General features: G+C 56.9%; 96 protein-coding genes, 3 tRNA genes and 1 riboswitch (1 of these 100 running past the window's edge). Of the genes, 25 read left to right on the top strand and 74 right to left on the bottom strand.

All coding sequences use genetic code 11. The annotated features are described in order from the left end of the window. Positions 1-4: 4 nt before the first annotated feature. The 7 genes from BLT77_RS06035 to recA all read right to left on the bottom strand — a co-directional run bounded on the left by BLT77_RS06035 (position 5) and on the right by recA (position 6,230). Positions 5-81, bottom strand: a tRNA-Arg gene (locus BLT77_RS06035). 4 nt (positions 82-85) lie between these two features. After that, positions 86-175 (bottom strand) — tRNA-Ser (locus BLT77_RS06040). A gap of 270 nt (positions 176-445) precedes the next feature. After that, positions 446-640, bottom strand: a complete 195-nt coding sequence (gene csrA, locus BLT77_RS06045) for a carbon storage regulator CsrA (RefSeq protein ID WP_028109924.1) — start codon at positions 638-640, stop codon at positions 446-448. A gap of 104 nt (positions 641-744) precedes the next feature. Beyond that, positions 745-1,962: an aspartate kinase gene (locus BLT77_RS06050; RefSeq protein ID WP_090363508.1), complete on the bottom strand. Its 1,218-nt coding sequence runs from the start codon at positions 1,960-1,962 to the stop codon at positions 745-747. A gap of 3 nt (positions 1,963-1,965) precedes the next feature. Next, positions 1,966-4,587: an alanine--tRNA ligase gene (gene alaS / locus BLT77_RS06055; protein WP_090363510.1), complete on the bottom strand. Its 2,622-nt coding sequence runs from the start codon at positions 4,585-4,587 to the stop codon at positions 1,966-1,968. A 140-nt stretch (positions 4,588-4,727) separates the two neighbouring features. After that, positions 4,728-5,150 (bottom strand): regulatory protein RecX, encoded by a 423-nt coding sequence (locus tag BLT77_RS06060; protein ID WP_425431720.1) that lies wholly within the window; start codon positions 5,148-5,150, stop codon positions 4,728-4,730. A 33-nt stretch (positions 5,151-5,183) separates the two neighbouring features. Continuing rightward, entirely contained in the window at positions 5,184-6,230 is a 1,047-nt protein-coding gene (gene recA, locus BLT77_RS06065) for a recombinase RecA (RefSeq protein ID WP_090363516.1), read from the bottom strand. 196 nt (positions 6,231-6,426) lie between these two features. Between recA and mutS the strand changes: the two genes are divergently transcribed. Further along, positions 6,427-8,955: a DNA mismatch repair protein MutS gene (gene mutS / locus BLT77_RS06070; protein ID WP_090364376.1), complete on the top strand. Its 2,529-nt coding sequence runs from the start codon at positions 6,427-6,429 to the stop codon at positions 8,953-8,955. A 60-nt stretch (positions 8,956-9,015) separates the two neighbouring features. On the opposite strand, the gene rpoS is transcribed toward mutS, so the two are convergent. The 14 genes from rpoS to rlmD form a co-directional block, all read right to left on the bottom strand. Further along, positions 9,016-10,008 carry an RNA polymerase sigma factor RpoS gene (gene rpoS, locus BLT77_RS06075; protein WP_090363519.1) on the bottom strand — a complete coding sequence of 331 codons (993 nt, stop codon included), beginning with the start codon at positions 10,006-10,008 and terminating at the stop codon, positions 9,016-9,018. An 81-nt stretch (positions 10,009-10,089) separates the two neighbouring features. Beyond that, a complete protein-coding gene (locus BLT77_RS06080; protein WP_090363522.1) occupies positions 10,090-10,923 on the bottom strand; it encodes a peptidoglycan DD-metalloendopeptidase family protein in 834 nt (277 codons plus the stop codon). Positions 10,924-10,940: 17 nt separating this feature from the next. Next, a complete protein-coding gene (locus BLT77_RS06085; protein ID WP_176819207.1) occupies positions 10,941-11,462 on the bottom strand; it encodes a YqaA family protein in 522 nt (173 codons plus the stop codon). A 1-nt stretch (position 11,463) separates the two neighbouring features. After that, the gene (locus BLT77_RS06090) at positions 11,464-12,102 is read right to left on the bottom strand and encodes a protein-L-isoaspartate(D-aspartate) O-methyltransferase (protein ID WP_090363527.1); all 639 of its coding nucleotides are present in this window, start codon (positions 12,100-12,102) and stop codon (positions 11,464-11,466) included. Beyond that, positions 12,099-12,848, bottom strand: a complete 750-nt coding sequence (gene surE, locus BLT77_RS06095) for a 5'/3'-nucleotidase SurE (protein ID WP_090363530.1) — start codon at positions 12,846-12,848, stop codon at positions 12,099-12,101. Before surE ends, BLT77_RS06090 begins: the two co-directional genes overlap by 4 nt. A gap of 12 nt (positions 12,849-12,860) precedes the next feature. Then, entirely contained in the window at positions 12,861-13,913 is a 1,053-nt protein-coding gene (gene truD / locus BLT77_RS06100) for a tRNA pseudouridine(13) synthase TruD (RefSeq protein WP_245709884.1), read from the bottom strand. Next, positions 13,906-14,382 (bottom strand): 2-C-methyl-D-erythritol 2,4-cyclodiphosphate synthase, encoded by a 477-nt coding sequence (gene ispF / locus BLT77_RS06105; protein WP_090363533.1) that lies wholly within the window; start codon positions 14,380-14,382, stop codon positions 13,906-13,908. The genes truD and ispF overlap by 8 nt, the downstream gene beginning before the upstream one ends. Further along, positions 14,382-15,068 carry a 2-C-methyl-D-erythritol 4-phosphate cytidylyltransferase gene (ispD, locus tag BLT77_RS06110; RefSeq protein ID WP_090363536.1) on the bottom strand — a complete coding sequence of 229 codons (687 nt, stop codon included), beginning with the start codon at positions 15,066-15,068 and terminating at the stop codon, positions 14,382-14,384. Before ispD ends, ispF begins: the two co-directional genes overlap by 1 nt. 30 nt (positions 15,069-15,098) lie before the next feature. Then, on the bottom strand, positions 15,099-15,392 hold the full coding sequence (ftsB, locus tag BLT77_RS06115) for a cell division protein FtsB (RefSeq protein ID WP_090364382.1): 294 nt from the start codon (positions 15,390-15,392) through the stop codon (positions 15,099-15,101). A gap of 121 nt (positions 15,393-15,513) precedes the next feature. Continuing rightward, entirely contained in the window at positions 15,514-16,809 is a 1,296-nt protein-coding gene (eno, locus tag BLT77_RS06120; protein ID WP_028113854.1) for a phosphopyruvate hydratase, read from the bottom strand. Between the two features lie 75 nt (positions 16,810-16,884). Next, a complete protein-coding gene (locus BLT77_RS06125; RefSeq protein WP_090363539.1) occupies positions 16,885-18,522 on the bottom strand; it encodes a CTP synthase in 1,638 nt (545 codons plus the stop codon). Positions 18,523-18,618: 96 nt separating this feature from the next. Next, complete coding sequence (mazG, locus tag BLT77_RS06130) at positions 18,619-19,392, bottom strand: nucleoside triphosphate pyrophosphohydrolase (RefSeq protein ID WP_090364385.1); 774 nt, start codon at positions 19,390-19,392, stop codon at positions 18,619-18,621. Positions 19,393-19,397: 5 nt separating this feature from the next. Then, entirely contained in the window at positions 19,398-21,602 is a 2,205-nt protein-coding gene (gene relA / locus BLT77_RS06135; protein WP_090363542.1) for a GTP diphosphokinase, read from the bottom strand. A gap of 112 nt (positions 21,603-21,714) precedes the next feature. Then, positions 21,715-23,043 (bottom strand): 23S rRNA (uracil(1939)-C(5))-methyltransferase RlmD, encoded by a 1,329-nt coding sequence (rlmD, locus tag BLT77_RS06140; protein WP_090363545.1) that lies wholly within the window; start codon positions 23,041-23,043, stop codon positions 21,715-21,717. Positions 23,044-23,178: 135 nt separating this feature from the next. Here rlmD and barA point away from each other — a divergent pair, with 135 nt between their 5' ends. Together barA and BLT77_RS06150 are read left to right on the top strand one after the other, a co-directional pair. Continuing rightward, positions 23,179-25,905: a two-component sensor histidine kinase BarA gene (gene barA, locus BLT77_RS06145; RefSeq protein ID WP_090363548.1), complete on the top strand. Its 2,727-nt coding sequence runs from the start codon at positions 23,179-23,181 to the stop codon at positions 25,903-25,905. Between the two features lie 13 nt (positions 25,906-25,918). Further along, positions 25,919-26,512, top strand: coding sequence for a YjaG family protein (locus BLT77_RS06150; RefSeq protein ID WP_090363551.1), 594 nt, complete (start codon positions 25,919-25,921; stop codon positions 26,510-26,512). Positions 26,513-26,544: 32 nt separating this feature from the next. Here BLT77_RS06150 and BLT77_RS06155 read toward each other — a convergent pair whose 3' ends face one another. After that, positions 26,545-27,189: a hypothetical protein gene (locus BLT77_RS06155; protein WP_342707520.1), complete on the bottom strand. Its 645-nt coding sequence runs from the start codon at positions 27,187-27,189 to the stop codon at positions 26,545-26,547. Positions 27,190-27,532: 343 nt separating this feature from the next. On the opposite strand from BLT77_RS06155, the gene BLT77_RS06160 reads away from it, so the two are divergent. The 6 genes from BLT77_RS06160 (at position 27,533) to arrB (ending at position 35,016) form a co-directional block, all read left to right on the top strand. Then, the gene (locus tag BLT77_RS06160) at positions 27,533-28,144 is read left to right on the top strand and encodes a thiol:disulfide interchange protein DsbA/DsbL (protein WP_090363556.1); all 612 of its coding nucleotides are present in this window, start codon (positions 27,533-27,535) and stop codon (positions 28,142-28,144) included. An 11-nt stretch (positions 28,145-28,155) separates the two neighbouring features. Next, entirely contained in the window at positions 28,156-28,782 is a 627-nt protein-coding gene (locus tag BLT77_RS06165) for a disulfide bond formation protein B (protein ID WP_090363558.1), read from the top strand. 50 nt (positions 28,783-28,832) lie between these two features. Continuing rightward, entirely contained in the window at positions 28,833-29,588 is a 756-nt protein-coding gene (locus BLT77_RS06170; RefSeq protein WP_176819208.1) for an outer membrane protein OmpK, read from the top strand. A gap of 33 nt (positions 29,589-29,621) precedes the next feature. After that, positions 29,622-31,331, top strand: a complete 1,710-nt coding sequence (locus tag BLT77_RS06175) for an aryl-sulfate sulfotransferase (RefSeq protein WP_090363565.1) — start codon at positions 29,622-29,624, stop codon at positions 31,329-31,331. A 407-nt stretch (positions 31,332-31,738) separates the two neighbouring features. Continuing rightward, a complete protein-coding gene (arrA, locus tag BLT77_RS06180; protein WP_090363568.1) occupies positions 31,739-34,303 on the top strand; it encodes an arsenate respiratory reductase molybdopterin-containing subunit ArrA in 2,565 nt (854 codons plus the stop codon). An 11-nt stretch (positions 34,304-34,314) separates the two neighbouring features. Continuing rightward, a complete protein-coding gene (arrB, locus tag BLT77_RS06185; protein ID WP_090363572.1) occupies positions 34,315-35,016 on the top strand; it encodes an arsenate respiratory reductase iron-sulfur subunit ArrB in 702 nt (233 codons plus the stop codon). Between the two features lie 391 nt (positions 35,017-35,407). Here arrB and BLT77_RS06190 read toward each other — a convergent pair whose 3' ends face one another. The 22 genes from BLT77_RS06190 to BLT77_RS06295 all read right to left on the bottom strand — a co-directional run bounded on the left by BLT77_RS06190 (position 35,408) and on the right by BLT77_RS06295 (position 57,236). Beyond that, the gene (locus BLT77_RS06190; RefSeq protein ID WP_090363575.1) at positions 35,408-35,890 is read right to left on the bottom strand and encodes a phosphatidylglycerophosphatase A family protein; all 483 of its coding nucleotides are present in this window, start codon (positions 35,888-35,890) and stop codon (positions 35,408-35,410) included. A gap of 12 nt (positions 35,891-35,902) precedes the next feature. Continuing rightward, positions 35,903-36,868: a thiamine-phosphate kinase gene (gene thiL, locus BLT77_RS06195; RefSeq protein WP_218126911.1), complete on the bottom strand. Its 966-nt coding sequence runs from the start codon at positions 36,866-36,868 to the stop codon at positions 35,903-35,905. 62 nt (positions 36,869-36,930) lie between these two features. Further along, positions 36,931-37,341 (bottom strand): transcription antitermination factor NusB, encoded by a 411-nt coding sequence (gene nusB / locus BLT77_RS06200; RefSeq protein ID WP_028113867.1) that lies wholly within the window; start codon positions 37,339-37,341, stop codon positions 36,931-36,933. A 25-nt stretch (positions 37,342-37,366) separates the two neighbouring features. Beyond that, positions 37,367-37,831 (bottom strand): 6,7-dimethyl-8-ribityllumazine synthase, encoded by a 465-nt coding sequence (ribH, locus tag BLT77_RS06205; protein WP_028113868.1) that lies wholly within the window; start codon positions 37,829-37,831, stop codon positions 37,367-37,369. Positions 37,832-37,940: 109 nt separating this feature from the next. Continuing rightward, on the bottom strand, positions 37,941-39,044 hold the full coding sequence (gene ribB / locus BLT77_RS06210; RefSeq protein WP_090363581.1) for a 3,4-dihydroxy-2-butanone-4-phosphate synthase: 1,104 nt from the start codon (positions 39,042-39,044) through the stop codon (positions 37,941-37,943). A 13-nt stretch (positions 39,045-39,057) separates the two neighbouring features. Next, entirely contained in the window at positions 39,058-39,714 is a 657-nt protein-coding gene (locus BLT77_RS06215) for a riboflavin synthase (RefSeq protein ID WP_090363584.1), read from the bottom strand. Next, entirely contained in the window at positions 39,715-40,827 is a 1,113-nt protein-coding gene (gene ribD / locus BLT77_RS06220; protein ID WP_176819209.1) for a bifunctional diaminohydroxyphosphoribosylaminopyrimidine deaminase/5-amino-6-(5-phosphoribosylamino)uracil reductase RibD, read from the bottom strand. Positions 40,828-40,833: 6 nt separating this feature from the next. Continuing rightward, positions 40,834-41,283, bottom strand: coding sequence for a transcriptional regulator NrdR (gene nrdR / locus BLT77_RS06225; RefSeq protein WP_090363586.1), 450 nt, complete (start codon positions 41,281-41,283; stop codon positions 40,834-40,836). A gap of 80 nt (positions 41,284-41,363) precedes the next feature. Beyond that, the gene (locus BLT77_RS06230; RefSeq protein ID WP_176819210.1) at positions 41,364-42,509 is read right to left on the bottom strand and encodes a patatin-like phospholipase family protein; all 1,146 of its coding nucleotides are present in this window, start codon (positions 42,507-42,509) and stop codon (positions 41,364-41,366) included. Between the two features lie 60 nt (positions 42,510-42,569). Further along, positions 42,570-43,826, bottom strand: coding sequence for a serine hydroxymethyltransferase (gene glyA, locus BLT77_RS06235; RefSeq protein WP_090363591.1), 1,257 nt, complete (start codon positions 43,824-43,826; stop codon positions 42,570-42,572). Between the two features lie 201 nt (positions 43,827-44,027). Further along, complete coding sequence (panD, locus tag BLT77_RS06240) at positions 44,028-44,408, bottom strand: aspartate 1-decarboxylase (RefSeq protein WP_090363594.1); 381 nt, start codon at positions 44,406-44,408, stop codon at positions 44,028-44,030. A 62-nt stretch (positions 44,409-44,470) separates the two neighbouring features. After that, positions 44,471-46,102, bottom strand: a complete 1,632-nt coding sequence (locus BLT77_RS06245; RefSeq protein WP_090363597.1) for a methyl-accepting chemotaxis protein — start codon at positions 46,100-46,102, stop codon at positions 44,471-44,473. 108 nt (positions 46,103-46,210) lie between these two features. Next, positions 46,211-46,540, bottom strand: coding sequence for a DMT family transporter (locus BLT77_RS06250; RefSeq protein WP_090363600.1), 330 nt, complete (start codon positions 46,538-46,540; stop codon positions 46,211-46,213). Between the two features lie 4 nt (positions 46,541-46,544). After that, positions 46,545-47,486, bottom strand: a complete 942-nt coding sequence (locus BLT77_RS06255) for an alpha/beta hydrolase (RefSeq protein ID WP_090363602.1) — start codon at positions 47,484-47,486, stop codon at positions 46,545-46,547. Positions 47,487-47,734: 248 nt separating this feature from the next. Continuing rightward, positions 47,735-48,361 carry a carnitine operon protein CaiE gene (caiE, locus tag BLT77_RS06260; protein WP_090363605.1) on the bottom strand — a complete coding sequence of 209 codons (627 nt, stop codon included), beginning with the start codon at positions 48,359-48,361 and terminating at the stop codon, positions 47,735-47,737. Between the two features lie 193 nt (positions 48,362-48,554). Beyond that, positions 48,555-49,412, bottom strand: coding sequence for a MaoC/PaaZ C-terminal domain-containing protein (locus BLT77_RS06265; RefSeq protein ID WP_090363608.1), 858 nt, complete (start codon positions 49,410-49,412; stop codon positions 48,555-48,557). 110 nt (positions 49,413-49,522) lie between these two features. Continuing rightward, positions 49,523-50,308 (bottom strand): crotonobetainyl-CoA hydratase, encoded by a 786-nt coding sequence (gene caiD / locus BLT77_RS06270; RefSeq protein WP_090363610.1) that lies wholly within the window; start codon positions 50,306-50,308, stop codon positions 49,523-49,525. A 51-nt stretch (positions 50,309-50,359) separates the two neighbouring features. Next, complete coding sequence (gene caiC / locus BLT77_RS06275; RefSeq protein WP_090363613.1) at positions 50,360-51,925, bottom strand: crotonobetaine/carnitine-CoA ligase; 1,566 nt, start codon at positions 51,923-51,925, stop codon at positions 50,360-50,362. A 106-nt stretch (positions 51,926-52,031) separates the two neighbouring features. Continuing rightward, on the bottom strand, positions 52,032-53,264 hold the full coding sequence (gene caiB / locus BLT77_RS06280; RefSeq protein WP_090363616.1) for an L-carnitine CoA-transferase: 1,233 nt from the start codon (positions 53,262-53,264) through the stop codon (positions 52,032-52,034). A 77-nt stretch (positions 53,265-53,341) separates the two neighbouring features. Continuing rightward, positions 53,342-54,478, bottom strand: coding sequence for a crotonobetainyl-CoA dehydrogenase (gene caiA / locus BLT77_RS06285; protein ID WP_090363618.1), 1,137 nt, complete (start codon positions 54,476-54,478; stop codon positions 53,342-53,344). 58 nt (positions 54,479-54,536) lie between these two features. Next, complete coding sequence (caiT, locus tag BLT77_RS06290; RefSeq protein WP_090363621.1) at positions 54,537-56,072, bottom strand: L-carnitine/gamma-butyrobetaine antiporter; 1,536 nt, start codon at positions 56,070-56,072, stop codon at positions 54,537-54,539. A gap of 222 nt (positions 56,073-56,294) precedes the next feature. Beyond that, on the bottom strand, positions 56,295-57,236 hold the full coding sequence (locus BLT77_RS06295) for a hypothetical protein (protein ID WP_090363624.1): 942 nt from the start codon (positions 57,234-57,236) through the stop codon (positions 56,295-56,297). 685 nt (positions 57,237-57,921) lie between these two features. Here BLT77_RS06295 and fixA point away from each other — a divergent pair. The 9 genes from fixA to BLT77_RS06340 all read left to right on the top strand — a co-directional run bounded on the left by fixA (position 57,922) and on the right by BLT77_RS06340 (position 68,914). After that, on the top strand, positions 57,922-58,695 hold the full coding sequence (gene fixA, locus BLT77_RS06300; protein ID WP_090363627.1) for a putative electron transfer flavoprotein FixA: 774 nt from the start codon (positions 57,922-57,924) through the stop codon (positions 58,693-58,695). A gap of 16 nt (positions 58,696-58,711) precedes the next feature. Next, the gene (locus BLT77_RS06305; protein ID WP_090363630.1) at positions 58,712-59,653 is read left to right on the top strand and encodes an FAD-binding protein; all 942 of its coding nucleotides are present in this window, start codon (positions 58,712-58,714) and stop codon (positions 59,651-59,653) included. A 72-nt stretch (positions 59,654-59,725) separates the two neighbouring features. Next, positions 59,726-61,015 (top strand): FAD-dependent oxidoreductase, encoded by a 1,290-nt coding sequence (locus BLT77_RS06310; protein ID WP_090363633.1) that lies wholly within the window; start codon positions 59,726-59,728, stop codon positions 61,013-61,015. Beyond that, positions 61,012-61,299 carry a ferredoxin family protein gene (locus tag BLT77_RS06315; protein WP_090363636.1) on the top strand — a complete coding sequence of 96 codons (288 nt, stop codon included), beginning with the start codon at positions 61,012-61,014 and terminating at the stop codon, positions 61,297-61,299. The genes BLT77_RS06310 and BLT77_RS06315 overlap by 4 nt, the downstream gene beginning before the upstream one ends. 373 nt (positions 61,300-61,672) lie before the next feature. After that, positions 61,673-62,989, top strand: a complete 1,317-nt coding sequence (locus BLT77_RS06320; RefSeq protein WP_090363641.1) for an MFS transporter — start codon at positions 61,673-61,675, stop codon at positions 62,987-62,989. Positions 62,990-63,523: 534 nt separating this feature from the next. Then, complete coding sequence (locus tag BLT77_RS06325; protein ID WP_143026576.1) at positions 63,524-65,080, top strand: BCCT family transporter; 1,557 nt, start codon at positions 63,524-63,526, stop codon at positions 65,078-65,080. Positions 65,081-65,247: 167 nt separating this feature from the next. Beyond that, entirely contained in the window at positions 65,248-66,912 is a 1,665-nt protein-coding gene (gene ettA / locus BLT77_RS06330; RefSeq protein WP_090363646.1) for an energy-dependent translational throttle protein EttA, read from the top strand. Positions 66,913-67,316: 404 nt separating this feature from the next. Next, on the top strand, positions 67,317-68,453 hold the full coding sequence (gene caiA, locus BLT77_RS06335; protein WP_090363649.1) for a crotonobetainyl-CoA dehydrogenase: 1,137 nt from the start codon (positions 67,317-67,319) through the stop codon (positions 68,451-68,453). Positions 68,454-68,560: 107 nt separating this feature from the next. Further along, on the top strand, positions 68,561-68,914 hold the full coding sequence (locus BLT77_RS06340; protein WP_090363652.1) for a PilZ domain-containing protein: 354 nt from the start codon (positions 68,561-68,563) through the stop codon (positions 68,912-68,914). Positions 68,915-68,985: 71 nt separating this feature from the next. Here the strand turns inward: BLT77_RS06340 and radA are convergent, their stop codons facing one another. Then, positions 68,986-70,353, bottom strand: a complete 1,368-nt coding sequence (gene radA / locus BLT77_RS06345) for a DNA repair protein RadA (protein ID WP_090363655.1) — start codon at positions 70,351-70,353, stop codon at positions 68,986-68,988. Between the two features lie 181 nt (positions 70,354-70,534). Here radA and BLT77_RS06350 point away from each other — a divergent pair, with 181 nt between their 5' ends. Next, a complete protein-coding gene (locus BLT77_RS06350) occupies positions 70,535-72,886 on the top strand; it encodes a PilZ domain-containing protein (protein ID WP_176819211.1) in 2,352 nt (783 codons plus the stop codon). Here the strand turns inward: BLT77_RS06350 and BLT77_RS06355 are convergent. Both BLT77_RS06355 and serB read right to left on the bottom strand, forming a co-directional pair. After that, positions 72,828-73,772 (bottom strand): alpha/beta fold hydrolase, encoded by a 945-nt coding sequence (locus BLT77_RS06355; protein WP_090363661.1) that lies wholly within the window; start codon positions 73,770-73,772, stop codon positions 72,828-72,830. The genes BLT77_RS06350 and BLT77_RS06355 overlap by 59 nt on opposite strands. A gap of 56 nt (positions 73,773-73,828) precedes the next feature. After that, positions 73,829-74,698 (bottom strand): phosphoserine phosphatase SerB, encoded by an 870-nt coding sequence (serB, locus tag BLT77_RS06360; RefSeq protein ID WP_090363663.1) that lies wholly within the window; start codon positions 74,696-74,698, stop codon positions 73,829-73,831. 166 nt (positions 74,699-74,864) lie between these two features. Between serB and BLT77_RS06365 the strand changes: the two genes are divergently transcribed. Next, positions 74,865-75,449, top strand: a complete 585-nt coding sequence (locus BLT77_RS06365) for an AhpA/YtjB family protein (protein ID WP_176819212.1) — start codon at positions 74,865-74,867, stop codon at positions 75,447-75,449. A gap of 12 nt (positions 75,450-75,461) precedes the next feature. On the opposite strand, the gene deoD is transcribed toward BLT77_RS06365, so the two are convergent. The 9 genes from deoD to prfC form a co-directional block, all read right to left on the bottom strand. Further along, on the bottom strand, positions 75,462-76,166 hold the full coding sequence (gene deoD / locus BLT77_RS06370) for a purine-nucleoside phosphorylase (protein WP_090363669.1): 705 nt from the start codon (positions 76,164-76,166) through the stop codon (positions 75,462-75,464). Between the two features lie 28 nt (positions 76,167-76,194). Then, a complete protein-coding gene (locus BLT77_RS06375; RefSeq protein WP_090363672.1) occupies positions 76,195-77,412 on the bottom strand; it encodes a phosphopentomutase in 1,218 nt (405 codons plus the stop codon). A 13-nt stretch (positions 77,413-77,425) separates the two neighbouring features. After that, on the bottom strand, positions 77,426-78,748 hold the full coding sequence (gene deoA, locus BLT77_RS06380; RefSeq protein ID WP_090363675.1) for a thymidine phosphorylase: 1,323 nt from the start codon (positions 78,746-78,748) through the stop codon (positions 77,426-77,428). Between the two features lie 166 nt (positions 78,749-78,914). Then, the gene (deoC, locus tag BLT77_RS06385) at positions 78,915-79,685 is read right to left on the bottom strand and encodes a deoxyribose-phosphate aldolase (RefSeq protein ID WP_090363678.1); all 771 of its coding nucleotides are present in this window, start codon (positions 79,683-79,685) and stop codon (positions 78,915-78,917) included. A gap of 424 nt (positions 79,686-80,109) precedes the next feature. Further along, entirely contained in the window at positions 80,110-80,970 is an 861-nt protein-coding gene (locus tag BLT77_RS06390; RefSeq protein WP_218126912.1) for a nucleoside-specific channel-forming Tsx family protein, read from the bottom strand. A 626-nt stretch (positions 80,971-81,596) separates the two neighbouring features. After that, positions 81,597-82,406 carry an outer membrane protein OmpK gene (locus tag BLT77_RS06395; protein WP_090363684.1) on the bottom strand — a complete coding sequence of 270 codons (810 nt, stop codon included), beginning with the start codon at positions 82,404-82,406 and terminating at the stop codon, positions 81,597-81,599. A gap of 210 nt (positions 82,407-82,616) precedes the next feature. Next, a complete protein-coding gene (locus BLT77_RS06400; protein WP_090363686.1) occupies positions 82,617-83,858 on the bottom strand; it encodes a NupC/NupG family nucleoside CNT transporter in 1,242 nt (413 codons plus the stop codon). A gap of 255 nt (positions 83,859-84,113) precedes the next feature. Continuing rightward, positions 84,114-84,881: a TatD family hydrolase gene (locus tag BLT77_RS06405; RefSeq protein WP_245709894.1), complete on the bottom strand. Its 768-nt coding sequence runs from the start codon at positions 84,879-84,881 to the stop codon at positions 84,114-84,116. Between the two features lie 192 nt (positions 84,882-85,073). Continuing rightward, complete coding sequence (gene prfC / locus BLT77_RS06410; RefSeq protein WP_090363692.1) at positions 85,074-86,657, bottom strand: peptide chain release factor 3; 1,584 nt, start codon at positions 86,655-86,657, stop codon at positions 85,074-85,076. 8 nt (positions 86,658-86,665) lie between these two features. Here prfC and BLT77_RS20000 point away from each other — a divergent pair, with 8 nt between their 5' ends. Continuing rightward, entirely contained in the window at positions 86,666-86,962 is a 297-nt protein-coding gene (locus BLT77_RS20000; RefSeq protein ID WP_143026578.1) for a hypothetical protein, read from the top strand. A 125-nt stretch (positions 86,963-87,087) separates the two neighbouring features. On the opposite strand, the gene BLT77_RS06415 is transcribed toward BLT77_RS20000, so the two are convergent. Continuing rightward, positions 87,088-88,449 carry a sigma-54 dependent transcriptional regulator gene (locus tag BLT77_RS06415; RefSeq protein ID WP_090363695.1) on the bottom strand — a complete coding sequence of 454 codons (1,362 nt, stop codon included), beginning with the start codon at positions 88,447-88,449 and terminating at the stop codon, positions 87,088-87,090. Between the two features lie 607 nt (positions 88,450-89,056). On the opposite strand from BLT77_RS06415, the gene BLT77_RS06420 reads away from it, so the two are divergent. After that, positions 89,057-91,387, top strand: coding sequence for a COG1361 family protein (locus tag BLT77_RS06420; RefSeq protein ID WP_090363698.1), 2,331 nt, complete (start codon positions 89,057-89,059; stop codon positions 91,385-91,387). 64 nt (positions 91,388-91,451) lie between these two features. Here the strand turns inward: BLT77_RS06420 and BLT77_RS06425 are convergent, their stop codons facing one another. Further along, complete coding sequence (locus tag BLT77_RS06425; protein ID WP_090363701.1) at positions 91,452-94,304, bottom strand: Ig-like domain-containing protein; 2,853 nt, start codon at positions 94,302-94,304, stop codon at positions 91,452-91,454. 7 nt (positions 94,305-94,311) lie between these two features. Here BLT77_RS06425 and BLT77_RS06430 point away from each other — a divergent pair, with 7 nt between their 5' ends. Then, positions 94,312-94,494 carry a hypothetical protein gene (locus BLT77_RS06430; RefSeq protein WP_090363707.1) on the top strand — a complete coding sequence of 61 codons (183 nt, stop codon included), beginning with the start codon at positions 94,312-94,314 and terminating at the stop codon, positions 94,492-94,494. A gap of 14 nt (positions 94,495-94,508) precedes the next feature. Further along, a riboswitch (cyclic di-GMP riboswitch) is annotated at positions 94,509-94,595 on the bottom strand. 633 nt (positions 94,596-95,228) lie between these two features. Then, a complete protein-coding gene (locus tag BLT77_RS06435) occupies positions 95,229-96,104 on the top strand; it encodes a DsbA family protein (RefSeq protein ID WP_090363709.1) in 876 nt (291 codons plus the stop codon). A 47-nt stretch (positions 96,105-96,151) separates the two neighbouring features. On the opposite strand, the gene nlpI is transcribed toward BLT77_RS06435, so the two are convergent. The 14 genes from nlpI to rlmE all read right to left on the bottom strand — a co-directional run bounded on the left by nlpI (position 96,152) and on the right by rlmE (position 111,283). Next, positions 96,152-97,057 (bottom strand): lipoprotein NlpI, encoded by a 906-nt coding sequence (gene nlpI, locus BLT77_RS06440; RefSeq protein WP_090363712.1) that lies wholly within the window; start codon positions 97,055-97,057, stop codon positions 96,152-96,154. Between the two features lie 197 nt (positions 97,058-97,254). Next, on the bottom strand, positions 97,255-99,363 hold the full coding sequence (pnp, locus tag BLT77_RS06445) for a polyribonucleotide nucleotidyltransferase (RefSeq protein WP_090363715.1): 2,109 nt from the start codon (positions 99,361-99,363) through the stop codon (positions 97,255-97,257). 222 nt (positions 99,364-99,585) lie between these two features. Then, on the bottom strand, positions 99,586-99,855 hold the full coding sequence (gene rpsO / locus BLT77_RS06450) for a 30S ribosomal protein S15 (RefSeq protein WP_090363717.1): 270 nt from the start codon (positions 99,853-99,855) through the stop codon (positions 99,586-99,588). A gap of 88 nt (positions 99,856-99,943) precedes the next feature. Next, positions 99,944-100,888 (bottom strand): tRNA pseudouridine(55) synthase TruB, encoded by a 945-nt coding sequence (gene truB, locus BLT77_RS06455; protein ID WP_090363720.1) that lies wholly within the window; start codon positions 100,886-100,888, stop codon positions 99,944-99,946. After that, positions 100,888-101,298, bottom strand: a complete 411-nt coding sequence (rbfA, locus tag BLT77_RS06460; RefSeq protein WP_090363723.1) for a 30S ribosome-binding factor RbfA — start codon at positions 101,296-101,298, stop codon at positions 100,888-100,890. Before rbfA ends, truB begins: the two co-directional genes overlap by 1 nt. A gap of 42 nt (positions 101,299-101,340) precedes the next feature. Further along, the gene (infB, locus tag BLT77_RS06465; RefSeq protein ID WP_090363726.1) at positions 101,341-103,989 is read right to left on the bottom strand and encodes a translation initiation factor IF-2; all 2,649 of its coding nucleotides are present in this window, start codon (positions 103,987-103,989) and stop codon (positions 101,341-101,343) included. A 26-nt stretch (positions 103,990-104,015) separates the two neighbouring features. Next, a complete protein-coding gene (nusA, locus tag BLT77_RS06470) occupies positions 104,016-105,518 on the bottom strand; it encodes a transcription termination factor NusA (protein ID WP_090363729.1) in 1,503 nt (500 codons plus the stop codon). A 28-nt stretch (positions 105,519-105,546) separates the two neighbouring features. Next, positions 105,547-106,002: a ribosome maturation factor RimP gene (gene rimP / locus BLT77_RS06475; protein WP_090363732.1), complete on the bottom strand. Its 456-nt coding sequence runs from the start codon at positions 106,000-106,002 to the stop codon at positions 105,547-105,549. A gap of 485 nt (positions 106,003-106,487) precedes the next feature. Continuing rightward, positions 106,488-106,573 (bottom strand) — tRNA-Leu (locus BLT77_RS06480). Between the two features lie 8 nt (positions 106,574-106,581). Next, complete coding sequence (gene secG / locus BLT77_RS06485) at positions 106,582-106,884, bottom strand: preprotein translocase subunit SecG (RefSeq protein ID WP_090363735.1); 303 nt, start codon at positions 106,882-106,884, stop codon at positions 106,582-106,584. 6 nt (positions 106,885-106,890) lie between these two features. Further along, positions 106,891-107,673, bottom strand: a complete 783-nt coding sequence (gene tpiA, locus BLT77_RS06490; RefSeq protein WP_028113916.1) for a triose-phosphate isomerase — start codon at positions 107,671-107,673, stop codon at positions 106,891-106,893. Between the two features lie 97 nt (positions 107,674-107,770). Next, a complete protein-coding gene (folP, locus tag BLT77_RS06495; protein WP_090363738.1) occupies positions 107,771-108,601 on the bottom strand; it encodes a dihydropteroate synthase in 831 nt (276 codons plus the stop codon). 61 nt (positions 108,602-108,662) lie between these two features. Next, positions 108,663-110,609, bottom strand: coding sequence for an ATP-dependent zinc metalloprotease FtsH (gene ftsH / locus BLT77_RS06500; protein ID WP_090363741.1), 1,947 nt, complete (start codon positions 110,607-110,609; stop codon positions 108,663-108,665). Positions 110,610-110,650: 41 nt separating this feature from the next. Further along, positions 110,651-111,283: a 23S rRNA (uridine(2552)-2'-O)-methyltransferase RlmE gene (rlmE, locus tag BLT77_RS06505; RefSeq protein WP_090363745.1), complete on the bottom strand. Its 633-nt coding sequence runs from the start codon at positions 111,281-111,283 to the stop codon at positions 110,651-110,653. A 130-nt stretch (positions 111,284-111,413) separates the two neighbouring features. Here rlmE and yhbY point away from each other — a divergent pair, with 130 nt between their 5' ends. Next, on the top strand, positions 111,414-111,716 hold the full coding sequence (gene yhbY / locus BLT77_RS06510) for a ribosome assembly RNA-binding protein YhbY (protein ID WP_090363748.1): 303 nt from the start codon (positions 111,414-111,416) through the stop codon (positions 111,714-111,716). Positions 111,717-111,815: 99 nt separating this feature from the next. Here the strand turns inward: yhbY and greA are convergent, their stop codons facing one another. Both greA and carB read right to left on the bottom strand, forming a co-directional pair. Continuing rightward, positions 111,816-112,292: a transcription elongation factor GreA gene (gene greA / locus BLT77_RS06515; protein ID WP_090363750.1), complete on the bottom strand. Its 477-nt coding sequence runs from the start codon at positions 112,290-112,292 to the stop codon at positions 111,816-111,818. Between the two features lie 177 nt (positions 112,293-112,469). Beyond that, on the bottom strand, positions 112,470-115,343 hold the 3' portion of the coding sequence (gene carB, locus BLT77_RS06520; RefSeq protein ID WP_090363752.1) for a carbamoyl-phosphate synthase large subunit. The gene runs 348 nt beyond the window's last position; the window shows 2,874 of its 3,222 coding nt (coding positions 349-3,222); its start codon lies beyond the right edge, outside the window — the gene reads right to left on this strand; it ends in the stop codon at positions 112,470-112,472.

Consider the following 115,343-nt stretch of genomic DNA (forward strand, 5'->3'; position numbering starts at 1 on the left):
AATATGGCGCGCTCGGAAGGATTCGAACCTTCGACCGCCTGGTTCGTAGCCAGGTACTCTATCCAGCTGAGCTACGAGCGCGCAATGGCGGTGAGGGAGGGATTCGAACCCTCGATACCGATCAAGGTATACGCCCTTAGCAGGGGCGCGCCTTCAGCCACTCGGCCACCTCACCATTTTGACTTATTTCGTTCGGGCTAAGTCCCCCTAGCCACCGTTCGCCAAGTCATCCTCAGCTGCGGTGCGGGGCGTATATTACGTTGTCGCAGAAATATGTCAAACGCTTTTTCCTGCAGCCGAACTCAATTGCAGTGTTTTTGGCCAAGCCGGGTTCATTTAAGGCAGTAACGGCCAAAAACCCAACTATTGTAGGGCAAAAACGGTGACTGGACCGGAATATAACCATGCAGGCATAAAAAAACCGACGCAATTGCGTCGGTTCTTTTTAGAAGTTTCCACCCTGCGGAGTGCCGTCTTTTTCGGCCTGAATCCGCATGTAGATCTCTTCGCGATGAACGGAAACCTCTTTGGGGGCATTTACACCAATACGTACCTGGTTGCCTTTTACTCCCAAAACGGTAACGGTAACTTCGTCACCAATCATCAAGGTTTCGCCTACGCGGCGAGTCAAAATCAGCATTCTTTCGCTCCTCTCTCTTCAAGTCCACCGCTCCTAGCGACGGAATCTTGCAGCGCTATTATAAAGTTAGCCTAGATTAATTCTACCCACATTGGCAGATATTCTCAGTCTTCGCCCAATCCAAATGAACTGTGAAGGCTTCTGACCGCAAGCTCAAGATACTTCTCATCGATGGCAACGGAGATTTTTATCTCTGATGTGGCTATCAAATGAATCTTAATCCCTTCCCGCCCCAAGACCTCAAACATCTGCTTGGCAATACCGGTATGGTACTGCATGGATGCTCCGACAACGGACACCTTGCAGATGTCTTTGGTTTCTATAAGGTGGTCAACTCCCAGCTCTGGCATCAAAGGTTTAATCAATGATTTTGCCAGGGTAAAGTCATCCCGATGAACCGTAAAGGTTAAATCAACACACTCATTCGCCGCTGACGACTGAACGATCATGTCGACCTCAACTTTCGCCTCCGCCAGTGGTGAAAAAACGGCGGCCGCAATGCCCGGCTGGTCTTTCAACCCAGTCAGGGTAATGCTGGCTTCCTCACGGCTAAACGCAATGCCGGTGACACAGGCAGCGGATTGACAATGGCTGTCATAATTGATCAGAGTGCCCTCTCCTTCCTTGAAACTCGACAAAACCCGCAATGGAACCCGATGGCGCCCGGCAAACTCCACCGAACGTATCTGCAACACCCTGGCGCCCATGCTGGACATCTCCAGCATCTCCTCAAAGGTGATGTGGTCCATTTTACGAGCCTTAGGTTCTACCCTTGGATCAGTAGTATAGACCCCTTCTACATCGGTGAATATCTGACACTCATCGGCACCTATGGCTGCCGCAAGCGCCACCGCGGTGGTGTCTGAGCCTCCCCGGCCTAACGTGGTCAGCTCCCGTTGGGGGCTGACCCCCTGAAAACCGGCCACAATGGCAACCTGCCCCAGGGCCAGACATTCACTCAGACGCTGCTTGCAGACATGGGTGATTTCAGCCTTACCATGATGGCCGTCGGTATCAATCCCAACCTGTGAGGCAAGCAGCGACAGTGCGGCAATTCCCCGCTTCTGCAACGCCATCGCCATTAAGGCGATGGAGATCTGCTCACCGGTGCTCACCAGCATATCCAGCTCTCGCTCACTGGGCTTGGCCGACACCTGGGAGGCAAGCTCCAGTAGACGGTTGGTTTCACCGGCCATGGCCGATAACACCACCACCAATTGATGCCCTTCCCTCACGGAGCGGGCGATGCCATCGGCGACCGCCTCTATGCGATCCAGGGATCCCACCGAGGTGCCGCCGAACTTCTGGACGTATAAAGCCACGAATTACAGCCGCTGTGCCAACCAGTCATTGACGGTCGCCAATGCCGAAGGCACGGCAGCGACGTCGGTACCGCCGGCTTGAGCCATATCTGGACGGCCTCCGCCTTTGCCACCAACCTGCTGGGCCACCATGTTCACCAATTCGCCGGCTTTCACTTTTCCGGTCATATCTTTGGTCACACCGGCAATCAGGCTTACCTTGCCCTCTTTCGAGGCGGCTAATACCACGATGCCCGAACCCAGCTTGTTCTTCAACTGGTCCATGGTGTCACGCAGCGATTTAGGGTCGGCGCCTTCCAGATTAGCAACAATCACCTTAACGCCACCTATCTCGATGGCCTGGTCCGCCAGAGAAGCACCGGCCTGAGCATTCAGCTTGGCGTTCAGACGCTCCACCTCTTTCTCAAGCCAGCGGCCTCGCTCAACCATGGTGCGAATGCGATCCGCCAGGTTGTGGGAGTCGCTCTTTACCATGGACGCCAGGCTATCGAACTGCTCACCCAACTGGTGCATGGCCTCGATGGCGTACTGACCGGTAATCGCCTCGATACGGCGAACACCGGCGGCAATGCCACCTTCGGAAACAATCTTAAAGAAGCCGATGTCACCGGTGCGATTGACGTGGGTACCGCCACACAGTTCGGTGGAGAACTCGCCCATACCAACAACACGAACTTCATCGTCGTATTTTTCACCGAACAGAGCCATGGCCCCGGCTTCTTTGGCATCGTCAATGTTCATCAGCCGGGTCGCCACATCGTGGTTGGCCCGAATCTGATCGTTCACCAGCTTCTCGATAGTGCGCAGGGTCTTGATGTTCAGCCCTTCGAAGTGGCTGAAATCAAAACGCAGGCTGTCGGCCGCTACCAGAGATCCTTTCTGGGTGACGTGGTCACCCAACACCTTGCGAAGCGCGGCGTGCAGCAGGTGGGTCGCGGTGTGGTTCAGCTTGATGGCCTGACGGCGGTTTTCATCGATGGCGGCAGTCAACTCCTCACCAACGTGAATCTCACCACCGGAGACGTAACCCACGTGCAGGATGGCGTTGCCGGCTTTACGGGTGTCGGTAACACTGAAAGCACCGTCGACCATCAGCAGTTCGCCGCGGTCGCCACTCTGACCGCCGCTCTCGGCGTAGAATGGCGTGGTGTCCAGAATCACCTGGCCCTCTTCACCCTCCAGCAACTGCTGTACCGATTCGCCCTCTTTGTAGATGGCAGTCACCTTGGCGGCCTGCTCGGTCAGCTCATAGCCGCTGAACTCGGATTCAGCATCAATGCGCAGCACTTCATTGTAATCAACACCAAACTTGCTGGCCTGCTGAGCGCGCTTGCGCTGGGCGGCCATGGCGTCATCGAAACCCTGCTGGTCAATCTTCACTTCGCGCTCGCGGGCGATGTCGGCGGTCAAGTCGGCCGGGAAACCATAGGTGTCGTACAGTTCAAACACCTTGGCACCGGGAATGGTGTCGCCATCAAGGTCAACCAGAACCTCTTCCAGCAATGCCAGACCGCGATCCACGGTACGCAGGAACTGCTCCTCTTCGGTCTTCAGTACCTTGGTGATCACCGGCATCTGGGTGTTCAGCTCGTTGTAGGCCGCGCCCATCAACTCAGCCAGCTTCGGTGCCAAACGGTGGAAGAAGGGAGCTCTGGCCCCCAGCTTGTGACCATGACGGACGGCGCGACGGATGATGCGACGAAGCACATAACCACGGCCTTCATTGGAAGGCATTACGCCATCGGCCAGCAGGAAAGCACAGGAGCGGATGTGATCGGCAATCACCCGCAGGGAGTTGTTTTCCAGATCCGAAACGTTCAGCAGTTGTGCCGATTGCTTGATCAGGCTCTGAAACAGATCAATCTCATAGTTGGAGTGCACGCCCTGCATGATGGCAGCAATACGCTCCAGCCCCATGCCGGTGTCCACCGACGGCTTAGGCAACGGATTCATGGTGCCGTCGGCCTGACGGTTGTACTGCATGAATACGATGTTCCAGATTTCGATGAAACGGTCGCCGTCCTCTTCCGGAGTGCCGGGACGGCCGCCCCAGATGTGCTCGCCGTGGTCGTAGAAGATCTCGGTGCAGGGACCGCAAGGGCCGGTATCACCCATCTGCCAGAAGTTATCGGAGGCGTAAGGCGCGCCTTTATTGTCACCGATGCGAATGATGTTGTCCGCCGCAACGCCGATCTGGTTGAGCCAGATGTCGTAGGCTTCATCGTCGGATTCGTAGATAGTGACGCACAGCTTCTCCTTTGGCAGCTTCAACTCTTCGGTCAAAAACTTCCAGGCAAAATGGATGGCGTCCACTTTGAAGTAGTCACCGAAGCTGAAGTTACCCAGCATTTCGAAGAAGGTGTGGTGACGGGCGGTGTATCCCACATTTTCCAGGTCGTTATGCTTACCACCGGCGCGCACGCAGCGCTGCGAGGTTGTGGCTCGAGTGTAGTTGCGCTGCTCAGCGCCCAGGAACACATCTTTGAACTGGTTCATACCGGCATTGGTAAACAGCAATGTCGGGTCGTTATGGGGAACCAGGGAGCTGGACTCCAATACTTCGTGGTTCTGGGTGCGGAAATATTCCAGGAAAGCTTCCCGAATTTCAGCAGTGGTCATACGCATGCGGTCATCCTGAAAAAACTGATTGAGTGACGTTTGACAGCCACCTACCCGCTCAGGGTGAGGCTGCTGCCCATACAAACGCTCAATTATATCCGCAAGGATGGTCAGCAAACCAGTAAAGAAGGGGAAATTAAGAAAAATTAGCCGTGCTGGCGCAATTCGTCGAAAGCAAACTGAATCTGCTCGGATTCAAAACCCCGGCCCATCAGAAACCGGTACGCTTTCTGGCGGCTGGCGTACTGCTCGATGTCGTTGCGGTGGTAGCGTCGCTCGGCCACGGTAAGGCAGGCCGCCCACCAATCCAACTCCTGCTGCTGCAGCGCTGCCTCAATCAGGGAGGAGCCGACGCCTTTGGTTCTGAGCTCCTGGCGCAGACGATTTGGCCCGACACCACGGTGAAAGCGGCTGCGCACATACCCCATGGCAAAACGGGTGTCATCCAGATAGCCCCAGTCCTGAAGCTGATCCAGCAATGGGGCGTCTTCTGAAACAGAAAAGCCGCGTTGACGCAGCTTCTGCACCAACTCGGCTTTTGAGTGGTCGCGGCGACTGAGTAACCCCAACGCCGCGTGTTTTGTCTCTTTGTCGCTCAGAGCTTACTCTCCTGCCGGAGCCTCGGCTTTGGCATCTTCGAACTCGTCTTTGGCCGGCTCGGCCTTGACCAGCAGCATGGCGCGCAGCTGAGTCTCGATCTCTTCAGCAATGGCCACGTTCTCCTTGAGGAAACGGATGCTGTTGGCCTTACCCTGACCGATCTTCTCACCTTTATAGCTGTACCAGGCTCCGGACTTTTCGACCAGCTTGTGCTTCACGCCCAAATCAATCAGTTCGCCCTCTTTAGAGGTGCCTTCGCCGTACAGGATCTGGAACTCGGCCTGTTTAAACGGTGGCGCAACCTTATTCTTCACGACCTTGACCCGGGTCTCGTTACCCACCACTTCGTCACCATCTTTAATAGCGCCGGTACGGCGAATATCCAGGCGGACGGAGGAGTAGAACTTCAGGGCGTTACCACCGGTGGTGGTTTCCGGGCTGCCGAACATCACACCGATCTTCATCCGAATCTGGTTAATGAAGATGCACAGGGTGTTGGAGCGTTTGATGTTGGCCGTCAGCTTACGCAGGGCCTGAGACATCAGACGGGCCTGCAGACCCACGTGGGAGTCACCCATCTCGCCTTCGATCTCCGCCTTCGGCGTCAGGGCAGCAACGGAGTCAACGATCACCACATCAACGGCACCGGAGCGCACCAGCATGTCACAGATTTCCAGCGCCTGTTCACCGGTGTCCGGCTGGGAAACCAGCAACTCTTTGACGTTGACACCCAGCTTTTCCGCATAGATGGGGTCCAGGGCGTGCTCGGCATCCACAAAGGCGCAGGTCTTGCCCATCTTCTGGGCTTCGGCGACAACCTGCAGGGTCATGGTGGTTTTACCGGAAGATTCAGGGCCATAGATTTCAACAACCCGGCCGGCAGGCAGACCACCGATACCCAGTGCCACATCCAGACCCAGTGAACCGGTGGAGATGGACTCGATATCCAGGGTGGTGGCGTCACCAAGACGCATGATTGAGCCTTTACCAAACTGCTTTTCAATCTGGCCCAGGGCGGCCGACAGGGCACGCTGTTTGTTGTTGTCCATTGCAAGCTCCACTCTAAAATTCAATGGGTCGTTCTGTCATTTGTTGGGGCCAGTATACTGTATAGTCATACAGTATCAAGAGTTGTTTGCCATCTAGAGGCGAAATTCAATAACGGGTATCATAGCCGCTTCACTGAATTTGACTAGCAGGAACCTTGTGAGCACCCAGTCCGCGGCCCTTCAGCACCACACGCCCATGATGCAACAATACCTGACCCTCAAAGCTGAGCATCAGGACGTCATTCTGTTCTATCGTATGGGCGACTTCTATGAGCTCTTTTACGACGACGCCAAACGGACCGCGCAGTTACTGGACATCACCCTGACCGCCCGAGGCAAGAGCGGCGGCGACCCGATTCCCATGGCCGGCGTGCCCTACCATGCGGTAGAAGGCTACCTGGCCAGACTGGTGCAGATGGGAGAGTCAGTCGCCATCTGCGAACAGGTGGGCGACCCCGCTACCAGCAAGGGACCGGTGGAGCGCAAAGTGGTGCGGATTGTCACACCGGGTACCGTGACCGATGAAGCCCTGCTGACCGAGCGCCGCGACAATCTGGTGGCCGCGGTTTACGAGCATCAGGGCCAGTATGGTTTTGCCACCCTGGACATGACCTCGGGCCGCTTCTTCCTCAATGAACTGGCGGACGACGATGCCCTGCTGGCCGAACTGCAGCGGGTCAGCCCGGCGGAGCTGCTGTACTCCGAGTCATTTCCCGGCAAGGCGCTGCTGGCGTCCTGTCAGGGATTGCGTCGGCGGCCGGAGTGGGAGTTTGATCTGGCCACGGCCCGCAAGCAACTCACCAGCCAGTTTGGTACCCGTGATCTGACCGGCTTCGGTGTCGACAGCGCCGACAGGGGACTGTGTGCCGCCGGCTGTCTGCTGCAGTATGTTAAAGACACTCAGCGCACCGCCCTGCCCCATATTCGCAGCATCAGTCGCCAGCAAAATGGCGACTGCATCATTCTCGATGCCGCCACCCGGAAAAACCTGGAGCTGACCCATAACCTCAGCGGCGGCCATGACAACACCCTGGCATCGGTGCTGGACCGCACCGCGACCGCCATGGGCTCACGGCAACTGCAGCGCTGGGTGCATCAACCGCTGACCCAGCGTAACCAGCTGAACCTGAGGCTGGATTCGGTAGAGGAGCTGCTGGACAGCGGCCTGTTTGTGGAGCTGTCCGAGCTGCTGAAAGCCATCGGTGACATCGAACGGGTTCTGGCCCGCCTGGCGCTTCGCAGTGCCCGACCACGGGATTTCGCCCGACTTCGCAACGCCCTGACGCACCTGCCGGAACTCAAAACCACCCTAGCCGACAGCCACAGCGCCCGCCTTGGACAGTTGATCACCCAGCTGGGGGAGTTTCCAGACGAGTTGACCTTGCTGGAACGGGCCATCATCGACAATCCGCCGGTACTGATTCGGGACGGCGGCGTTATCGCCCCCGGTTACGATGCCGATCTGGATTACTGGCGGGATCTGTCACAGGGTGCCACCGACTATCTGGCCGAGCTGGAACAGCGGGAGCGGGACAACACCGGCATCGCCACTCTGAAGGTCGGATACAACAAGGTTCATGGCTACTACATTGAGGTCAGCCGGGCCCAGTCCGCGCTGGTACCGGCCAGCTACGTACGCCGGCAAACCCTGAAAAATACCGAACGCTTCATCGTTCCCGAGCTTAAGGAGCACGAGGACAAGGTACTGACCAGTCAGGGCAAAGCGCTGGCACTGGAAAAGCAGCTGTATGAGCAGTTGTTTGATCTGCTGCTGCCAAAACTGGCCGCGTTGCAGGAGTTTGGCTTTGCCTGCGCCGAACTGGATGTGCTGCAAAACTTCGCCGAACGCGCCCAGACCCTGAACTACTGTCGCCCACAGTTGATTGATGACGCCGGAATCCACATCGATGGCGGTCGTCACCCAGTGGTGGAGCAAGTGATGAAGGATCCCTTTATCGCCAACCCGGTTAAACTGGCCCCGAGCCGGCGCATGTTGATTCTGACCGGCCCCAACATGGGCGGTAAATCCACCTATATGCGCCAGACGGCCCTGATCACCCTGATGGCCCATATCGGCAGCTTTGTTCCCGCCGATGACGCCCGAATCGGCCCGGTGGATCGCATCTTTACCCGCATCGGCGCCTCCGACGATCTGGCTTCTGGGCGCTCCACCTTCATGGTGGAGATGACCGAAACCGCCAATATTCTCAACAATGCCGGCCCCACCAGCCTGGTGCTGATGGATGAGATTGGTCGCGGGACGTCTACCTACGATGGCTTGTCACTCGCCTGGGCAGCGGCAGAGTATCTGACCAGCAAAAGCCAATCCATGACGCTGTTTGCTACTCACTATTTCGAACTGACCCAGCTGCCGGACGCTCAACCCGGGGCTGTAAACGTGCACCTGGACGCGGTGGAGCACGGCGACACCATCGCCTTTATGCATGCGGTTCAGGACGGTCCCGCCAGCCGCAGTTATGGCTTGCAGGTTGCCGCCCTGGCCGGGGTACCCAAAGGAGTGATTCGCCAGGCCAAACAGAAGTTGGCGCAGCTCGAGCAGCAGGAGCATCAGGGCGGACATACGCCGCAGATGGCCCTGCCCATCCCTGGAGGTGAACCGGACTCCCACCCGGTAGTGGAGATGCTGGAACAGATTGATCCTGACAATCTCAGCCCCCGGCAAGCCCACGATCTGCTATACCGGCTCAAACAGGAGCTGAACTAAGACAGAAAAAAACGCGGTCAGATGGCCGCGTTTTTTCAATGCACTTAAGGGCAATGTCAGTCACTGTCGAAACAGTGCCTCGCTTGAGAGACCCTGAGCACCCAGCAGATCCTTAAGACGGCGCAACGCTTCTACCTGAATCTGGCGAACCCGCTCTCGGGTCAAGCCAATTTCACGGCCTACGTCTTCCAGGGTGGATGGCTCATAGCCCAGCAATCCAAACCGGCGCGCCAGTACCTCACGCTGCTTGGAGTTAAGCTCATCCAACCAACGAACCACCGAGTCCTGAATGTCGTCTTCCTGGACCCTGACCTCCGGACTGGCCCCGTCATCATCGGCGATGATGTCCAGCAGTGCCTTATCGGAATCGCCCCCAATGGGCGTATCCACCGAGCTGATCTTTTCATTCAGCTTAAGCATCTTGCTGACGTCTTCCACCGGTCGGTCGAGTTTTGCCGCAATCTCATCGGCGGTCGGCTCATGATCCAGGCTGTGGGCCAGTTCACGGGCGGTGCGCAGATAAACATTGAGCTCTTTGACCACATGGATAGGCAGGCGTATGGTCCTGGTCTGATTCATGATGGCCCGTTCAATGGTCTGACGGATCCACCAGGTGGCGTAGGTTGAAAAACGGAACCCGCGCTCGGGATCGAATTTTTCGACGGCACGAATCAAGCCAAGGTTGCCTTCTTCGATAAGATCGAGGAGTGCGAGCCCCCGGTTGTTGTAGCGACGGGCAATCTTCACCACCAACCTAAGATTGCTCTCAATCATTCGATTGCGGGATTTGGCACAATCACGCTGCGCACGGCGGGCGTAATAGACCTCCTCCTCTGCGGTTAACAGGGGTGAAAACCCGATTTCGCTCAGGTACAACTGAGTTGCATCGAGGTTCTTTTGCAGATCATCCTGTACCAGTTGATCTACTGCGGATTCTTTTGCCTTGCGGGTCTTTTTCGATCCTGCCTGAGCCGATTCAGTCCCCAAAACCGCATCGTCTCGATCGATTGCCACCGCAGCGGCACTGCTGTATTGCTTGTTATTCCGACTCATTGGCCAGTCTCCCAATTTGTCCCAAACCACATTGATTAATTCACGGTAAAGCCTCCATATACCTTGACGTCCCTTCAAAAATTACCGCTTAGGGAGATACCGTTCCGGATCCACGGGCTTACCTTTGTAGCGAATCTCAAAGTGCAACTTCACTCTGTCGCTGTCGGTTTGTCCCATCTCTGCGATCCGTTGACCGGCTTTCACTCCCTGTTTTTCGCGTACTAAGATTTTCTTATTGTGGGCATACGCACTTAGATAATCATCACTGTGTTTAATAATTATTAATTTGCCATACCCTCGCAACGCACTTCCGGCATACACCACTTTTCCTTGTGCCGAAGCCACAACAGGCGTTCCTTCCTTAGAAACAATGTCTAGCCCCTTTAGCCCCTGCCCTGAATCGGAGTAACGCGCAACCACCTTCCCGGAGGTTGGCCACCTCCATCCAGCCACTTTCTTGGGCAGTTGGGAGTTTAACGACCTGTTAATAAATTGTGAGCTTCTTGTTGAAGCATACTCTTGAGAATTTTTGGGATCAACCGCTTTAGTGGTTTCTTTTTGTTTTTTCGAATTGGTAGTACCAGATGTGGATTGACGAGCATTCACAGTGGTTTTCACTGTCTTTGGTGGTTTCGAAGCGGGTCCTGCTGCTTTTTTGACCGATTCTAAATCAAGCCACTGCCCAACCTGTATGGTGTAGGGCGATCCCAATGAATTGGTCTTGGCCAGTTGCCGGAAATCGGTCCCCGATGCCCAGGCGATGGAGTAGAGGGTATCCCCGGGCTGCACCTTGTAGCGCTTTTGGTTGACGCTGCCTTTGACGGTGTCCCGAAATGTCTTGCCTGTGTATAAGGTTTCCACAGGCGCTGGATTGGACGCCTGAAAACTGCAGCCGGCAGTGATCATCACCAGCATAATCAAACAAAGACGGGTTAAAACAGGGCAATTATCGCACACAGAAACAATCCCAAAATGATCCAGCCTATCCAGGCATAATGAGCAGGCAGACGCCCGGTTTGCCGGGCAACCCAGGCCACCAGATAATAACGGCTGGCCCGTCCGATCAGCGCAGCAACAATAAACGACAGCAGCGATACCCCACTGGCCCCGGCAGCCAAGGTCGCCAGTTTATAGGGGATGGGCGTCAAGCCGGTAATCGCCAGTACCCAGGGACCCCACTGCTGAAACAACACCAGGGTTTGCCGTAATTCCACCTGGTAACCCCAGCGCTCCACCAATGGCATCACCAAGGCCTCCATGCCCCAGCGGGCGGCCATGTATGCCACCAGGCCACCGGCTACCGATGCCAGGGTCGCTAACGTGGCATAGTGCCAGCAACGACGGGGCTGGGCCCGGCATAACGGCGCCAGTAACAGCTCCACCGGCACAGGCACGATGAGCCCTTCCAGAAACGCAAACGCCGCCAGAGAGCGGCGGCGTAACGATAAGGACACCCTATTCCGTTGCACCGGCAACCAGTGGCACAAAGCGTACCCCTTCCAGCACTTCACTGACAAAGCGATCGCCCTGACGAGTGATCAGGTGCAACACCTGCTCGGTCTCTCCCAGAGGGATAACCATGCGGCCACCGTCAGCCAGTTGCTGCAGCAATGCTTGTGGCAACTCCCGGGCCGCAGCGGTCACTATGATGCCGGCAAACGGCGCCCGGGCCTGCCAGCCCTGCCAACCATCCCCATATTTGAAGGCGATGTTATGCAGATCCATCTTCTTCAGCCGTTGCCGTGCGGTGATTTGCAGGCTTTTTATACGCTCGACAGTGCACAACTGCGGTACCAGCTGCGCCAGAATGGCCGACTGATAACCGGAGCCGGTGCCAATCTCCAACACCGGACCGGGTTGCAGCCCGCTCAGCAACGCCTCGGTCATGCGGGCGACGATGTATGGCTGAGAGATGGTCTGGCCCTGGCCGATGGGCAGAGCGGTGTTTTCCCAGGCTCGTTGAATCAGCGCCCCCTCCACAAACCCCTGACGGGGTGTGGTGGCAATGGCGTTAAGCACCCGGGCATCGGCAATGCCCGCTTGCTTCAGCTGTTGGGCCAGTCTCTGGCCGTAAGCCTGCGCATTGCCGATCATTGCAGGTCACCCATCCAGTTTTGCAGCCCCGCCAGTTGCTCGTGCGCCGTCAGGTCTACCGTTAGCGGAGTGATGGAGATATAGCCGTTGGCCACCGCATCAAAATCGGTGCCTTCGCCGGCATCCTGCTGACGGCCGGGAGGGCCGAGCCAGAAGATATCCCGGCCCGCAGGATCCTGGGTTCGAATCATGCCTTCGGCTTTGTGGCGTGCCCCCAAACGCGTGACCTTGACGCCCTGAATCTGCTCCTGAGGCAGATCCGGCACATTGATGTTGAGGATCTGATCCGACGGCAGCGGATGTTGCTGCAGGTGCCGCACCAGCTTTAGCGTGAACGCGGCCGCGGTCTCATAATGGCGTAACTCGCGCCCCACCAGGGAGACCGCAATGGTCGGCAGCCCCAGGTGACGTCCCTCCATGGCGGCCGCCACAGTGCCGGAATATAGGGTGTCGTCGCCAAGGTTGGCGCCGGCGTTAATGCCGGATACCACCAGATCCGGCTCACCGTCCATCAGCTCCCGAATCGCCAGATGAACGCAATCGGTCGGCGTGCCATTGACAGCGATATAGCCATTATCAATGGTCTGAATTCGCAATGGATTGGTCAGCGTCAGTGAGTTGCTGGCGCCACTGCAGTTCCGATCCGGCGCCACCGTCGTCACCTCGGCGATGTCAGCCAGTGCTTCAGATAGGGCCCGGATACCCGGGGCATGAACGCCGTCGTCGTTGCTTACAAGAATTCTCATAGTGAGCTATTTTTATCCATTAACCGATTGATTTTCAATACTCTGGGCATCTTCATAGCGGAGAATCTCCCGCAATACCGAGGTGGCGTAGGCGCCGGCAGGCAGCACGAACTTCACCACCAAGGTATCGGCCTCCCGCTGCCAGCTCATCCCCTGCGGCTGCAGCAGCAGGGGCCGCCGCTCCTGCTTCATCCGCGCCGCTTCCAGCCCGGCCAGCAGTTCCGGCCAGCGCTGCAGCTGAGACAGTTCGAACCGGTCGGCCTCGTCGTCGCCGTAGCGGCCACTGCCAGCCATAGGCGCAGACAGTCGCAGCTCCCCCCGGGCAAGACGATCGACCAGATCGGCGTCATCTACCTCGGACTTAAAGAAACTGCCACCGGCGGGCATCATCAGGGTATCGCCGGGCAGCAGACCCAGACCATGACGCTGCAACCGCTCGGACACCAACTGATTAAACAGGAAACTGCGGGCCGCCGACAGGTACAGGCTGCGCTTGTTGCGATCCTTGACCCGACGTCCGGCAAACATCTCGGCTGCCCGGGCCACGTTGCGACCGCCATGGCCAAAACGCTGCTCACCAAAGTAGTTGGGCACGCCGGTGTCCCGAACCTGCTGCAACCGGTTATCGAGGTCATCATCGCCCTCGACCTGCCTGAGCGTCAGGGTAAAGGCATTGCCCAGCAGCGCTCCTACCCGCAGCTTTTTGCTGTGACGAAGGGCCTGCAGCACCTGCATGGTGTCATCATTGAGGCTCGCCCAGTCCGGCGTTTCTTTACCGGGAATGCGCACCGACAGCCATTGGGTGGTAACGCCGAATTTGTCCTTGAGGCCAGCCCATGAGACGTCCATGGCTTTGACACCGGCGAACTCTGCCAGCTTTCTGGCCAGCTGGTGGGTGGTCATCTCCCGCTTGCGAATCTGCAGCAGGTGGTGCTCGCCCTGACCGTCGGCGCTGAACGGCAACAACTCATCCACCTGAAAGTCTTCCGGCTGGCTGCGCAGCAGACCGGTGGCGGTCGGCTGGCCATGAAGAAAATGCCACTGCGGCAGTGTGTAATCAGACACGACTCAGTACCACCACAGCTTCAACGGCAATCCCTTCGGCTCGCCCGGTAAACCCCAACTTTTCGGTGGTGGTGGCTTTCACGTTCACCTGAGACAACTGAGACTCCAGATCGGCACTGATGTTGGTGCGCATGGCATCGATATGAGGCGCCATCTTGGGCGCCTGGGCGATCACCGTCACGTCAAGATTGCCCAACCGGTAGCCCTGCTCCTTGATCAAAGCATAGCAGTGACGCAGCAACTCCCGGCTGTCGGCCCCCTTGAAGCGGGGATCGGTGTCGGGAAAGTGATGACCAATGTCACCCAGCGCCATGGCGCCCAACAGGGCATCGCTGACGGCATGCAGAATCACGTCGCCGTCGGAGTGCGCCAGCAACCCCTGATGATAAGCTACCGGTACGCCGGCCAGGATGACCGGACCTTCTCCGCCAAATTTGTGTACATCAAAACCGTGACCGATGCGGATCATTACAGCTCCTTTATCAATAATTCAGCCATCCTGAGATCATCGGGATGGGTAACTTTCATGTTGCTGATGCAGCCTTCCACCAGGGTCGGCTGCCACCCGACGCGCTCCATGGCCGAGGCTTCATCGGTGATGGATGCCTGCTGCGCCAGGGCTTGTGCCAGCGCCTCGCGCAGTGCCACCAGGGGGAACAGCTGGGGCGTCAATGCGTGCCACAGGCCCTGCCGCTCTACCGTATGATCGATGTCACCGGCGGCAGTGGCACGCTTCATGGTGTCGCGAACCGGTGCGGCCAGAATGCCGCCCTGGGTACCCGCCTGCTGCAGCAGGCGGGTGATGTCCTGCTGACGCAGGCACGGCCGGGCAGCGTCATGCACCATAACCCAGGCATCGTCGTCGTCGATGGCATTGAGCGCCGCCAAGACCGAATCGGCCCGCTCGCCGCCACCGTCGACCCGGCGGACACGGTCATCACCGGCTTCGGCCAGCTGGTCAAACAGGGTATCCCTGGGGCTCAGGGCCACCACCACCTGGCTGATGTCCGGGTGGGCCAGCAGGCGGGACAGGGTATGGGAAAGGATCGGACGGCCGTCGAGGTTGAGGTATTGTTTGGGCAGGGCGGCGCCCATGCGTTTGCCGATGCCGGCTGCGGGCACGACGGCATACACCTTCTGTTGTTGTTGTCGCATTTAAGCTCCGAAATGACCGGGAGGCAGGCGTTATTGGCCGGCGTTGGATGAGGGGCGTTTGATGACCCGGAAGAACTGTTCGTCACTGCCGACCATGCCCAGCTCATTGCGAGCCCGCTCCTCCACCGATTCCAGACCGTTGCGCAGATCGGCGATCTCCTCACGCAGCATCTGATTGCGCTGCTCGAGGTCGAGATTGTTGTCACTCTGCTCGGCGATCTGCACTTCCAGCCGGCGCACTTCGGCGTAGCCGTTCTCACCGCTCCAGAGGCGGTATTGCAGTCCCACCAGGGCCAGCGTCATGATTATCAGCAGTACTCGCATCTCATCCACCCGTACGTTGATGTCAGAGATCTTGACCTAAGGTGAGGGAAAAGAAAAGAAAAAAGCCAACAAAAAAGCCGCCCGCAGGCGACTTTTTGCATTTTCAATCTCGAGTCGGGAGTTAGCCCTGACCGTTGATCTCTTTCAGACCGTTGTAGGCCACTTTGCCAGCCAGCTGCTCTTCGATACGCAGCAACTGGTTGTACTTGGCAACCCGGTCAGAACGGCACAAAGAACCGGTCTTGATCTGGCCCGCCGCAGTACCTACCGCCAGATCGGCGATGGTGGCGTCTTCGGTTTCACCGGAACGGTGAGAGATAACCGCAGTAAAGCCGGCATCTTTGGCCATCTTGATGGCGTCCAGAGTTTCGGACAGGGAGCCGATCTGGTTGAACTTGATCAGGATGGAGTTACCGATGCTGTTGTCGATACCACGCTTCAGGATCTTGGTGTTGGTTACGAACAGGTCGTCACCCACCAGCTGAATCTTGTCGCCCAGGATCTGGGTCTGGTAAGCCCAGCCATCCCAGTCAGACTCGTCCAGGCCGTCTTCGATGGAAACGATAGGGTACTGTTCGGTCAGGTTGGCCAGGTAGTCAGAGAAACCGTTGGAATCAAAGCTCTTACCTTCGCCACTCAGGACGTATTGGCCGTCTTTGTAGAACTCGGACGCGGCACAATCCAGCGCCAGAGTCACGTCTTTGCCCAGGGTGTAACCTGCCGCTTCAACCGCTTCTTTGATGATCGCCAGAGCGTCCGCGTTAGACGCCAGGTTTGGCGCGAAACCACCTTCATCACCTACGGCAGTGTTCAGGCCTTTGGCGCTCAACACTTTCTTCAGGTTGTGGAAGATTTCAGCACCCATACGCAGTGCTTCACGGAAGTTCTCGGCGCCAACAGGCTGAACCATGAACTCCTGAATGTCGACGTTGTTGTCGGCATGCTCACCACCGTTGAGGATGTTCATCATCGGAACCGGCATGGAGTACACGCCCGGAGTGCCGTTCAGCTCAGCGATGTGAGCGTACAGAGGCAGGCCCTTGGCGGATGCGGCCGCTTTGGCTGCAGCCAGGGATACCGCCAGAATCGCGTTGGCACCCAGGTTGTCTTTGTTCTCGGTACCGTCCAGATCCAGCATCGCCTGATCCAGGCCACGCTGATCCAGGGCATCGAAGCCCAGCAGTGCAGGAGCGATCTTGTCGTTAACGTTGGCCACCGCCTTCAGTACGCCTTTACCCAGGTAGCGGGACTTGTCACCGTCACGCAGTTCCAGGGCTTCACGGGTACCGGTAGACGCGCCGGACGGGGCGCAGGCCATGCCAAAGAACCCACCTTCCAGATGCACTTCGGCTTCTACGGTTGGGTTACCACGAGAGTCCATGACTTCGCGGCCGACAATCTTAACGATCTTTGCCATTACATTATTTCCTATACAGAGTTTAAAAATTAAGTCCGGCCACCGCTCCCGGCAGCCGGACAGGAATCTCGCTCTCTAGTTTAGTTCGCCTTTCTGGAACTCACCCGCCGCCTTTACAAAGCCGGCAAACAGAGGGTGGCCATCACGTGGCGTGGAGGTAAACTCCGGGTGGAATTGTCCGGCCACAAACCATGGGTGCGCCGGAATCTCGATGATCTCCACCAGTTTCTTGTCGGTCGACAGTCCGGCAAAGGACAGCCCCGCTTCCTCCAGTTGCTTACGATATTTATTATTCACCTCGTAGCGATGACGGTGACGCTCGACACAGGTATCACTGCCGTACAGTTCGGCAACCTTGGAGCCTTGTTTCAGGTGACACAGCTGGGCACCGAGACGCATTGTACCGCCGAGATCGGCGTTTTCAGTGCGCTCCTCCACGTTACCCTCTTCGTCGACCCATTCTGTGATCAGGCCCACAACCGGGTGGGTTGAGTCCGGACGGAATTCGGAGGAGTGGGCGTCTTCCATGCCGGCAACGTTGCGGGCAAATTCGATCAGCGCCACCTGCATACCCAGGCAGATCCCCAGGTAAGGCACCTTGTTTTCACGGGCGTAGCGAGCGGCCATGATCTTGCCTTCCACGCCACGTTCGCCAAAACCGCCAGGAACCAGAATGCCATCCAGACCGTCCAGAATACTGGCGCCTTTGGCTTCCACATCCTGAGAGTCGATGTACTTAATGGTGACGGAGAGACGGTTTTTCAAGCCACCGTGCTTCAGGGCTTCGTTGACCGACTTGTAGGCATCGGGCAGCTCGACGTATTTGCCGACCATGCCGATGGTTACTTCCGCAGTAGGATTGGCTTCTTCGTAGATCACCCGCTCCCACTCTGCCAGGTCCGCTTCCGGACAGCTCAGGCCGAAGCGCTTGGTCACCAGCTCATCCAGCCCCTGGGATTTCAACAGTGCCGGAATCTTGTAGATGCTGTCGACGTCTTTCAGGCTGATTACCGCCTTCTCTTCGACGTTACAGAACAGCGCAATCTTACGACGCTCATTGGCCGGTACCACCCGGTCGCTGCGACAGATCAGCACATCCGGCTGGATGCCGATGGACAGCAGCTCTTTCACCGAGTGCTGGGTCGGCTTGGTTTTCACTTCACCGGCGGCAGACAGGTAGGGCACCAGAGTCAGGTGCATGAACATGGCCCGATCACGGCCCAGCTCTACAGCCAGCTGACGCAGGGCTTCCAGGAATGGCAGGGACTCGATGTCACCAACGGTGCCGCCCACTTCGACGATGGCCACGTCGTGGCCTTCGGCGCCGGAGATCACCCGCTCTTTAATGGCGTTGGTGATGTGGGGAATAACCTGGATGGTGGCACCCAGATAGTCGCCGCGGCGCTCTTTGCGCAGAACGTCGGCGTAGATACGACCGGAGGTAAAGTTGTTGCGCTTGCTCATCTTGGTGCGGATGAAGCGCTCATAGTGACCCAGGTCCAGATCCGTTTCGGCACCGTCTTCGGTTACGAACACTTCACCGTGCTGGATGGGGCTCATGGTGCCTGGATCGACGTTGATGTACGGATCCAGTTTCATCATGGTCACGTTCAGACCACGCGCTTCCATAATGGCGGCAAGAGACGCTGCTGCAATGCCTTTACCCAACGAGGAAACCACCCCGCCCGTCACGAAGATATAATTTGTAGTCATGCTGAACCTGAGAATTGAAGAAACTAACTAGTGGGAGTTCACTATTCGGACGGGATAACAGTATAACAGAGGCCAACTTACAGAACAATTGAGAACTCACTGTTCTCGGCGTTTTAGTTGCTGCCAATACTGCTCCAACTCCTCGAGGCTGTGATCTTGCAGGCTACGGCTCTGGTCGGCGGCCAGGGCCTCTACCCCGCGAAAGCGCCGCTCAAACTTGCCGTTGGCACGACGCAGGGCCTGCTCCGGGTTCACTTTCAGGTGACGGGCAAGGTTGGTAACCGCAAACAGCAGGTCACCAATTTCATCTTCGACCCGATCCGGGTCGACCGCTGGCTGGTTGACCTCAGCCAGGACCTCATCCACCTCTTCATGAATCTTGGCCACCACCGGCGGCAGCGCATCCCAGTCAAACCCCACTGCGGCCACCCGCTTCTGGATTTTCAGGGCCCGGTTGAGGGCCGGCATCGCCTGGGGAATGTCATCCAGCACCGAATGCTCACCTTTGTCGGCCCGCTCGGCGGACTTGCTCGCCTCCCAACTGGCTTTCAGTTCGGACTCGGGAATCGCCGCATCGGCAAACACATGGGGGTGACGCCGCTCCAGCTTATCGCAGATGCGACGGGCGACCTCTTCAAAATCAAACCACTGGCGCTCCTTGCCCAGCTGGGCGTAGAACACCACCTGAAACAGCAGGTCCCCCAGCTCACCGGGTAACTCGTCCCAACTCTGACGCTCGATGGTGTCGGCCACCTCGTAGGCCTCCTCCAGGGTGTGTGGCACGATGGTGGCAAAGTCCTGCTTGAGATCCCAGGGGCAGCCGCCCTCGGGATCCCGCAACTTGGCCATGATGGCCAGCAATCGATCCATCTGACTCACAGGCGCCCTACCTCCAGCACCCCGGGGATCTGGCTCAGCCTGGATACCAGCCGGGTCAGCGAGTCCATGTTAAACAACTCCAGTTTCAGCTCAATGGCTGCGGTGTGCTGCCTGGCATCGCTGTGACTGCGCATCTCCAGCACGTTGGATTTCTCATTGGCCAGCAGGGTGGTCACGTCCCGCAGCAGGCCGCTGCGGTCGTTGGCGATCACCCGAATGGAGACGGTGTAGCCGCCGGAGACACTTTCGCCCCAGACCACCTCGACGCCGCGTTCCGGATGCTTGCCCAGCAGACCGGCCAGCTGTTCGCACTCTTCCCGGTGCACCGACACGCCACGACCCTGGGTGATGTAACCGTAGATCGGATCGCCGGGCAGCGGCTGGCAACACTTAGCCATATGGGTCATCAGGTTGCCGACACCATTGACCTCTATCTGGCCGGAGCTTTGGCGAGGCTTGGTGGGTGGCCGGCTGACCAGCTCCGCCAGCGCCTCTTCGTCACTGTCCTGTTCGCGCTTATGGCGACTCTGGATGTGGTTGATCACCTGGTTCAAGCGGATGTCGCCACCGCCAATGGCCGCCAGCAGATCTTCCAAGGCGTGCATGTTAAACCGCTGAACCGCGCTGTTGGCGTCCTCAAGCTTAAGCCCGTGACGCTGCAACTCGGTCTCCATCATCTCTTTACCGGCGGCGGCATTTTTGTCTTTGTCTTCCAGTTTAAAGAAGTGGGCGATCTTGGCCCTGGCACGGCTGGTTTTGATGTAGCCGAGGCTGGGGTTGAGCCAGTCCCGTTTCGGGTTCGGCTGCTTGGCGGTGATGATCTCCACCCGCTGCCCGGTCTCGACAATGGTGGTAAAGGGCACGATACGCCCGTCGATCTTGGCACCGATGCAGCGATGCCCCACCACCGAGTGGATGTAGTAGGCAAAATCCAGCACCGTGCTGCCTGCCGGCAGATCGACCACGTCGCCGCGTGGGGTAAACACATAGACCCGATCTTCAAACACCTGGCTGCGGACTTCGTCCACCAGGTTGCCGCTTTCGACCACGTCCTCCTGCCACTGGAGGATTTTTCTCAGCCAGTTGATCTTCTCCTCGAAACCAGAGGACTTGCCCGACTGTGGCCCCTCTTTGTATTTCCAGTGCGCCGCTACGCCCAGCTCAGCATCCTGATGCATCTGTTCGGTGCGAATCTGAATCTCCACACTCTTGGCCTCCGGCCCGAGCACCACGGTATGGATGGACTGATAGCCATTAGGCTTGGGCGTGGCCACGTAGTCGTCAAATTCGTTGGGCAGATGGCGCCACTGGGTGTGCACCACCCCGAGGGCGGCGTAACAATCCTGCAGACGCTCGGCAATGATCCGCACCGCCCGCACATCGAACAGCTCGGAGAACGCCAGGTTCTTCTTTTGCATCTTCTTCCAGATGCTGTAGATGTGTTTCGGCCGGCCGTACACCTCGGCGCGGATGCCATCGGCATCCAACTGCTGCTGCAGGCCGGAGACAAACTCTTCGATGTAGTTCTGCCGGTCGATGCGCTTCTCATCCAGCAGTTTGGCAATCTCTTTGTAGGTGTCCGGGTGCAGGTAGCGGAACGACAGATCCTCCAGCTCCCATTTGAGCTGGCCGATGCCGAGTCGGTTGGCCAGCGGCGCGTAGATGTCCCGCACCTCGCGAGCCAGCACCACCCGGGTCTCTTCGTCGGCGTTCTTGACCTCCCGAAGCATGACCACCCCTTCGGCCAGCTTGATCACCACCGCCCGCACATCTTCCACCATGGCCAGCAGCATGCGGCGCAGGTTGTCGATCTGCCCTTCGGAGGCACTGATGCCGGTACCGGTCTGCAGGGTACGGATGGCATCCATCACCTGGACACTTTTGATCAGCGGCAACAAGCGCTCGCCAAACTCCGCCTCCACCTGTTCCAGTGTCAGTACCTGCTCATCGATGCAGGTAAACAGCAAGCTGGCTTCCAGGGTATCGATGTCCATATTCAATGGCAGCAGGATCTCCACCATCTCACGGGCACGAATCAGGCAGGCGTCCACCACCTTCGTATCGACGTCAGTGAGGTTCTGGCAATAACGATAGGTGGCCTCCAGCTGTTGCTGCTGACTGTCACTGAGTGCCAATTGCTGCAGCCACTGCTGCAGGTCAACCTGTTGTTCTCCAAAATGGATCTGACGAACGGAAACCATGGTGCGTGCTCATCCTCTAACTGGCCCAACGGCTTGGGCATCCTGGTGTGGCTGTCGTCTTCATTGACGACCCGTAGCCCCGGGGATCGGCTCACCCCGGCAGCGTTCTATCCTATTGCAATTCAAAGAGTGCCATCGACTCCAGATGCTGAGTATGCGGGAACATATCCACCAGTCCAACCCTTGTCAGGCGATAATTCTGCCCGGTGAGCAATTTTGCATCACGGGCCAGACTGGCGGGGTTACAGGAAACGTACAACACCCGTTTCGGCTGCCAGGTGCCCAGGTGGGCCAGAGCGCCAACGGCACCGGCTCGGGCCGGATCCAGCAGCAGCAAATCCACCGGCTGCAACCAGGGCGCGCTCAGGTCCTCGGCATTGAGATCGGCCTGATGGAAGCTCAGATTCTTCAGCCCTAACTCGGCGGCCCGGGCATTGCCGCGAACCACCATCTGCTCCACCCCTTCGACGGCAATCACCGCCCTGGCTCGCTGCGCCAGCGGCAGACTGAAATTACCGACACCGGCAAACAGATCCAGCACCACGTCGTCCTTGCCCGGGGCCAACCATGCCAACGCCTGGGCCACCATCTGACGATTGACCGCATCGTTGACCTGAATAAAGTCCCCTGGCAGGTACGCCAACGGCAAGCCCTCCTCGCCATTGCCGATGGCAAAGGGAGCCAATGGCTGACCGTCGAGGCGCTCGATGCCGTCGTTGCCGTCAATCAACACCGTCAGGCTGTGGCTTTCGGCAAACTGTTGCAGCTGCTGCCGGTCTGCCTCAGCCAGTTTCTGGGTAAATCGAAAACACGCCAGGTTGCCGTCATCGGTCTGGGTCAGTTCGATGTGCCCCAGTTGCCGCCGGCCCCGAAGGCCAGACGCCAGCTGTTTCAGCGGCGCAATCAGATCACAAAACGGCGCCACCAGCACCGGACAACGTTCGATGGCGACAATGTCGCGGCTGCCCTCCTGCCGAAACCCGAGTTGCAACGCCCCCTGCTCCATCTTCACCGCCAGACGGGCCCGGCGGCGGTAGTGCCAGTCGTCGCCGACGATGGGCTCAGCCACCTGCTCGCAGTGGGCGTCCCCCAGTTTGCTCAGCAACTCAATCAACGACTGCTGCTTATGGCTGCGCTGGTCGGCGGAGCTCAGGTGCTGCAACTGGCAGCCGCCACAGGCACCAAAATGGGGGCAGGTCGGCTCGATTCGTACAGGGGCATCATTAAGCCGATTCAGCACTTTTCCGATGGCGAAGCGCTTTTTCTGCTCGGTCAGCTGCACCTCGGCCTGCTCGCCCGGCAGCAGCCCGGGCAAAAACACCACCTTGCCCTGATACTCCGCAACCCCCTGACCTTTGTGATCGAGACGATCGGCACTGAGGCGGATTTTTTTAGACAACTTCTTTAATTTATTGGACTTAGGGGTAAAAAACTGTGCCATAGAAAGGTCCGTTGATTACAATAGGGGGATCGTGACAGGTATTGGACTGTCGCGATCCCCCTGAAAAGCTGGAAAATCCAGCGGCATTAAGGGATAACAATAGCCAAACATACTTAGCGGAGCATTGTCCCACAGATGAATGGGGTCACCAAATACAGTCTCAGAGCCTGGGTGCTGGTGTTGGCACTGGCACCCACCATACTGATCGGCGTACTGCTAGGCAGTTTCTTCACTCTGACCCGTTTCTCGGAGCTGGACAACTCGCTGCTGGTTCGGGGTAAGAACATCGTCAGCCCCCTGGCTATGGCGGCCAGCTACGGCCTGAGCACCAGTAACCGTGACTACAGCCAGCGACTCATCGACATGATTCACAAGCAGAACTCACTGTTTGTGCAATTGATAGCGATATTTGACAACCAGAATCAAGTATTTGCCACCAGCCAATACCGGCAGAACTTCGACCTGATTAAACTGCCCATCAACCGGGATCTGACCGAAGGGATCAACATCGAGCACATCGGTGACCATGTGATTATGCGGGCACCGATCTACACCCTGCCGACCCCGGCGGTAGACACCAATTTTACGCCACGGACCCAACTGGGCTACATCGTGCTGCAGATTAATAAGCATGAAGCCCTGGTTAACCAGTACCGCGGCGCGGGCTGGGCCTTCATCATCGTCCTCATCGGTGTCCAGCTGAACCTGCTGTTCACCTTCAGGCTGATGAAAAACGTCACTCGCCCCATCACCGACATGGTAACCGCCGTGGCCAAGATTCGAGAGGGTAAGCTGGATACCCGGCTGCAGGGGGAGCTTATCGGCGAACTGGACCACCTGAAGCGGGGCATCAACGCCATGGCCTCCTCCCTGGCGGAATACCACAATGAGATGCAACAGAACATCGACCAGGCCACCTCCGACCTGCGGGAGACTCTGGAGCAGATCGAGATTCAGAACGTGGAACTGGATATCGCCAAAAAGCGGGCCCTGGAAGCCAGCCGGGTTAAATCGGAATTCATGGCCAACATGAGTCATGAGCTGCGCACGCCCCTCAACGGCGTCATCGGCTTTACCCGGCAGTTGCTGAAAACGCCGCTGCACGACAACCAGCGCGACTACCTCAACACCATCGAGCGCAGCGCCACCAACCTGCTGTCCATCATCAATGACATCCTCGACTTCTCAAAACTGGAAGCGGGCAAGATGGTTCTTGAGAAGATGCCTTTTGCCCTGCGCGAAGCGGTGGATGAAACCATGCAGTTGCTGTCCACCGCCGCCGCCGAGAAGGAGCTGGAGCTGGTGATCGACATCGATGAGCGAGTACCGGACAGCCTCAACGGCGACGTGATGCGCCTGCAGCAGATTCTGACCAACCTGGTCAACAACGCCATTAAGTTCACCGACAAGGGCAGCGTACGCCTGCAGCTGGATGCCGCCAAGGAGACACCGGAGCGGGTGCTGATCCGCGGCGAAGTGGCGGACACCGGCATCGGCATCAGCAAGGAACAGCAATCGATGCTGTTCCAGGCCTTTGGCCAGGCCGATAGCTCCATCAGTCGTCGCTTTGGTGGCACCGGCCTGGGACTGGTGATCACCAAACGGCTGGTCAACCACATGGATGGCCAGATCGGCTTCACCAGCAGCGAAGGCCAGGGCTCCACCTTCTGGTTTACACTCAGCATCGAAAAGAGCCCGTTTACCATCTCCGATCCGCTGATTCTTGAACAGGTTTATGGTCAGAGTGCGCTGGTGTTTGAGCCGAGACTGCTGACCCGAAACAACCTGGTGCAACAGTTGGATAACTGGCACATCAAGGCCACCGCCTGCGGCAGCAGTTCGCCACTGCATCAGCAGCTCAGCGATCAGCACTATGATCATGCCCTGATCGCCTGGCGCAAACTCAAGCCCAGCGAGGGCATGATGGAAACCCTTGCGATCATCCGCAACCACTGCGACAACCTGGTACTGCTGCTGGACAGCAACAACAGCGAGGTCGCCAACCAGATGGCTGGCCTGGGCATCGACCACTGCCTGACCCTGCCCATGAGCGAACGGCGGCTGTTTGCCAGCCTGACCAATAAAGACGCCCAGCACCAGCCGGCCCCCCAGGTACCGATGACCATCAGTCGCGAGAAAAAGGCCCTCAAGACGCTGGCTGTGGATGACAACCGCGCCAACCTTAAGCTTATCGACACCCTGCTCAGCGAGCTGGTGGACGAGGTTGATACCCTCTCCTCCGGCACCCAGGCCATCCAGCGGGCGCAGGAGCAGGAGTACGACATCATCTTTATGGACATTCAGATGCCGGACATCGACGGCATCCAGGCCACCCAGCGCATCCGCCAGCAGTCCCGCAATACCCGCACCCCGATCATCGCGGTGACCGCCCACCTGCTGGGCGCCGAGCGTGAGCAAGTACTTGCCAGCGGCATTGATGACATCCTGACCAAACCCATCGATGAGCAGGGACTGGAGCAGGTCCTTGACCGCTGGACCTCCACCGCCACTCCGGTATTAAGCCAGGTAGTGGACTGGAAACTGGCACTGACGCAATCCGGCGGCAATAATGATCTGGCCAAAGAGATGCTCAAGATGCTGATGGACAGCATTCCGCAAACCCGTGAACTTATCGACAACCATCTGCAGCTGGGGGATCGTACCGCCATGCTGAAAACCGTTCACAAGTTGCACGGCGCCACCTGCTACTCCGGCGTGCCCGGGTTGCAGAAGCTGTGCGCCGATCTGGAGTCACAACTGAAGCAAGGCAACAGTACTGCCCAGCTGGAACCGGAAATTCTTGAGTTACTAGACGAATTAAACAAGGTAGAATCCGCGGCCGAAACCATACTGGCCGCCTAATTGGAATCCATACATGAGTAAAGCACCCGGCTTTTTCAGCCGCATCAAAGCCCTGTCTCCCGAGGGCAAGCGCCTGTTCGCTACTGCCCTGGCGGAGCGCATGCTGCCAAACTTCCAGCTGTTTTGTGCGGCTCTGGACAACAACGATCACGCTCAGCTGCAGTCATCCCTGGATCTGCTGTGGGAAAGCTGTTTCAGTCGGCGACTGAAACTCAGCTACGAGCTGCAACTGGAGAAACTGGAGGCGATCACGCCGGAGCCCGACGACCACGACATGTACGGGGTCTACCCCGCCATGGACGCCGTCGTCGCCGTCAGCACCATCTTTATCGCCATGCAGCAGAAGATCGAGGACGACCTGATTAACGTGTCCAAGCTCTCCAGCTCCACGGTCACCAACTACATCGAAGTGGTCGAAGAGCCGGAGCTGGATGGCAAAGCCCTGGACGACTTCATTTTCGCCCATGAGATGATGCAGCAAGAGAAGGCGATTCAGCAGCAACTGCTGGAGTGGGTGGAGTCGGAGCCCGGCATTGACGACATCAAAGAGATGCGCCGCGACATCCGTCAGGCCGCCATCTCCAACATCGGCATCAGCCTGGGCTAGCCGCCCTGCCCCTGCCGGCCCTGCGGGGCCGGCTACTCCTCCAACGACGCCTCCACCCGCTCAATCAGTTCATCGACATCGAACTGCTGCAGCTGCAGGTCAATGTCGGTACAGATGGCCATCACCGGTTCCAGACTGGCCAGGGTCATCGGCCGGGACCATCGCAATGAGGCAATACTGGGTAGCATCGCCTCAAAGACCCGCTCCATCGGCATCTGCATCATCTCATCCCGAAAACTGTAGTTATTGCTGAACAGGGAAAACCCCCGCTCGACACAGGTCACCAGATTGAGGCAGTGATGAATCTCCTCATCGGTAGCCTGCAGCTCGCCCAAGGTCCGGGCCCGCTCCAGAAAATCGCAGTTTAGCTGATACCAGCTATCCAATAGTTTACGGGTGGTGGCAATCCGGTGGTGCGACGCATGCTTCCACACGCAGGGCATGGCCGCCAGAAACTGCACCCCGGCCGGATCCATGGCCTGACGGGCACGATGTACCCACACCAACTGCATCGCCATAAACCGCTGCTGGTAGCTGGCGGGGTAGAGAGCAATCTCCTGAGTGGCCTTAACCCCCCACTTGCCGATGATGCGGTTAAATAAACCGACGGCGATATCTTCACGGCTGGAAAAATAGTTATACAGGCTGTTTACCGGACAGTTGGATTGACGCGCCAACTCAAGCAAGCTTAAGGAGAAAAGCCCGTGTTCTACTATCGCTATTTCCGCGGTATTTAATATCGCACTTATTCTCTTTCTTTTTAATTCTGCCCGAGTCATCTTTGCACCAGATCACAAATAAGTTGGGGAAAGTATTCATAAAATAGTTGCTGTTTTCTGTTAGCTAACCCACAAATAAAGCCCGATATAATCAGAACGCGAATTGGGTCACATCTCGCTTTAAAAAAGTAAAATAATTCCCCAGTTTCCCGGCAGGTGTCGTCACAGTTACCCGTCGCCAGTCTCCCTATTCTAGTCAACAACAACGGCATCACTGCCCCTGACACCTATGGAGACCCCCATGAAACGCATACTTACTCTTGCTGCCGCCTCACTGCTGGCACTGACCGCCCAGGCCGCAGAATTTAGCGAAGGAAAGCATTACATTGACCTTAAAGATCAAGGTTTTAATGCTCCAAATCAGGTGGTAAAAGTCTATTCAACCAACTGCCCATTCTGTTATAAATACGAAAAAGCCGTCATGCCAAATTATATTAAAAATCTGCCTGACGGTGTCGACTATGACGCCTACCACATTACCACCAAGCCTCCCTTTGGTTTAGAAAAAGCCACCGTAGTTGCTGTTGCCAAAACCCTTGGCGAAAAACAATACAAAAAAGTAAAGATGGCTTATTACAAGCATATCCATGACGATAAAATTAAATTCAAATCCTCTGAAGAAGCAACTTCATTCGGACTGAAAGCTGCAGGCATCGATGCTGCCGACTTCGAAGCCAAGAAGGGCAGCGCCGAAGTCTCTGCCCTACTGACCAAGTGGGATCAGGGCCTTAAAGTCGCCAAGGTCAAAGGCATTCCCGCCATCGTGGTTAACGGCCAATACCTGATCGTGACCCAATCGATCACCAGTATGAAGATGCTGGATGACCTCACCGCCGAACTGCTAACCAAGTGAGGAGGATAACCATGACCCCCATCACTCAAGGTTGGCAGGACCTGAAATCTGCCCCGCTAACGACCCTGCAACAGTGGCAGCAACAACGTTGGATCTGGCTGCTGATGAGTGGCGCCGCGCTGTTCCTGATCCTCGCCGCCATGGGCTACTTCCAGTGGTTCCTGGCCATGGATCCCTGTGAAATCTGCGTCTACATCCGCTTCAGCCAGATGTGCATCCTGTTTGCCGGCCTGATCATCGCCATTAAACCGGACAACCAGCTTCTCAAGCTGGCTGGCATGGCTCTGGCCTGGTACGCCGTGCTTCAGGGCATGGCCTGGTCCATTGAACTGGCCGGCCTGCACGACTCATCCCACGCCCTGGATGCGGTGATGGCCGAGGGCGGTGACCTGTTCGCCGCCGGTGGTGGCGGCGGCGCCTGCTCCACCGAACCCAAATTCCCACTGGGGTTACCGATGCATGAGTGGTTTCCCTATGAGTTCCAGCCTTCCGGCATCTGTGGCGAAGACGACTGGAGCCTGTTGGGACTGAACATGGCCCAGTACTGCATCATCGCCTACAGCGTGTTCATCGCCGCTCTGTCGGCAGTTACCTTCGGCTGGCTCAGCTGCCTGGGTAAAAAGCAGTCCAATAGATAACCCAATAAAGGTGCCCCACAGAGGGCACCCCCCTTCCAACGGAGATGACAATGAAAACACTGAATACCGCACTGGCGCTGGCCCTGCTGACGGCCGCCCCGGCCCACGCCGGCATGGTGGCCGTAGAGGCCGGCATGATGGACTGGGGAAGCCAGGCCGAAGCGCACTTTGGCAAAGGCAAGAGCGAGAACGAATTCGTCACCCTCAAGGGGGCCACCGGCAGCGCGTTTGGCGATGTCTACGCCCACGTCAAGCTGGAGGATTTTACCGACTCCGACATGATCGGTTCCGAGATCAATATTGTCGGCCAGATCAACATCGGCGATGGCGACTGGAACTGGTACGGGCAGGTGTTCAACAAGCAGAAACCGGTGTGGTCCGAAACCAACACCACCCTGGGTATCAGCCACGACAAGACCTGGGACAACGGCCTCTATACCCAGGTGGCCCTGGCCGGTCATATCGTTACCTCCGACTATGCCCACTTCAAAAAGGCCAATGGCGAGTCCTTTGACGCCAATGGCTTCAACGGTGGTTACGTCTGGCTGTGCGCCAATCAGAGCTTCAACCTCGGCGGTCACGACGTCACCCTGGGTTGGTGGCAGGAGCACTTCTTCGGCCGTGGTGACGACTACCTGATCGTTTCCGGCGATACCGAAGATCACGGTTTCAATGGCCAGCTGACCCTGAGGTACCACATCGGTTCCGGCCTGTCTGCATCACTGCAATACCGCTATGCCGAAAACAACCTGGGCAAAGAGGGCTTCCACGACGGTGTGTTCTACGCCCTGCAGTACAACTTCTAATAAACCAAATTATTTGAAAGACGGAGAATCACGATGAAAAAGACACTGCTTGCCACCTCCCTGGCCATGGGCCTGCTGGGACTGAGCCACTCAGCCATTGCCGGCGACGGCGGCGACTGGGCCGACAAATACCTGACCACCGTGGCCACCCAGGGTGAGATTGGCATCGTTAAGGTCAACCCTTACGACTTTGCCCCGCTGACCGCCATTATCGACCTCAATGGCTTCAGCATCTCCGACGTCAAGGTACGCATCGAGCCCAAGAAAGGCGGCTCGGTGATCGAATACCCGGTGTCCGACAGTGCGGTAACCACCCACAACGGCATCCCAGTGTTTGGTCTGTACGCCGACTACAACAACACCGTGTCGGTGGAGTACAACAAAGACGGTAAGCGCATCAAGGAGCAGTACAAGATCAAGACCGCACCGGTCAAGCAACTGCTGTTCGACGGCCAGACCCGCTCCTTCCCGGAGGTGGACGTGGTCAAGGTGGACAAGCAATTCAAAGACCGCCTCTACCTGGTGAACCACCTGGGTGCCGACGATCAGACCCAGGGCTGGGACAACTACCCCATCGTGTTTGTGACCGACACCGCCGGCGAAGTGCGCTGGTTTATGGACTGGGATAAGGTCTACGATCAGGACACCACCAAGGGAATCGCCATGGGCTTCCACCTGGCGGACAACGGCGAGCTGTACTGGGGCCAGGACCACTACTACGCCCGTTACGACATGCTGGGCCGCAAGGTATTTAAGCGCGACATGCCCCGCGGCTTTACCGGTTTCTCCCACGCCATGCTGGAGATGCCCAACGGCCACTACCTGCTGCGGGTCGCCAAGGAGAAATACCTGCGCGAAGACGGCAAACGCATCGATACCGTCCGTGACCACGTCATCGAAGTGGACCAGACCGGCAATGTGGTCCAGGTGTGGGATTTCAACAAGATCTTCGACAACATGCGCGACGACCTGCTGATCGGACTGGACTCCGGTGCCGTATGCCTGAATGTGGATGAGAACCACGCCGGTGAAACCATGGACATCGAGCCAGACGCCCCGTTTGGCGACCTGCCCGGCGTCGCGGCCGGCCGTAACTGGGCCCACATCAACTCCATTGATTACGATGCCAAAGACGACTCCATCATCGTCTCCATGCGCCACCAGGGCACCGCCAAGGTCAGCCGTGATGGTGAAGTGAAGTGGATCCTGGCTGCCAACAAAGGCTGGGGCAAGCTGTCTGACAAGGTGCTGACCCCGGTGGACGCCAGCGGTAAGCCTCTGGACTGCAACATGAATACCGGCACCTGTGCCGACACCGACTTCGACTGGCCCTGGACCCAGCACACCTCCTGGCTCACCAGCCGTGGTACCCTGGTCTCCTTCGACAACGGCGACGGCCGCCACTTCGAACAGCCGGCCATGCCGACCATGAAGTACAGCCGCGGTGTCGAGTACAAGATTGATGAAGACAAGATGACGGTGCAGCAGACCTTCGAATACGGCAAGGAGCGCGGTTACGAGTGGTACTCCCCCATCACCTCCAACATCGAGTGGCGCGACGACAAGGACAGCTTCTTCATGTACTCCGCCTCCGCCGGCCTGTTTACCGGCAAGCCGGGCAAGCACTTCATCAATGAGGTCACGGAAAACGGTAAGGTTAAGGTGGAGCTGACCGTCAACTCCATGGCCAAAACCGAGCCAAGCTACCGTGCTTTGATCGTGGATCCCAAGCAGCTGTTCTAACCCCTTCCTCCTGACGATAAGACCGAGCCCCGCCATGCGGGGCTTTTTTGACCTGCGCCGCAATTTCCTGAATTCCCAATTTCTTGTGAGGGGCTGGCTTGCTCCCGTCCCTCTCTTTTGGACCGGTTACCTCAGAATCATTCATTACAACAGACCTGAGCAAGCAGGGTGGCGCTGACCCCTTCAGGGGCTGGCCCCAATCTACCGGATTCGTTATCAGCAAACGCCCCGGAAGAATCAGGACTCAACAGATTTCGCCTTACTAAAAACCATAGAAAATATGTGGTTACTTTTTGACCAGCGTCATATCAATCTCAGCCTTAACAGTATCAACATAGCCAGGAGCATAGGTGATATACGGCCAGGCTCATGCGCTCTTACGTATATTGCAATACAAGGATGACATCATGACCAAGAATGACACGTTCAGCTCCTCCAGGAGGAAGCTGCTCAAAGGCTCTCTGGTAGGCACCGCCGCCACCGGGATTACCGGCGGCTTTGCCTTCTCTCCACTGCTCGATCTCATGGCGAACGAACTGCCCAAGGTGGATCTGCGCACCAACACCGGCACCTGGGTACCGACCACTTGTCAGGGCTGCACCTCCTGGTGTGCCAAGCAGGTGTACATCATGGACGGTCGCGCCATCAAGGTGCGTGGCAACCCCCACTCCAAGATCCACGATACCGCCGGTTGCCCCCGTCAACACCTGGGCCTGCAGATGGTGTATGACCCGGATCGCCTGAAAACCCCGATGATGCGCACCAACCCCAACAAGGGACGCCATGAGGATCCCAAGTTTGTCCCCATCAGCTGGGACAAGGCGATGGATATGCTGGCTGACCGCATCCTGGCCTTGCGTGAGCGCGGCGAGAGCCACAAGTACGCCCTGCTGCGCGGCCGCTACTCCCTGGCCCGTGACCTGCTGTATGACAAGATGACCAAAATCATCGGTTCGCCCAACAACATCTCCCACAGTGCCATCTGTGCCGAGGCCCACAAGGCCGGGCCCTTCTTCCTGGACGGCAACTGGGGCTACAGCCAGTACGACGTCAAAAACACCAAATACATCCTCTCATTCGGCGCCGACCCGATCGCTTCCAATCGCCAGGTGAGCTTCTACTCCAGTGAGTGGGGCAACACCCTGGACCGCGCCAAGGTGGTGGTGGTGGACCCGCGGCTGTCCGCCTCCGCCGCCAAGGCCCATAAATGGATCCCCATCGAGACCGGCCAGGACTCCGCCCTGGCACTGGCCATCGCCCATGAAGCCCTGGTGGCCGGCGTCTGGTACAGACCGTTCGTGGGTGACTTCAAAGATGGCAACAACCACTTCGTCACCGGCAAGGCGGTGGATGAATCCCTGTTCGAGGACAACTACAGCCATGGCCTGGTGAAGTGGTGGAACCTGGCTCTGAAAGAGTACAACGCCGAATGGGGAGAGAGTGTGACCGGCGTGAAAGCGGAAGAGATCCGCACCATGGCCAAAGAGATGGGCGCCGCCGCACCGGCGGTACAGGTATGGACCGCGCGGGGCGCGGTAATGCAGACCCGGGGCACCTACACCTCCATGGCCTGTCACGCCCTCAACGGCCTGTTCGGCGCCATCGACAATCAGGGTGGGGTACTCCCCTACAACAAGGCGCCGCTGAATAAGACCTTCCCCGATGCGGCGGCCTATCTGGACGCCACCGCCAACAAGGGGAAGAAGCACGAGAAGATCGACCAGCGCGGCCGTCTGGAATTCCCCGCCCTGAAAAAGGGCAAGTCCGGCAAGGGCGTGGTCACCAACAACGCCGCCGACGGCATCCTCAACGCCGACCCCTACGAGATCGAGGTGATGCTGGCCTACTTCAACAACTTCACCTTTGCCGCGCCGGAAACCGAGCGTTGGGAGAAGGCCCTGAGCCGGCTGCCCTTTATGGCTCACGTGACCACCAACATCTCCGAGTTCAGCTGGTTTGCCGATCTGCTGCTGCCCGCCAGCCACCACATGTTCGAGAAGTGGGGCGTCCTGGCGGCCGCCGGTAACGGTGTCAGCCACGTCTCCTTGCAAAGACCCAGTATCAAGCGGATGTATGACACCCGCCAGGACGAGACCGAGGTGCCCTACCTGCTGGCCAAAAAGTTGGCGGACAAGGGCTTCGACAACGCCTGGCGCTACATCAATGAGCAGATCGTCGATCCGGAAACCGGCAAGCCCGCCAAGAATTCCGAGGAGTTTGCCGAGATCGCCGTCAAGTACGTCACTGCCCCTCTGTGGCACAAAGACGCCTCCAAATATGGTGACAAGCTCTCCGGCTGGGAGGAGTTTGTGCAGCTAGGCGTATGGAACTCCCACCCCTACGATTACCGCAAACGCTGGGGCAAATTTAAGACCGACACTCACAAGTTCGAGTTCTACAGTGTCACTCTGGAGCATGCCCTGGGTAAGCACGCCAAGCGCCACCATGTCTCCATCGACGAGGTGGTCAAGGCGTGTGAGTACACCGGTTTTGGCGAAAAAGCCTTTGTGCCTCACTACCAGGAGCCGGTTCGCGACGGCGATGCCAAAGCGTTCCCGCTGCTGCTGGTGGACCACAAGTCCCGCCTCAGCCACGAAGGCCGCTCCCAGAACTCTCCCTGGTTCTATGAGTTCGGTGATCTGACCCCGGGTGATGAAGCCCATAAGGACGTGGCCAAGCTGAACCCTGTAGACGCCAACACCCTGGGCATCAAGGATGGTGACGAGATCCGCCTCATCAGCACCGTGGGCGAGCTGACCTGTACCGCCAAGCTGTGGGAAGGGGTGCGTCCAGGCAGTGTCGCCAAGGCCTTCGGTCAGGGGCACTGGGCCTACGGCCGCTATGCCGCCAAGGAGTTCGGCAAGACACCACGGGGTGGCAGCAACAACGCCATCATCCCGGCCCGCTATGACCGTTTCAGCGGCGCCTCGGCCTTCTATGGCCACACCCGTATCCGTATCGAGAAAGCGTGAGGTAACAACAGATGAAACTAGGAATGGTTATCAACCTGCAGAAATGCGTAGGTTGCGGCGGCTGTGACCTCGCCTGTAAGACGGAAAACAACACCCCTGACGGCATCCGGTGGTCCCATCACATCAGTAAGACGGAGGGAAGATTCCCCGACGTCAGCTACAGCTACATCCCCACACTGTGTAACCACTGTGAGAATGCGGCCTGTGTCGAGGTGTGCCCGGAAGACGCCATGTACAAGGCGGACAATGGCCTGACCCTGCATAATATCGACAAGTGCATCGGCTGTCGCCGCTGTGAACGCGCCTGTCCTTACGGTGTCATCGGCTTCAACAAACAGGCTCCGCACCGCAGCTGGCAGGATGATCATCAGCTGGTGGCCGGAGGCACCGTCTCTCCCAAGGAGGTACTGGTCACCACCGGCGCCAAGCGCTCTCCCCATGAGAACCCGGAGCGCGGCGATACCTACCCGGTCAGCCGCCCCGTCAAAACGGTGGAGAAGTGCACCCTATGCGATCACCGCCTGGCGCAGGGGCTCAACCCAGCCTGTGTCGACGCCTGCCCCGCCGGAGCCAGGGTAGTGGGCGACCTCAGCGATCCCGACAGTGAGGTGTCCCGCCTGCTGAAGATGCACCACTCTATGCAGCTGAAGCCTGAAGCCGGCACCAAGCCGAGGGTGTACTATATCCGCAGCTTCGGCGTACGCCAGATCTAAACCGGAGACAAGGCGGCGGGACAACCCGCCGTCTTTTTTAAACGACACCAGACCAAGTGTCCGCCACCGGAAGTTCCCTTCACCTCCAGGCCGGTTTATTCACCACTGCCCCAGTTCGGGGAAAAACTCAATCAAGATTGATGACGACCCAGGTGCTCTCTGGGCCAGGGTCATCCGCAGGCTGGGATAACGCTCAAACGGTCCCACGGTTCCCCTCAGCCGCAGAACAGGGCTTTGCGGCAGGGGTACGGGATCTCTCAGGGCGATTCACATCTGGAAAAACAAATATCCATCAATCTCATTTGCCAATCCGTATGGATAAAGCCGGAAAGATGACCTTTAGATGACAAAAGGCCCACCGGGGTGGTGGGCCTTGACGTCAGACAGCGGTTTATAGATTAGGAAAGAGGCGGGCCAGGGCCTGCAACCACACCAGGGCAAAGATCCCGGCGATGATGTCATCCACCATGATCCCCAATCCACCGTCCACCTGCTTGTCGAAGAACCGGATCGGCCACGGCTTCCAGATATCAAACAGCCGAAACAGGGCAAAGCCAATGACCAGCCAGATCCATCCCGCCGGAGCGGCGATCAGGGTGATCAGCATCCCCACCACCTCGTCCCAGACGATGGCGGGGTGATCATGTTCGCCCATGTCGCTGGCGGCCTTACCACAGATGTAGATGCCGGCGGCAGAGAACAGGATCAGGATCATCAGATAGGGAAACAGCCCCAAGTCCTGCATCAGAAAATAGAAAGGAAACGCCGCCAGGGTACCGAAGGTGCCGGGCGCCTTGGGCGCCAGCCCCAGGCCGCCGCCCAGGGCCAGAAAGTGCACCGGGTTCTTAAGGCTGAGTCCTGCAAAACGAGTCATGGATCTATCCCGCTAAAAATGTTGAAAACCAGTGGGGGCATCACTCTCTACTTCACCATTGCGGTAGTAGTGGATCCCCTCTCCCGCCCGGATCTGGCCGATGCAGGTATGGCTGACGCCCGCCTCTCCCAGGGCGGTCATCAGTGCTCCTTTCCTGGCTTCCGGTACGGTAAACAGCAGTTCGTAATCTTCGCCACCGGCGATGGCCACCCGCTGCGCCTGCTCCAGCCCCAGAGTCTCGACCAGCGCCGAAGACAGGGGCACGTCGGTGATCTCCACATGGGCCGACACCTGAGAAGCCTTGACGATGTGGCGCAGATCCCCGGCCAGGCCGTCGGAGATGTCCATACAGGCACTGGCGATACCGCGCAGCGACCGGCCCGCCAGAATCCTGGGAGTCGGCCGCAGATGACGGGTCACCAGAAATTCGCGGTGATCGTCGCTGGCCGCCAGATCACCGTGCAGAATCTTCAAACCGGCGGCGCTGTCACCCAGATGACCGGTCACAAAGATCCAGTCACCCGGCGAAGCACCATGACGGTAAATCCCCTGCCCGGCTGGCACATGGCCCATGGCGGTCAGGGTAATGGTCAGCGGACCGCGGGTGGTATCACCGCCCACCAGGGCAATGCCATAGTATTCACAGATCTGGTTCAGCCCGGCGGCAAACTCCGCCAACCAGGGCTCATTGCTTTCCGGCAGGGTCAACGCCAGCGTCAGCCAGGCCGGATCGGCCCCCATGGCCGCCAGATCGGAGAGATTCACCGCCACCGATTTATACGCCAGCACCGCCGGCTCAATCTGCTTGAGAAAGTGAATCCCTTCCACCAGGGTATCGGTGGTCACCACCAACTGGTTGTTGTCAGGAGCCCGCAGAATCGCGGCATCGTCACCGATACCAAACAGCACGTCCTTTCGCTGGTTACCCCGTTGGCAACCCTGGCGAAAGTAACGCTCAATCAACTCAAATTCACTAATCGCCATATAAAAAACGGCCACATTTTGGGATGTGGCCGCTCCATTCAATATTGCATTGCCGGTTATCGCTGCAAGGCGTTAGCCAGCTTATCAAGCACGCCGTTGACAAACTTGTGGCTGTCGTCGGATGCAAACGCTTTCGCCAGTTCAATGGCCTCGTTGATGGCCACCTTATAAGGCACGTCATCACGGTAGAGCAACTCATAGGCCCCCACCCGCAATACCGCCATCTCGATGGGGTCCACTTCCTCCAGCAAGCGGGCCAGATAAGGCTTGCAGCGCTCATCCAGTTGCTTGCAGTGGCTGACTACGCCAACCAGCAATTCGCGGAAGTAAGCCACATCAACGCCGTCGGTTTCCTGCTCGGTGAGGAAATGATGCTCAATATTGGCCACATCATTTCCGCTTAACTGCCATGAATAGATGGCTTGCACCGCCAAACGGCGGGCTTTACGACGCTCTGAAGGCTTCACGTAATTCTCCTGATGTATCCGTCGCTTAAATATTTTTAAGGACGTTAACCATCTCCAAGGCGCTCATTGCCGCCTCGTGGCCTTTGTTGCCAGCCTTGGTGCCGGCACGCTCAATGGCCTGCTCGATGGTGTCGGTAGTGAGGACGCCGAAGGCCACCGGAGTATCAAACTCCAGCATTACCTGTGCCAGTCCCTTGTTGCACTCTCCGGCAACGAAATCAAAGTGGGGTGTACCACCACGAATCACCGCACCCAGGGCGATGATGGCGTCAAACTCGCCGCCTTTTGCCAGCTTACGGGCAACCAGAGGCAGTTCGAATGCGCCAGGAGCACGGACAATGGTGATATCATCATCATTGACTTGTCCAAGGCGCTTCAGGGTGTCGATCGCCCCTTGAACCAGGCTCTCTACAACAAAGCTGTTAAAGCGGCCAACCACCAGTGCCACCTTGGCACCCTTGGCTTCAATGTTTCCTTCGATGACTTTCATTATTTGTACCCAAAAACAGATTGGTAGACGCCCCACACCGGTGGCGGGGCGAAAAGTGGCGTAATGATAGCACAGCCGTCAGCAAAACCTTAATGCCGACGGCTCACAATTATTCGCCGATGTATTCGGTCACTTCCAGGCCGAAACCGGACAGGGAGTGATACCGTTTCTGACCCGACAGCAAGCGCATTCTGGACACCCCGAGGTTAGCCAGGATCTGTGATCCCACGCCAACGGTGCGTGATGTGCCAAAGGGCTTGCGCTTCGGTCCCTGCTCACCGGCATCTTCAACGGCCAGCGCCCGAATCCGATCCAGCATCTCATCGCTGCTCTGATGACGTCCCAGCAGAACCAGAACGCCGCCTTCATCACCGATACGGCTCATCGCTTTCTCCAGCGACCAGATACCGCTGCCACCACGTTGGGAGAACAGCAGATCGTTGAAGCCGTCGTGCAGGTGGACCCGCACCAGAGGGTTATTGCTGACGTCCCCCTTCACCAGGGCAAAGTGGGCTTCGCCGTCGATGGTGTCACGGAAGCTTATCAGCTCAAAATCACCGAAGCGGGTGGGCCAGTGACAGCTGGACTCACGCACGATGGTGGTTTCGTTATTGTTGCGGTATTCGATCAGGTCGGCAATGGTGCCGACTTTCAGGCCATGCTCAGCGGCAAAGATTTCCAGCTGAGGGCGACGGGCCATGGTGCCATCTTCGTTAAGAATCTCAACGATCACTGCCGCCGACTCAAAACCACCCAAGCGAGCCAGGTCCACCGAGGCTTCGGTGTGACCGGCGCGGGTCAGCACCCCACCTTGGCGGGCACGCAGCGGAAAGATGTGGCCCGGCTGCACCAGATCCGACGGACCGGCGTCTTTGCCAACCGCCGTCAACACCGTGACGGCACGATCGGCGGCGGAGATGCCGGTGGTTACCCCTTCGGCCGCTTCGATGGAAACGGTGAACGCGGTACCGTATTGCTCGGTGTGGCGCGATACCATCGGGGGCAGGCCCAAACGGTCACATCGCTCACCACTCATGGGCATGCAGATCAAGCCACGCCCATACTTGGCCATAAAGTTAATGGCTTCGGGAGTCACCGCTTCGGCGGCCATGATCAGGTCGCCTTCATTCTCACGGTCTTCATCGTCCATCAGGATAACCATTTTGCCCTGACGGATGTCGTCGATGATCTCTTCAATACTATTCAGTGCCATCTTGCTGACCTTGTTATTTTAAAAATCCAGATTTCGCCAACATCTCCATGGTGATGCCGCCGGACTCTTCACTGTCTGCTGCAGGTTGCATCAGTCGCTCCAGATATCGGGCGATCAGATCCACCTCCAGATTCACGGTCGAACCGGGTCGCAGTTCACCAATGGTGGTTTCCTGGACGGTATGGGGGACTAGGGTAAGACGAAAACGATTACCGTCGACTTCATTGGCGGTCAGGCTGATGCCGTCGATGGTGACCGATCCCTTTTCAGGGATGTAGCGGCCCAGGCCCGCCGGGGCCCGCAGCCAGAACTCAATGGCGCGACCGCGGTCGCTGATGCTCTCTACCGTTGCCAGGCCATCCACATGGCCGCTGACCATGTGGCCGCCCAGGCGGGTATTCACGGTAACCGCACGTTCCAGGTTGACCGACTGGCCCACCGCGTAGTTGGCAAAGTTGGTACGGGCCAGGGTCTCTCCGGACACATCCGCCACGTAACCATCACTGAGCTTGGCAACCACCGTCAGGCACACGCCGTTGGTGGCGATGCTGTCGCCCAGTTGCACGTCCTCCAGTGGCAATTTGCCACTGGCTACGGTTACCCGTAAATCTTCACCACGGCGCTCTAACTGGCGCAACTGGCCCACCGCTTCGATAATGCCTGTAAACATCTATGACTCCGCGCGCACCAGGGTCAGGCGCAAATCGGCTCCGACCCGGCGAACGTCTTTAAATTGAAATTCGGGCACCTGTGACATGGCGGTCAATTGGGGCAAATTCAAGACCCCGTGACCATCGCTGCCCATCATTTTCGGTGCCTGATACAAAATGATCTCATCCCACAACCCGGCCTGAACAAAAGCCCCGGCCAGGGTCGCTCCGGCTTCTACCATCAGCGTGTTGATCTGACGCTGGCTCAGTTCGGCCATCAGGGCATGAAGATCCACCTTGCCGGCGACGGCCGGCCCCTGCCAGCAAGCCACATGCTCGGGCCAGTCGCAGGGGTACCCTTGTGTCGAGGCCAGCAGCACCGGCGACTCAATCTCCGTCAACTGCAACCCCGGACGCAGCCGGGCCTGGCCATCAATCACCACCCGCAGCGGCTGAGACCAGTGGGCAGGCAAATCTACCGAGCCGGGCAACTGCTCGGGACGGACATTCATTGACGGGTTATCCGCCAACACCGTACCGGCCCCGGTAATCACCGCGCCGTGGCTCAGACGCATCCGCTGAACGTCGCGGCGGGCGTCGGCACCGGTGATCCACTTGGACTCGCCGTTGGCCAATGCCGTACGGCCATCCATAGAGGCCGCCAGCTTAATCCGAATGTAGGGGCGCCCCCTGGACATGCGGCTGATGAAACCCGGATTCAGCTGCCGGGCCTGGGCCTCCAGCACTCCGGATACCACCTCAATGCCCGCCTGCTTAATCATCGACAGGCCACGGCCAGCCACCTGAGGGTTGGGGTCGACCATGGCGGCCACCACCCGGCTGACACCGGCCTTGATCAAGGCTTCGGCGCAGGGAGGGGTGCGGCCATAGTGCGAACAGGGCTCCAGCGTCACGTAGGCGGTGGCGCCCCTGGCCCGCTTTCCCGCCTGGCGAAGGGCGAACACTTCGGCATGGGGCTCGCCGGCTTTAGGGTGAAACCCCTCGCCAACAATATCGCCGTCTCTGACCAGCACGCACCCCACGGCGGGGTTGGGCCGGGTGGTAAAACGGCCGCGCCGGGCCAACTCGATGGCCCGGCGCATAAAGGAGTAATCGTGTTGTGAGCCGTTCATTTGTGGTTATTTTTCCAGCTTGGCGATGGCTTCACCAAATTGCGACAGATCTTCAAAGGCCCGGTACACCGAGGCGAACCGAATGTAGGCCACTTTATCCAGGGCAATCAACTGCTCCATCACCAGGTTGCCGACCATGTCGGAACCGACTTCCCGCTCTCCGGTGGCCCGCAGGGCCGATTTAATCTTAGTCAAAGATTGTTCGATCGCTTCCGCCGACACCGGACGCTTCTCCACCGCCCGCTGAATGCCGCGACGCAGCTTGTCTTCATCGAACGGCTCTCGGGTGCCATCCTGCTTAATCACCCTTGGCATCACCAGTTCGGCACTTTCAAAGGTGGTAAATCGCTCGTGGCAGGTCAGGCACTCTCGGCGCCGACGAACCTGATGACCTTCGGCCACCAATCGGGAGTCGATCACCTTGGTGTCCGTCGTAGAACAAAATGGGCAGTGCATGGCGCCTCCGGCAGGTCCCTTTTACCAGGACAGGTAAACTGACTGCTAAGAATACCGGATTTAGGGCATTAGGTTAACAATCAGGACGTTTCTTCACAGCTGAGTTTGATCTCCATCCGCTCTGAAGGAGCAATTCGTGACGGATGCGGCTGCCAGGGGGCCCCCGTCAGGCCAGCCTCGACCCCGAGACGGTACAGGGGCAGCATGTTTTCCGGTCCAAACTGCAGCGGCTCAAAGTCGAGCGGATAGCTTTGGGGAATGGCCGCATAGCAAAATCCCATCCCTTTTGCCGCCGCCATACGATAGACCCGCAGCAGACTCTCGTTGACCCGATACTGATTGCTGTCGTACGCAAACTGAATGCCGTTGGCCAGGGCTTTACCGCTGGAGGGGTGCTGCCGGTGGAACAACAACTGGTGATTGACCACCACCCAGACCCGCTGCTGAGCCCGGGGCGGCAATTGAAACTGCTCCACCATAAAAGGCCTCAGGAACAACAGGTCCCAGGCGGAATCGTGATGCATCTGGTAGTAGGTGCTGCCGGCGACAGTGACCGGGAAGTAACGGGCCTCGAAGGCGCCGGGAAACGCCGAGGCCGCCTGCAGCACATCCCGATAATAGTGGTAACGGTCGGTTCGCTCGCTGGCGGCAATGGCGCCGAGGTCCCAGAACACCGGCACACCGGCATCGGCGTTGGTGGTGCCCACATACAGACGCCGGCCCTGACGGTGGCCGGCGGCCACCTCATCGATCATCGCGTCGGTGATAAAACGATCGATCAGCGCCCGCAGCTTGCCACTGTCGTACGCCGAACGGCCAAACAGCGCCCCGAACGGATTGAGGTGACCCACGATGGCACTGGCGGGCTGCTCGGCATAGGCGTGTTTCAGTGCCAGGTCGTACTGCGGCCCCAGGAACGCCACCGTGGCCACCAGGGCACCGGTGGAGATACCGGTCACCACCTGAAACTGCGGCCGGTTTCCCCGCTGCTGCCACCCGGCCAACAAGCCGGCGTTCCAGGCCCCGTAGGCGCCGCCACCGGATAACACCAGATGATCCACACGGGCCATATCCAGCGCAATCCGCGACGGCGGCTGTTGCACCGGATCAGCAATGGCGCCAAAGGGCAAAGCCTGCTCATGGCCGACCGGCAGGGGCGTGGGTCGGCCGGCGCAGGCTTGCAGACACAGCGCCAGCACCACCGCCAGCCAGATCTTCGAACTCATTGGTCTTGCTCCACAAAAAAAGCCCATCCTCAGGATGGGCTCAGTATACCGAATCGACGCTTAACGGTAGACAGGTTTGGTGCGGCACAGCGCCAGCACCTGCTGCTGCACTCGTTCCACCACGGCTTCGTTGCCGAAGTCGTCCAGAATGTCGCAGATCCAGCCGGTCAATTCACGGCACTCGGCTTCGTCGATGCCACGTCGGGTCAGTGCCGGAGTACCGATACGCAAACCGGAGGTCACAAACGGGCTGCGGGGGTCATTGGGTACCGAGTTTTTGTTCACGGTAATGTTGGCCCGGCCCAGAGCGGCGTCGGCGTCTTTACCGGTGATATCCTTGTCGATAAGATCCAGCAGGAACAGGTGGTTGTCGGTACCACCTGACACCACCTTATAGCCACGGCTCATGAACACATCAGCCATCGCCTTGGCGTTGATCACAACCCGCTTCTGATACTCGGCAAACTCCGGCTGCAGTGCCTCTTTAAAGGCCACCGCTTTCGCCGCAATCACGTGACACAAGGGACCACCCTGACCACCAGGGAATACCGCCGAGTTGAGTTTCTTATAGACGGTTTCATCACCGCAGGCAGACAGGATCAAGCCGCCACGAGGGCCGGCCAGAGTCTTGTGGGTGGTGGTGGTGACCACGTGCGCATGGGGAACCGGGTTCGGGTAAACGCCCGCGGCGATCAGGCCGGCGACGTGAGCCATGTCCACAAAAAGATAGGCGCCCACTTCATCGGCAATGGCACGGAACTTGGCCCAGTCGATGACGCCGGAGTAAGCGGAGAAACCGGCAATGATCATCTTCGGCTGGTGCTCTTTGGCCAGAGCCAGCACCTCGTCATAGTCGATTTCACCGGTTTCGGGAGTGATGCCGTACTGTACGGCGTTGTAGATCTTACCGGAAAACGACACGCTGGCACCGTGGGTCAGGTGGCCACCGTGCGCCAGGCTCATGCCCAGTACGGTATCGCCAGGCTGAAGCAGTGCCATAAACACCGCCGCGTTGGCCTGGGAGCCGGAGTGCGGTTGAACGTTGGCGTACTCGGAGCCAAACAGTTCGTTAGCGCGGTCAATGGCCAGTTGCTCAGATACGTCGACGTACTCACAACCGCCGTAGTAACGTTTAGACGGGTAGCCTTCGGCATACTTGTTGGTCAATTGGGAGCCCTGGGCTTCCAGTACGCGAGGGCTGGTGTAGTTCTCAGAGGCAATCAGTTCGATGTGTTCCTCTTGACGAGTGCGCTCCGCCTCCATCGCCTGCCACAACTCGGGATCGAAATCGGCGATGTTCATTGTTTTGTCCAGCATCCATGTCTCCTGGTGTAGGGGTTGTTTTTTAGGCGCCACTATATTACTCCGGCGTGACGGCGATCCCAAGTCCAATGACACAGGGTGAGTCGCTCTCATAAACGAACGCAATGAAATGGCCATCGAACTCTATCCATTGAGACGTTGCCAACTGAGGTGAAATGAGAGAGGCCGAACCGAGCGGCCTCCTTACCGTCCCGTCTAGCGGCTCTGGGTCGGCACCCCCTGCCCCACCCCCTTAATGGCATTGTTCTGATCCAGATACACCAATCGAGGCTGGTGAGTGGCCGCCTCGAGGCTCTCCATCTGCACATAGGCGCAGATAATCAGCCGGTCTCCCGGGCTGGCTTTATGGGCCGCGGCGCCATTGACCGAGATGATGCGCGAGCCCCGCTCCGCTTCGATGGCGTAAGTGGCAAAGCGCTCGCCGTTATCGACATTGTACAGTTCGATCTTCTCGTACTCCAGAATGCCAGCCGCCTCGAGAAAATCCCGGTCGATGGCACAAGAGCCTTCATACTCCAACTCGGCGTGGGTCACTCTGGCCTGGTGCAATTTGCCTTTCAGCATCTCTGTTTTCATCTGTGATGTGTTCCTTGATTGTGGTTTCGACGGGGCTGGGTTGCCGGCCCCTTTGTCAGGCATCAGGCGGTTCTGAACTGCCCCAATGTGTGTTGCAGCCGCTCGGCCAACTGAGTCAGTTCGGCGCCGGAGAGGGCGGTCTGTTCCGACCCCGCCAACACCTCTTTCGACGCCAGGTTGATCCCCTCGAGATGCTGGCCCAGATCCTCGGCGACCGCCGCCTGCTCGCCGCAAGCGCTGGCAATCTGCAGGTTCATGGAGGCGATGTTGCCCACCGCGCCCACCACCTGCTCAATGGACATGCGCGCCCGGTTGGACTGTTCCACACAGGCGGCAATCAGCTGACAACTGTTCTGGGTCGCGCTGCCCGCTTGCTTGGAGCGGTTTTGCAACTGCTCGATAATGGCAACGATACGGCTGGTGGACTCCTGAGTGCGACCGGCCAAAGTGCGGACCTCATCGGCCACCACCGCAAAGCCGCGGCCCTGATCTCCGGCCCGGGCGGCTTCGATGGCCGCATTCAGCGCCAACAGGTTGGTCTGATCGGCGATGTCACGAATCACATCCACCACCATGCTGATGTTAGCGGAATCCTGCTCCAGTTCACCGACCAGGGCACCGGCCTGCTGAATCACCGACTCCGCCTGCTGAATGCCCTCGATGCCCTGATTCACCACCGTCATCCCCTCATTGGCATCTTGCGTCGCCGACTCCGCCGAATGAGACGCCTCTTCGGTATTACGGGCCACTTCGGCCACAGTCGACTGCATCTGTGTCATGGCGCTGGAGATGGACGCCACCTGCAGCTGCTGCTGGCGCATCCCCTCGGAAGTTTGCTCGGATACCGAGCCCATGGCCTCAATGGAGGTCCCCAGTTGATTGGACGCCTCGGTGATCTGGGCCACCAGCGCCGCCAGCCGGGACTGCATCTCCAGGCTGTCCTGCGCCAACTGCCCCAACTCGTCGTCGGCAAACTGCTGCCGGTTCAGTACGTGGGTCAGATCGCCCTTGGCGATGGCTTCGATCAGGCTGCGAACCCGAGCCAGAGGGGTGCAGATCTGCCTGACCAGCAGCATGGCGGTCACCAGCATAAACGCCAGCATCACCGCCCCGCCGATGGCGATCACCCAGTACATGGTCACCACCGATGCCGCGCTGGCACCGGCTTCCTGATCGACAAAACTCTGATTCAGTGTTACCAAGGCTTCGACGGCCTCGATCAGCTCCAGGTAGGCAGGGTAACTGGCCATGATGGCGGAGTTCGCGTCTTCATATCGATCCTGGCTAATCAACCCCAAAAACGGCTCATTGGCCACCAGGTAGGACCGCCAGCTTTGCTCCAGCACAGAAAATGCCTGCCGATCCTGCTCGTTGGCCAGAGTCGAGTGGTAACGGTCGAGGCTGTCGTCCATGGACAGGGCCATCTTCCTGCCCTCGAGTACCCACTTCGGCATGTCCGGGTCGCCGGCATTGGACACCAAAGAGAAATCGTACTTGCGGTAGTCGATGATGAACGCCCGCATATCCTCGGCCAGCACCAGGCTGGGAATGGTGGTGGTGTTAAATGTGGTGATGGTCGCCGCCATGGTGGCGGCTTGTCGGGTTACAATCCCGATCAGCACCGCCATGGCTAGGGCTATCAACAGATAAGCCAGGGATATCTTGTTCTTTACACTGAGATTATTGAGTCGCACTCCAGGCTCCTTGTGGCGCAGTGGTATTCAAAATAGAGATAAAAACGTGCCTCGATCCACACAACGGCCTTGGCGCCGAAGCCTAAACCGGCCACCAGGACCGGGCTGTCAATGCGGTACCGAACGGGAGAACAGGTGGATGATCAGCGTTCCCGCCACGATCAGTCCCATTCCCAGCAGCGCGGCAGCATCCAGAGGCTGTTTCAACCGCCACCAGCCAACCCCGGCCACCAGCACGATGCCCGCGCCACACCAGATGGCATAGGCGATGCCCACCGGCAGCACTCGAACCACCTGAGCCAGCAGTGCGAACGCCAACAGGTAACCACACAGGCACAGCAGCGTCGGCAGGGGCTGTGAAAACCCCTGGGTGCGTGGTAGCAAACTGGTCGCCGATACTTCGGCAATGATGGCCAGAAGCAGGCAGAGGTAGACCATGGCGTTACGCCAGCAGGGCGCGAATCCGGGGGCCGGTGTCCTGCAGGTACTGATCGGCTTGATCAAACACCCCCAGCATCTTGATGAAGCCGTGAATCACCCCTTCATAGAGACGGTACTCCACCGGCACGCCGGCGGCGGTCAGCTTGTCGGCATACAGGCGGCTGTCATCGCACAGGGGGTCGTACTCGGCACAGGCGATCAGCGTGGGCGGCAGATCCGCATGGCTGCTGGCCCGCAGCGGTGAGCAGTAGGGGTGCAGACCATCGACCGGGCTGCGCAGGTAGTGATTCCAGTAGTAGCTCATACTGGCCCGCTGCAGCAGGTAACCTTCGCCGTGGTTGATGGCCGACGGGGTATCCCAGCCGTACTGCACCGCCGGATACACCAGCACCTGGCAGGCCAGGCGCGGGCCGTTTTCATCCCGGGCCCGCAGGGCCACAGCCGCTGCCAGGTTGCCACCGGCACTGTCACCGAACACACCGATACGACGCGGATCCAGTCCCAGTTTACGGGCATGTTCAAACACCCAGCAGGTGGCGGCATAGCAGTCGTCCATCGGCGTCGGGAATTTATGCTCCGGGGCCTTTTGATAGTTGACCGCCACCACCACCGCGCCGGTGTGGTTGGCCAGGGCACGGCTGAAACCGTCGTTGGTTTCGATGTTGGACACCATCCAGCCACTGCCGTGGAAAAACACCAGCGCCGGCTGCAGTTCGGCACTGGCATCGCCCTCAAGTGGACGGTAGATCCGAATGGGAAGATCGGCGCTGGGTCCAGGAATAAATCGATGCTCCACCGCCGCAACGGCCGCCGGCTCACGGCAGGGGCTGTCCCCCGACAGCTCCAGGTGACGGGCCTCTGCCGGGGTCATCTCTTCGTAGGCTTTGGCGCCGGAGTCACGCACCTGCTGCAAAAATTCATCAACCTTGGGATCTAATGGCATAACGGTTCCTTTAAGCGTGCACCGCCGTGTGGTCACAGCGAAATGGGGTGCGCCACCCCAACACATGCCAGCCGTTTAACGGCCTGACGGGATGGCGCGAAGTAAAAAAGTCGCCTGTCTGCTACGGCAATCGCTTGGGTAAGCGAATGTTTAGGATGAGAGGATCGCTTGTGCGTTGATGGGCAATCACCGAACAGACAGACAACAAAAAACAATGTAACGGGCCCGTTTTCGGGTCGGGCCTCCCCCTAGGCCGGTTCGCTCCCCCTGACGGCGGAGGTGGATTCGGCGGTTTCCTGTACTTGGGTGGTGCCCTGCAGCCGCGGCCGATTCGGCTCCATGACCGTCCGGGGTTCAACCTCATGCATCGACGCCGCCGCCCGCTGCGCCAGATCCTGGTACTCTCGGGTGTTGAGGCGCTTCCACTGCAGCTCCTGATCCGACACCGCCCGCACCGCTTTCGCCGGAGTGCCCATCAGCAACTGCCGGGACTGGCCCTGAAAACCGGCTTTGACAAAGCTCATGGCGGCGACGATGCTCTGCTCGGCCACCACGGCGCCATCCATCACCACCGCATTCATGCCCACTAATGCCTCTTTGCCGATCACGCAGCCATGCAGGATGGCACCGTGGCCGATGTGGCCGTTCTCGCTGACGATGGTATCGCGGTCACTGTAGCCATGCATGATGCAGCCATCCTGAACATTGCAGCCGGTTTCCAGGATCAGGCGGCCATAGTCCCCCCGCAGCGATGCGAGCGGGCCGACATACACCCCCGGGCCAACAATGACGTCACCAATCAATACCGCGGTCGGATGGACATAGGCGCTGGGATCAACAACAGGAATAACACCTTCAAATTCATAGCAGGGCATAAAATACCTTTAAAACCTATGACTCAATAACGCTGAAAACATAAAAATAAAAAACACAAAAATAAAAAGGGCGTGACACTACCTTGGTGCACCACACGCATTGCGCATGGAAATAGAGCACGCCAACAGCTGCCTTAAAACAACAATCGAAAACAATCGAAAACAATCAAAACAACAATAAAAATTTAAATAACTAACGCCACTCAACTAAACCAAAATTCAAATAACAGCAATTGGGGTCATCCGCATCCACCACTCGAAAGTGGACACAGTTATCACTCCATTTCCAAATTTGAGTTTTTACCCTCGCGCCTGGATAAAGCGCCTTGGTTAACCGGGTTTTAAATCGAGTTAACCGCTCCGGCTCGCCGGGAATAATACTCCGGACAATGTGCCGGCAGGCGACCCCGGTGGTGCTCACCCCGTGCAGATTCGGCTTGGGATGACCAAACTTCTGCGCGTAGGTCCAATCCACGTGCTGTGGGTGATAGTCGCCGCTGAGGCGATACACCAGGGCCTGATTCAGTGGTACCTGTTCTACCACCTCAAAATCCGGCTGTCGCTGTGGAATCTCAACGATATCGCGGGGGGCTTTCGGCCCACCAAAGCCACCGTCATACAGACAGCAATCCCAACTTTCGTTGGTGAACAGCAGGGTGCCCTCCTGGTTGCGAGTTTCTCCGATGTGCTGCGCCAGGCAGCCTCGTCCCTCACCCCGGTCGTATAGCCCTTTCAGCAACACGGTGGTACTGAGCTTGCCGGTCACCAGCTCCGGAGTCAGAGGCCGGTGGACTCGAAAATCAAAGCCCCAATGCAGGGAGCCGCCCCACTCAAAACCAAAGTCGATGGTTTTGGTGACTTCACTGTCCACAATCGGCATGGCACAGAACGTGGGCAACACCTTCAGATCTTGCTCATACACATATTCAAGGTCGGTCTTACCATCACTGCCGGCACCGCATCCCAGCCCCAACAGCATTAGATCCCTGACCGTGTACTCATTAATAAAAGGCCCGTAGGTCTGGCCTTGCATCTCCAGCTTTAACGCCATTTCGAAACTCCCTCTATCGAACGTCTCCGCCACCCTCCACCAGACAGCGGGTCAGCAGTGGCAACCGGCGCCTTAGCTGCACCGATTGCCACCACGGGTATCCAGGGGCGTTACTTACCCGCCCAGACCGGATCGCGCTTCTCGGCAAACGCCGCAGGTCCTTCCAGCGCATCTTCAGAGTGCAGAACCGACGGGTAGTGCTTCAGCGCACCGCTGCGGGTGAAGCGGTAACCCTCTTCGATGGTCATTTCACTGGTGGTACGAACCACCTCTTTCAACGCCGCCACGGCCAGAGGGGCACTCTGAGCGATTTGCGCTGCCAGTTCACGGGCAGATTCCATCAGTTCGGCATTGCTGACCACGCGGTTGACGATGCCCCAGCGCAGCGCTTCTTCCGCGTCCATACGGCGACCGGTCATCATCATCTCGTTAACAATGGCCGGTGGCACCAGCTTCGGCAGACGCAGCATGCCGCCGCTGTCTGGTACGATGCCCAGTTTGGCTTCAGGCAGAGCAAAGCTGGCGTTATCGGCACAAACAATCATGTCGGCCGCCAGCGCCAGTTCAAAACCACCACCGAAGGCGTAACCATTGACGGCGGCAATGACCGGCTTGTCCAGGTCAAACAGCTCGGTCAGACCGGCGAAACCACCAGGACCAAAATCCGCATCCGGCGCTTCGCCTTCGGCGGCCGCTTTCAGATCCCAGCCTGCCGAGAAGAAACGCTCGCCCGCACCGGTAATGATGGCAACCCGAAGCTCAGGATCATCACGGAATGCCAGAAAAACTTCGCCCATTTCAAAGCTGGTTTTGGCATCGATGGCATTGGCTTTAGGCCGATCCAGGGTGATTTCCAAAACGCCGCCATTTCGAGTTACGTGCAATGATTCACTCATGTTCTTACTCCATTAAGAGTCAACTAATGACTCCATCCACTAAATTAAAAACTACTCTTTTTCACACAGGAGATTCTTTCTAACTTTGCCGGTGCACGTTCTTGGCAAACTCGGCAACAGCTCAACAAAAGAGGGCACTTTAAATTTGGCCATCTTTTCTGAGCAATAGTTAATAATGTCCTGCTCATTAATATCTGCATCGGGTCTCAACACCACAAAAGCTTTAATGGCCTCATCACGAATCGAGTCCTTAACGCCAATAACGGCTGCTTCAATTACCTTTGGATGATCGGTGATGATGTTTTCAATCTCCATGCAGGAGATATTTTCTCCGCCCCGCTTCACCATGTTGCAACTGCGATCGACAAAGTAGAAAAACCCTTCCTCGTCCACATAGCCGGAATCGCCGGTTCTGAGCCAGCCATCCGGCCCTATCGCTTTGGCGGTGGCCTCCGGTGCCTGATAGTACTCCTTGAAGATGGTCCGTCCCGGTATGCCCTTGACCTGAATCTCGCCAATCTCACCGGCGGCCAACTCCTGGCCTTCCGGAGAGACAATTCGAGCTTCATAGCCAAAGCCGGTACGCCCAATGGACGGCCAGCGACGCTTGTCTCCGGGACGATCGCCGATGATGCCGACAATGGTTTCGGTCATGCCCCAGGAGGTCAGAAGACGCACATTGAATCGATCAATAAAGGCATCTTTCTCCTGGTCGGGCATGCTCAGGTAGAACATCACCTCCCGCAGACGATGGTTTCGCTCCCAAGGCTGCTGCGGCTGCATCATCATGGTACGCATCATCAGCGGGATGCACTCGGTCACCGTCGCCTGGTATTTGCATACCTGGCTCCAGAAGTTACGGGCACTGAATTTCTCCAGCAATACGAAGGTCGCTCCGGCGGAAAACGCCGCCATGGCTGCTGTGCACTGGCAATCGATGTGGTACACCGGCATCGCCGTCATGTAGACATCATCGCTGCGCAGAGCCGCCTGCCAGGCACTGTAATAGCCGGCAAAACGTAAGTTGTAGTGAGTGATCACCACCCCTTTGGGGCGGGAGGTGGTGCCGGAAGTAAACAGAATCTCGGCGGTGTCATCCCAACCAATCTCAGACTCGGCCACGAAACGGGTGGAGTACTGACTCAGCAACTGAGCAAAATCTCCCACCCCCTCCACGACTCCACCGTCTTTAAGATCAGTGACCAGAATCTGCTCGAGGTCGGTCTGTGCGCCGGCTCGAATCTGACTGTAGATAGGCAAAAACTCGGTGGTGGTCACCACTCGTCGAATGCCGCACTTTTCAGCCAGGTAGGCGCATTCATCCAGCAGCCAATGGGTATTAACGGGCACCATAACCGCGCCAATTTTCGCCAGTCCAAACCAGCACAGGATGAACTCCACGCTGTTGTTCAGATGCAGGGCGACACGCTCGCCTTTCACCACTCCCAGGGCCGTAAACAGGTTGGCGGCCCGATTGATCTCGCCATTGAGTCCGGCGTAGGAGTACTGAGTGGCATTTCCGGACGCATCTTCAAAAATCAACGCCGTTTTGTCGCCATGCAATTCAGCCAGGTCGTCCCAGGTCTGACGCAAGTTATGTCCGCTAATAATGTCCATTTGTTACCTTACAACATCAACCATCTGTGTGGATTTTGAAACCCTAATGACCGGAGTTCAGCTTGTCACTCTCCACCCTCCGGACACGTGATCTGCTGACGGTGTTTTACGCCTCAGGAGCCTTGTCAACCTTGGCCAGACCCTTGTCTGCCAATTCTGTGATCGCTTCATCGCTGTAGCCGATGTCACGCAGAATGGCGGCGGTGTCCATGCCGTGATCCGGCATGCCGCGCCAGATCTGACCCGGGTTGTTTTTAAACTTGGGCATCACATTGGGGCCCTTGCAGCGTTTGCCGTCGATGGTGTCCCATTCGGTAATGGACTCGCGGGCAATGTACTGCGGGTTGGACTCCAGGTCTTCGGCGCTCAGCACCTTGGCACAGGCGATCTTCAGTTCAGCAAAGCGCTTGCGCACCTCGGCCACAGAGCGGGCATTGATGTAACGATCCAGCGCATCTTCAATCTCCTGACCATGGGGGCATTCGATGCGATGAATCAGCTGAGTGCCTTCCGGAACGGCTTCGGTCCCCAGCAGGTGGCCCAGGCCGATGTCCTTGAACAACTCTTCGATCTGGTTGGCCCCGACCATCTCCATCACGATGTAACCATCTTCACACTTGTACAGACCGCAGCCGGCGTAGTAAGGGTCACGGCCCTTGTACTGGCGAGGCGCCATCTGGCCACCGTTGAAGTAATCCATCATGAAGTACTGGCCCATGCGCAACATCACCTCATACATGGCCACATCGATGCTCTCACCAACGCCGGTTTCCTTGGCCTTATGGAAGGCCGCCAGAGCAGCGGTGGTGACGGTCATGCCGGAGAAGTAATCGGCGGTATAAGGGAACGCCGACATCGGCTGGTCCACATCGCCGTTCTGCATCAGATAGCCGCTGAACGCCTGGGCAATGGTGTTGTATGCCGCCAGATTGGTGTATTCGTCGGTACCGAACTGGCCAAACCCGGACAGGTGCGCCACCACCAGCTTAGGGTTGCGTTCCCACAGCAGCTCATCGGTAATGCCGCGGCGGGCAAATGCCGGCCCTTTACTGGCTTCGATGAAGATGTCGGTGGTTTCCATCAGCTTCAGGAACGCATCGCGGCCTTCGTCTTTGAAGATGTTCAAAGACAAGGCATGCAGGTTGCGTCGTGACAGCTGAGGGTAGTTAGGCTGCACTCGAATGGTGTCGGCGTAGGCAACGTTCTCAATCCAGATTACTTCGGCGCCCCACTCCGCCAGCATCTGGCCTGCGAATGGACCGGCAATCTCGATACCGGAAAACACAACCCGAACCCCGGAAAGGGGACCAAATTTCGGTGTGGCTAATGTCTGTGACATGGTGATGTCCTTACGTAATGTGTCTCAAAATGGCAGCCAGGACGGCGCAATCGCGACGCCTGGCTGCATTGCGGGGATTAGCGGTACTCTTTCAGAACCGCACGCCCCAGAGTCAGGATCTGCATCTCATCGGAACCACCCGAGACACGATCCACTCGCAGATCACGCCAGAAGCGGCTGATGCGATGCTCACCAGCGATGGCGTAGCCACCCAGTACCTGCATGGCGGAATCCACGACTTCAAAGGCTGCATTGGCGCAGTAGAACTTGCACATCGCCGCATCACCGGAGGTCATCATGCCGTTGTCGGCTTTCCAGGCCACGTGATAGATCATGTTCTTCATGTTGCTCAGCTTGATGGCCATGTGAGCAAACTTTTCCTGAATCAGCTGGGTACGACCAATGGCCTCGCCAAACTGAACACGCTGGTTGGCGTATTTAGCCGCATCCTCAAAGGCGCAGTAAGCGGTACCGTAGTTGGTGCAAGCCACCAGGAAGCGCTCCATGTCGAACTCTTCTTTTACCCGCTGGAAGCCGTTGCCTTCACGACCGAAGAAGTCCTTCTCCTCCAACTCGACATCGATGAACTGCACTTCGCAGCAGCTGTCCATCTTCAGGCCCAGCTTAGGCAGCTTGCTCAGCTTGATACCCGGCTTGGTCATGTCGATAAAGAACTCGGAGAACACCGGCGTTTCAGACGCGGCATCGCGAGCCATAACCACCAGATAAGGGGTACCGGCGGCACTGGTGATAAAGCACTTGCTGCCGTTCAGGTAGATCTTGCCGTCTTTACGCAGGTAGTTGGTGGTCAGGCTGCCCACATCGGATCCGGCGCCAGGTTCGGTAATGGCCGAGTTCCACATCTGCTTACCGGTACCGCGCAGTGCCATGATCTTGTCGATCTGCTCGTCGGTGCCTTCGCGCAGCACGGTGGTGAAGCCCGCCAGTTGATACAGCACGTAGGTCGGAGCACCCAAACGGCCCAGCTCTTCCCAGATCACCGCCAGGGTGGTCAGGCCGGCGTCAAAGCCATCATGCTCTTCTGGCAGCAACAGGCTATCGATGCCCATCTCAGCCAGTTCCTTAACGAAACGCTCAGGGTAGGTGCTGGTCTCATCGCACTCGGCAAAGTACGCTTCCCAGTTTTCACGCTCCATCAGGTCACGAACGCCTTTAACAAACAGTTCCTGTTCGTCGGTTAATCTGTAATCCATAATCAATACCTTCTAGTTACTTCTCTATTCGCGACGTAGGTCGTCACCCAAATGGAATTTAGTTCGACCACTTGTTCTTCTTGGCGTCCTTGAGGAAGGACATAATCACCAGAATGTTAACAATCACCAGCGGTGCGCCCCCGGCGATAATCGCAGTCTGCAGCGGCTTCAGGCCACCCAGAGACAGCAGCACGATACCGATAACGCCCACCAGAACGGACCAACCCACACGAATCCACACCGGTGGTTCGTTGTCTGCATCCACACCCTTACAGGTGGACATGGCCAGGGTGTAAGAACAGGCGTTGATCAGGGTCACGGTCGCCAGGAAACACAGGATGAAGAAGCCCCACATGGTGATGGTGCTCATGGGCAGGGCGGCCCAGGTTTCGATGATGGCACGCGGTGCACCATGCTCCTGGATAAGCTGTCCCATATTGATGAGGTTGTTGTGCATCAGGTTGACGGTGTTGCTGCCCAGAATGGTCCACAGGAACCAGGTAGAAGCAGTCAGGCCACCCACCATGGTCAGACACAGCTGGCGCACGGTACGGCCACGGGAGATCTTGGCCAGGAAGATGCACATCTGGATGCCATACACCACCCACCAGGCCCAGTAGAATACGGTCCAGTCTTGTGGCCAGCTGCCTTCACTGATGGAGCTGGTGTAGAACAGCATGCGTGGCAGGTAAGCAAGCATCACCCCAACGGACTCGGTGAAGTAGTTTACGGTGAAGCTGGTGGCGCCGATGAGCAGTACCCACACCAGCATGATGATGCTCAGGTAGCTGCGCAGGTCACTGGCAACCTTGATGCCCTTGGTCAGACCGAACGCCACACAAACGGCGTTAAAGATGATCCACACGGAGATAACGAAGGTATCGACTTCAATGGTACGAGGAATGCCAAACAGCCATTGGATACACTCGGTCACCAGAGGCGTCGCCAGCCCCAGGCTGGTGCCCATGGCCAGAATCAACGCAACCACATAGACGTTGTCGATGATGGAACCCAGAATGCCCTTGTGATGCTTGCCCAGAACCGGCTCCAGGGTGCCACTGGGGCGAACCACATCCATCTTCTTCACGAACAGGAAGTAACCCAGGGCAACGGTAAAGAAGCCATATCCCATCCAAGGCAGAGGACCCCAGTGGAACAAGCTGTAGGCCACACCCAGTTCTTTGGCCTGAACCGACATGGATTCCAGCTCAAAAGGAGGGTAGGTCAGGTAGTAGTAAGCTTCCAGAGAGCCCCAGTACAGTACCGCCGCAGAGGTACAGGAGGCAAACATCAGGAAGATCCAGCTGCCGGTACTGAATTCCGGCTTTTCCTGACCGAGGCGGTTATTGGCGTAGGGACCCCACACCAGCCAGGCCCAACCGATGGCCAGGGCGATCATATACCACTCAAACGCCCACCCCCAGGAGTGAGTCAGATAGTGGAACACGGAACTGATGGCTTGGTTAGCCGCATCGAGATCCCGCACAGTAAAATAGGAGAGCAAAATCACAATCAGCAGAGATGGGAAGAATATGGTTGGTTCAATTCCCACCTTTTTCGGCTGTGTGCCCTTTACAGCTTGTACACTGTCCATCCTAAAATCTCCATTCCAATTGCCTCTTATATTCTGAGGCAACAAGTTTGATTTATTTTATTTGATTGACCTTTTCACCAGGCAAAAAGGTCTCCGTGACAATATCGATATTGATATTGACAATATTACTTAAATTTATAATTTAGCTAACAGAGAGTTCTAAATTAAAACTATCTAAACAATAACTATCTAAAAAGTAAAATTTGTACTGGATCTCACTTATCAGAAATAATACTGAAGATTTATATTAAAGCGACCATTCCAATCATCGCTGCTCTGCTCCAGGCCCAGACTATTGCCGCCCAGCCACAGAGTGTTCTTCGCGTTGTAATAGTCTACATAAACAAAGAAGCTCTTATAGGAAACTGAGAAACCGGTAGAGTTCAGGATTGAGTCATCGAAGCCAGCTTGATCCGGCTGCAATACACTGTAGTCGTTATAAACGGTGATTGTGCCCCAGCTCATTGGGAACTTCTTGGCGATATTCGCAGTCAGGATTTTGCCTTCGCTGGCTACTTCATAGAAGCCAGTCACAGCACCGATGCCAATTTTATTGGTGTCGACACTGCCGTCATCATATTGATCGAAGCTGTAGTCCAGATACTGCAGTTGCAGACCCCAGTCACCGTAGCTGAAATCACCGTGTGCGGCCCAGGTCAGGGTGTCGCCGGACTCATTCTCAACACTGTTGTACAGTTGACCGTACTCCAGCGATGCGCCCAACAGCAACTCATAGCCTTCACCGCTGAGACGGTAAGACTGACGCAGGTCGAAAGTATTGCGCTCTTCGTTGTTGTAGGTGTTATCACCAATGGTGCCCGACCCTACAGTACCGGCGTAGTTCCGATAGTCACTGCCACCGTAAGTTGCGCCCTGGTGGAAAGAAAACTCGGTTTCCCACGGCCCTTTTACGTAGCTCAGGTTGGCACCCACACCCCAGTCATCCTCAAAGCCGAGGTAGTAGTTCAAGCTGTACCACCAGTTATGAGATGCGAAGTTCTTGTTGCCGAACGCCTTATCAACCACACCCAGTTTGAAGGTCAGGTCTTCACTGGCGTTCCAGTAGGCGTAGGCGTACTTCAGGTAGTCGTAGGAGTCGGTAAAGCGATACTCGGCTGTCACCCCGTAATCATCGAAGTTTTCGGAAAGTTTGATAGCAAACATATTGAAGTCAAAGTCACCGGATGTGGCTTTTGACGTCTCGCTATAATCCTTCCAATTGTAATTAACTCGAACATTACCCGCTACCTCAACTGCTGAAACTGATTGACTAACCAGTAATAAAGCAATGGGCAAAGACATTATTTTCTTATTCATCCAAATCACCTCCATTTTAGGTTGGTTGCATTATGCATATCGGATTTCAGGAAAAAACAGCCCCAGGTCACACTTCCCCTTTAGCGAGTAAGGTCAATACGGGCAATTTTTGAAGCAAATCACACTTTGATGGCCGATATTTATTTTTAGAGCAAAAAACACTCACCACAAAATGACCTGAACGGTATTTTTTGTGACACAGATAACATTTGCACCGTTCGAACGGCGGTTTCGATTGCTCTCAAATCGGGTACGGCGTTATTAATTAAAAACAGGAAACGGCAGCACACAAAAATGCTGAAAACGAATATTTTTACTCCAATCAAAAATGGCAGTAAGTTTTCTTTTCACCGCTTTTTAAGTTTGCTTGTTTATACAGTGAGGCTCACGAACAACATTCGAGACATGGCGCATTTACCACCGCTGTCCTCGCTATGAATTTCGGGTCACACACCTAAGGAAATAACGCCAGGCGTTCACTGAATTGAACCCGGCTAGCCTCAAACATTGCGAGAATCACACTGGAGAGACAATGAAAATTATTGCGTGTTACAAGCTGGTTCCTGAAGAGCAGGACATCGCCGTAACCTCCGACGGCGCCATCGATACCAGCAAAGCCTCCCTGAAAATCAGCCAATTTGATCTCAGCGCGGTAGAAGCAGCGGTACAACTGAAAGCCGCAGCCGGTGAAGGACACATCACCGCCCTGAGCATGGGTGGCAAAGCCCTGGAGAACCCAAAGGCGCGTAAGGACATTCTGTCCCGTGGCCCGGATGCCCTGACCATTGTGGTCGACGACAGCCTGCAACAATCACTGCCCCATCAGACCGCGCACGTATTGGCGGCTGCCGCAGCCAAGTCAGAGTTTGATCTGATTCTTTGCGGTGACGGCTCTGGCGACCTGTATGCCCAACAAGTGGGCTTGCTGCTGGGCGAAAAATTGGGCCTGCCCACCATCAACGGTGTTAGCAAGATTCTTTCCAGCGACGCCGGCATCCTGCGGGTCGAGCGAGAGCTGGATGACGAAGTCGAGGTACTGGAGATTGCACTGCCCGCCGTAGTCTCGGTCTCCGCCGACATTAACGAGCCTCAAATTCCGTCCATGAAGGCGATTCTTGGGGCGGCCAAAAAGCCCACCACCACTCTGAGCCTGGCGGATCTGGCTCTGGAGAGCCAGCCGGCAGTGGCTGAACTGGTCTCCATCAAGGCGCCGGAACAACAACAGCGTCAGCGCCACATCATTGAAGGCGACGGCGACGATCAAATCGCCGAATTCACCGAGCTACTGCGTAAAGCCGCCAACTAATTGAGAGGAATTAAGAATGAGCAAACTGCCAAATGTATGGGTCTTCAGCGACGTGGACTCACGCCTGCCGGAAGTGATCACTGGCGGCTTACAACTGGGTGACAAGGTCAGTGCCCTGGTGCTGGGCACCGATGCCGATGTCGCCATGGCTCACAGCCTGGGCGCCCACCAGGTGTTCCATCTGGGAGAGAAGCCCGACACCCGCATCGTCGAAGACTACGTAGACACCATGATCCACGCAGCCGACGCCCATGGCCGCCCAGAACTGATCCTGATCGGCGCAACCCGCCGTGGTAAGGCCATCGCTGCCAAACTGGGCGCACGCCTGCAGGCCGGTGTGTTTAACGACGCCAGCGAACTGGAGATTGCCGACGCAAAGGTCAAGGCCAAGCACATGGTTTATGGCGGCCTGGCACTGGGCGAAGAAACCCTGTGTTCACAGACTGCCATCGTCACCCTGGCAAACGGCGTCTTTGAACCTGCCGCGGCCACCGGCGCCACTGGCGAGACCGTCTCTCTGGACTTTGTCGCCCCGAAACACAGCATCACCTGCGTCGAGCGCCGCCAAAAAGCGGGACAAGGCGTGGATCTGGGCAAAGCCAAGCGGGTCATCGGCATCGGCAGTGGCATCGTCTCTCAGGACAACCTGAAAAAAGCGCAAGAACTGGCTTCCCTGTTGGGCGCTGAAATGGGCTGCAGCCGTCCCATCGCCGAAACTGAAAAATGGATGGAGCGCGAACGCTACATCGGCGTCTCCGGCATCATGCTTAAGCCAGAACTGTACTTTGCCGTGGGCATCTCTGGTCAGATTCAGCACATGGTGGGCGTCAACAGTGCCCAGACCATTGTGGCCATCAACAAAGACAAGAATGCACCGATTTTCCAGTACGCCGATTACGGCCTGGTAGGCGACGCCGGCAAGGTGATCCCCGCATTGATCGAGTCTCTTAACGCGTAAAAATTGTTCATTGTCAACATTTTGGCCCAAGGATGGGCCACGGACGACTCAACCTGAAAGAGTAACACTATTATGTCTGAAGAAGCCTTTGACACCATCATCGTCGGAGCGGGGGTAGCCGGTTGCATCGCCGCCTACGTTCTGGCCAAGGGTGGAGCCGACGTCCTGGTCATCGAGCGGGGCAACTACGCCGGCTCAAAAAACATGACCGGCGGCCGCCTTTATGGCCACAGCCTGGAGCGGGTCATTCCTGGCTTTGCCAGCGAAGCGCCCATCGAACGTAAGGTCACCAAGGAGAAAGTCACCTTCCTGACCGACGACAGCGCCGTCACCCTGGACTACCACAATGGCCGCGATCAAAACGCACTGCAGGAATCCTACACCGTCCTGCGAGGCGAGTTTGACCAGTGGCTGATGGCCAAAGCCGAAGAGGCCGGAGCTCAATTCATCAGCGGCATTCGCGTCGATAAGATTCTGACCGAGAATGGCAAGGTGCTGGGCGTGGAAGCCGATGGCGACGAACTCACCGCCAAAGCCGTCATTCTGGCCGAAGGGGTCAACCCGGTGCTGGGCGAGCAACTCGGTATGGTCTCCAAGGTGAAAGCCAGCGCCATGGCCGTCGGCGCCAAAGAGCTGATTGAACTGAGCGAAGCTCAGATTCAGGATCGCTTCAATGTCAGTGGTGACGAAGGCGCCGCCTGGCTGTTTGCCGGTTCGCCCTCCAATGGCCTGATGGGCGGCGGATTCCTGTACACCAACAAAACTACCGTCTCTCTCGGTGTGGTGTGCGGTCTCCATGACATCGGTGCCTCCAGCAAAACCGTGCCACAGATGCTGGAAGATTTCAAAAACCACCCGGCAGTAAAACCGCTGATCGAAGGCGGCAAGATGATCGAATACTCCGGTCACGTGGTTCCCGAAGCCGGCCTGCAGATGGTGCCGAAGCTGGTGGATGACGGCGTATTGATTGTGGGTGACGCTGCCGGTTTCTGTCTCAACGTTGGCTACACCGTACGTGGCATGGACTTGGCCATCGCTTCCGGGGAAGCGGCCGCTCAAGCCATTTTGACCGCTCGCGAAAACAGCGATTTCTCTGCAACTGGCCTGAGCAGTTACCAGACGTTACTGGAAGACAGCTTTGTCATGAAAGATCTGAAGCTGTATCAGAAGCTGCCCGCCTTTATGGAAAACCCACGCATCTTTAACCAGTACCCCAAGATGGTCGCCGACATCATGCAGGAGATGTTCACCGTCGACGGCAGCGACACGCCGCCGATTCGGAAGATGCTGATGAAGCACTGCAAAGAGGTGGGTTACCTCAATTTGATTAAAGACGGATTCAAAGGAGTCACGGCACTATGAGCAGTTCAGTGAACGTCGACGTCAAGCTGGGTGTGAACAAGTTCTATGTGGATGAAGGGCACCCACACATTGTCCTGAAAGACAACCCCGACATGAACGAATTCAAGAAACTGGTGAACGCCTGTCCGGCAGGCCTGTACAAACTGGCCGACGACGGCACCCCCCGCTTCGACGCTGCCGGCTGTCTGGAGTGTGGTACCTGTAAGTTCCTGTGTGGTGACACCATTTTGGAAAAATGGGAATACCCGCGCGGCACATTCGGCATCGAGTACCGCTACGGCTAACGACACAGAGAGGCAAAGAGATTTGCCTCTCTTATTTTGTGTGTGAACGGTCACTAAATATGATGGCCGTTAACGGTGAATAAAACAAAATAGACCACCGACAAACTGAACCACACTCATTCGCCACTAAATTAAGCAGCAAGAAATTGTAATCCGTAGTATAAAACAGGCACTAAGAGAGACATTAAATTCAGTATTTGTTAGATCATACACGGTCAGCAAGGGTGCATTTTGGTAACCTCTACTGGATTGAGTTGATACCGGAGCAACACGGTCAACTTTTAGGCGACATGGCAATGGAAGAGCTAATTATCACCACATTTTAGGGACAGTAAACCCCACCGTCTTTCTGTGCAGAATTTGAGGGCACATAATGAAAAATGCGAAAAGTTTCGATGACATGGAGTTTACTCCACTCCACAGAAAGATCATGCTATGGGGCAGTGGTGGTCCCTTCCTGGACGGTTATATTCTGGTCATTATCGGCATCGCCCTGGAACAATTGATTCCGCAGATGCAACTGGACTCCAACTGGATTGGGCTGGTGGGCGCGTCGACTCTGGTGGGATTGTTCGTCGGTACCGCCCTGTTCGGTTACATCGCCGATCTGTTCGGGCGCAAACTGATGTTTCTGATCGACATCATCGCCATCGGCGCCTTGTCCATCGCCACCATCTTTGTTTCCTCTCCCATGGAACTGGTGATCATGCGTTTTCTCATCGGCGTGGTCATTGGTGCCGATTACCCCATCGCCACCTCCATGGTGGCCGAATTTTCTCCGACCAAACACCGGGCGTTCACCATGGGGTTCATCGCCCTGATGTGGTACGTCGGCGCCACCTGCGCCAACGCCGTCGGCTATATGCTCTACGACCTTGAAGATGGCTGGCGCTGGATGCTGGGCAGTGGGGTCATTCCCTGCCTGGTCATTCTTCTGGGTCGTTTTCACCTGCCGGAGTCTCCCCGCTGGCTGATGCAAAAAGGGCGAATCGAAGAGTGTAAACAGGTGATGGCCACCTACTTCGGCAAAGAGATCGCCCTGGATGTAGAGGAGAAAAAGCCCACACGATACCGGGATATTTTTGAAAAACGAAACCTCAGAATGGTGATATTTACCGGCACCATCTGGAGCTGCCAAATCATTCCCATGTTTGCCATCTATACCTTTGGGCCGCAAATTATCGGCCTACTCGGACTTCATGATGGCAAGGACGCGGCTCTAGGGAACATTCTGATCAGTGTCTTCTTTATTGCCGGCTGCGTTCCCGCCATGTATTGGCTCAACTCCATCGGCCGGCGGCCGCTGCTGATTGGCAGTTTCGCCATCATGACCGCCGCCCTGGCGGTGTTGGGTATCGTCCCCAACCCCGGTATCGGCCTGGTGATTGCCGCCTTTGGCCTGTATGCCTTTTTCTCCGGCGGGCCGGGAATTCTGCAGTGGCTGTACCCCAACGAACTGTTCCCTACCGAGATTCGCGCCTCCGCCGTAGGAGCGGTCATGGCCTTCAGTCGTATCGGTACCATTCTGTCCACCTATGCCCTGCCACTGTTTATGGCCAAGTATGGGGTGTCCATGACCATGCTAATGGGGGCGGTGGTGTCCCTTGTCGGCTTCTTTATCTCAGTTACCATGGCACCGGAAACTCGGGGGTTGGCTCTGACTGAAACCAGCTCGGCAAAATTTGGATAAGGTGCATTTATGCCTCTGAATACAATAAGTACATTTCATAAATAAAGTGATTAGGGTAAATAACTACCCTCCTTTATTTATAACAAAAATAATATATAAAAGGCCTGCCGGATTCACTGACCGGACAGGCCTCGCTCGCTTCAAAAACATTAAATAAACAAAGAGCACAAATACCCCCAACAAATAAAAATAAAATTACCAAACAAAAAACGTGACCCAAAGTGTTTTTTTATTAATCACAGACAGGTAATGTCCGAATTAAAATTCACTCCGAACAAAACAATCTCAATATTAACTGACAGGCGAGTAGTGATGGTTTGTAATAGTGTCCCCATTAGCGCATCAACATCTGGCAACTGTAATGAACGGTAGACTCGGCCGCCAGCACCACAGTGCCATCCCAAACCAGCAACCTCAGCAACCGCCCCTGAGCCAATGGCCGGACTCTGAGGTGAACGCTCTAAACATGACTGTCAACACACAGCCCTGCCCGACCGGGCACATTGTCCCCCTAACCCGCTTTGGAGAGCAGCAGTGAGTACTATTCCGTCCACGGAGGCACGCCTCGGCTTTGGTGCGTCATCCCTATTGCCGAATATCGACACCTTCAAGTTTTTTGGCGCCTTTATTCTGGTATTGCTGGGAACCCTGCCGATGCTGCTCTATCCGGATAGCTCAAAGACCCTGATCTTCTCGCTGTTCCAGTTCATCACTCAGGAGCTGGGCTGGCTGTACATCATGGCCGGGATCGGCGCCTTCCTGTGGTGCCTGTGGCTGGCTTTCGGCCCCCATGGCAACAAGGTATTGGGCAGCACTCCCGAATACTCCGACTACAGCTGGGTGGCGATGCTGGTGTGCGCCGGTGTCGGCTCCGGCATCATGTACGGCAGCATGCTGGACTGGGCCCATCTGTCCAACCTGGGCATCAACGGCACCGAAGTCGGCAGTGCTCAGGCCAAAGAGTGGGCCTCGGCCTACGCCATGTTTCACTGGGGTCCCATCGCCTGGGCCATGTACGCCACCCTGGCGATTCCCATCGCCTACTCCTTTCACGTGAAGAAGACACCGGTGCTGAACATCTCCCAATGCTGCCACTTTTTGCTTGGAGATCGGGTCAACGGCGCCACCGGCAAGGTGATCGACATTCTGTTTATGATTGGCCTCATCGGCGGCGCGGCCACCTCATTAAGCCTGGGCGCCCCGGTGATTGCCGCCGGGATCAGTGCCCTGACCGGCGTTCCCAATGGTCTGCAATTGGAGGTACTGGTGCTGTTCCTGGTCACCGCCGTATTTGGGATGAGCGCCTTTTTTGGCATCAAGCGCGGCCTGCGCGCCATGTCAGACATCAATGTGGTGCTGTCGGTGGCGCTGCTGGCGTTTGTGTTGCTGACCGGGCCGACTGTGTTCACCATGGAGATGGGAGTCAGTACTCTGGGGCGGGTGCTGTCGAACTTCGTCGCCATGGCCACCAATATGGACCCCATTGAAAACTGCGGCCTGATCTCCAACTGGACCGTATTCTATTGGGCCTGGTGGGCGTCGTTTGCGCCCTTTATGTCGATTTTCATTGCCAAGATTTCCCGGGGACGCACCGTCAAAGCCACCATTTTGGTGACTCTGGTGGCCGCTTCCAGCGGCTGTGCCGCCTTCTACATCATCTTCGGTAACTTTGGTCTGCAACTGCAGCTGTCCGGCCAGCTGGACGTCGCCACCCTGGTCACCCAGTTCAAAGGGGGCGAGGTGATCGTGCGGATGGCCGAGTACCTGCCATTGACGCCGCTGTTCATTGGCACCTTCTCGCTGGTGTGTGGCATCTTTCTGGCCACCACTTACGATGCCGTCAGCTACGCCCTGTCCGCGACCACCACCGCCCACCTGACCCCGGATCAGGAGCCGGCCCGCTGGAATCGCCTGTTCTGGGCCTTTGTTCTGAGTTTACTGCCACTGGGCATTATGGTGGTCAATGGTCCACTGGAGGTGTTACAGACCGCCACCATCGTTTCGGGGTTGCCCATCATGGGGGTAGTCACCCTGGGAATTGTCTCCTTTGTCAAAGAGGTCAAAGCCACCGGCTGGGCACAATCCCGCTGATCCCCCCCCTTGTCGCCGGAATCCGTGCTCTGCTACTGGATTCCGGCGCACGACCCAGTATCATAGGCGCCATCCCAATGACGCTCGCCAGCACGCTGCCGGACTCCGGACTCAATCACCGGGGCAGGCCAGCCTGGCACTGATTGATTTTTTATATAGGAAACTCCATGGCACAGTTCATCTATTCCATGCTCAGAGTGGGTAAGGTGGTTCCACCTAAGCGCCACATCCTGAAAGACATCTCCCTCTCTTTCTTTCCCGGCGCCAAGATCGGCGTACTGGGTCTGAACGGTGCCGGTAAATCCACTTTGCTGCGGATCATGGCCGGCGTCGACACCGAATTTGAAGGGGAAGCCCGGCCGATGCCCGGCATCAATGTCGGCTACCTGCCCCAGGAACCGCAGATGGATCTGGACAAGACCGTGCGCGAAGTGGTCATGGAAGCGGTCAGCGACGTGGCCGGCGCCATCGCCCGCCTCAACGAGGTGTACGATGCCTATGCCGCCGAAGACGCCGACTTTGACGCTCTGGCCAAAGAGCAGGGTGAGCTGGAAGCACTGATCGACGCCAAAGACGGCCATAACCTGGACAACGCCCTGGAGCGCGCCGCCGACGCCATGCGCCTGCCGGAGTGGGACGCCAAAATTAAGGTGCTGTCCGGTGGTGAGCGCCGTCGTGTGGCCCTGGCCCGTCTGTTGCTGGAAAAGCCGGACATGCTGCTGCTTGACGAACCCACCAACCACCTGGACGCCGAATCCGTTGCCTGGCTGGAACGCTTCCTGGAAGAGTACCCGGGTACCGTTGTGGCCATTACCCACGACCGTTACTTCCTCGATAACGCCGCCGGCTGGATTCTGGAACTGGACCGTGGCGAAGGGATTCCATGGGAAGGCAACTACTCCTCCTGGCTGGAACAGAAAGAAGCTCGCCTGGAGCAGGAAGCCGCTCAGGAAAAGGCCCACATGAAGTCGATCCAGAAAGAGCTGGAGTGGGTACGCCAAAACCCCAAAGGCCGTCAGGCCAAAAGCAAGGCCCGTCTGAATCGCTTCGAAGAGTTGAACAACACCGACTACCAGCGCCGTAACGAAACCAATGAGCTGTTCATTCCGCCGGGTGAGCGTCTGGGTGACAAGGTGCTGGAGGTCAACAACCTGACCAAGTCCTACGACGGCCGGGTACTGATCAACGACCTGTCGTTCTCCGTTCCCAAAGGCGCCATCGTCGGCATCATCGGTGCCAACGGCGCCGGTAAGTCGACCCTGTTCCGCATGCTCAACGGCAGCGAAAGCGCCGACAGCGGCAGCATCGAACTGGGTGACACCGTCAAGATCGCCTCGGTGGATCAGTTCCGTGACTCCATGGACGACAGCAAAACCGTGTTCCAGGAGTTGTCCGGTGGTCAGGACATCCTCAAGATCGGTAGCTTTGAGATCCCGTCCCGGGCCTACGTCAGCCGCTTTAACTTTAAAGGCACCGACCAGCAGAAGCGAGTCGGCGAGCTGTCCGGTGGTGAGCGCGGCCGTCTGCACCTGGCCAAACTGCTGCAGGCCGGCGGCAACATGCTGTTGCTGGATGAGCCCACCAACGATCTGGATATCGAAACCCTGCGGGCACTGGAAAACGCCCTGTTGGAGTTCCCTGGCTGTGCCATGGTGATCTCTCACGACCGTTGGTTCCTTGACCGCATCGCCACCCACATTCTCGACTACCGGGATGAGGGGCAGGTCAACTTCTACGAAGGCAACTACAGCGAATACCGCGAGTGGATGAAGAAGACCCACGGCGCCGACGCCCTGGAGCCGCACCGCATCAAGTACAAGCGCATCGACTGATGCTACCAAGGGCCGCCATGGCGGCCCTTCCTCCTCTCTGACAGCTAGAACACCTATTTATCCCCTTGTTTTAAATAAACAAGTTTTTCCAGCTCGCGCCCCTCCCGGTAACATGAATCTCCCCCACTGCCGAACAGAAATCCAACCTGGGTTCACCTGCCAAGGCGATGAAAGTGTTATGCTGTTCGTCTGACTTGATCACTCCCGTCGTCACAACGATGGCGGGCCCTGGCATCGTCCGCTTCGTCCTCAACCAGACAGGCCGATACGCAACACCCGTCTCAGACCGGCACCCGGACGCCGATGCAAGGAGATCACCTGAATTTGGAAGCCTGTGACTCTCCGGCACAGCCCCAGGAATGGACACCTCGCTTCCCTCGATTGCTTCTAGCGGTGAATGACTTATGAACTACAGACTGACCCACGAACAAGAGCTGTTTGTCCAGGGGGTACGCAACCTGATGGAGCGGGAAAACTGGGAACCCTATTTTGCCGAATGTGACGACAGCAACACCTACCCGGAGCGCTTCGTCAAAGAGTTGGCGAACATGGGGCTGGACAGTCTGCTGCTGCCCGAAGAGCACGATGGCTTTGATGCGGGCCTGCTGACCCTGACGGTGATATGGGAAGAGTTGGGCCGCCTGGGCGCCCCCACCTATGTGCTGTATCAGATGGCCGGCTTCTCCACCTTCCTGCGTGAGGGCTCCGAAGAGCAGATCAACAAGATTCTGGCACTCAGAGGCACCGGCAAGCAGATGTGGAACTCGGCCATTACCGAGCCGGGAGCCGGCTCGGACGTGCGCAGCCTGCAAACCAGCTACCTGCGTAAAAACGGCAAAATCTACCTCAACGGCACCAAATGCTACATCACCAGTGCCGCTGGCGCCGCCTATCTGGTGGTGATGGCCAAAGACGCCTCCTCAATGACCCCGGTTTTTTCGGAGTTTTTTGTCGACATGAACAAGCCTGGCATCACCGTGACCCCGCTGCCTAAGCTGGGCCTGAAGATGGACAGTTGCTGCGAAGTGGAGTTTGACCAGGTGGAACTGGAGGAGAGCGACCTGTTTGGTACCGAAGGCAACGGCTTCGAGCGGGTAAAAGAGGAGTTCGACCTGGAGCGCTTCCTGATCGCCTGCACCAATTACGGCAGCGCCTACTGCGCCTTTGAAGACGCCGCTCGCTACGCCAATCATCGGGTGCAATTTGGCCAGCCCATCGCCCGAACCCAGCTGATTCAGGACAAATTTGCCCAGATGGCCATTAACCTGAACAACATGAAAAACATGCTGTATCAAACCGCCTGGAAAGCAGACAACGGCATGATGACCTCCGGTGACGCCGCCATGTGCAAACTCTACTGCGCCAAAGCCGCCTTCGAAGTGGTGGACGAGGCGATGCAAGTCTTCGGCGGCTCGGCCATCACTGGCGAGCACCGCATCAGCCGCTTCTGGCGAGATCTGAGGGTGGATCGCGTATCCGGTGGTTCAGAAGAGATGCAGCGGCTGACTCTGGGACGGGCGGTGCTCAAAGAGTACGCCTGACGCCCTGCCCAAATGGCAACCAGGTCGGCGATTCCGGGGCCTGGTTACTGTTCCAGCTCTGAGGTTAACCCTATACTCAGAGTATCAACATCAGGAGCGCAAAACCGATGGAAGAACGGCGACACTTTACTCGGGTGCAATTTATGGGGCCGGCGTTGTTGTGGCAGGGACAGCGACAGTGGTCAACCCGGGTGCTGGATCTCAGCCTGCACGGCATCCTGCTGGCCAGACCCGAAGGGATGACTGTGGCACTGAATCAACCCATGACGGTGCATGTGCCTCTCAGCGACACCATCACCATAAAGATGCAGGCGGAGATACTGCGTATCAACGCCCAGTCACTGGGGCTGGTATGGAACAACATCAATGTCGACAGCCTGATCCATCTGCGCCGGCTCATCGAACTGCACAGCCCCTCCTCCATTGACAAGGAGCTGGAAGAGCTGTGGATGGAGATCTGATCCCCGGCGGCCGACAGCGACCACCTCAGCATTCGAACAGGGCGGAGGCGGGCTGAGTCGGCCGCTTGCCGTTAAATCGCTTCCAGCGCCTGATCCAGTTTGGTCACCCCTATCACCTCCATGCCCGCCACTGGCTGTCTGGGCACATTGCCCTTGGGCACAATGGCCCGGGTAAAACCATGCTTGGCGGCTTCATTGAGACGCTCACCGCCGTTGGGTACCGGACGAATCTCACCGGACAACCCCACTTCGCCAAACACCACCAGATCCCTGGGCAGGGCGTGATCCCGAAAGCTGGAAACCATCGCCAGCAACAGGCTGAGATCGGCGCCGGTTTCGGTGACCTTGACGCCGCCAACCACATTGGCAAACACATCCTGGTCGGACATCTGCAGGCCACCATGGCGATGCAACACCGCCAGCAGCATCGCCAACCGGTTCTGCTCCAAGCCAACGGCAATGCGCCTGGGGTTTCCTAACTGGCTGTGATCCACCAGTGCCTGCAGTTCCACCAGCAATGGCCGGGTCCCCTCCCAGATCACCAGCACCACCGAACCGGGCGCCTGCTCCTCACCTCGGGACAGGAAGATCGCCGACGGGTTGGCCACCTCTTTCAGGCCCTGGCCGGTCATGGCAAACACCCCCAGCTCATTGACGGCGCCAAAGCGGTTTTTATGGCTGCGCATGGTGCGGAAGCGGGAGTCGCCCTCGCCATCGAGCAGTACCGAGCAGTCAATGCAGTGCTCAAGCACCTTGGGCCCGGCCAGGGAGCCGTCTTTGGTCACATGCCCCACCAGGAACATCGCCACGTTGTTCTGCTTGGCAAACCGGGTCAGGTAGGCGGCACTTTCCCGCACCTGGGCCACGCTGCCCGGTGCCGACTGGACGTCGGCCATGTGCATCACCTGAATGGAGTCGATCACCATGATCGACGGCTTCTCCTTTTCGGCGATGTGGCAGATCTGCTCCACCGAGGTTTCCGACAGCATCTTCAGCTTGTCGGTGGGCAGTGCCAACCGGTTGGCCCTCATCGCTACCTGCTGCAGTGACTCCTCACCGGTCACATAGAGGGCATTCATGCTCTGTGACAGGCGACACATGGTCTGCAGCAGCAGGGTGGATTTACCCGCCCCCGGGCTGCCGCCGATCAGAATGGCCGAACCGGGGACAATACCGCCGCCAAGCACCCGATCCAACTCGCTGAAACCGCTCCCAAACCGGGGCAGCTCTTCCAAATTAATCTCATTGAGTAACTGCACCCCGGCGGAAGCGGCATCGCCGGCATAGCCGCTGAAGCGATCGCTGCGCCCCTTGCTTGCCGCCCCCAGACGCACTTCCGTCAGGGTATTCCAGGCGCTGCACGCGTTACACTGCCCCTGCCAACGCGGGTGATCGGCCCCGCAATCGTTACACACGTAAGCCGATTTAGCCTTTGCCATTCTGCCCCTCAAACGGTGTTCATCAACTGTTGATCTGACTGGAATCCGGCCGTCTCTGCTCTTACCACTGCACCCAGACAGCAAAAAACTGAGAGCCAACCAGCCGCTTATGCATCGGATTATATACGGCAACCGCCTGAGGAGTTACACTCTAGCGATCAGAAGGTTGAATTTTGTCCCCATGGAAGACCATAACGATCTTATAAATCAGCTCGTTCCATTACTGCAAGACGCCAGTTTTGACAGCCTGCTGGATCAAGCGACGTCCCACCTCAGCAGCTCAGATCGCTTTCTTGTCCGCATGGAGCTGCGGCGGTTGAATCAGGATTGTCTGCGCAAAATTGATCTGAGCGGCCACTCAGGCCCGGAGACCCGGGAGGTGGAGATCTGCGGTGTCAGCCACCGCTTGAGTGAAGAAGCGGAGCAGTTTCTGCAGCAGCAGATTGAGCTGTATGAAGGGCGTTATACCGTCGGGGCTTATGAGGCCCTGCTGGATTCCCTCAAACCCGACAGCGGCAACCAGGATTCCCACGAATCCCAGAGCGACCAGCCGACCCGCCCTCCCCGCGTGGATCTTCTGCCCATGGGACACTACATTCGTCGCAGGGAAACCCGTCACACCTTCTCGTCGCCCATTACCTTGTGGCAACCCAACGGGGCGCCGATGTCCGGCCGCACCCAGGATCTGTCCATTCGCGGTGCCAAAATCAAAACCCTGCGTCCCTGGGTGCTGGATCCGGCCCAGCCGGTGATTGTCAGCTTCACCGAAATCGCCAGTGAGTTTACCGTGCCCGAACTGAAGCACGGCGTCAGCTACCGGGTGATCGACACCCAGCCGGGCGAGGACCATACCCAGATACGACTGAGACGGGTGGACAACACCCCCAATCTGGATCAGACCTTTGAGCGAATTCTCAGCGTCAGCCGATTGCGAACCCGGCCCGAACTCAACCATCTGCTGTCTACGGCCAAAAGTCGCGGCTATGAACGCCAGTACCTGCCGAGGCTGGCCTCTGTTCCAATTGCAATGTCACTGAAAAATGGCAAATTACAACCCTCCATGGCGCTGCAAACCGAGTCTAACCGCAGTCACCTGAACTACTGGCTGGATGAACGCGGTCACAGCCAGCTGTGTTCAGCCCTGACCGAGGAGCGCCTGGCCAGACAACTGAAGCATCCTGGCGAACTGGCCCACCAACTGCTGTTCAGCTTTGTGCACCACCATGACAACCACAAGCTGTTCTTCTCCGCCACCCTGTTTGAGCTGGAACGCCAGCAGATGAGCGCCTGCTTCTTCAAACACGCCAGCCGGAAAACCGGATTCCGGGTGCATCGCGTTAACCTGCACACCATCAGTGAACGGGATAAAGAGTGGGCCAGTCACTCGCCGGTCAATGGCCGCCCCAGCGACGCTCTGGTGCGCCAACAGATCAACGGCATGTCATTGCTGGTGCACCTGAGCAGCCTGGCTCCCGAGGAAAACAGCGGCTTTGCCGACTACGACTCAGACTGCCACATCAACCAGTTGCGCCAGTTTGGCCAGAAACGGGTGTCGAACATGGATCCCCGGCCACTGCCCTGCCAGCAGCAGGAGCTGCGACGGGAGCCGCGCTTCTCCCTGCAAACCCGGGTGCTGGTCACCCACAAGCGGGACGAGATGGTGGCACTGTCGGTGGATGTTTCGCCCAGGGGACTCAGACTGGATGTTGAACAGGCGGTACACCTGCCGCTGCATGAGACCCTCAAACTGGAGTTTCCCGAGCTTCAGCCTCTGGCGGGCAAGCTGAAACTGAAACAGCTGCCCTATGAACTGGTACGAAGCCAGAAAGACGGCAAGACCCTGCACCTTAAAGCGGTGGAGGACGAACCTCACTCAGGCGTGGTGTTCCTGTCTCATCTTCTGGGCCAGAACCGCGAAAAGATGGTGCAGGTTGGCAGTCAGATTCAACATCGCCAGCTGTTGGAAGGGGTCAAGAATCTGGTGCTGAAGCGACTGTACTCACTGCCATTTTTCATTCATAAATGCCAAAGTAAGCTGCATGCCAACCTGGCCGGTAACAGTTTATTGCCCAGCACCACCCTACAATCGCTGATCGATCTCCATGGCCTCAACCTCGACGCCATTCTCAACAATGAGGTGGTCCACAAACAGTATGACCAGATGGCCCGCAGCCGCAACGAGGCGCCGGCCTGGCTATCGACTCTGATACTGCACTGGCCGCCGGAGAGAGAGTTACGCCAGGCATGGACCCTGTCAGAGATTGGTCACCCAGATCAGGTTCGGCTGAAGCTGGCCCAGTTGCATGGTGACGGTCACCTTAAGGTCGTCAGCCTGCAGCTGAATCGGGCACAAAAGCCCGACCTGGATTACCTGCAGGCCGAACTGGCCGCCATCAGCACCCACGCCCTGCACCGGGCCAAAGAGCTGGAAGAGATGTTATGGCAGATCGCGGTCATCGGTGAGCTCCGGGACATCACCCCCGAGTTTCTGCTGCAATATCGCCTGCCCATCGAGGCTGCTGTAGCCAGCTAAGGACATTTGGGAACAGTTCGGCGGCCGCATCCCGGTGGGTCAGCAATCCTGCATGGTCGTAGTCTCGGCGAAAGCCCTGACTACGGCCAATCACCTGGTACTGGGCCCGCCCTTCCAGGCCACACTCCAGCATCAGGTCGTGCACGTCTCTGGGGTTACCCAGGGCCCGATCACCGGCACCGGCCACAAACCAGGTAACCGGCCAGCATCCCTGCTCCACCAGTGACCGGGCTGCTTCACCATAATCAAAGCCATCACGTTCATCCAGCCAGTGACGGTGACTGATCCAGGGCAGAGAATCCAGCAGGAACCGGGTTGACTGGTCGTCCATTCCCACCCTAAGTCTTTGCAGCGGCAGATAGCCCAATTTCTCCCCCAGCCAGGGAAACAGTCGTTTCCAGGCCAGCTCGATCTTCAGCAACCGCTCCGAACTCCAGCTGCGTACGGTTCGCTTGGAAGCAAACAGCGACAGGGTTTGTACCTGGCTGAGCATTTTCGGATAGCGTGCCAGAGTGGCGATCATCAATACCCCGCCCCAGGAGTGCCCTATCCAGTGAACCGCACCGCCGTGGCGCTGGCATAGGCGCTGCTGAACCAGAGGCAGTTGCTCGCTGATGATCTCATACTGACCGTGGCTCTCTTTATGCGCCAGCGGCGGATGAGACTGGCCGTGGCCATAACAATCCAGCACGTACACCAGATAGCCCTGATCCGCCAGGTAACACCCCAGCCCCTTGCCCCTGTCGCTGTAAAACACCCTGCCGTTACTCATGGCACCGTGCACCATCAATACCACACCTTTGTGAACCTGATGGGGGGTAAGCACCTTAAGGTGCAGGCGGCCACTGCGATAGTCCAGATAGTCTGATCCCTGACTGTGTTGCATTACTCTCTACTGCTTATTGACTGCTGATGGCACTGATTAGACCAGAAAAACGTGAACTAGATCAACATTGCCAGCACCGCATCCAACCCCAATTGGCTCAGGTTGGCATCGGCGCGGGCCGCCACCGCCGGCTTAGCCCTAAACCCCACTCCAAGGCGGGCGGTTTCCATCATCGGCAGATCATTCGCACCATCCCCCAGCGCCACCCACTGATTCGGTTCGATGCCATACTGCCGCCCCACCTGCTGCAATATCCGGGCTTTGGTCTGAGCATCGACGACGGTGCCGGTAACCTCTCCGGTCAGGCGACCGCCTTGCTCCTGCAGGTCGTTGGCCTGGAAATAATCCAGCTTCAACTGTGCCGCCAGCACCGATGCGATGCGATTAAACCCTCCGGAGGCCAGCGCTACCCGCCACCCCGCCTGCTGCAGGTGAGCCACCAATTTAGTAAGGCCTGGATTCAGCGGCAGATCGGCAGCGATATCATCCAGTACTGTCGCCGGAATTCCCGCCAATTTAGCCACCCTCTGGCGCAAACTCTGCTCGAAACCCAGCTCGCCGCGCATGGCCGCTTCGGTGACGGCACTGACCTCATCATAGACACCACCGGCACGGGCAATCTCATCAATGCATTCGATGTCGATGGCGGTGGAGTCCATGTCCATCAACAGCAAGCCTGGCCGGGCCAGTACCGGACCGTCGGTCGCCAAACACAACAGCTCTCCCTGCTCCACCTCAGGCAGGTCCTTCAACGGCTGCTGCAGCGGCCAGCGTGCAACCTGATACCCCGCCACCTCACTGCGCCAGGCCTGATCCAGCGACACCCCTTGAGGCAGAGGGCTGGTTTCCAGTGTGGCGACACTGCGACAGATCAACAACAACTGCCAGGGGTGGCTGACGGGCGTGTAGGAGTGCGGGCTGCTCATGGGACTTCCTTTAACATCGTTTTTCAGGGAGATAGCCTTGTTGGCTGTTATTTTTCAACCAGAGTGGTTAGGATCACAGAAGGATGAGCCGGTCGCAAGGACAACCATGGCGGGAACGAATACCCACATAAAAATCAGTAATAAACGTTTGGTTGGCTGGCGGGTAATGCAACTCATACTGGCCGTCACCCTGCTGGTGGTGACCCTCAACCTGTGGCGACATCATCAGCTTCAGGGCCAACAACTGTTGAATCTACAGGCTGGTGAGCTGGCTACCCAGCTGGTGCAGTACGCCGCCATCGGCGCCGCCCCGGCACTGGCCAAAGAGGGCGATGAACAGCTGGACTGGCTAGTGCAGCAACTGATTAAAGATCCCCGGATTCTGTCCGCCAGTATCTTCAGTGACGAAGGCCAGCGACTGGCGCAGGCCCAGAGCCTGTTTCCGGAGTCCCAGTTGCCGGAAGCAAAGCAACTGGAGGCCGCACTCAAACGTTACACCCCCTTTGTCGCCACCATCGAGCAGCCCGAAGGCACCCTGGGGTTCATTCGTATTCGGGTCAATACTCAACTGTTCTTCCTGGACAACCGCCGCCAGGATCGGGAACAGCAACGCCAGCAACCGCTGATGCTGCTGATGGCCGGACTGGTGGGCTTTCTGCTGGCCAAGTCGTTATCGGCCAAGCGCGCTGCCATGACCAGAATCACCAGGCAACAAAAAGGCGGCCCCAAAGGGCCGCCTCTATCTCGGTAAACTCCGGCTGATTTACAGCAGAGAGTCCAGAGTCATCACGATCATGTCGTTGAAGGTGTTCTGACGCTCTTCTGAGGTAGTCGCTTCACCGGTACGGATGTGATCGGATACGGTGACAACACACAGAGCGTTGGCGCCGAACTCGGCCGCCACGCCGTACAGGCCTGCCGCTTCCATCTCTACGCCCAGAACGTTCATCTTTTCCATCACGTCGAACATCTCTGGATCCGGCGTGTAGAACAGATCCGCAGAGTAAACATTACCGATCTTAACCGGAATGTTGGCCGCTTCAGCAGACTTCACTACGTTGGCCAGCAGGCCGTAGTCGGCGATGGCTGCGAAATCGTAGCCTTTGAAACGAGTGCGGTTTACGCCGGAATCGGTGCAAGCACCCATGCCGATGATCACATCACGTACTTTAACGTCGGTGCTAACGGCACCGCAGCTGCCTACGCGGATGATGTTCTTCACACCGTACTCGGTGATCAGCTCTTTGGCGTAGATGGAGCAGGATGGGATGCCCATGCCGGAACCCATAACGGACACTTTTTTGCCCTTGTAGGTACCGGTGAAACCCAGCATGTTACGTACGTCAGTGACCTGCTCGACATTTTCCAGGAAGGTTTCGGCGATGTACTTAGCGCGCAGAGGATCCCCTGGGAACAGTACGGTTTCGGCGAAAGCGCCGGCTGGTGCATTAATGTGCGGAGTTGCCATTATTATTGACCCCTTGTTATTTCATCAGTTAATTCAGGAAAGACTTACCGTAGTCCATCGGTTCCAGCCCAAGATAGCTGGCAATGGACTGGCCGATATCGGCAAACGATTCACGATGGCCCAGAGAGCCGGGCTTCACTGGCTTACCAAACGCCAGCACTGGCACGTGCTCGCGAGTGTGGTCGGTACCGGTCCAGGTTGGATCGCAACCGTGATCGGCGGTTACCAGTACCACGTCTTCGTCACCAAGTTTTTCAATCAGTTCTGGCAGGCGCTTATCGAAGTACTCCAGGGCATTGGCGTAACCGTTAACGTCACGACGATGACCGTAAGAGGAATCGAAATCCACGAAATTGGTGAACACGATGGTGTTATCACCGGCTTCGTCTACCTGCTCGAGGGTGCGATCCCAAAGCGCTTCCAGGCCAGTGCCCTTCACTTTTTTGGTGATACCGCAGTTGGCGTAGATGTCGGCAATCTTGCCCACGGACACCACCTGGCCACCGGCCGCCTTGTGCTTGTCCAGCACGGTCGGCGCTGGTGGCTCAATGGCGTAATCGGCACGGTTACCTGTACGGGCAAAATCAGCGGCGCCAGCACCAACAAATGGGCGGGCGATAACCCGACCAATGGTATAGGGCTCCAGCTCCTCGCGGGCGATTTTACACAGCTCGTACAGACGCTCAAGACCAAAGGTCTCTTCGTGGCAGGCAATTTGGAACACGCTGTCAGCGGAGGTGTAGAAGATCGGCATACCGGTACGCATGTGCTCTTCACCAAGCTGTTCAAGAATGGCGGTACCGGAAGCATGACAATTACCCAGGAAACCGTCCAGACCGGCACGTTCCAGGATCTTATCAGTCAGCTCTTTCGGAAAGCTGTCCTGTTTGTCGTGGAAATAGCCCCACTCATACAGAACCGGCACACCGGCCATCTCCCAGTGACCACTGGGAGTGTCTTTTCCCGATGACAGTTCGGAACAGTAACCGTAAGCACCGGTCACTGTTGCATCCAGGTTCATGCCAGCCGGCACTTCACCCGTGCTCTCCTTGGCGGCGTGCACCAGGCCCCAGTTAGCCAGGTTTGGCAATGCCAGCGCACCGGAACGGCCCACTTCGGCCTTGCCCTCGGCACACTCTTTGGCGATGTGGCCAAAGGTGTCGGCACCGACGTCGCCGAACTTATCGGCGTCCCCTGCGGCACCAATGCCGAAGGAGTCCATCATCAGGATAAATACGCGTTTCATCTACTTTTTCTCCTTAGCTGCCGCGAATGGTCTCGTACACATCCGGCGTGGCCTCGAAGGCCTCACCCAGAGTAACGGACTGACGCAGGGCAGCCTCAGCTTCCTGGAACTGAGCGTCATCCTGAGCATGAACCATGGCGATAGGCGTACTGCTATCGAGGGTTTGACCCAAAGAGATGATGTTGCTCAGACCCACGGCATAATCAATACCATCGGTTGGCAGGCGGCGACCGCCACCCAGACCCACTACGGCCAGACCCATGGCCCGAGCATCCATCGCGGTAACAATGCCACTGTGTTCAGCATAGACGGGACGAATGATCTGTGCCTGAGGCAAATAGGTGTCCATCTTGGTCATGAAGTCTGTCGGACCACCCAGGCCCGCCACCATCTTACCAAAGATCTCAGCCGCCTTACCGCTGTCCAGCGCCTGCTGCAGCTTGGCGCGGGCATCGGTGGTATCGGTGGCCAGTTTGCCCTGGACCAGCAGCTCAGCCGAGAGCGCCATGGTCACTTCGTGCAAACGGGGGTTACGATATTCACCGGTGAGGTAGCGCACCGCTTCGCGAACTTCAACCGCATTACCGGCACTGCTGGCCAGGGTTTGGTTCATGTCGGTCAGCAGCGCGGAGGTGGCTACGCCGGCGCCGTTAGAGACTTCAACGATGCTCTTGGCGAGCTCCTTGGAAGCCTCGTAGGTCGGCATAAAGGCACCACTGCCTACCTTCACATCCATCACCAGCGCATCCAGGCCACAGGCCAGCTTCTTGGAAAGAATTGACGCGGTAATGGCGGCGATGGATTCCACAGTGGCGGTCACGTCACGAATGGAGTAGAAGCGCTTGTCGGCGGGGGCCAGATCACCGGTCTGACCGATGATGGCTACGCCGGCTTCTTTCACGACCTTGCCGAAGACCTCGTTGGTTGGAGTGATGTTGTAGCCAGGAATGGACTCCAGCTTATCCAGAGTACCGCCGGTGTGGCCCAGGCCACGACCAGAAATCATTGGAACATAACCGCCACAGGCTGCGATCATGGGGCCAAGCATCAGCGAGACCACGTCACCCACACCACCGGTGGAGTGTTTGTCGATAACCGGACCATCGAAGTTATGGCCGTCCCAATTCAGGACCATACCGGAATCGCGCATCGCCTTGGTCAGCGCAATGCGCTCATCCATCGGCATGTCTTTGAAGTAGATTGCCATGGCAAACGCCGCAATCTGACCTTCACTGATGCTGTTGTCGGTAATCCCCTGGACGAAAAAACGGATCTCCTGCTCGCTGAGCGGCTCGCCGTTACGTTTCTTACGGATAATCTCTTGAGGTAGAAACATCCTTTGCCTCCGGTGCATGTCGATGCCCCGGGGGCATCGACATCATCTTATTTTTGAAATGGATTCGAATCGGTTGTGTCGTAAACTTACTAAAGCTGACTCAATACTAGACAAGCTTTTTGCAAGTTCCGGCGATCCGGATCACAAATATCAACGCAGATGTAGATTAGTAACCTTTAGAATCGGCAGGTGCGTCGGCCAGTTCCAAGGTGTGCAGCAGGCTGTTCAGCAAGCTGGAAGCACCGAAGCGGAAGGTACGGGCAGAGGTCCAGTCGTCACCCAGGATGCTGGCAGCCAGATCCAGGTACTCACCGGCTTGCTCGGCGTTACGAACACCACCAGCTGGCTTGAAGCCGATCTTGGTGTTCTTCTCTTTGATGACGGTCATCATGATGCGAGCGGCTTCCAGAGTCGCGTTCACAGGCACTTTACCGGTAGAGGTCTTGATGAAATCGGCGCCAGCATCGATGGAGATCTCTGATGCCTTGCGGATCAGGGATTCCTCTTCCAGTACGCCAGTCTCGATGATCACTTTCAGCAGCACATCGCCACAGGCCTCTTTACAGGCTTTAACCAGATCGAAACCGACCTGCTCGTTGCCAGCCATCAGGGCGCGGTAAGGGAATACCACGTCCACTTCATCGGCACCATAGGCCACTGCCGCTTTGGTTTCGGCCACAGCAATGTCGATGTCGTCGTTACCGTGAGGGAAATTGGTTACCGTGGCAATCTGCACGCCTTCGGCACCGATTTCACGCAGGGTCTTACGGGCAATGGGGATGAAGCGGGGGTAGATGCAGATGGCAGCGGTATTGCCAGCCGCGGTCTTGGCGTTGTGACACAGGTCGATCACTTTCTGATCGGTGTCATCATCGTTCAAGGTGGTCAGGTCCATCAGTTGAAGTGCACGTTGTGCAATCGCTTTAATATCACTCATGGTGAGTCTCCCAGATCTAAATTTAACTAAAAGCAGTATAGAAAAAGATTGGTCACTCGCACGTGGCTAAAGATGATCATAAAACCTATTAATGGCAGGCAGAGATACATGAGGTATCTTAGCGCAGGAGGTTACCGCTCACATGCCGTGACGCGGACTTGGTTCCCTGAAGAATCGAAAGAGCGACCGTGGTCGACCCTTGGGCGAAAAATCCATTTTCCCGCAGTAACAAATTCAACAACGGCAGCATCATGGCAGCAGTGGCTGCAGATTACAACCGCCTTCGGCAGGAAATGTTGATTTATTACTAACAAAATCGTGACTGAACACCAACGCTAACATCAGTATGGATGATAACGTCGAAATTCAGACAAAAAAAAGCCCCGAGTCCTAAGACTCAAGGCTTTCTCGCTTACAGGAAGGTTTAGATCTTGTAAGTGATAGAGAAGTAGTGCGCCCAACCGGTAGTGTCGCCAGCCAGACCGCCATCTTTCAGGCCGTATACGTCTTTGAAGCCTTTCAGGCCGTAGCCAGCTGCAAAGCGATCGGAGTGCCAGTACAGACCGAAGAAGGCAGCGCCACCCTTGTCAGTTTTCAGGGCTGCGAAGGAATCGTCAACACCCCACTGGTAATCTACGTAACCCTGGAAGGAAACGAAGCTGCCGTTCTCCAGGAAGTAGAAAGGCTTGAACCAGTTCATGGAGAACTGATAGCCGTCCCAGTCTTTGGCGTTGATGTCGTACAGGCTGTACAGGTTCATGCCGGTTTTGCCCAGCCAAGGAACCATTACGTCAGCACCGATACCCCAGAAGGAGTTGTTTACGTCGCCGCCCTTATCGAAGCCATTTTCATCAACGTAGCCAGTACCCTGACCTACATCCATCATACCGCCGCCCCAGTTAAACAGGGTGGAGAAGTAAACTTCTTGGATTGGGCCGTAGGACATGTCGATGCCGGTGATGGCGTCCAGAGAGAAGCGAGGCGCAAACTTCATGAACATCTTGCTGGCGCCAGCGTTCATGTCTTGCTCGCTGTCGTTGCTCAGGTTGAATACGTCAACGTAACCGTACAGATCCAGGAAACCAGAACGGCCGCCAAATTCCATCTCCAGGTAGTCGTGACCTGTGTGGGAATCATCAGCTTGAGGCAGCTGGTTCACAGCGTACATCAGGTTAAACTGCATCCACTTGTAGTCGTTCTTGTGGATATCGCCGTCAGAGTAATCGGCAGCGAAAGCGTTCAGTGAAAGGGCAGCCAGAGCCGCACCAGCCAATACTTTTTTCATCATCAACCCCTGTATTAATACAGATTATTAAATATTGTTTTCCAACATCCTTGGAACAGGGCGCATTTTATCCAACACACCCACAGGCACAATCACTTGCTACACGTTTCCGGTTAAAAGAAAGTAGAAATGTCAAAAAGCGTGATCCAGCTAACACTTCAACGGCAACTCAATAGACTTTTTGACATACTGTCGTAACGAACCCCCGCATTTCATCAAATTTCCAGTTTAGTTGTAAAATTACATAATGAATTGTGATTAGGTTACTTATTGAGCCATTTATGATCAGAGGTCACTAAATCCCCGATCAAAATGAAAGCAATAAACAGACGAAGATAATTCGGAAGAAAAACCAAGTTTCCAATAGAGTCGAAGATAAGTTGAAATTTAGATACCGATTTGTGGCTATTTTTTAGTCTCGGCCACCGCCCCCAACAAGCAACTGGGCGCGTTATTCGAGGCAGTGATGCCACCCAACCAGAAAACGCTCCCTCTCAAAACCCGGCAACAGCTCCGACCACCAACGCCGTTTAGCGCCGGGGCAGTAGTAAAATGTCTACAAATCATCCGCCGGAACCGGCCATAAAAAATGCCCGCAAGCAGGCATTTTTATCGGGCGACTCGCCTCAGAAATTGTATCTGAGACTGTAGATAATGGCGTCGTGGTAAGCGGCGGTTCCGAGCTTGTTATCGGCGTAGCGATACTGCAGGCCACCGGTCAGGTTGTTGGGCAGGTGCCACCACAATGCCACGGCCCCGTTCCAACCTACCGAAGCCAGTTGGTACTGGGTGCCGTTGCTGCGAAACTGGTCATCGCGTGCAAACTCCGTTTCATGCCAGTTGGTCACCGAAAACTTCTGCTCGCCGATGGCAAAATCATAGCCCAGCACCCAACCGAGCATGCCGCCGTTCCACCCCGAGCCAGCAAACGACTGCTGTTCGTAGTGGCCACCGATGAACGGCTTAAACCATAGGCCAAAGTCGGTAAACACATCGTAGCTGACCCCCAGCACCAGGTTCTGGTCAAAGAAGCCGCTGGAGGACTCGGTAAAGCTATAGAGGTGCCCGTAGGCATTCCAGTTGCTGCTGCCCAGATTGTAGGCCAGGGTACCCTTGGCGGCGATACGGAAGCCATCGGTGGCAAAAGCCTCATCCGAGAACTGGCCATCATTGGAGTTGGTGGGATTTTCGAAGTCAATAAAGCCATAGACGTCGCCCCAGTCAAACCCGGCACCGCCCTCCAGCTCGATGTAAAAGAAGTCCTCTTTTGCACCGCCCCGACCACCAATATCGGGGTTGGTGCGATCCTCTGCCTTTTTGGTCCAATCCAGATAGTTAATGGACAGGTCCATAAAGCCATAAAACTGCTCCGCCGCCACCGGCAGCGTCATCAGTCCCGCTGACAACAGCGTCATTGCTACTGTAACTTTCATCATCCACTCCTAGTTCCTTAGAGTATTTACCAGTTATCCCTGGTTCCGATGATGCCCAGCCAAAACAGCTAAGCCGACTTCAAAAAGTCGGAATATTTGGTTTATTACCCACTGCGTAACGAGTAAATGGGAACCGTCGGTCACCATACTGCGGATAAACAAAAGGCCGGACACTAGGTCCGGCCTCCTGAAGCACAAGTGTGCGAAGTGCGATTACAGAGCCAGGAACAAACCAGCCAGAGTCGCACTCATCAGGTTGGACAGAGAACCGGCCAGTACCGCACGCAGACCCAGGCGAGCCAGATCATGACGACGGTTTGGAGCCATGGCACCCAGACCACCCAAAAGGATAGCAATGGAGGACAGGTTCGCAAATCCACACAGAGCGAAAGACAGGATTGCCTGAGTACGGTCACTCATTACAACGCCGTTGATCAGCGCTTCACCGCTCAGGTAAGGAGCCAGGTTGATGTAGGCAACGAATTCGTTCACAACAATCTTCTGACCGATGAAGGAACCGGCAACAGTCGCTTCGCTCCAAGGCACACCAATCATGAAGGCCAGTGGGGAGAAGGCGTAACCCAGAATCACTTCCAGAGTCAGGTCAGGCATGCCGAACCAACCACCGATACCACCGATGATGCCGTTGATCATGGCGATCAGACCGATGAAGGCCAACAGCATGGCACCTACGTTCAGAGCCAGTTGCATACCGGAAGAGGCACCGGCCGCGGCGGCGTCCAGAACGTTGGCAGGCTTGTCGTCGGCTTCGCCGATGTCGTCCATGTCCTGCTTGGCTTCTTCGGTTTCAGGCACAATCAGTTTGGCCATCAGCAGACCACCCGGTGCCGCCATGAAGGAGGCTGCAATCAGGTACTCAAGCTTAACACCCAGACCTGCGTAACCCGCCAGAACAGAGCCGGCTACCGACGCCAGACCACCGGTCATGATGGCGAACAGCTCAGATTGAGTCATGGTAGAGATGAAAGGACGAACAACCAGAGGTGCTTCGGTTTGACCCACGAAGATGTTTGCAGTCGCAGACATGGACTCAGGACGTGAAGTACCCAGTGCCTTCTGCAAGCCACCACCCAGAATACGGATGATCCACTGCATCACACCCAGGTAGTACAGTACCGCAATCAGGGAGGAGAAGAACACGATGATTGGCAGAACGTTGATGGCAAAAATAAAGCCAACTTTGAACTTGGCCAGATCACCAAACAGGAAGCCAATACCGTCGTTAGCGTAAGAAATTACGTTGGACACAGCACTGGAGATATCACCCAGCACGTCCTTACCGAAAGGAACGTACAGTACAAACGCACCCAGGGCAGCCTGGATGGCCAGAGCACCACCAACGGTGCGCAGGTTGATCGCCTTGCGATTTGTAGAAAACGCAATGGCAATCGCGATTAGGGTAGCCACCCCTACTAAGCTCATCAGTATACCCATGAACCCATCATCCTCTTGTTAAATTTTATAAATTATGTCGTAAAACAACTTATCATCCGGTCGGAATTATACTGTTCCAAAAAACAAAAATCGCTGTCCAGATCAAATTTTTCGACCATAAAACAGGCAAACGACATATTTATCTTACATATCAGTAATTCAGATACACACTTTGATAGCCGCATTACAGTCGAACCGGAATTACGACCCCTTGGACGTAAAGTGAGGCGAAACCCAAGGCTGTTCGGTGAAACTTTACACCAAACGGTTGAAAAAGCGCGAGTTGTTGCGAGCCAGTTGCTCAGCGAGCGCATCTGAAGGTAAGTCTAGAAGCTGTGACAGGGCTTGCAACACCGATTGCACCGAGGCGGGTTCGTTGCGCTTTCCCTGCTGTCCGCACAGGGGCATATCCGGCGAATCCGTTTCCAATAACAAAGCGTCAACAGGCACACTGGCGATGGCTTCTCTGGTTTTTCTGGCCCTGGCATAGGTAATAACCCCGCCGACGCCAAGAAAGTAGCCCCGGCGAACGTATTCCGCCGCCAGTTCGCGGCTGCCGCTGAAACCATGGATGACTCCGGCACGGGGGAGTGAATGCCGATCCAACTGTGGCAATAGCAAGTGATGGGCCTTGCGGACATGGAGCAACAGCGGCAGCTGAACCTCGCTAGCCACAACAAGATGTCGCTCCAGCAACTGTTGTTGCTCAGGCAGACTAAGGGGTGAGTTAACCGCATCCAGACCGCACTCACCAATGGCCACACACCCCGGCTGCTGCAGCCATTGTGGCAGGGATTCCACCTCTACCAGGCTGTTGCCTGTGGCAAAACAGGGGTGAATACCCACCCCATAGCTCACATTGGAGTAAGCGCCTGCCAACGCCCTAACCCTGGGCCAGTGCTCGGCCGCCACCGCCGGCACCACGATCCGCCCCACCCCTGCCGCCTCCGCCCGCTGCAGTACCAAGTCACGGTCCGCATCGAAACAGTCAAAGTCGAGATGACAGTGGCTGTCAGTCAGCATCACGGTCAGTCTCTCGCTGTTCTGAAACTGTCGCCACACAGCTGCGCTTGTGTTTGGGGTTCAGGCCGTTGGCATCGCACCAGTTGCAGTAAGCCTGCCACCACCGTCGAATCCATCCCATGTGCATTCTCCATAAAAAAAGGACAGCCGAAGCTGCCCTTAGTATATCTCAAGCACTGACAAAACCGAGGCTTAGTGCTCGCGGGTCTTGTGGAAGCTGATGTCCGGATAGCGCTCCATGGTCAGGTTCAGATTCACCATGGTCGGCGCAATGTAGGTGAGGTTATCCCCCCCGTCCAGGGCCAGGTTACCGGACGCCTTGCGGCGGAACTCATCCACTTTGCGGGCATCGTCACCGGATACCCAGCGAGCGGTTGCCACATTAACCGCCTCGTAGATCGCTTCCACCTTGTACTCCGCTTTCAGACGGGCCACCACCACATCAAACTGCAGTACCCCGACCGCGCCCACAATCAGATCATTGCTGTCGATGGGCCGGAAGACCTGTACCGCCCCCTCTTCAGACAGCTGAACCAGCCCTTTAAGCAGTTGCTTCTGCTTAAGGGGGTCCTTGAGACGGATGCGACGGAACATCTCCGGGGCAAAGTTAGGAATGCCGGTGAATTTCATCACTTCGCCCTGACTGAAGGTGTCGCCAATCTGTATGGTGCCGTGGTTATGCAGGCCAATGATGTCGCCCGGGTAGGCCTCATCCGCATGACTGCGGTCGCCGGCCATAAAGGTCACCGCATCGGAGATAGAGACATCTTTACCGATACGCACGTGACGCATCTTCATTCCCTTGCTGTATTTGCCGGAGCAGATTCGCATAAAGGCGATGCGGTCACGGTGCTTAGGATCCATGTTGGCCTGAATCTTAAACACGAAACCGGAAAACTTCTCCTCACCGGCTTCAATGGTACGTACGTCGGTCTCCCGAGGTTGCGGCGTCGGAGCCCAGGCAGTCAGGCCGTCCAGCATATGGTCGACGCCGAAGTTACCCAGGGCGGTACCGAAGAACACCGGGGTCAGGTCACCGTTATCGAACATCTCTTGATCAAACTCGTTGGACGCGCCCAGCACCAGCTCCAGCTCGTCACGCAGCACGGCTGCCAGTTCGGCACCGATCTTCTGCTCCAGCTCCGGATTATCCAGACCCTTCACCACATCCAGATCCTGAATGGTGTGGCCCTGGCCGCTCTGGTACAAAATCGCCTCATCGCGGTGGATGTGATACACCCCTTTAAACTCCTTACCACAGCCAATGGGCCAGGTAACGGGGGCGCACAGAATGTTCAGCTCGTTCTCCACCTCATCCATCAGCTCCATGGGATCTCGAATATCACGATCCAGCTTGTTCATGAAGGTGACGATCGGGGTATCACGCAGACGGGTCACTTCCATCAGCTTACGGGTTCGGTCTTCCACGCCCTTGGCGGCGTCGATCACCATCAGGCAGGAGTCCACCGCAGTCAGGGTTCGGTAGGTGTCCTCAGAGAAGTCTTCGTGCCCCGGAGTATCCAGCAGATTGACCAGGCTGTCGCCATAGGGGAACTGCATCACCGAGGTGGTCACCGAAATGCCACGCTCTTTCTCCATTTCCATCCAGTCAGACTTGGCGTGCTGACCCGATCCACGACCTTTAACGGTACCCGCCTTCTGAATCAGGTTTCCGTACAGCATCACTTTCTCAGTAATGGTGGTCTTACCCGCATCGGGGTGGGAGATGATTGCGAAGGTGCGCCTTTTGGCCACTTCCTGCTGGTGCGTAGACATAACAACCCATGGATGAACAAACAAAGGCGGGCATTATATCAATCCCGCCAAGCCTTGGCGACGGTCTGAAGCAACTCGCAATCCCCAAACCAACAGGCAGCTATTCGATAAAGCAAAATAACTCTGCTGCAGGTAAAAAAAACGGTAAAAGAAAACGCTTTCATACGGCTAACGATGAACTCGCCCGCAATGCCCTCGGGCACGGCAATCAATCTTCATCGAGTCACAATAAAAACCATCCAACTGGCATTCGTCTTCTGCACTGCCAAAAACCGCAAGCTGATGTGATTGGTCCTGCCCGCTGACATTAATGATGAACCCTATGATAGGGCGACGATTCTGGCTCCCGACCTTCTCTTGGACAGCCTCATAGTGCATAAGGCTGTCGCAGAATCGCGGCGCTTACCAATCAACGTTGATGCCAATAATGTCACTTTTGAGCGGAGTCAGGACGTACCGACACATTGTATTTATCCAGCATGCGGTACAAGGTCACCCGGGAGATTCCCAGCGCCTTGGCGGTCTTCATGATGTTATTGCCATTACTGTTCAGTGCCGCCAGCAACACCCGTAAGTCGGTTTCTGCTCTGGCATCCGCCAGAGTTGCGACCTCCTGGCTGCCGACATGCATCTCTAAGTTTAGGTCTCTGGGCCCCAGGGTCCGTTGTTCGCACATCACCAACGCCCTCTGCACCCGGTTTTTCAACTCTCTGATGTTCCCTGGCCAATCGTAGGCGAGCATCTGCTTCATCGCTTTCGGGGTAAACCCCTGAACCTTGGAGGTAGCCATAGAACGATACTTACGGAAGTAGTAATGAGCCAAAAGCTCAATGTCTTCTCGCCGCTCGCGCAGCGGCGGCAGTTTCAGGTTAAGAATGCACAGTCGGTAGTAGAGATCTTCGCGGAATCGCTCCGCTTGCACCTCTTCAATCAGGTTTTTATTGGTTGCCGCTATCACCCTGACGTCCACGGGTATCTGCTTCACCCCCCCCACTCGAGTGATCACCTTCTCCTGAAGAAAGCGCAATAAATTCACCTGTACCTCAAGGTGAAGATCGCCAATCTCGTCCAAAAATATCGTTCCACCAGAAGCGGTCTCGATGTGCCCTTTATGACGCGAATGGGCTCCGGTGAAAGAGCCCCTTTCATGACCAAAGAGTTCTGACTGAATCAGGTTGATGGGAATGGCGCCACAGTTGACGGCGATGAAGGGGCCTTCAGAGCGCAGGGAACCACGGTGAATAGCCTGGGCCACCAACTCCTTGCCGGTGCCGCTCTCACCCTCAAGCAGTACGGTTGCGTCGGTCAGTGCCACCTTTCTAATCTGGCGGTAAACATTACGCATGGCAGCACTTTCACCGACAATGGTTCCCTCTGTAGGGCTGACCTCCTCCTCCAGGAAACTGCGTCTCCGCAGGCGAGCCATGCCATCAACATGGCCAAGAGAAGCCGCCAGCCGAAGCGGTTCTACCGGCAGGGTATGATAATCACAGCAGTAGCGTGCGATCAGCCGGCAGGCGGGGTCATTCTGCCCCCGTTCACCGTTGACTAAGCCAACCCACTCGATACAGCCCGCAGACTCCTGGAGCAACACCTCCAGAGCCTGGTTCAAGCCATTCACCCATCGCTCATCGAAGAGCACGATGCCGACGCAAGGCTTCTGAGGGTTAATAAGAGCACGAGCCTGATCAAGGCTATCCAGATAGCAGGGGCGCCATCCGGCCTGAATCAAAGAATCAGGCAATGTCCATTGTTTAGGATCCAGAAGACAGATGAGCTTACGCGATGCCATGAAACCTTATCCACAGTGCGTCCCTGATGAGCCGAGCAGTCCCTTAAACCTGCATTAGGTTTAGTCCACGAACGCCGCTCAAGCCACAGAAACGATAACTTTATTGACACTAATCAGTGATAATCCTCTTCATACAAAACCTCGCTACAACCACGCCTCTTCACCAGTTCGGGTCATTACTAACATAGCGAAATAAAACGGTTACGGCCCACAGAGAGAAAAACATAAGCCCCTAACTCTCTCCATCCACAATCCGGTGGCGCACTCTACCAAGAGATGCCTATCCTCACCGGTGCGCCAGTGTTAACTTAATGATTCCAGACCTGATTAACAAAGCCCCAAGAATCAGCCAATTATGCAGGGGGCAAAAAATGGCTGTATCATCGCAGTTACAGTTCTCACCCTTTCCCTCGCCCTCTTTACCGCAGTTCGCTCATTTACTTGTCTTTTCAGTTTTGGCCCATCACTTGCTGAATAACCAACAGCGGCTCATCTGAGCCGGAAGCAGGCGCCGCCGCCAGCAGAAGCGGCAGTGCCCACCTTCGACTGTGTTTATCGAACTTCATTTCCAGTCTCTTATTGATGTTATGAATTGGATGGTAAAACGATGAAACGACACAAAACTAACGCGATAACCCGAACGCTCGGCATCGCCCTTGTCGGTACGGCCGGGCTCTACTGCCTGGTCAGCCCTACAACGGCCAGGGCCGACTTCTTCCCTCAACAATTGAATCAGGCCTGTATGGCGGAGGCGGCGGGATTTAACCTCAACTGTACCGCCAACGACATTCAGGTAAGCCAGGTGACCAACATCACCAGGCCCGATGGCTCTCCGGGGCCAGTGGAGTGTACCCTGGGCGGCGACGCCGAATTCAGGGCAGACGTCACCATCGTCACCACCGCCAAGCGGCGGTATGACTACACGGTGTACCTGCCCGAGGGTAACTGGAGCCCGCAGGAATTTAACACCAGCAACACCTGTAGCGTGCTGGTGGGTCAGGACTTTACCGCTCCCGGTGAGGATCTCGAGGATCCCGGCGACATGTGTGCGGACATCTCCAAACCCCCAGGCTCCCACCTCTACACTCAGCAGCTGATCACCCTTAACTGTGTGGACGAAGACCAGGATGGCCGGGCCGAGTTCCGCTACTGTGCCGCCTGGGATAACAAGGCAGACTCTACCCCCGTCTGTGACGGCACCGCCGCCACGACTCCGGTACCCGGTACTCCGTCGAAGTGTCGCTGTGACGAATTCAATATCGACGTGTTTATCAAGCCGGATCCACCGACCATCAACAAGAGTGAAGGCAGCCCCATCACCCGGCCTGAGCCGGGCGGCGATTACACCTTCACCGCCAGCTTCACCAACAACAGCCTGACCTCCATCTTCATCGACTCGGTAGCCGATGAGATCGATGTGGGCGGCGAAGGCTCCTTCGACGTCAGCCTGGATCTGCTTAATGGCGCAACCCAGACCGTGGATCCCACCAATACCGCCACCGCGGAAGGGGTGTACCTGAAATCCCTGTCCGCCAGTTGCGCCCAGCCAGCGGATATCGGCAATGGTGCCGGTGAGCTGGTGTCTGGTGCTACCTACAGCTGTACCTTCACGGTTACGATTGTCGACAGGGATCTCCCCAATGATCAGAGTCCTGAACTGTATAAGGACGTGATCAAGGTGGCCCTGACCGATAAGAACGGCAACCCTGTGGTCAACGGCGCCACCTGCCCGGCGGATCTCAGCCCCATCGCTGGCGATCACTGCTCGGTTCTGCGCACCGTCGATGTCACCAATCTGCCACCCAGCATCACGGTTTCCAAGACCCCGAGTCCCGACCAGGTTCTGGAGCCAGGTGGTGATGTGACCTTTGACATCGTGGTGACCAGCACCTCCGGCAACTACGACGATCCGCTGACCCTGACCTCGCTAATGGACACCGTGTTCGGCGATCTGAACGGAGTGGGTACCTGTGCCACTGGAGGCAGCTTCTCCCTGGCCGCTCCGTACAGCTGTAGCTTTACCGAGACCATCAGCGGCAATGCCGGTGACGTGCACAACAACACGGTCACCGCCAAGGCAACCGACAACGAGAACGACGAGGCCCAAAACAGCGACGGTGCCACGGTCAACATCAACGACGTACCGTCGATAATCACCCTGGTGAAGACCGCCGATCCCATCGAAGTGGATGAAACCGGCGACGATCCTACGGTCTTCCGGGATGTGGACTTCACCTTTGAGTTCAGTGTTGATGCTGCCGGGGTGGATGACGTTACCTTCAACAGCCTGACCGACACCATCTTCGGCACCCTGACCGGCGAATGTCTGGTGGATACGAAGAATGGTTCACCGATAGGTTCAACCCCGCTAAGCGGCTTTGTATTGCAACCCGGTGAAGACGCCAGCTGTACCATCACCAAGGCGCTGCAGGGCGATGCCGGTGATGTACACAACAACGTGGCCACCATCAAGGGTATCGACGAAGACGCCCAGCCGGTAATGGACAGCGACGATGCCACCGTCACCTTCCTGGATACCGGACTGGATATGGAGCAAGAGTTTGCCGCGAAGATGATTGCCTTTGTGCGCATCACCAACGGTAACGTGGATACCGCCAGCATCACCGGAGTGACCATCAAAGGGGTCAACCTGGTTGCCGGTGGTGGCATCCCAGGCCAGTTCGAAGTGCAGAACGACGCCGGCACCAGCAGCTACAACCCGGGTGACGGTCCCTATGCATTCTGCTCCACCGGTGTAGACATTCTGCCGGGTGACACCTATGAGTGTGCCTTTACCCTGAAGCTGTTCCCCGGATTCCCTCCAGGAGACATCAACTTCTCGGCAACCGGCGCCAACGGACTGGTATTTACCTACCAGGATAACGAAGGCAACTCTGTGACCACCAACGTGGATATGAATGTCATGACAATCGAGTAACAACGGGAAGCAGGATTCCCACAAAACTACGGGGGTGAAGCCTAGGCTTCACCCCCGTTATTGATTAGTGATTTTTCTTGCCGTTCCCACCGCCACCACCGTTGTCCTGCAGGGTCACACTCACCCAGGCCGTAGCCGTGGCCAGGCCATCGCTGATGGTGTAGCTGAAGCTGTCGCTGCCCTTGAAGTTTTTGGCGGGGTGATAGCGCAGCTGGCCATCGGCCAGAACCTCGACACTGCCCTTGCTGCCCTGGGTGACCGCAACCACGGTCAGGGTGTCGCCATCGGGGTCGCTGTCATTCGACAACACGCCAATAGTGACGGCACTCTTGCTGCTCAGGGTAACGCTGTCGTCCTGTGCCAAGGGGGCACCATTGGTCGATGCCACCCGGTAGCTGGCCTGAACCTGGCCACTGGTGCTACCAGGCTCAGTGGCCTGCCCCAAAATGGTAATCGCGTAGTCGCCTTCACTTTCGTCCAGGCCGGAGGTCACGCTAACAGCAAACTCGGCACTGGCTCCCGGAGCCAGGGTAACGCTGGTGCCGGCGGCGCTCCAACCGGAAGCTACGGCGCCCTGAATCTGATAAGCCGATGTGTCACAGGCTTCACTGTCACGACTGCGAATGGTGCCGCGGTAAGTCACCGTGGTGCCCGCCGCCACCTCACCACTGTCGCTGTTATGCAACACCAGCTCCGGCGCGCTCAGCTCGCACACCGGCAAGGGGGCGGCCACCTCATAGCTCTCTGCCGCCGTCACCCCCAGGTTGGCCTGACGGTGCACCGCCTCGGCGATGATGGAGTATACCCCTTCGGCCGCACTGGACGGCGAGGTCACCACCAAGTCCAGTTGACCACTGGCGCCGGGCAATAAGGTGATCGAACCGGAGTTGGCACTCCAACCCTGAGGCAGCTGGCTGCCCAGGTCGAAGGTTTCGGCATCGCAGGCCTCGGAGTCCTGGTTGCCAATGGTGGCGCTGTAGGTCACCGCTTCTCCGGCAGCTACCGCTCCAGTTCCCACTCTCTGCAGTACCAGGCTGGGAGCCGACGCCGTGCAGACCGGGGCGGGAGACTCCACCACGTAGGTCACCTGAGCAGTCACCTGGTGGTTACTGCCGCTGTCGGCGGTCACGGCGATGTCGTAGAATCCATCGGTTGCGGAATCGATGGAGGCCACTTCCAGGATAACCGAAGCGGTTTCTCCCGGAGCCAGGGTAAGGCTGGCACTGTCACCGCTCCAGCCCGGTGGCGGAGTGGCTGCCAGAGTAAACTCGGTCGTCCCACAACTCTGGCTGTCCCTGTTGGTCAGGGTGGCACTGTAATTGACACCAGTCCCCGGGGCCACCCAGGCCCCCTCGCCCGGCGTCACGACCAGTTCGGGCTGTACCGGCGCGCAGATGGGCTGATCCAGGCTGACAGTGACACTGGCACCACTGGCATCCGCCCACTCGGTGGTCACAGTGGCACCTCCCTGGCCTTCCTGGTAGCTGACGCCGCCAATCAGCGCCGCGTCATCCAGATCGTACCAATCGCTCTCAGGAGTCATATCCAGCAGTTGACTGGAGGCGGCATCCTGGCCGGTTGCCAGGTGGAACACCACCCCTTCGGTCACCGCCTTGCCGCTGAGAAAGGCATCGAAGCCGTGAGGCTGTCGATACTCGAGGTAATACCAGAGTGGTTCACCGGACACCGGATCGGTACCCCGGGGGACCTTAATCGCCCTGATTGCACCGGAAGATTGACTCTCGAGCGGCACCAACTGATAACTGCCGTCACTGTCTGCGGTGACCACTTCGCCCCTGGACTCGGAGATCCACCCCAGTAGCTCTTTGTTGAATGCGTTGAAATGACCGGTGATCCCGGACTTGCCCATGATGTCCATGCTGTCTCCATACTCAATGGACACACAGTTGTCACCAATCACATCGGCACCGCAGTCCAGCACCTTGGCATGATGCAGGCCAAGGTTATGGCCCAGCTCATGGCCTACGGTGCGCAGAGTCAGGGAGCCATTGATCCAGGCACGACTGACGGTGCCGCCGATGGTGCCTTTCCCGGTCCAGCCACAGGCGCTGTTTTCAGGGAACACGTACACCATTCGGTTATACCGGGACAGGTCGATGCCGTCGGCTTCCGCAGCCTGTTGGGCCTGCACGTGGATCTCCCAGCTGTCACAGGTGGCGTTGATGGGCAGGGTGTAGTAACCATGCACGTCTCCGCTCAGCCAGGTCTGGCCGCCGGAGTTCTCCCGATAGAAATCATCGACGCTGCCAAATACCGTCTGGCGGGCCTGTTCCAGGCTCCAGGGCTGACTGCCGTTATCGAGAAAATTCACCATCATCACCAACAGCCGTTGCTCACCCAGGGTATTGGGCAAACTGGCGCTGCTGGTTGCCTGTGCGGACGAAACCTGTCCGTCCGCCAGCACCTGCAACTCCTCAGAGGAACCGTCAAGAACCAGTACCCCTTGCTGCCGCGCCTCGGCCTGCGGCCCAAACCACCATCCATCGGCGGCCACTCGGGTGCCGGTTTTCAGCGACTTAGACTTGGCAACCCGCTGCAAGCGCACCTGACCATTATCGGTGTTCAGCAGGTAGCCCAGGCGGTGGCTGCCGTCAGGATAGTCCTCATAATAGAGCTCCAGCTCTCCAACCAATTGGCGGCGCTGCTCCAGCTTAGCCAGAATCTCTTCGGGAAGTCCTTGTCGATGATGCCCCGGCAACACCGCCCTCAGGACTGCATCGGGATCCCGCTTAGCCAACACGAACATTTCCTGCTGACGCTGCTCGGCCTGTTGCAGCAATTTGCCATGGAGTCTGGATCGCTCGGGAGCACCGGCACGGCGATAGGCGGCAATCTGCCGGCCCAGGTTCAGGCTTAGCTGCTCGGACTGAAGCCGGGCGGTGTTCGCCTGACTCACAGAAACGGTGGAAGACTCAGCTAAAATAGAAGAAGAAAAAGAGATAAAAAATAAAGATATAAGTATCTTTTTACTCAAGAATCCTTTATTCAGGGCAGCCAAAGGCAGCGCCAACAAAGCGACGGGAAATTTCAAAATGGAAACCCTCAAAGTAAAACCACACCTCGAAAGCTCCCGAAAAAAGGATTAAAGCACTACGACTCCTTCGGTAATCCAGCCAACCTGGCAACCAGTGCCAGGCCCTGTGATTTTGCGCAGCCGGATTCTCTCCGAGCTTTGCCTTTTCGAGAGTACTTTCGAATATTATTGCCCAAACTATTTGAGCCAGCTTATTAATTATCTGTCCCTGAACCCGACCATCCCCGTTGTTCGAGGTAGTTAACCGTCGGTTCTATCTTCAGACCGCAGCATGCTAGCAACTCGACTCTCCGGTGACAATGCCCGCCTGCGCAGTTTTCGATCAGGATCGACGCTGGCACCCCCTGCCAAATCCGATAGAATCTTTCGAAAACAAAATAAATTATTACACCCACCGTCAAAATAACCTTTAAACTTAGCTTGGACCAAAGCATAGCAACCAACTAATTAAACAGGGAATAATACATCTTTAGAATCAAATAAATAATATAACAAAGGTTACAACAAAAACATTTACCAATAGATACTGCGGCAAACTAACCACTTGCGCCAATCTTCCAATCCAAACATCAAAAGCGCTCATCATGAATTTTATTTGAATTTACATCAGATAGTTGCCTGTAAAGTGCTGTTAATATTTACTCCTTCAAATTTTCTGTATTCATGACGACAAGACCTCGCCACTCTTTACGGGGGCTCAAAGCACGCCTACTTTTAACCTGAGCCTACGTGGCTCGTCTCCGTGGACACCGCACCATAAAGAACTCCTGCTCGAGGTAATCTGACATGCAAAACCCCCTTGGTCGCCAGCTCCTAATCTGCTTTGCCCCTCTCTTCTGCCTACCAGCCTTCCTTGCCATAGGCTCCGAACTGACAGAGAAAGAGCAAGCTCTGGTCGACACCATCACTCAACAGGTTTTAGAGGAACTCCGGCAGGGCGACGCGCTGCAGCAGGAGATTCAGGCCGGAATCGAACATTACATCGCTACCCAGAAACAGGCACAGGAGGATGCGAAACAGGAACAGCAACGACTGGCACTGGAGAAATACAAGCAGGTTCGCCCGCCGACCCCGGGGCGAGACCACTTTTATGGCGCTCAAGATGCCCCCATCACACTGATCGAATATTCCGACTTCGAGTGCCCCTTCTGCAAACAGTTTCATGCCACCGCCAAGCAACTGGTGGATCAATCGGAGGGGCAGATCAACTGGGTATATCGCCACTATCCACTCTACTTTCACAACCCCGGCGCCCAGAAACAGGCGGAAGCCTCAGAGTGTGCCTTTCAGCTAGGGGGAGATAAGGTGTTCACACAGTACACCGACACGATCTACCACAGGACGCGATCCGGCGGTAAAGGGTTTCCGCTCACTCAGCTGACCCCTTTGGCAGAAGAACTAGGCTTGGACGCCAACGCCTTTCAGGAGTGCCTGGATAACGACAGCCAGGCCAGCCGAGTCCAGGAGGACTTTGATGAAGGTGCCAGCATCGGCATTACCGGTACCCCTGGTAACATCCTGCGCCACAATGACAGCGGCGACATACGCCTGGTATCGGGCGCCAAGCCTTTGCTGGAGCTTCAGCAACAGGCCCGGGAACTGATGGAAGCCGCAGCGGCACCGGTCCCCTCCGGAACCGCATCACCTACGGCGAAAAAATAACAGATAGAAAAAAGGGCCCTCAGGGCCCTTTTTTCTGAACGTGAACCTCAATTCAACGGCTCGCTCTGCTCTGCCTCTTCCATCAACTGCTCGGCAATCTGGCGCATCTCCATGATGGAGTAGCGATGCTCCACAAATTCGTAAACGTTGGTGGCCAGGGACAACTTGAACAGATTCAGCGCCGCCCGTGGCTGGCCTTCCATGCGGGCCTGCTTGCCCATGTAGAAATAGGCTTCACACAGACGTTCGGCCAGCTGCTTCTGATGATTCAGATTCTGGCGGGACGCGGCCAGCAACTGGCCACTGTCGATGTCTCCCAGGTAGTAGGCCACCAGCGCCGCTCCCCAGCCGTCGCCAATCTGGCTGCTGTGGGCGCGCAGTTGCGCCTTGGCCTGAACCGGATCCTGCTGGTACTCGGCCAGATACAGCCACAGTGCCCGGTAGGCATCAGACTGATCACGCTGATAGAACTCGCTTAAGTCCTCCACAGCCAGTATGGGACGGCTACCATAGTAGAGGGCTATGCCCCGGTTCAGGTAAGCGAAGTCATAACCAGGATCGAGCTCCAGCACGGCGTCAAACGCTTCATACGCCTGATCAAACTCCATCGCCTGAGTCAGGTAGATGCCCATAAAGTTATAAGCATCGGGCAGATCAGGACGTAACTGCAGCGCCCGAGAGAAATCGATTCGAGCCAGAGTTCTCAGGCCAACACTGTCGTACAGCACACCGCGATCATACAGAAACCGTGCCCGCTGCTCTTCGGTCAGTTCGGCGGAGATCAGTACCTCGCTGATCTTGGCCAGCGCCACCTCGAGGTTGGCGTCAGGCTGCAGCGGCGTCACCAGCATCATCTGGCCATTGCCGGACTCGGTGTCACTGTTGGTGGAGGCACACCCGGCCAACCCCAGGCTGACGAGGACCAAAACCAGCCAACGTTTACTCAAACTCATAGAACCGTCCTTAGGACCCATTGCCGGTGGCAATGGGTAAAACATGCATTTTCCCATTGTAGTGGGGCACTGTCGCAAACGCATTAAATATTTGTCTGCTCAAGAAAACTGTTCAGATTAGAGTAATCAACGGCCGCCAAGTTCCATAAAAAAGGGGAAGCCGTTGGCTTCCCCTTGATGGTCGCTGCGTCTAGTGATTATTCACCTTTCGCTTCGCCACCTTTGTCGGCCTGAGCTTCTTTGATGGACAGACGAATGCGGCCCTGACGGTCCACTTCGACTACCTTCACGTCCACTTCCTGACCCAGAGACAGATGGTCGGCAACGTTGTTCACACGCTCAGCGGTAATCTGAGAGATGTGAACCAGACCGTCTTTACCTGGCAGGATGTTCACGAACGCACCGAAATCAACGATACGAACCACCTTACCCTGGTAGATACGACCCTCTTCCACGTCGGCGGTGATCGCTTCGATGCGACGTACGGCTTCGGCAGAAGCGGCGCCGTCGGTAGAAGCAATCTTCACGGTACCGTCATCTTCGATCTCGATGGTGGTGCCGGTCTCTTCAGTCAGGGCACGGATGTTGGCGCCACCTTTACCGATCACGTCGCGAATCTTGTCCGGATGGATCTTGATGGTGGTGATGCGAGGCGCGTGCTCAGACAGCTCGGTACGGGCAGCCGGCAGAGACTCGTCCATCACATTCAGGATGTGGATACGGGCTTCGTACGCCTGCTTCAGAGCGGTCTGCATGATCTCTTGGGTGATACCGGAGATCTTGATGTCCATCTGCAGGGCGGTGATGCCGTCACGGCTACCGGCCACTTTGAAGTCCATGTCGCCCAGGTGATCTTCATCACCCAGAATGTCGGACAGAACTACGTAGTTGTCGCCTTCTTTCACCAGACCCATGGCAATACCGGCTACAGAGGCCTTAATCGGCACACCGGCGTCCATCAGTGCCAGGGAGGTACCACATACGGAGGCCATGGAGGAGGAACCGTTGGACTCGGTGATCTCACTCACCACACGTACGGAGTACGGGAACTCCTCGGCGGTAGGCATAACAGCCATCACGCCACGCTTAGCCAGCTTACCGTGACCGATTTCGCGGCGCTTTGGAGAACCGATCATGCCGGTTTCGCCCACACAGTATGGAGGGAAGTTGTAGTGCAGCATGAAGCGGTCAGTACGCAGGCCGCTCAGCTCGTCGATCATCTGAGCGTCACGCTCGGTACCCAGGGTGGCAGTCACCAGGGCCTGAGTTTCACCACGGGTGAACAGGGCGGAACCGTGAGTACGTGGCAGTACACCAGGCGCCACAGACAGGGCGCGAATCATCTTGGTGTTACGGCCATCGATGCGAGGCTCACCGGCCAGAACGCGGCCACGAACCACGGTCTTCTCCAGGCTGCCCAGTACGCCACCGATCTCCTGAGAGTCCAGGCTTTCGTCCGCGGCCAGCAGCGCTTCGGCTGTCTTGGACTTCACGGCGTCAACGGCGTCTTTACGCTCCATCTTATCGGTGATGCGGTAAGCGGCACCCATGTCGGCTTCAGCCAGTTCGGCCACCTTGGCGACCAGATCTTCGTTCTTGGCTGGCGCAGTCCAATCCCATACCGGCTTGCCGGCTTCGGCCTTCAGCTCGTTGATGGCATTGATCACTTTCTGCTGTTCCTGGTGACCAAAGACCACGGCGCCCAGCATCACTGCTTCAGACAGCATGTTGGCTTCAGATTCCACCATCAGAACCGCTTCGGAAGTACCGGAAACCACCAGGTCCAGGTCGCTTTCAACCAGCTCGGTAACGGAAGGGTTCAGCAGGTATTCGCCGTCCTGGTAACCCACACGGGCACAACCGATAGGACCATCGAACGGAATGCCGGAGATGGACAGTGCGGCAGACGCACCGATCATGGCGACTACGTCAGGAGAGATCTCAGGATCAACGGAAACAACGGTGGCAACCACCTGGACTTCGTTCTTGAAACCGTTAGGGAACAGAGGACGAATAGGACGGTCGATCAGACGCGCGGTCAGAGTCTCACCTTCAGAAGGGCGACCTTCACGCTTGAAGAAACCACCTGGAATCTTACCCGCTGCGTAAGTTTTTTCCTGGTAATTCACCGTCAGAGGAAAGAAATCGCGGCCTGGATCGGCTTGCTTTTTACCAACCACGCTAACCAATACGGTGGTATCACCCATGCTTGCCAGAACGGCGGCATCTGCCTGACGGGCGATAACGCCAGTCTCCAGAGTGACCGTGTGACGGCCATACTCAAAACTCTTAATGACGGGATTCACTTTATGTGTTCCTTAACTGTGTTTTTAACCTTAAATTTCGTCGCTTAGTATACTGCAACCAAGCAGGAATGACAGGTGTCAAGGAGCAAAAGCATAAAAAAGACCACTCGGTCTTAACCCGCGGTTCAAACGAGGTTTTACTGCAGTTGTTACGGATTTTCCGCCGGACTAAAAACGAAAAAGGGGACCCGAACGGGTCCCCTTTTACCGGAATTGCATCTATTAGCGACGCAGGCCCAGCTTAGCAATCAGCTCAACGTAAGAAGCGTTGTTCTTACGCTTCAGGTAATCAAGCAGTTTACGACGCTGAGAAACCATGCGCAGCAGGCCGCGACGGCTGTGGTGATCGTGGATGTGCTTCTTGAAGTGGCCCTGCAGATGGTTAATCTGGAAGGTCAGCAGCGCAACCTGTACTTCTGGAGAACCAGAATCGTTTTCACCACGGCCGAAATCAGCCAGAATCTTTGCTTTCGCTTCAGTGCTTAGTGACATAACTATCTCCGATAAACAAATAATGCCGGAGCCAATCACTAATTCAGCTCCAGCGGGACGGGCATTCTATCGGCCTGGGCCGCTAAACTCAACCCTGCCTGACGTTAATCAGGCGTTTTGGAGCCACCAGGCCATCGGCATCGATCTCACCGATACCCACGAACACCCGCTGGCTGCCGACGGTCAGGCGAACATGACCTTCGTCCGGCGCCTTGGGCACCTGGACCGGCTGGCCCTGCATAATGTAGCTGGCCACCACCTCATTCATGTTCACTTCCGGCAAGGTCATTACCGCGGTGTCCATGGGCAACAGCAGTGGGTCGAGCAGTTCGCTCGGCTTACGGCCCTGATCCAGTGCCTGCTGCAGCAGGTTTTCCAGCTGCTCCAGAGTCACCATCCGCTCATAGGGGTAACCGGCAACCTGGGTACGACGCAGCACTTTCACGTGCGCCCCGCAGCCCAGCAGCTCACCCATATCATCGACGATGGTACGGATGTAGGTGCCCTTGGATACGTGCAGATCCATCTCCACCTCATCGCCATCGAAGCGGATCAACTCCGCCTCATAGACGTTGATGGGGCGCGCCTCTCGAGGCACTTCGATGCCCTGACGAGCGTACTTATACAGTGGCTCACCTTTGTACTTCAGGGCGGAAAACATGCTGGGAACCTGCATGGATTCGCCACGGAAGTGCTCGATCGCCTTGTTGATTTCACCCAGGCTGGTATTCACCGGTCGCTCGCTGACCACTTCACCATCCGCATCGGAGGTGGTGGTGCGAACGCCCAGCTTGGCGACCACGCGATAACGCTTGTCCGCTTCCAGCAGGTACTGGGAAAATTTTGTGCCTTCACCAAAGCAGAGCGGCAACATGCCGGTCGCCAGGGGATCCAGGGCGCCGGTATGGCCGGCTTTGGCGGCATTGTAGATGCGTTTTACCCGCTGCAGCGCATCGTTGGAGGTGATGCCCGCTGGCTTATCCAGCAGTACAATTCCATCCACCATGCGGCCGCGCATGCGACGTCTGCCCATTACTGCTCTTCCTCGTCCGACTCGTTGCTGCCGTGTTTATCGGCCTTGGCCTGATCCTCGGCGATCACCTTGGTGACCACGTTGGTCATGCGAATGCCTTCCACCAACGACTTGTCGTAGGAGAAACGCAGCTCCGGAATCGCACGCATGTTGCGCAGCGACGACGCCAGCAGGGAACGGATGTAGGGCGCCAGCTCAAGCAAGGCGTCCATTTGCGCCTTAACCTGCTCAGGTTCGCTGTCCAGGAAGGTTACGAATACCTTGGCATAGTTAAGGTCACGGGACGTCTCAACTTCGTTGATGGTCACCATGCCCAGACGAGCATCTCTGACTTCACGCATCAAGATCGTCGCCAGCTCTCGCTGGATCTGCTGATTGACGCGTCGAGTACGACTGAATTCTCTAGCCATAACACCTTAATCCGGGGAGGGTTACCCCTCCCCTCTTTGTCATTACAGGGTGCGTTGCACTTCAACGACTTCGAAGACTTCGATCTGATCGCCGACCTTCACGTCATTGTAGTTCTTCACACCGATACCACATTCCATGCCGTTACGAACTTCCTGTACGTCATCCTTGAAGCGACGCAGGGATTCCAGCTCGCCTTCGTAGATAACCACGTTGTCACGCAGTACACGGATAGGGGCGCTGCGCTTGACGATGCCCTCGGTCACCATACAACCGGCTACGGAGCCAATCTTAGGCGACTTGAACACGTCACGCACTTCGGCCAGACCGATGATCTGCTGCTTGAATTCCGGAGCCAGCATGCCGCTCATGGCAGACTTCACTTCGTCAATCAGGTCGTAGATCACGCTGTAGTAGCGCAGGTCCAGGTTCTCGGTATCCACAACCCGGCGGGCAACGGCATCGGCACGGACGTTAAAGCCGACCATGATGGCGTTGGACGCCGCCGCCAGAGAGGCGTCGGTTTCGGTCAGGCCACCCACACCGCGACCAATGATGTTCACCTTCACCTCGTCGGTGGACAGCTTCATCAGAGAGTCGGCAATGGCTTCCAGAGAACCCTGTACGTCGGCTTTCAGGACCACGTTCAGCTCGGACACATCGCCTTCCTGCATGTTGGCGAACATGTTCTCCAGCTTGGCCTTCTGCTGGCGAGCCAGCTTCACTTCGCGGAACTTGCCCTGACGGTGCAGAGCCACTTCACGGGCTTTCTTCTCGTCACGAACCACGGTGGCTTCGTCACCGGCTGCCGGAACACCGGACAGACCCAGAATCTCAACCGGAATGGATGGACCGGCAGTCTTGATCTCTTTACCGTTCTCGTCGCGCATGGCACGAACGCGGCCATACTCCAAACCACACAGAACGATGTCGCCCTGGTTCAGAGTACCTTCCTGTACCAGTACCGAAGCGATTGGGCCGCGGCCCTTATCCAGGCGGGACTCGATCACAACGCCACGGGCCATGCCCTCTTTGCGCGCGTTCAGTTCCAGAACTTCGGATTGCAGCAGGATGCCTTCCAGCAGTTCGTCAACGCCCATGCCGCTCTTGGCAGACACGTGCACGAACATGTGCTCGCCACCCCAGTCTTCAGGAATCACTTCGTGCTGAGACAGCTCAGTCTTAACGCGATCCGGATCGGCACTCTCTTTGTCCATCTTGTTGACGGCAATCACCAGAGGCACACCGGCCGCTTTGGCGTGTTGAATCGCTTCAACCGTCTGAGGCATTACGCCGTCATCGGCCGCCACAACCAGAACAACCAGGTCAGTGGCCTGAGCACCACGGGCACGCATGGAGGTAAACGCCGCGTGTCCAGGAGTATCCAGGAAAGTGATCATGCCGTTACCGGTTTCTACGTGGTAGGCACCGATATGCTGGGTAATACCACCGGCTTCACCATCAGCCACCTTGGCACGACGGATGTAATCCAGCAGGGAGGTTTTACCATGGTCAACGTGACCCATGATGGTCACAACCGGTGCGCGAGGTTCGGTGGTGGCATCGGTGTCACGATCGGACAGGATGGCATCTTCCAGCTCGTTTTCGTTGCGCAGGATGATCTTGTGACCCATCTCTTCACACACCAGAGCGGCGGTTTCCTGATCGATCACCTGGTTGATGGTGGCCATGGCCCCCATCTTCATCATCACCTTGATGACTTCGGTGGCTTTAACCGCCATCTTGTTGGCCAGCTCGCCAACGGTCACGGTCTCGCCAATCTCCACGTCGCGGGTCACTTTCTCGACCGGCTTCTGGAAACCCTGCTGCATGGAAGACGGGGTCTTGCCACGACCACGACCACGACCGCGTGGGCCTCGGGCATTACGATCCTGGGTGTCGGCCGCTTTCTTCTTCTTGCGGCGACGGCCACGCTCGGCCTGTGCGTCAGAGGCATCTTCGGCGGCACGGGCGGCAGTTGAGGTGGTGACGTGGTAGTCAGCCTGTTCACGGGCTTTACGCTCCGCTTCCTCAGTTTCCCAGCGCTTGGCGTTTTCTTCCGCCAGTCGCTTGGCCTCTTCCGCTTTCGCCTTGGCTTCCTCTTCCACCTTACGGGCGGCTTCGGCTTCCTGGGCGGCCTTCAGCTTGTCAGCTTCCTGGCGGGCGGTATCATCTTGGGCCTTATCTTTCGTGGTCAACTTCTCTTGCTCCTCGCGTTTGGCTTTTTCTGCTGCCTGACGCTTTGCTTTCTCTTCGGCATCACGCTTGGCTTTCTCTTCCGCTTCACGCTTGGCTTGTTCTTCGGCTTCACGCTTAGCCCGTTCCTCTGCCTCAAGGCGTGCCGCTTCTTCTGCGGCCTGACGGGCTTCCTCTTCCTGGCGCTGCTGCTCATCAACGGCACTGCGTTTCACGTAGGTACGCTTCTTACGCACCTCGACTTGCACGTCTTTGGACTTACCACCGCCGGCGTTAACGCTCAGAGTCGAACGTTTCTTACGCTGCAGGGTCATACGGGTCGGCTCGTTACTGCCGCCGTGTTGATCGGCCAGGTGGCTCAGCAGGGTTTGCTTTTCCTGCTCAGTCACACTGTCTTTGGCACTCTTTTTAATCCCGGCTTCGGCGAATTGGGCAACCAGACGATCAACCGGTTTTCCTACTTCACTGGCCAGTTTTTCAACAGTCAAATCTGCCATATTTTCTGAATCCTCCGTTGATCGGCTTACGCCTCGTCGCTGAACCAGCAGATGTTGCGGGCGGCCATAATCAGCTCGCCGGCCTGCTCTTCGCTCAGCTCTTCAATGTCGCTCAGGTCATCGATGCCCTGCTCTGCCAGATCTTCCAGGGTGATAACACCACGGGAAGCCAGAACAAAGGCCAGATGGCGCTCGAGGCCTTCCAGGTTCAGAAGGTCTTCTGCCGGCTCGGCGCCGTCCAGGGCTTCCTCGTCGGCCAGCGCTTTGGTGGTCAGTGCCGCTTTGGCACGCTCACGCAACTCTTCGACCGCCTCTTCATCCAGACCGTCGATCTCCAACAGCTCCTGGATTGGCACGTAGGCGATCTCTTCCAGGCTGGTGAACCCCTCTTCGGCCAGCACTTCGGCGAACTCGTCGTCGATGTCCAGGTTGTCCACGAACAGGGTGATCAGCCGGTCAGATTCTTCCTGATGCTTGGCCGCCATCTCATCGGTGGTCATCACATTCAGTTCCCACTCGGTCAGCTGGGACGCCAGACGCACGTTCTGACCGTTACGGCCAATGGCCTGGGCCAGGCTGTCCGGCTCAACGGCAACGTCCATGCTGTGGGCATCTTCGTCAACCACGATGGAACCCACATCGGCAGGCGCCATGGCCTTGATCACGTACTGGGCAACGTTGTCGTCCCACAGCACGATATCAATGCGCTCGCCACCCAGCTCACCGGATACCGCTTGAACACGGGCACCACGCATACCGACACAGGCACCGACCGGGTCGATACGCTTGTCGTTGCTCTTAACGGCAATCTTGGCACGAGAGCCTGGATCACGGGCGGCACCCATAATCTCAATCATCTCTTCGCCAATCTCCGGCACCTCAATGCGGAACAGCTCGATCAGCATCTCTGGCTTGGTGCGGCTCAAGAACAGCTGAGCACCACGGGATTCAGGGCGTACAGCGAACAGCAGCGCACGTACACGGTCACCCGGACGGAAGTTTTCCCGAGGCAGCATCTCCTCGCGATACAGAATCGCGTCGGCGTTGTTGCCCAGATCCAGGATCACAGAGTCACGGTTGACCTTCTTGACCACGCCGGTGACCAGCTGGCCTTCTTTGTCACGGAACTGCTCGATGATCAAACCGCGCTCGGCTTCCCGTACTTTCTGGACGATAACCTGCTTGGCGGTCTGGGTGGTGATGCGGTCAAACTTCACCGATTCGATCTGCTCTTCTACGTAGTCGCCAGCTTCAATGCTGTCGTCTTCGTACATGGCACGAGCCGCGGACAGAGACAACTCGCGAGTTGGCTCTTCCATCTCGGCATCGTCTTCCAGCACCAACCAACGACGGAAGGTATCGAACTCACCGGTCTTCTGATCGATCTCGACACGAACTTCGATCTCGATTTCATATTTTTTCTTAGTGGCTGTCGCCAAGGCCGTTTCCAGGGCCTCAAAAATCTTTTCACGCGGCAGTGCTTTTTCGTTAGATACCGCTTCGGCGACAAGTAAAATCTCTTTGCTCATGGGTCAGCCTCGTTTCACCCTGAAACTATCAGAACTTAGCTACCAGGTGGGCTTGGCGCACATTTGCTAAAGCCACTTCCTGATCCGTACCTTTCACTGACAAGGTGACCATCTCGCCCTCAACGGCGGTGATCAATCCCTGCAGCTTGCGTTTTCCTTCAACCGGCATATTCAGAAGCACAAAGGCCTCCTCACCGATGAATTTTTCATAATGTGCCGGCGTAAACAGCGGCCGCTCGATCCCAGGAGAAGACACCTCGAGGTTGTACTCAGTGCTGATGGGGTCTTCCACATCCAGCACCGCACCGATCTGGCGGCTGACTTCGGCACAGTTATCAACTGTGATGCCATTTTCGTGGTCGATGAACACTCGCAATGTCGAGTGCGAACCGGCACGAACGTATTGAATCCCTACCAGTTCAAAACCCAGGGCTTGAACCGGTTCCTGCAACATCTCGGTTAAGCGTTGCTCTAGCGTAGCCATCGCGCCTCCCCCTACAAACGAAAAAAGGGCATAAAGCCCTGTTATCTAACTAGCCATACCGATAGAGGTAATTAGATGGTTTATCCAGGATACCACCATGTAATTGCCCCATCGGTGCTCTCTTAGCCAATCCCAGAGGACAGATAACAAAAAGCCCCGAGCTAAAACGGGGCTTAAAGTGCGCTGTACCCTGTTTAGGATGACTGACGTCATCGAACTGCCCACAGGGGAACAATCCACCGCCTCCGTCGCGGCCTTCTCGGTATCAATACCCATCAAGAAACTTGATCACGGAGAGAGCTGTTGTGCGTCACCGCACTGGCCAAAACAGGAGTAAAACCTCAACCATTTTAGCTCATGAACACCAAACGCGTCGGGGCCCATGAATCAGCGGCACTTATTATACTGTTGCGCCTTTATACACGCAACCCAAATGCCAGGCTGTAAACGTGAAAAAGGCCGATTTAATAATCGACCTTTTTGATTGGTGCCGAGAGCGGGACTTGAACCCGCACGTCCATAGGACACTACCCCCTCAAGATAGCGTGTCTACCAATTCCACCACCTCGGCTAAATCTTTTACTGCGGCAGGTTGTCCTGCACTGGCTGCTCCACTTCGATGGTTTCGAAGTCGCTGGTCACCTTGCCTTTATGGGAAGACATGTTACCGATAGTCAGACTCAGTACAAAGAACAAAATGGCACAGACTGAGGTTGCGCGGGTCAGGAAGTTGCCTGAACCGGTAGAACCAAACAGGGTTCCACTCGCGCCGGCACCGAAAGAGGCACCCATATCCGCACCTTTACCCTGTTGAATCAGCACCAGGCCGATAATTGCTGCTGCAACCAACAGGTAAGCTACCATCAAAACCGTATAAAGCATCGTCGCTTATTCCGCATTCATTGCAATGCTGCACAGTGCCAGAAACTCGCTGGCATTGAGGCTCACACCGCCAATCAAACCACCGTCCACATCAGGCTGAGAGAACAGATCCGCCGCGTTACTGGGTTTCACGCTGCCTCCGTAGAGGATTCGAATCTTCTCGCCGATGAAGGGCGACACTTCAGATAATCTCTGTCGAATGAAAGCATGCACTTCTTGTGCTTGCTCGGGAGTGGCACTCTTGCCGGTTCCCACCGCCCAAAGCGGCTCGTAGGCGATAATGGCATTATCAAAGGCCATTGTCCCGACTTTTTCGATGACCGCGTCCAATTCGCCGGCAATCACTTCAAAAGTCCGGCGGGCTTCGCGGGCCGCCAGGGATTCACCCACACACAAAATCGGTGTCAAACCCATTTTCTGTGCCGTGGCAAACTTATTTGCCACAATATCGCTGGTCTCACCGTACATACGACGTCGTTCAGAGTGACCAACAATAACATAATTACAACCGAATTCCCGCAGCATAGAGGCCGACACTTCGCCGGTGTATGCGCCAAATTCATGATGGCTGACGTTCTGGGCACCGAGGCGCACCAGGCGACCATCCAAGCTCTGCTTGCTCTGTTCGAGCAGCTTGCTTGCGCTTTCCAGGTACACTGTCGGAGGGCATATCACCACTTCAGCAGAGTCGTCTTTTAAGCGGCCAAATTTTTTAACCAGCTCTTCAGCCAACTGACGAGAACCATTCATCTTCCAGTTGCCTGCGACCATAGGGCGTCGTAGTGCCATACTTCTCTCCTGTGAAAGCGGGCGAGATAATAACGAACCCATATTTAAGTTACAAGTCCTCGCCCGGCAAAATCTGGCTTAAGCCGTTTAACTGCTTTTATTTTATTCGTTGAGTCGCTGCCAAGACCTGCAGCACATCCCAGGTTTCCCGAACGTCATGAACCCGTACGATGCTGGCGCCCCCCTGGGCACAGAGCATCGCCCCGGCCAGACTGGCGGCCAGACGGTCGCCAACGTTGCGATCCAGCAGACTGCCAAACATCGATTTGCGGCTGAGCCCGGTCAGCAGCGGCAACCCCAGGGGCCTGAACTGTTCCAGCCGTGCCAGCAGCTGAAAGTTGTGTTCCTGAGTTTTGCCGAAACCAAATCCGGGATCAAGCAACAACCGCTCCTTGGCCAGACCGGCTTGCTCACAAGCCTGAATGCGCTGGGCGAAAAACGCCATGATATCAGTAACCAAATCCTGATAGCTAGGCGCACTCTGCATTGTTCTGGGCTGCCCCTGCATATGCATCAGACACACCGGAACCTGCAGGTCGGCAGCGGCGGCCAGGGCACCCGGCTCCTGCAGCGCACGCACGTCATTGATGAGGCCGGCGCCAGAGGCCACCGCCTCGCGCATTACCTGGGGTTTGCTGGTATCGATGGAGATCACCACGTCCAGTTCAGAGCCGATGGCTTCAATGGCCGGAATCACCCGGTTCAGCTCCTCCTCGAGACTCACGTCCGGTGCCCCGGGACGGGTGGACTCACCGCCGATGTCGAGAATGGTGGCCCCGTCGTTGATCATCTTACGAGCCTGCGCCAGGGCAGCGTCCACGCCATGAAAGCGACCACCGTCTGAAAACGAGTCCGGGGTCACATTGATGATCCCCATTACCTGTGGCTGGCTCAGATCCAGTAAGCGGCCAGCGCAATCGAGTTTCATTGTTGCTCTCCATAAAAAAGTCCCGCCAGAGGCGGGACTCGATTGTAACCTAAAAGGCGGACTATTTCGCCGGTGCTTCGCTGCCGTCGATGTCGTTGGCCGGTTTGTCGTCGGCGCCTTTATCACTGGCTTCGACTTTGGAACCACCTGACGGGGTATCGTCCGAGCTGTCGCCCTTACCCCACTCCGCCGGTTCCCGCACTTCGCGCCGGGCCATCAGGTCGTCGATTTGACGGGCATCGATGGTCTCGTACTTCATCAGTGCATCGGTCATGGAGTGCAGAATGTCCATGTTGTCTTCCAGGATGCTCAGGGAGCGCTGGTAGTTACGGTCGATGATGTCCTTGATCTCCTGATCAATCATCATCGCCGTTTCATCGGACATGTGGCTGGCTTTGGCCATGGAGCGGCCCAGGAACACCTCACCGTCTTCTTCGGCGTAGTTCATCGGCCCCATTCGGGTTGACAGCCCCCACTGGGTCACCATCTTGCGGGCAATGTCGGTGGCCCGTTCGATGTCATTACTGGCACCGGTAGTCACCTTATCGGCGCCGTAGATGATCTCCTCGGCAATCCGGCCGCCATAGAGGCTGGACACCATGGATTCCAGGTGCTGCTTGGAGTGGCTCCAGCGATCCTGTTCCGGCAGGTACATGGTCACACCCAGGGCACGGCCACGGGGAATGATGGACACCTTGTAGACCGGATCGTGTTCCGGCACCATGCGGCCGACGATGGCGTGACCGGCTTCGTGGTAGGCGGTCATCTTCTTCTCGTCCTCGGTCATCACCATGGAGCGGCGCTCGGCCCCCATCATGATCTTGTCCTTGGCCTTCTCGAACTCCTCCATGGACACCAGGCGGCGATCGCCACGAGCAGCAAACAGCGCCGCTTCGTTCACCAGGTTGGCCAGGTCGGCGCCGGAGAATCCGGGGGTACCACGGGCAATCAGGTCGGCTTTCACGTCTTCCGCCAGGGGCACCTTACGCATGTGCACCTTGAGGATCTGCTCACGGCCACGGACATCCGGCAGACCAACGGTCACCTGACGGTCGAAACGACCGGGACGCAGCAGCGCCGGATCCAGCACATCGGGACGGTTGGTGGCGGCGATGACGATGATGCCCTCGTTGCCCTCAAACCCGTCCATCTCAACCAGCATCTGGTTCAGGGTCTGCTCACGTTCATCGTGACCGCCACCCAGGCCGGCGCCACGCTGACGGCCGACGGCATCGATCTCATCGATGAAGATGATGCAGGGAGCGGATTTCTTGGCCTGGTCGAACATGTCACGGACACGGGAGGCGCCCACACCCACGAACATCTCGACGAAGTCAGAACCGGAGATGGTGAAAAACGGCACCTTGGCCTCACCGGCGATGGCCTTGGCCAGCAGGGTTTTACCGGTACCCGGAGGACCCACCATCAACACACCGGTCGGAATCTTACCGCCCAGTTTCTGGAACTTGGTCGGATCGCGCAGGTAATCCACCAGTTCACCCACCTCCTCTTTGGCCTCATCACAGCCGGCCACATCCATGAAGGTGGTCTTAATCTGGTCTTCGCCCATCAGGCGGGCCTTGCTCTTACCGAACGACATGGCGCCTTTACCACCGCCGCCCTGCATCTGGCGCATAAAGAAGATCCACACGCCCACCAGCAACAGCATCGGGAACCAGGAGATGAAGATCTGCGCCAGCACACTGGGTTGCTCCGGTGGCAAGCGGGTGATGTCGACCTTGTGCTTGATCAGATCGTCGATCAGCTTGTCATCGTAGGCCGGCATGTAGGTAACAAACTGCTCACCATTGCGAGTCTTACCAGTGATGGTGATGCCATCTTCCTGGAACTCCACCGCGGGTACCTGGCTATTGCTGTACGCTTCAACGAAATCGGTATAGCTCAAAGCGTTCCCAGCCCCATTAGTGGGGTTGTAACCCTTAAATACCGACATCAATACGACAGCGATAACCAGCCATAAAATCAGATTTTTCGCCATATCACTCAAGGTAGGGAACCTCGCAAATTCCTTTGATTATCTTAGCAAGCTTACAACTTGTAGCCGCTTGCCACAATGTAGACCTCGCGGGAGCGCGCCCGGGAGGAGTCTGGTTTACGAATTTTTACAACTTTAAAGGCTTTACGTACCTCAGCCAGGTATTGATCAAAGCCCTCGCCCTGGAACACCTTGACGATGAAACTGCCGTTGGGCGCCAGCACCTGATGACACATGTCGAAAGCCAGCTCTACCAGGTACATGGCGCTGGGTTGGTCTACCGACTGGGCTCCGGAAAAGTTGGGGGCCATGTCGGACATCACCACATCCACCTTGCCATCACCGACCCGGTTCAACAACGCATTGAGCACCGCTTCCTCACGGAAATCCCCCTGCAGGAAATCGACTCCGGCGATTGGGTCCATCGATAAAATGTCACAGGCAATCACCTTACCCTCGCTGCCAATCTCCTTGACGGCGTACTGGGACCAACCGCCGGGAGCCGCACCGAGATCCACCACGGACATGCCGGGTTTCAACAACTTATCTTTACCCTGAATCTCTTCAAGTTTAAACACAGCCCGAGAACGAAGGCCTTTTTTTTGCGCTTCTTTCACGTACTGGTCATCAAAATGCTCTTTCATCCAGCGTGTCGAGCTGGCACTGCGTTTCTTTTTACCGGCCATAATTCTCCAGACCGTGGTAGTGAGAATTTAATTACCAGGAAGTTTATCATCTTGGTAAGAATTAGTATTACGCTATAGATGGCGTTAGAATACGCGCTTTTCAAGTCCCCAAACCAAAATGAGTGGCCCAATGAGTCAATTAACTACCAAGCAGAAGCAGTATCTTAAAGGCTTGGCCCATAGCCTGAAGCCGGTAGTCCTGCTGGGCGGCAATGGTCTGACCGAAGGCGTAATGGCCGAAATTGAACTGGCTCTGGCACACCATGAGCTGATCAAGGTCAAGGTGGCCAGCGAAGATCGTGATGCCAAGCGTGCCATCATGGACGCCATCCTGCGCGAGTCCGGCGCGGCCCAGGTTCAGGTTATCGGCCATATTCTGGTGCTGTACCGTGAGTCTGAAAAGCGCAAAATTGAGCTGCCCAAAGCCCGTTAACCCGGTCTGTCAGACAGTATCAATAAAAAAGCCGCGAATTCGCGGCTTTTTTTGTGCGGGGCCAGTCTACACGCAAACCCCGCCGTCGAGTCATCGGGATTACTTGTATTGGACCTCGATGATCTCATACTCCACCTCACCACCCGGGGCTTTCACCACCACCAGGTCATCCAGCTCTTTGCCGACCAGGGCGCGGGCAATGGGTGAGTTTACGGAGATCATTCCGCCTTTCAAGTCCGCCTCATCGTCACCGACGATGCGGTACGTCACCTCTTCGTCGCTGTCCACGTTCAAAATGGTCACAGTGGCACCGAAGATCACCCGGCCATTGTTGGGGATTTTGGTGACATCGATGATCTGGGCGGTGGACAGCTTGCTCTCGATGTCCCTAACCCGCGCTTCGCACAGCCCCTGCTCTTCACGAGCGGCGTGATACTCGGCGTTCTCTTTCAAATCACCCAGCTCTCGTGCTTCTGCGATGGCTTCGGAGATCGCTGGACGCTTGGTGTGCTTCAGGTGATCCAGCTCTTCTCGTAGCTGCTGGGCACCGACAACGGTCATTGGAACCTGGGTCATAATCTGCTTCCGTCTTATCCGGCCAAACCGGGCCCCGGACAATGCATGCATTGACCTGCCAAGTTAGATTCCGGGTATTGTAAATAGGGTGTTTTGGTTCTGGAATAGACCGATTGTAATAAGAAAACGCCGGCAGGTCATCCCTGCCGACGTCTCAGTATCACCAAAAAAGCGGGGTTACTTCAAACTGCGCTGATGCAGCTCCTGTACCGAACTGACCTTACCGCGGTCGTCGGCGGTGTGCGCCAGGCAGGTAGCAAAACCCGCATTCATGGTGGTGGTGTAGTTCACCTTATGCTGCAACGCGCCGCGACGAAGGTGCTTGGAATCCTCGATGGCCTGGCGGCCTTCGGTGGTATTCACGATGTAGGTGTATTCGTCGTTTTTGATGCGGTCCAGAATGTGCGGACGCCCTTCATGAATCTTATTGACCAATCTCGGGTTAATGCCCGCCTCACCCAATGCCACTGCAGTACCGTGGGTGGCATCCAGTTCGTAGCCCAGCTCAATCAGCTGGGTGGCCAGATCCGCCACCCGGGACTTGTCGCCCTGGCGTACCGACAGCAAGGCGCGGCCGGATCTCGGCACATCCTTGATGGCACCCAGCTGCGCCTTGGCATAGGCTTCGGCAAAGGTATCGCCTACGCCCATCACCTCACCGGTGGAGCGCATCTCCGGACCCAGCAACGGATCCACACCGGGGAACTTGTTGAACGGCAGCACCACCTCTTTCACCGAGTAGTAAGGTGGAATCACCTCCTGGGTGAAATTCTGTGCCTTCAGAGAGGTACCGGCCATCACCCGGGCCGCCACCTTCGCCAACTGCACGCCGGTGGCCTTGGAGACGAACGGCACGGTACGCGCGGCACGAGGGTTGACCTCAATCAGGTAGATGGCGTTGTCCTTCACCGCAAACTGCACGTTCATCAGGCCAACCACACCCAGCTCCAGTGCCAGCTTGCGCACCTGGGCCCGCATCTGATCCTGAATCGACTGGCTCAGGGTATAAGGGGGCAGAGAACAACCGGAGTCGCCGCTGTGGACGCCGGCTTGTTCAATGTGCTCCATGATGCCGCCGATGACCACGTCGACACCGTCGCACACCGCGTCCACATCCACTTCGATGGCGTCATCGAGGAAACGATCCAGCAGCACCGGTGACTCGTTGGAGACGCTGACCGCTTCGTTGAAGTAACGGCGCAGGTCCTGCTCGTCATAGACGATCTCCATGGCCCGGCCACCCAGCACGTAGGAGGGGCGAACCACCAGTGGGTAACCGATACGCTTGGCATCGATGACCGCCTGCTCCATGTTGGTGACGGTGCTGTTTTCCGGCTGCAGCAACTCCAGGCGTTCTACCGCCTGCTGGAAGCGCTCGCGATCTTCGGAGCGGTCGATGGCGTCCGGGCTGGTACCGATGATCGGCACGCCGGCGGCTTCCAGATCCCGGGCCAGTTTCAGCGGCGTCTGGCCACCGTACTGAACGATCACGCCCTTAGGCTGCTCGACCCGGACAATCTCCAGCACATCTTCCAGGGTCACCGGTTCGAAGTAGAGGCGGTCGGAAGTGTCGTAGTCGGTAGACACGGTTTCCGGGTTGCAGTTGACCATGATGGTCTCGTAACCGTCTTCCCGCATCGCCAGCGCCGCATGCACACAGCAGTAATCGAACTCGATACCCTGGCCAATGCGGTTGGGGCCACCACCGATCACCATGATCTTGTCATTGGCGGACGGCTGCGCTTCGCACTCCTCCTCGTAAGTGGAGTACATGTAGGCGGTATCAGTGGAGAACTCGGCGGCGCAGGTATCGACCCGCTTGTACACCGGCAGCACTTCCAGGCGCAGACGCAGTTTGCGAATCTCACTGTCACTGTTCCCCAGCAACTTAGCCAGGCGGGCATCGGCGAAGCCCTTACGCTTCAGCTTGCGCATGAAGTCGGCGTCCAGGCCAGCAAAACCGCGCTCCTTGACCTGTTCTTCCAGTTGCAACAGCTCCTCGATCTGCACCAGGAACCACTTGTCGATGCCGGTCAGGCGATGGATGGCGTCCATGGACAACCCGGCGCGGAAGGCGTCGGCCAGATACCAGATGCGGTCGCAGCCCGCTTCCTGCAGTTCGTAGCGAATCTTGGACAGCGAGTCGTTGTCGTCCAGGTTAACGATGGAGTCCAGGCCAGTCATGCCGGTTTCCAGGCCGCGCAGAGCCTTATGCAGCGACTCCTGGAAGGTGCGGCCGATGGCCATCACCTCACCCACCGACTTCATCTGGGTGGTCAGGCGGTCATTGGCGCCGGAAAATTTCTCGAAGTTGAAGCGTGGCACCTTGGTAACCACGTAATCGATGGACGGCTCGAACGACGCCGGGGTCGCGCCACCGGTGATGTCATTTTGCAGTTCATCCAGGGTGTAGCCCACGGCCAGCTTGGCCGCCACCTTGGCGATGGGGAAACCGGTGGCCTTGGACGCCAGCGCCGAGGAGCGGGACACCCGCGGGTTCATCTCGATGATCACCAGGCGACCGTCTTTGGGATTCACCGCCCACTGAACGTTGGAGCCACCGGTTTCAACACCGATCTCCCGCAGTACGTTCATGGAGGCGGTTCGCATCAGCTGGTACTCTTTATCGGTCAGCGTCTGCGCCGGTGCCACGGTGATGGAGTCCCCGGTGTGGATACCCATGGGATCGAAGTTTTCGATGGAACAGACGATGATGCAGTTGTCGGCACGGTCACGAACCACCTCCATCTCGTACTCTTTCCAGCCGATCAGGCTTTCATCAATCAGCAGCTCATTGGTCGGAGACAGATCCAGGCCATTGGTGCAGATCTCTTCAAACTCTTCGCGGTTGTAGGCGATACCACCACCACTGCCACCCATGGTGAACGAGGGACGAATGATGCAGGGGAAGCCCACCTGCTCCTGAACCGCATTGGCCTCCTCCATGCTGTGGGCGATGCCCGAGCGCGGAGTTTCCAGGCCGATGGATTTCATGGCCACATCGAAACGGGCACGGTCTTCGGCCTTATCGATGGCATCGGCGGTGGCACC

The organism is Ferrimonas sediminum, from assembly GCF_900100175.1.
Classification (GTDB): Bacteria; Pseudomonadota; Gammaproteobacteria; order Enterobacterales; family Shewanellaceae; genus Ferrimonas; species Ferrimonas sediminum.

Excerpts from the sequence above, each read along its gene's own strand:
- BLT77_RS06340 (WP_090363652.1), top strand. The coding sequence starts at position 68,561 with ATGGAAGAACGGCGACACTTTACTCGGGTGCAATTTATGGGGCCGGCG.
- caiA (WP_090363618.1), bottom strand. The coding sequence starts at position 54,478 with ATGGATTACAGATTAACCGACGAACAGGAACTGTTTGTTAAAGGCGTT.
- deoA (WP_090363675.1), bottom strand. The coding sequence starts at position 78,748 with ATGTTTCTACCTCAAGAGATTATCCGTAAGAAACGTAACGGCGAGCCG.
- radA (WP_090363655.1), bottom strand. The coding sequence starts at position 70,353 with ATGGCAAAGGCTAAATCGGCTTACGTGTGTAACGATTGCGGGGCCGAT.
- BLT77_RS06170 (WP_176819208.1), top strand. The coding sequence starts at position 28,833 with ATGAAAACACTGAATACCGCACTGGCGCTGGCCCTGCTGACGGCCGCC.
- rpoS (WP_090363519.1), bottom strand. The coding sequence starts at position 10,008 with ATGAGTCGGAATAACAAGCAATACAGCAGTGCCGCTGCGGTGGCAATC.
- BLT77_RS06355 (WP_090363661.1), bottom strand. The coding sequence starts at position 73,772 with ATGCAACACAGTCAGGGATCAGACTATCTGGACTATCGCAGTGGCCGC.
- recA (WP_090363516.1), bottom strand. The coding sequence starts at position 6,230 with ATGGACAACAACAAACAGCGTGCCCTGTCGGCCGCCCTGGGCCAGATT.
- BLT77_RS06310 (WP_090363633.1), top strand. The coding sequence starts at position 59,726 with ATGTCTGAAGAAGCCTTTGACACCATCATCGTCGGAGCGGGGGTAGCC.
- tpiA (WP_028113916.1), bottom strand. The coding sequence starts at position 107,673 with ATGGCACTACGACGCCCTATGGTCGCAGGCAACTGGAAGATGAATGGT.
- eno (WP_028113854.1), bottom strand. The coding sequence starts at position 16,809 with ATGGCAAAGATCGTTAAGATTGTCGGCCGCGAAGTCATGGACTCTCGT.
- nrdR (WP_090363586.1), bottom strand. The coding sequence starts at position 41,283 with ATGCACTGCCCATTTTGTTCTACGACGGACACCAAGGTGATCGACTCC.
- yhbY (WP_090363748.1), top strand. The coding sequence starts at position 111,414 with ATGAGTCAATTAACTACCAAGCAGAAGCAGTATCTTAAAGGCTTGGCC.
- caiT (WP_090363621.1), bottom strand. The coding sequence starts at position 56,072 with ATGGACAGTGTACAAGCTGTAAAGGGCACACAGCCGAAAAAGGTGGGA.
- mazG (WP_090364385.1), bottom strand. The coding sequence starts at position 19,392 with ATGGATCGATTGCTGGCCATCATGGCCAAGTTGCGGGATCCCGAGGGC.
- serB (WP_090363663.1), bottom strand. The coding sequence starts at position 74,698 with ATGAGCAGCCCGCACTCCTACACGCCCGTCAGCCACCCCTGGCAGTTG.
- BLT77_RS06305 (WP_090363630.1), top strand. The coding sequence starts at position 58,712 with ATGAGCAAACTGCCAAATGTATGGGTCTTCAGCGACGTGGACTCACGC.
- BLT77_RS06350 (WP_176819211.1), top strand. The coding sequence starts at position 70,535 with ATGGAAGACCATAACGATCTTATAAATCAGCTCGTTCCATTACTGCAA.
- infB (WP_090363726.1), bottom strand. The coding sequence starts at position 103,989 with ATGGCAGATTTGACTGTTGAAAAACTGGCCAGTGAAGTAGGAAAACCG.
- BLT77_RS06080 (WP_090363522.1), bottom strand. The coding sequence starts at position 10,923 with ATGCTGGTGATGATCACTGCCGGCTGCAGTTTTCAGGCGTCCAATCCA.
- truB (WP_090363720.1), bottom strand. The coding sequence starts at position 100,888 with ATGGGCAGACGTCGCATGCGCGGCCGCATGGTGGATGGAATTGTACTG.
- BLT77_RS06165 (WP_090363558.1), top strand. The coding sequence starts at position 28,156 with ATGACCCCCATCACTCAAGGTTGGCAGGACCTGAAATCTGCCCCGCTA.
- rimP (WP_090363732.1), bottom strand. The coding sequence starts at position 106,002 with ATGGCTACGCTAGAGCAACGCTTAACCGAGATGTTGCAGGAACCGGTT.
- caiC (WP_090363613.1), bottom strand. The coding sequence starts at position 51,925 with ATGGACATTATTAGCGGACATAACTTGCGTCAGACCTGGGACGACCTG.
- deoD (WP_090363669.1), bottom strand. The coding sequence starts at position 76,166 with ATGGCAACTCCGCACATTAATGCACCAGCCGGCGCTTTCGCCGAAACC.
- BLT77_RS06150 (WP_090363551.1), top strand. The coding sequence starts at position 25,919 with ATGAGTAAAGCACCCGGCTTTTTCAGCCGCATCAAAGCCCTGTCTCCC.
- arrB (WP_090363572.1), top strand. The coding sequence starts at position 34,315 with ATGAAACTAGGAATGGTTATCAACCTGCAGAAATGCGTAGGTTGCGGC.
- barA (WP_090363548.1), top strand. The coding sequence starts at position 23,179 with ATGAATGGGGTCACCAAATACAGTCTCAGAGCCTGGGTGCTGGTGTTG.
- BLT77_RS06160 (WP_090363556.1), top strand. The coding sequence starts at position 27,533 with ATGAAACGCATACTTACTCTTGCTGCCGCCTCACTGCTGGCACTGACC.
- BLT77_RS06090 (WP_090363527.1), bottom strand. The coding sequence starts at position 12,102 with ATGATCGGCAATGCGCAGGCTTACGGCCAGAGACTGGCCCAACAGCTG.
- BLT77_RS06230 (WP_176819210.1), bottom strand. The coding sequence starts at position 42,509 with ATGAGTTCGAAGATCTGGCTGGCGGTGGTGCTGGCGCTGTGTCTGCAA.
- ispF (WP_090363533.1), bottom strand. The coding sequence starts at position 14,382 with ATGATCCGCATCGGTCACGGTTTTGATGTACACAAATTTGGCGGAGAA.
- ribH (WP_028113868.1), bottom strand. The coding sequence starts at position 37,831 with ATGAAAGTCATCGAAGGAAACATTGAAGCCAAGGGTGCCAAGGTGGCA.
- BLT77_RS06190 (WP_090363575.1), bottom strand. The coding sequence starts at position 35,890 with ATGACTCGTTTTGCAGGACTCAGCCTTAAGAACCCGGTGCACTTTCTG.
- secG (WP_090363735.1), bottom strand. The coding sequence starts at position 106,884 with ATGCTTTATACGGTTTTGATGGTAGCTTACCTGTTGGTTGCAGCAGCA.
- BLT77_RS06215 (WP_090363584.1), bottom strand. The coding sequence starts at position 39,714 with ATGTTTACAGGCATTATCGAAGCGGTGGGCCAGTTGCGCCAGTTAGAG.
- rlmE (WP_090363745.1), bottom strand. The coding sequence starts at position 111,283 with ATGGCCGGTAAAAAGAAACGCAGTGCCAGCTCGACACGCTGGATGAAA.
- BLT77_RS06415 (WP_090363695.1), bottom strand. The coding sequence starts at position 88,449 with ATGGCATCGCGTAAGCTCATCTGTCTTCTGGATCCTAAACAATGGACA.
- rlmD (WP_090363545.1), bottom strand. The coding sequence starts at position 23,043 with ATGGCACAGTTTTTTACCCCTAAGTCCAATAAATTAAAGAAGTTGTCT.
- BLT77_RS06175 (WP_090363565.1), top strand. The coding sequence starts at position 29,622 with ATGAAAAAGACACTGCTTGCCACCTCCCTGGCCATGGGCCTGCTGGGA.
- BLT77_RS06250 (WP_090363600.1), bottom strand. The coding sequence starts at position 46,540 with ATGGTCTACCTCTGCCTGCTTCTGGCCATCATTGCCGAAGTATCGGCG.
- BLT77_RS06320 (WP_090363641.1), top strand. The coding sequence starts at position 61,673 with ATGAAAAATGCGAAAAGTTTCGATGACATGGAGTTTACTCCACTCCAC.
- caiA (WP_090363649.1), top strand. The coding sequence starts at position 67,317 with ATGAACTACAGACTGACCCACGAACAAGAGCTGTTTGTCCAGGGGGTA.
- BLT77_RS06435 (WP_090363709.1), top strand. The coding sequence starts at position 95,229 with ATGCAAAACCCCCTTGGTCGCCAGCTCCTAATCTGCTTTGCCCCTCTC.
- ettA (WP_090363646.1), top strand. The coding sequence starts at position 65,248 with ATGGCACAGTTCATCTATTCCATGCTCAGAGTGGGTAAGGTGGTTCCA.
- ribB (WP_090363581.1), bottom strand. The coding sequence starts at position 39,044 with ATGGCACTGAATAGTATTGAAGAGATCATCGACGACATCCGTCAGGGC.
- glyA (WP_090363591.1), bottom strand. The coding sequence starts at position 43,826 with ATGCTGGACAAAACAATGAACATCGCCGATTTCGATCCCGAGTTGTGG.
- mutS (WP_090364376.1), top strand. The coding sequence starts at position 6,427 with ATGATGCAACAATACCTGACCCTCAAAGCTGAGCATCAGGACGTCATT.
- greA (WP_090363750.1), bottom strand. The coding sequence starts at position 112,292 with ATGACCCAGGTTCCAATGACCGTTGTCGGTGCCCAGCAGCTACGAGAA.
- BLT77_RS06405 (WP_245709894.1), bottom strand. The coding sequence starts at position 84,881 with ATGCTGACTGACAGCCACTGTCATCTCGACTTTGACTGTTTCGATGCG.
- prfC (WP_090363692.1), bottom strand. The coding sequence starts at position 86,657 with ATGTCTACGCACCAGCAGGAAGTGGCCAAAAGGCGCACCTTCGCAATC.
- ftsB (WP_090364382.1), bottom strand. The coding sequence starts at position 15,392 with ATGCGAGTACTGCTGATAATCATGACGCTGGCCCTGGTGGGACTGCAA.
- nlpI (WP_090363712.1), bottom strand. The coding sequence starts at position 97,057 with ATGAGTTTGAGTAAACGTTGGCTGGTTTTGGTCCTCGTCAGCCTGGGG.
- BLT77_RS06315 (WP_090363636.1), top strand. The coding sequence starts at position 61,012 with ATGAGCAGTTCAGTGAACGTCGACGTCAAGCTGGGTGTGAACAAGTTC.
- csrA (WP_028109924.1), bottom strand. The coding sequence starts at position 640 with ATGCTGATTTTGACTCGCCGCGTAGGCGAAACCTTGATGATTGGTGAC.
- BLT77_RS06395 (WP_090363684.1), bottom strand. The coding sequence starts at position 82,406 with ATGATGAAAGTTACAGTAGCAATGACGCTGTTGTCAGCGGGACTGATG.
- BLT77_RS06375 (WP_090363672.1), bottom strand. The coding sequence starts at position 77,412 with ATGAAACGCGTATTTATCCTGATGATGGACTCCTTCGGCATTGGTGCC.
- alaS (WP_090363510.1), bottom strand. The coding sequence starts at position 4,587 with ATGCGTATGACCACTGCTGAAATTCGGGAAGCTTTCCTGGAATATTTC.
- BLT77_RS06255 (WP_090363602.1), bottom strand. The coding sequence starts at position 47,486 with ATGCCATTAGATCCCAAGGTTGATGAATTTTTGCAGCAGGTGCGTGAC.
- ispD (WP_090363536.1), bottom strand. The coding sequence starts at position 15,068 with ATGCGACAACAACAACAGAAGGTGTATGCCGTCGTGCCCGCAGCCGGC.
- BLT77_RS06420 (WP_090363698.1), top strand. The coding sequence starts at position 89,057 with ATGAAACGACACAAAACTAACGCGATAACCCGAACGCTCGGCATCGCC.
- BLT77_RS06390 (WP_218126912.1), bottom strand. The coding sequence starts at position 80,970 with ATGAAAAAAGTATTGGCTGGTGCGGCTCTGGCTGCCCTTTCACTGAAC.
- arrA (WP_090363568.1), top strand. The coding sequence starts at position 31,739 with ATGACCAAGAATGACACGTTCAGCTCCTCCAGGAGGAAGCTGCTCAAA.
- caiE (WP_090363605.1), bottom strand. The coding sequence starts at position 48,361 with ATGCCCTGCTATGAATTTGAAGGTGTTATTCCTGTTGTTGATCCCAGC.
- rpsO (WP_090363717.1), bottom strand. The coding sequence starts at position 99,855 with ATGTCACTAAGCACTGAAGCGAAAGCAAAGATTCTGGCTGATTTCGGC.
- surE (WP_090363530.1), bottom strand. The coding sequence starts at position 12,848 with ATGAGAATTCTTGTAAGCAACGACGACGGCGTTCATGCCCCGGGTATC.
- panD (WP_090363594.1), bottom strand. The coding sequence starts at position 44,408 with ATGAAAACAGAGATGCTGAAAGGCAAATTGCACCAGGCCAGAGTGACC.
- BLT77_RS06295 (WP_090363624.1), bottom strand. The coding sequence starts at position 57,236 with ATGTTTGCTATCAAACTTTCCGAAAACTTCGATGATTACGGGGTGACA.
- nusA (WP_090363729.1), bottom strand. The coding sequence starts at position 105,518 with ATGAGCAAAGAGATTTTACTTGTCGCCGAAGCGGTATCTAACGAAAAA.
- fixA (WP_090363627.1), top strand. The coding sequence starts at position 57,922 with ATGAAAATTATTGCGTGTTACAAGCTGGTTCCTGAAGAGCAGGACATC.
- ribD (WP_176819209.1), bottom strand. The coding sequence starts at position 40,827 with ATGAACGGCTCACAACACGATTACTCCTTTATGCGCCGGGCCATCGAG.
- BLT77_RS20000 (WP_143026578.1), top strand. The coding sequence starts at position 86,666 with ATGGATGAACAAACAAAGGCGGGCATTATATCAATCCCGCCAAGCCTT.
- caiB (WP_090363616.1), bottom strand. The coding sequence starts at position 53,264 with ATGTCACAGACATTAGCCACACCGAAATTTGGTCCCCTTTCCGGGGTT.
- folP (WP_090363738.1), bottom strand. The coding sequence starts at position 108,601 with ATGAAACTCGATTGCGCTGGCCGCTTACTGGATCTGAGCCAGCCACAG.
- BLT77_RS06400 (WP_090363686.1), bottom strand. The coding sequence starts at position 83,858 with ATGGGTATACTGATGAGCTTAGTAGGGGTGGCTACCCTAATCGCGATT.
- BLT77_RS06125 (WP_090363539.1), bottom strand. The coding sequence starts at position 18,522 with ATGACTACAAATTATATCTTCGTGACGGGCGGGGTGGTTTCCTCGTTG.
- rbfA (WP_090363723.1), bottom strand. The coding sequence starts at position 101,298 with ATGGCTAGAGAATTCAGTCGTACTCGACGCGTCAATCAGCAGATCCAG.
- caiD (WP_090363610.1), bottom strand. The coding sequence starts at position 50,308 with ATGAGTGAATCATTGCACGTAACTCGAAATGGCGGCGTTTTGGAAATC.
- BLT77_RS06365 (WP_176819212.1), top strand. The coding sequence starts at position 74,865 with ATGCAACTCATACTGGCCGTCACCCTGCTGGTGGTGACCCTCAACCTG.
- BLT77_RS06265 (WP_090363608.1), bottom strand. The coding sequence starts at position 49,412 with ATGGCGTTAAAGCTGGAGATGCAAGGCCAGACCTACGGGCCTTTTATT.
- relA (WP_090363542.1), bottom strand. The coding sequence starts at position 21,602 with ATGGTTTCCGTTCGTCAGATCCATTTTGGAGAACAACAGGTTGACCTG.
- deoC (WP_090363678.1), bottom strand. The coding sequence starts at position 79,685 with ATGAGTGATATTAAAGCGATTGCACAACGTGCACTTCAACTGATGGAC.